Origin of the sequence: Paraburkholderia atlantica, from assembly GCF_000092885.1 — a bacterium.
In the GTDB taxonomy this organism is placed as follows: Bacteria; Pseudomonadota; Gammaproteobacteria; order Burkholderiales; family Burkholderiaceae; genus Paraburkholderia; species Paraburkholderia atlantica.
Window position 1 is genome coordinate 1,025,489 of record NC_014118.1, and the last position, 114,381, is coordinate 1,139,869.

Genomic DNA, 114,381 nt, shown 5'->3' on the forward strand with positions numbered 1-114,381 from the left:
CACTGGAGTTCTACCGGCGACGGCGCTCCGCGCCTCACATTGCCAGCACGGCGCGCCAAAAGAAGCACAGTCGCAATTGGCAGATGCAGTTCTCGCGATACGGCTTCGGCATGGACACCATTTGCGAGCATCCTGCAAATGTGGTTTTGATACCGCGCCCCATAAGCCTCCACGCTTAGATCCGTTCTTCCGCCGTCCAAAACACTGGACGCTTGATACGACACGCCACAAGAGCAGACAAGCCTCCATTGGCCCCCTTTCGGCATGCAGTCTTTCCAGGCGTCGTGGGAACGGTGAAGGACTCCGATGCACGAGAGTTCCTTTGTGCCCACATCGATTGTCTCTCCGCATTCCGTGGAAGATTCAGCTCCCAGAAATCCAATAGAATTTGATATCGCTGGCACAAACGATCCCGGCGACGCGCAGCGTCGATCCAGTAACGACGCCACTGCGATGGATACAAATGGGTGGGAGGACTCGAGGTCTTTTGTAACGTCCGCGATATTGCGTAACCAGATCGTCGTTCTCTGCCTGCTCAAGCCCGCAAGTTGGCAGTATACTGGGCCGAAATGTGCCAACAGTGACGCAACCACGCCGTGGTGGTCCAACTTGCCGTTAGGCCATACAAATCCCGCGTCCCGAAGCCATTCGCGATATCTGGTTGCAGGCGGGAGGGGTTCGTTCGCGGCGCTGTAGATCGCGCTGCGTCTCGCTATGTCCGCGCCAGCACTCCTCTCGGACCAGGATGCGGACGCCAAAATCTCTTCGTCGTCACTTCTCTTCAAGGTCGCGACCGTCAGATCCGTAATATTCCCGGAAAACTTATTACTAGCGACTTTCAAAATTCTCGAATGCATCGGACAGAAATATACGCCGTGCAGTTGATGATTTATCATCCAGTATGGAGTTATGCACTTCGCTCCCCACTCAAGCAAGCAATCCTCGCAATATCGAAACTTTGCGACGCGCTCCCCAATCCAGCCATACGCGGACCTTCTCACGCATCCTCCCCGTGGTTGATCCAGCATGTCCGAAAACACCTTCGCTTTTTCTGATTCTGACATTGTTAGCGTCGCATAATGGAACTCAGTGTGTCCTCTTATGATCTCGCCCGCAGTCAGCCCCCAGTAGTCTCTGCTCTCCTCAGCGAGATGGATCACTCCGCTAGGAAGTTTTGTATCGGGCTTGCAGCTATGACCGAACAGTCTCCGCCTCAGCACTAACGTAGAGTCGAGACCGGCGAAGTCTCTATAGCGCCCCAGATTGCTGCCAATGGTCTCCCCCTCACAAAGCGGCAACAATGCGATTGCCATGGCAACTCCCCTTGTGAAGACTTGATTAACGTTCATTCGCTTATCCGCTTCATCCCCAACGTAATGCTGGCGACCAGAAGCCGTCTCAGGGCGAGTCGCCAGTTTGATCGAGATGACGGCGAAAGACGACTCTCGTTTAAGGAACTAGGCGTGAAGCACACGATAGGATCACCGCCGCGCTGGCGAAGTCAAATGTTGCTTCCATGCGGCGGAGGTCGACCAAAAATCTCAACTTTATTTGATAACCACCTCCCTGGATTTCGATGCCGACTGCTTTAACGCGTCCGATGGCGCCTTATTCTGATAGAAACGGCGCGCAGCCTCATCACTCAAGTCTTGCGAGGACGCCGCCGGATACTCCCGTTGAATGGCGCCCACAAGAGACGAGGCCAGTTCCTGAGGCACTCCAAGCAGCATGAGTCGAGACACGGCATCGATTGCCGACTCATTTTTGTCATGCTCCATCGCGACGTTGTAGTACAGAAGTCGCCTAGCCTCTGCCTCTTTGGACGCCACGATGTCGTGCAGTGTATCGCCCAGCAGGTCGTCGTATTCAACCATCCGCGCCTTGCTACCGGACCGGACTGCGGTTAGCATCGGCCGGAGCGATGCCATCTTCTCATCGAACACGTCTCTGAAGAGCCGTCGAGACAGTTGCTCGGCACCGGAGTGAATTGCGGCATATTGAGCCAACTGGAACAGCGGAATCGCAATTCCAGGCAGACCTTGTGTCAGGGCGTGCAGATACTTCCGCAGGCTTTCCGACAAGGGAACAGAGTTTGCAAGCCACTGGTATTTTTGCAGCTGATTACAAAACCGGCCCCAGTCTTTCTCGCCAATTCCGCTCCAGGTGGTCACGCCGTGGCTGCTAAGACGCCGCGCTGACCGCAACGTCTTTCGGAAAAGCTGGGCCGCTTTCGGGGTCCCGCTTACAATGACAGGAATCCCGACTACGTTGGTGAGGTTCACGAAGAAGTCGAAGAGCGGGTCGTTCTTCGCAACCGCGTGGAGGGCGTTCTGCATCTCATCAAGGACAATGAGACCGGTGTGGTGCAGTCGCGTAACCCGGTGCAGTTTGTTTGCGTAATCCGCCAGCGTTGCCCGCTTTCCGACTTCCGCCAGGTAGTCGGTCCCAAGGAGGTCGTCAAAGGTCAAGATGATAAGCTTGAGTGCGTCCTTCAGACTTGCACTACGTGGACAGTCTATCTTGATCTGCACAACCTGGTTGACCCCGTAGTCTTTGTGATGAATCACTCTGGGGAACAGCCTTAGCGCGGAATCGAGCGCTGTGGTCTTACCGCCGCCCGACAGCCCGAAGATCCCGGCGCAATACGCATGGGATCGCTTGTGCGGATAGATGGGTACAAGCTCTCCGTCACAATTCTGCCTGTAATGATCCTGAATATCTTGAGCGACGGCGCCCCGGATATCTCCTTGAACGTAGTGCTGCCGAATGATGAGCTGTGTCGTGCTCAAGACATCAAGGTGAGCGGGAAACGCCACGACAAGATGAGAAAGACGCCCGATTGCGTGCAACCGGTACTCCTCGCTCCGTGTTCGCTCGCTCTCGGAAAAGGCGACCGGCACGTCTAGCGCCCTTAGAATTGATCTGTTATCCCAGATCGGTCCCAGGGCGGAGATCAAGGGATTGCCCCGGTACTCGGGCAGCAGGTCGTCGCCGCTGTAATACTGCGCCTCCACTGCCTCGATACATTGCCTCACCGGAGCGGGTTCGCGCGATTTTTTTTCCGATACCACTTTCTTTACGGAGTGCATAATGTCCATCATTCCCTCCTATCCTTCCATCGTCCCAAGCAACTCTCTGGCACGCTGTTCACTAAGCTCTTTCGTGGTCATGCGACCAGGATCGTTCGGCGTCACACCGCCTTCATTCACTGCTTCCTCGTAAGCATCTCCTTCCTCGTCATACCTGGTTTGTGGCGCCGGGCTCGTAGCGCCCGCTGAATGCTGAATCTCGTTCAGGAGGGCCTTGAGCGACGCGCGAGTCTTTCTGCGTCTCCCAGGTTTCTGCTGACTCTTGCGGTCTCGTGCCCCCGCCGCGGCAGACCGCTCGATCTGGCGCATCTCATCCATATCGCTGATGTCCGGACGCGTCATACCGGCCTCTTTCAGAGCCAGTGACGTTTTTGATTTCGCCTCCTCGCCGATCTTTGCGATGTTATGGTCTGTCATCGCGCGGTCAGGCTCGCCAGCTTCTTCAGTCATACCCCGGTTCGTCGCATCGCGCTCTGCCAACAAGGTCTGTTCCCGGTACGTCAGTCCGCGGAGCTTGTCGCTATCATGATCAGACATCGGACAGGAGATCAGCTCGCCCAGGCCATAAAGCTGGATCGCACTGTTATCAGACGAGTCGTAACCAATTTCGACAAGCGACTCGACCTTTTGGCCGCGGAACATGGCCTGACGCTCGACGAGCGAAGGCGTAGGACAGGCGTAGTGCAGCCCGTTGTGGAAAATTCCCTTACCATCGATTGGGACTCTCGCTGTCGGCATGACTTTTGCCCTAAACTCAGCCACGTCGACATGTCTTCCGGCACCATTGATCTCTGTGCCATAGGCCCACAGATTCAAGGGTGTCGGTGCAAGTCCGCGTTCCACCATCTCCGGAGGGGTGGGATAGCCACGGATGATGCGGTTGTTGTAGTTGAGTACCGCGTAGCAGACGACCCGACGGAATTCCCTAATATCGAGCGCCGCATCGTATGCGGGGTGGTCTACACCACGGTCGAATGACCCCTTCTCCACAATTCCGGGGATGAGCGCGTTCCAGATTGCCGGAATGATGCCAAATCGCCGCTCCATTACGCTTCGGAGGTCTGGTCGATAAGCCGGTGCATTCGCCACTTCAACCCGGAAATGCTGGATGAGAGGGTGTGCCTTATGCACGCTGCTCACCTCCCCCTGATCCGCATAAAGGACTTCACACATGCGTTTAGCGGACCACTGTCTCTCCTCGATGCAGATACCGAGCGACCGGCAAAATGCGACCTTTGGACTGATTGCGTTGGCAAGCGCCAACATTGCCCCATCCCAACATGGTGGATCGAACGTCACAAAGAACCCAACCACCATTGCCGAATAGTCGTCGATGACAAGATACAGAACCGGCCTGCCGATGACCATGGTCCGCAAGACCTGACCCACGAGGTAAATATCCGCGATGGTCGCGTCAATGTGAAAGCGCTCTCCCGGTCCCTTCGACGTCCGGAGCCGACCGGTCAGCGGGCGCTCGTGAAGCAGATAATGTCGAAGGCCAACGCGATGTATGCGCCGTTCTTCATAGGTGTAATTTTGGTGGATGTAGTATTGCAGCTGCCGCTTCGTGAGGACGGTGCCACGACCGAGTTTTAGTTCGATCATTTCACCCCTGTCATTGTAGACAGCCCTGTCCCATAAATACGTTCGCCGTAGCCAGTTCAACGCCTGCTCCAGGGTCTTCTGTGACCTCCTTCCCTTAGAGTACGCAAACGACGCATAGTAATCAGCAGCCTGCGCCAGCAATTTCTGCACATCCTCGCTCCGAGCTGAGGCCTTTCGCGTCCTGCGCTTAGGATTCCTCCCGGGCGTATTTTTCAAGTCGCGCGTTTTGCCTTTGCCACCGCACCGGTCGTAGTCATCGGAGGCCGCTGCCGGGGTCATCCCCTGCTGGCAAAAGCGGCGAAGCGTCCTATAAACAGTGTCTTCCGATATTCGGGAGGCTGCGCAATACCGCAAAATTCGCTGCCTGCGGGTTTGCTTGTGAAGCAGTTCCTCAAACTGGTCGCCAAGGAACGACGGCTCAATCAACTTTCCGTCAGCGCGGGGCGGCAGGTCAAAGGTCAACAGTCCCGCAATAATCTGCCATCCGCTTGACTTGGTCGGATCCTTCGCGATGTCCTGGTATTTTTCGGATCTCCCGCACAACGCGAAAGGCAGGACGCGCCTTCGCTCGGATACATTGCCAGGAAGCTTTGGCAGTTTTTCGAGTGCGAGCTCGGGCTCGACATTAGTCGACAGTCGGCGAAGCAACTCATCCGTCTTGATCTTGAACGGCAATGCCCTGCGACAGGCCGCTGACTTTGCTTTATGCTCGATGTCGATCAGATGGGTCCACCGCGAGTTCTTCCCCGTTTTCAATATGATATAGATGCGGTCGCCGTTGCGCTCTTTAAGGACCTCGCAAACAGCGACTTCGCGTGGGCAATTCGATTGCATCGACATTCGAGCCTCCGCTAAGGGTGGGCGTATTAAGAATGTTGCTTGTCACAGCGTGGGCGCCAGATCTCCTCCAGGCGTACGTCGAGCGGATCCTGAACATCGAGGTCAAAGGCCAACCGCCTGGCACCGGCCAGCTGCCGGAATGCGCGCAAACCCGATCCTGCGGGAAGATCAAGTGCCTGGTCAGCGAGTCTGCAGGCGTCGATGACCCGTAGCTCTTCCCGCCGCCGGACGAGGCGAAGCATCTCGCGCTGCGCCGCTATCTCGGCGTCAGACAGCTTGCGCCCGACCGTGTCGTTGTACGCCCGAAAAATCCAGGCCAGATTCTTTGAACGAGGTGCGTGCATGCCATCAGCCCGGACTACCGAGTACGGAACTCCTCCGTTTTCCCAGGTTTTCTGCTCAATCCGCTGCGAGGGCGTCAGTTTGCCGTTGGGGCCACTGCGCCTCGACCTGACCGACCTCGCCTCCCGGTTATGAGTCGTTCCTCGCTCCGTGACGTAAACCAGGTCTGTACTGAGAACCGCCGCCTCATCGAGCTGCCGATAAGTCGGGTGGTGAACACCGATTGATGCCGCCGCGCGTTGCGTTTTGTCTCGGTCAAGAGCGACCTGTTCGAGGATCAGCTTCACGTCAGACCGATACCACCCTTCCAGGAATTCCGCGTGCTCCGCTTCGGACATCAGGTGAAGCTCATCAAGCGCCGTCTTCTCGCAAGCGAGTCTTGTCCTGGTGCCAGATCCTGGCATTTCCCGCGTGTGCATCCAGCGGCAGTGAAGCCCGTTTCTGCTTGCCTCCGCCAACTCCTTGAGCTTGCGTGCAAGCGTTGCCTTTTGCATGCCCCGGGTTCGCGTCTTCATGTCAACCTCCAGTGTGGGCAACGCCGGAAGGCATGCTTAGGCGCATCCGGCGCAAAAAAGGATATACAGCCTGCCTACATGGACCGCTGGCGCGGTGAAGTAATGCGAATCCAGCGTCTGCCCAGCGGTCTTGTGACACCCCGCGGCTACCGCCGGCGACGCTCTTTCGCCCGGCGGCCTAATGCAAAGTCGTTGCGGTACGCGGCGGCACATGCGGCCCGCTGTGCCGCCTCCCTGTCAGTTGCACGCGCAACATCATGACCTTGCACACCGGTGCCGCCCATCCGTTCGCCGCAATCCGCGCGCGTTTCCGCATACTTCTTTTTCTTGAGTCGGGATGTGATTGACGACTTGATGTCGGACACCGGAGCATCCACCCATACATCAATGTGCTTTGAGGCGATGTTCCGCACTTGCGGCTCCAGATAATCCAGGAGCAGGCGCACCCGCGGACGCGAAGCCCAGCTGACGGCCTGATTAGTCACAGGAACCTTGCGTTCCATCTCAGGAGATTTGCGCACCCCAATCTCCGACCCGTCGACCATATATTTACGCAGCCAATCATCCAGGGTGATCTGCTTCAGCCTGAGTCCGCAACTCGTCAAGGCGAATTTGAGAACCTTCGCCCGCTTTCTCCTGGGATCAACCGCGCAGATGACGAAGCCTCCGCAGGCAACGATGGTTGCAATCAGGACTGCCGCCGAGAACAGGTTCTGACAATCCTGATCGGGGGCATCCAGTCCGATGACCCTGGCATCACTGGCGGGGACTCTATTCGCAAGCCTTCGCAATGCGGTATCAAGACTTTCTGACAAGCTGTTCTTGAGCATGCAGGGTCGCTGGTATACACGCTCATCAAGCCATACGCGCTCAGCTTCTCGCAAAGCCAGGTTGAACAGCTCCGCCTGGCGATCTCGTGACCGGGAACCATTCAACATGAGAACCTCGGCCGGGGTGTCAGCGAGACATTCCGCGCGCTGCGCGACACGCCGCAAGTTGCTCCCGGACGTTTCAACGTGCTGCGAGACATCAGATCGCAGCCGAAGCGGCCACGAACCATGTTCAGGCGGAGCTTCCAGCGATCGCGCCGAATCCCCGCGGCCGATGGTGGTCTGACTGCACAGTCGCCCACAAGCGTTAGACGAAAGCATTTCCCTTCTCCTTCGGAGAATGGTTGACAAATGGCCTCGTCGGCGCGAGCACGGTTCCTTATACGACGCAGAACCGGCCGTGCCGTTCGAGCCGACATTAACGGATGTCCCGTCTGGCCACGGGGCATCTGTTTTCTCTTTGTGCGGATCATTCTGGCCGCACCCATCCCTTTCCGCGGTTCTCGTAACAACGGACATTGCTGTCCGGGCGAACGGATCCGCCGGAAAACAGTTTTTCGCTGGCTGACTCCTTTCGTACTTCCGGGGCCGTCGGTCGAATAGCTACCGCTGACCCTCGGGTCTTCATGGTCACAATCCCCTCAGAGACTCGGCAAAACACGCCTCCCCCAAAACACCAACGCACATCATTAATTTAGGATTCCATATTGAAGCCCCGGTGGTTCTGCGACGGCGACCCTGGCTATCGGCTTACCGGCTCCTGTTTGTCCCGAGCACGCGCCACGTGTTCGCCGACGCGCTTGACGTCAACCTGGCACGAGGCTCCCATGATCCCGGTCTGCTCTGCATCCGACATCCACCTAATGCGGGTCATGGCAGGCCCGTTCTGAAATGCACCTGCGGATTCCGATCTTTCGCATCCGGCTGACGAGAGACGGTCCACCCTTCGCCGAGCCAACGCCGCTCTAGTCGTTCACCGGTTTGTGGAACCTCGGCGACGGACGTAGGCCGCCCCCCTGCGGGCCGGGGATATCTCTGGGCACGTTCCAGAGTGCAGGAGTGATGCCAAAATATCGTTCGATTACGCTTCGAAAGTCAGGACGAAAGGCCGGCGCATTGCGGACTTCGAGGCCGAGCGAGCTGATGAGGGAGTGTGTCTTGCCGCTGGGTTCCCACCGGTAGACGTATCGGCGCAGCTCCACTGCCTGGGACTCCACAGCCGAAGAGATGTGCGGCGTCCCATGGACGACCGGGCCTTCCGTACGGTCTTCCAGAGGGAGGAGCTCGCGGAGCACCGTGACGCCCAATGAGCGCAGGTGGAAGATCAGCAAGCTTGAGTCACCGTATCTCCCGTCGACCGTGCAAACAATTTCGGTGCACATGTTGGCTAACCTGCGCAACTGAATTGCATCGCCAAGGGATGATTTCACGTGCTGGTCGATTCCGTCGATGCCTACAAAGACCGGTCGATCCGGGAAAAAAGCCCGCAGCACGGCAACCTGACTTGCGACATGGCCGAGTTGAATGTGAAGTTCGCCGGGTCCGTGCGAAACCACCAGCATTTGCCCACCCCCAACAGCCAGTTGTCCGAGGCGTGCCCACAGTGCGTCTCTGCGCCTGTCTGAGTCCGGGCCATCCAGAAGACGGATGGCCCGGGACTCCTGAATGCTGGATGTGCTGGATGTGCTGGATGCCTCAAACGGCCACCGGGTCAGACCGCTCTCGCCAAAAGCCATAACCCTGGCCGCAATCCTGGCAGCGCTCAGACGTTGCACACGCTCCAGCAGTTGTGAAAGATCTACCCCTGCTGCCTGCGCCCGGGGTATCTGCCGTTGCACGGGGATCCGGGCTGTCACCCTTTCCTGTCTGGTGGCGGCGCGGTTGTCGCCATAGATGGGCCGAATTTCCGCTGGTCTTCCCCAGCGGCGGGAATGCATGGACGAGTCCATTCCTGCCTCCGTTTCAAGGCTCTTGACAAGAGACCGGATTGGGCAGAGGATGCGCTTGTGTTGTCCACTCTGGCAATCAGGCTGGGATGAGCGGGCACCCGGTTGGCAGACCGGGTGCCCGTTCTGTTTTTTCGCTGCTCTGTTTCTTTACGGCCCTTGTTTCATGGCCAGGCGCCTCCGTTGTTGAAATTCGCGATCTGGAGATCCGGAGCCTCCGACGAGTTTTCGAAGTCTCATGCAGACCGCGCGTCGGACTTCGGGCCAAAGCGCTGCGCGGCCCGATTTCTGCGGCGGCGACGCCTCCCATCCCTCAGCGTTGGTAAGGTCCCGATCTGCCAAACGTCTGGCCCACATCAACAGTCCGCCAGTCGCGTCATGGGCATTTCCGGGCGGATGAGCCCGCGTCCTCCGCGGATCCGAGTCTAGGCAGCCCTTTGTGAAATTCAAGCCTCACGAATGCTGCGTGCGCTCCGGACACAGCGTCCCGTGAGAGGGACCTCACGTCCGCGGCCCTGTTCGCTCCAGATCACGGACGGTACATAGTTGAAATTTCACGTTACTGGCGCGACTTCTTTACTTCGTCAATGAAGCTAACCAGCCGCTACGAGGACGAGGGACGAACGCCGAACGTAGATGCTTAAATGCAGCTCATTTCATGTGAAACTGTTTTTGTCGGCACATGATATGACAAACAATGTCGGAATTTCCGTCGAGCCAGGCCGGGCGGCCGTCTCCGATCAGTTAGCACAACTTATGAAAATTGCAGGACTGGCATTTCTCATGACACCAATGCCTCACCACGCTCACCGGATGTTCCACCTCGATGCTGCGCTTCGATGACCGTCTGCGCGGCATGACATCTTGCGCATTGCGCCATTTCATGGTCAACCAAGAAGTCGCATGTCATTTTCATGCTTGGGGCAATGTGCAGTTGTACGACTTTTATAGGACGTGAATGCCACCGTCCCGCAAGGCGATGCAATCACCCTTGCTGCACCACGGAAAAATAATTTTGCGCCGCGATGCTTTTTTACGCGTCCGGCGAAGACCGCCCCCCCCAGAAGAGCGCTGCAATCCGGCAGCCCGCCGTCGTCTTCGAACGACAGCAACAGCATCGGCAACCAGGTCCTCGCCGCTTTCGCGTGCCATGTGATCAACTGCATAACCCTGCCAGAGCGCAGTCGGGCACCGTGCCCCCTGTCTGAAGTGACATTCACCGGCGACCACTTGCGATAAATACCCTTATCGCAAGTGGCGCCGCACCGGTCTAAACTGGTTGCATGAAAAGCGTGCCTGTCCTGCCGCCCAGACAGGGGAACGGACTTTCGGCCAGAACGCCCGCTGCCCTGCCCCCTGCATTGCCTGGTTTCGCGTCGCTCGCCGCACTGCGCGCCTGGCACGAGGGCCTGACGGCCCGCGCGGCCGTCACGCGCTACCTCGACCACACCCGCGATGATGGTCAGTCCTCGCGCGGCCTGATCGCCCGCATCCGTTTCCAGCTGGTCACGTGCGCGACCGCCCGCCAGCGAGACGACCTCGTGCACCTCTTCCAGTGCACGGCCGCTGACCGTACGCGGCACGCCACGGCCGTCGCCCACGCGATTGACATCCTGCGACGCACCCCTGTCCCGCAGCCGCGGCTGACCGACGGCGTCGGCGCATGGCTGCCACCGCGCATCGCGCACGTGCTGTGCACCGCCCGCATGAGGACGCTCGCCGAACTGACCTTGCGGGTCCCGCGGCGGCACCTGTGGTGGCGCAGCATTCCCGGGCTCGGGCGCACCGGTGCGCATCGGGTCGAGGCTCTATTCGCGGCGAACCCCGTACTGACCGCCCACGCCCGAGCTCTCGTCGAGCGGATAGAGCCGCCACGCGATGACGGCGTTGCGCCATGGGAACACCTGCAACCGGTACCGGGCCTCGACGGCTCGCGTGGCCGCTTCCGGGCTCCGCGCCGCGCGTGCCTCCTGAATGCCCGCAACGATTACGAGGCTGTACAGGCGTGGCTGGCGCTGCACGAGGCGCCGCACACCGCGCGCGCGTATCGCCGCGAGGCCGAACGGCTGATGCTGTGGGCCGTCGTTGAACGGCAGCAACCGCTTTCGTCGCTCACCACCGACGATGCGATTGCTTACCGCGCGTTCCTGCGTCATCCGGCGCCGCGTGCGCGCTGGACCGGTCCGCCGCGGCCGCGCGACTCCGTCGAATGGCGTCCCTTCGCGCGCAGCCTCTCGCCCCGCTCGGCCGGATACGCGCTCGCCGTGCTCAATGCGCTGTTTCGCTGGCTGGTCGAGCAGCGCTATGTGCTCGGCAACCCGTTCACCGGGCTGACCGTGCGGGGTGGACAGCGCACCACGCCCTTCGATACGGCGCGCGCACTCACCAGCAGCGAATGGCAGGCGGTGCGCGGCCTCGCGGACCGGCTCGAGGGGTCATACGGCTGGCAGGCGCCCGCCGCGCAGCGTCTGCGCTTCCTGCTGGATTTCCTGTACGCGACGGGGCTACGCGCCCAGGAACTGGTCGGCGCGACGCTGCGCGACATACAGATCGATGATCGGGACGAATGGTGGCTGCGCGTCACCGGCAAGGGGGCACGAGCCGGGTCGGTGGCGCTGCCACCGCTTGCGCTGGACGCACTCGAACGGTACCTGGCGCAGCGTGGGCTACCGGTGACACGTCGTCGATGGGATCCTGCTGCCCCGGTTGTTGCGTCGCTGGGTCCGGAAGTCCACAGCAATAATCCGGTCTCAGCCACACGACTGCGCCAGGTCCTGGATGCTTTTTTCGGACTCGCCGCCGGGGTGTTCCTCGATGAGAACCCCGAATTCGCAGCGCGTCTGCAACAGGCCAGCCCGCACTGGCTGCGTCATACGCACGCGTCCCACGCGCTGGCCGGTGGTGTGGATCTCGTCGCGGTACGCGATAACCTGCGGCACGCGTCGATTTCGACCACGTCGACCTATCTGCACGATGACAATGCGCGGCGCGCCCAGCAGGTCAGCGCCGTATTCGGGCGAAAAGCCGCGCGCCGATAATGCTCGCCCCACGCAACCATCTCCGCCCCATTGAACAGCGTCGCGAAATTGGTTTCCAGATCGTGAGACCTCGCGAAAAATTTGAAGACCGCTTGCAGCGATCTTGCAGGGCACCGTGTTCGAATGCAGCACACGTTTGTATAAATGCACGGCTGCAGCATTGTCGCGCACCCAACCGCGGCGAGATGTCCGAGGTCGACGCTGTGCTGGTCAGCCGACGGTCGCTGGTCAATTGGCTCACATGCGCAGCGGCCAGTTGGCCGGAGCCACCGGTCAGTCCGACGGGTAGCAGCATCACGAGTACACGCCGTAATCGATCCGCGTCAAAAACGACTTGACGAATTCGGTGCCTTCGAACGTTTGAAGCAGGTCGGGGAGGCTTCCTGCCGTCGAGTCCAATGGCCGAAGTTACGAGCCACCGTTCGGCCGCATCCTTGGAGCCAAAAACGTCGATTGCGTTCTCGGTCACGGCTGCGAGGCGGATGAGCCGGTCAGTGGCGTTGCTGTCGAGCATAAGGTCAGGGTTCTTGCCACGCTGCAGCGTTCGCTTGCTCAAACCGATGGTCTGGAGCACCTCCTCACGACCGACAATTGTGTAGGCGGCCATGACGTCACGCGCCGCCGAGACAGGGAGCCCCTTGATCACGATGTCGTGTCTCTGCAGAGGGGTCATGTCAGGGAGCTTCGATATGGCCTCACCGATCGGTTCTTCGGGGCGCAGCGCGGCATGCGCGGCAATCCCCTCAGCTTGATCGCGCTTAGCAGGCCAGCGAACGGGCTATGCGTTTCCTCAGCCTCTCGGGCGTGGTTCATTTCAGGCTCCGCTTCCTCGCGCACTCGGCAGATCGCGCTATGTTGCGTCTCCCGCTCGGGCCGTCGTTTCGGCCACCGCTTCTGCGCGATAGACGAATCGAACTGGTGCGACCGCATGAAGCGCATAAGCTCTCACGCCACGCCCCAACAATGCCGTCACACATTTCGCGAATTTGTTATGACCGCCGCTCCCACTTGATGGGCCCGATTCTCTGCAGTTCCTGTTCTGATGTTCGGACAGGGTCGCGACTATCAGCCGCAACGCAGGTCTAGCGACGGTGTCGGGACCGGCGCCTGATTGCGATGCCGCCTTACAATTACGGGAAAAATAAGGAAAAGTCGTGGCCGAATCAATAGTGACATCCAAAGGACATACTACTGTCGACGCAGAAATGAAAGGTGCTCGATTATTGCTACGGACTTGCGCGGAGCTGCTCGAAGTTAGTTGGAATATTGCTTCCTAGAACGGCGCCCCACCCGAGGACTTTCAATCCTCGCTCGCATTTCATCAACTCCCGGCAACTGTGAACTTCAGCAGCGCGCGACGGTTTTCACGAGTTGTTCTCCAATATTTCGGACTATCTGGACTGACCAGTAATAGCCGCGGCGGTCCAGTTCCACGACCCGGCGGCTCTTCTCATTCCGGTGCCATCTCTGGACTCATACCGCACGTTCGACCCAGCCCGGACAGCGCAGGGTTGTATCTTTTTCACCATCAACAGTCCCCACCTAAAAAATCCAATACACGATTCGTCACCATTACTCTGCAACACTGGGCTTATTGGCTATGGATGCATGACGGGTGGATTGATCGGGGGCCGCCAAGTCGACCGCATTTGACGTAGTAAATAGTCGTTTCCATATCAGGGACGACGTACCGCGACCCCGCTGGAACGCGCCCCTCCCTCGGATTTTTATGGGTGGTCTATATTCAAGCAGTCGCGTTATATCGCGATTGTCTGAAGGAAGGAGGGTAAACTATGAAAACCAATTCTTGGCCGACATTAATCGCAGTAGCCATTGTCACAGCTGTGCAAAGCATGGCGGCTTCGAGCCGCCCGGAAATGGTCACTGTGCGCTTGACTGCCACACCGGCAAATGCCGGAAAAATTGGACAAGCCGTTTTGGTGGAACAGGGCAGCGGAACGGCGATGAGCTTACTGGTGGGTGGTGTGCCCAAATTCACCGCGTTGCCCGCGCATATCTACACCTTTATTTATCCGGGTTCATGCGGCAACCTTGGAGCGAAACCGGCGTATGCGCTGAATCAGCGGGTGGTTCTTGGCGATAGCGTACCCACCCGCGTCATGCGAATGTGGAAATTTATCCCGGCTTCGATGAGCGACTTGACTTCATCTGACTACGCTGTCGTATTGCGTACCAGTGCGGCAGACGGGAACGTCGATGTCTTCTGCGGTAACCTGAATCACACGTCTTGAGCCGCAGTCGTTCACAGGTCGCCAGCGCTGACTTTGCCAAGTTGCCTGGGCGGTACCACGGAATCGGCGATGAAGAGGACGCAGTCGCTATTTCTGGACTGCTTCCAGTTCAGTGAACAGCAAGTCAAGGTTTTCCCGCCTCTCAAACTCAACGGGCTGACGTATCACAGCGTTGAATGTCAGTGGGGCGCAGTGGCGTTCGATATAGTCGAACGATTGAGCGCGCATCTTCTCGCGACTGACAGACCTCGCGCGCCACGCGCCCGGTTTTCAGGCAGCTAAATATGCTTTCCATTGTCGACTTGTCCCCCGCCAACGCGATTTTTGAGAGTCTCAGCTCAAGAACCTAGAATTCGGCTTCCACCGAAGCGGGGTAGCCCGCGATCTTTGCATCCTAGCCCAATCACAACTCGCCTTCTAAATACGTCAATACACGCAGATTGTTGATCGCGTGGATCTCACAAGCCACTCGCAGGGCGAGAGCATTGATCGCCACGGACGCGAGCCGGCTCTGAGAGGCGCGCCAGATGGGCAGCGACAAACGCCAGTACGCCGCAGGTCCCGCCCGCCACGCCCAAGCCAATCCAGCCATATCGCGACGCCACCCCCGCCCCTCCGATTGAGCCAATTGCCCCGCCGACATAATAGGAGATCATAAAAACTGTGTTGAGGCGGCCGCGCACCTCAGGCTGCAGCCCATACAGCCGTGTCTGATTCGCGATAAGGTTGGCGCGATTGCCCAAATCTAGTCCGATCACGCCGAGAACCAACAACGTCAGAGAGTAGCCCGACGCCGCAATCAGGGAAAATGCGACTATGACGAGCGTTGCGGCGATCGATACAACATTGCGCGCCCCCAAACGGTCAGAGAGACGACCAATCTTCGTAGAAGCCAGCATTCCCGCTAGGCCAACGAACCCAAACAATCCCGTCAGATCACTACCCCAACCGTAGGGTGGTCGCTGCAACATCAACGCCAACGATCCCCAAAGCACGTTGAGCGCCCCGAACAGCAAAAAACCGGCAAGACAAGCCTCCCGCAGCAAAGGCTGCCTCACGAACAACTGACCAAGCGACACCATCAACTTTGAATACGGCGTGTCGCTACTCGGTTGGATAGCTGGGAGACACAACCAGACTACGACGAACAGCAGGACGTCAATTACGGCTGCTAAGGCAAACATCGTCCGCCACCCGGCGTGCTCACCGACATACCCGCTGAGGGTACGGGCGAGCAGCGTGCCGGCAAACAAGCCACTCATCAGACACCCTACGGTATGGCCACGTTTGGCAGGAGCCACCAGGCCTGATACCGCCGGAATAATTATCTGCGCAGTGACTCCTGTAACCCCGACGAGCATGCTCGCCGCGAGCAACCAAGCTAACGAGCTTGCCGTCGCGCATATCATCAAGCCAGCAATATTCGCTGGAATTAGGCACGCAACAAGCCTCCGCCGGTCAAGTCGATCACTCAACGGGCCGAATAAGAGAAGTCCAAGCGCATAGCCGATCTGGGTAAGCATGGTGATCGCCCCCTGGGCGGAGGAACCCGAGCCCACACCGGCTGCCATTACGGGCAGTAGCGGTTGATTATAGTAGAGCGTCGCGACGGCAAGTCCGCAGGCGACAGCCAACGCCACCACGCGAGGACCAGATACCGGTAGAGAGTTGGAGTCGAAAGTCATGTTTCAGATAGTATTCACCGGGCAGTCGGCGAAGAACCCCGGCCATGAGGCAAATCCACCGACCTTGCCACCGAACGCCCGCGATATAAAACACTGTCAGGGACAGGGTTGGCGACTAGCGTCGACACCACAGTGCCGAGGTTCACCTAAATGCCGCCCTCCAGACCTCTGCAACGCGCGCGGCCATTTCATCTCGAGTCCATGTCATCGGGTAATCTCCCTGGCCACGCACCGCCGGTTGCTCAATGCGATTTTCGGGGTTCGCTGAGAGACGAAATAACCGCTCAGAGTGAGACTGCATCATCCAATCCATTGCAAATAAGTCGCTTTAGCAATCGAATCAGCCTTGAATTCTCGTCTTCTCTGAAGATCGAGAAAAGATGACCATCCAGTTGTCGAGATGTAGCGGAAAGCTCATTCGCCAGTCGCGAACCTCGATCGGTCAGGCTAATACATCGGTTGCGTCGGTCCTTTGAGTCCGGGAATCTCTTGACCAATCCATAGTGCTCAAGACGCGCCAGTAGCCTGGACAGCGCCCCTTCATCGTAGCGCAGGTCGCCTGCTATCTGCACCTGTTTGGTGGTCTGATAGCGCGCAAGATACATAACGAGTTTGGCCTGCGGCCACGATATACCGAAAGCATCGACATAAATCCTCTCCTTGATTCGTTCAATCGACCTATCGATATTGCTCACTACTACAAGTAGCCGATGGCCCGATTCTGATTGACTGCTGTCAAACTGCTTATTACCCGCCTCTCGCTCGCATCCACTGTAAGGCAGTGTCTTCATAGGCTTACCGAGATTCTGAAAATCGTTCTGCGTCTCAGAGGGAAAGTATTTACTTCGGTTACCGCGACACCTGTTACTGCACTTCCAACCCATTACGGACAGAGATGATGAATCCGCTAACGAAAAAACGGTTAGTGGTCCGCTACTCTATCGGCAGCATGCCATTCAGATTGGTTCGGTGGCTGCTCCGCTCCATCGTCATCAGGCCTCGATACGTACATTAAACCCATACACCGAACATTCTCGAACCACCCTTCTGCGATCCATTCCCAAGCCTGCGTCAATATTGAGCGCCATCTATCGTCACAGATTGGCATGAGTCCCTCCGTACATATGGATTTCGATTAAATGGTTCGTGCAGTCATGCCATGACCGTTAGCCCTCGATTAATCTGATATGCCGTTCCCGCCCAACCTTCCGAGATGCCGGCGGCTTGCCGGAGAGAGTTGCGCTCTCATACTCGACCGGGGCGGGATTGCTCAATGGGAGCGGGCTCTGCAGACCCTCCACCTTGAACAAAGCGACAAGGTCCGCAAGTTGTTCCGATTGCTGCTGCAGACTGTTTGCCGCTTGCGCAGTTTCCTTGACCAGCGTTGCGTTCTGACGCGTGACGCCTTCAATCTCAGCAGCAGTCTGATTGATCAGGTCGATGCCATTGCTTTGTTCTGTGGTCGCACTTCTGATCTCACGCATGAGGTCGGTCACGCGCTGCACGCTCTGCAAGATTTCCTGCATGGTCTGCCCGGCTTCGCCAGCCAACTCGCTCCCTGCTTGCACTTGTGCGGCAGAATCCGCAATCAGGTCCTTGATTTCCCTTGCCGCAGTTGCGGAACGTTGCGAGAGATTCCGCACTTCGGTCGCGACCACGGCGAAACCCTTTCCCTGTTCACCGGCGCGCGCGGCCTCCACGGCCGCGTTCAATGCCAGGATATTGGTCTGGAACGCAATGCCGTCAATAACCGAAATGATGTCGACGATGCGCGCTCCCGATGCGCTGATAGATTGCATCTTCCGCTCGACCTCGCTCACAACTTTGTGTCCCTGTTTGGCGACGGCAGACGCCGAGATGGCGAGCGCATCGGCAATGCTCGCATTCTCTGCCGTCTTGCGGACGGTAGCTGCGAGATTACCGATCGAGTCGGCAATGGCTTTCAGCGAGGCAGCCTGCTGTTCGGTCTGGATGGCAAGCTCGTGGTTGGCATTGGCGATGCCAAACGACGAGCCGGCAATGGTTTCAGTGTTCAGGCGTACTCTGCCCACGATACGGGCGAGGTTGTCCCGCATCGTGGCGACAGCATGCAGCAAGCTGGAGCGGTCTCCGTCCCGCAAGGCGACTTCGCCAGCAAGGTCGCCGTTGGCAATTTGCCCGGCTACGCCGGCGGTATAAACGGGCTCGCCGCCCAACTGAGCGAGCAGGTTGCGCGTGATCAGCATGGAAACGGCAATTCCAACAATGGTGGCAACGAGGCCCATGACAATCATGCCGTTGCGAGCAAAATGCGATGCCTCCCTCGCTTCGTCGGTTGCCAGCTCATTGTTCCTGTCCTCCAACGCAACCAGCCTGGAGAGCGCGTCCATCCACTTAAGCTGGACCGGCTTCAACTCGACCGAGAGAATGGTGTACACCTGATCCATCCCCCCCGCGCGCGCCAGCTCAATGGCCTTGCCGATCAACGGGCGCGCCTCACTTTCATGCTGGTTAATCTCGGTGAGGACTGCACGCTCGGGACCCGAGCGTTCTCTATCGCTGGAGAGCAAAGCAAGCAATCGCTGTTCCGTCTCGCCATAGACTCGCGCCTTCGCATCGATGAGTGCAACTTCTTCGTCCACCTGCGAGGCCGACCCCACCAGCGCAACGTCCCGCAATGCGACCATGCGTTCGAACACCGTGTTGCGCATCGCCATCGCCGCACGCGACTTCATGTTGTTGGCGCCAGTGATCTCGTCCATGCGCGCCTGGTTGGTCGCCATGCGAACCGTTGCGACAACCGTGATTGCAGCCATCAACACGAGCATCATGGCAAATCCGGTACGCAGCCGCGCGCCGATGGTAAGGCGATGAAAAGCATAACCGATCTTCATCTCTTCTCCTCCTTATTCTCCTGTTACCAGCTGAAGGAGCGCAGCGCGAATCCCGGCCGTTCCGACGCGGGTGCCTCGGTTGTTATGAGTGACCCGACAGATATCGCAGGTATTGCACGTATCGCTTTAGCGCGTTGAGCCTGAAGCGCTCGTAGTGCTTCACTAGCCCCCCAAAGTCTGGAGTTCATGCGTTTAACCCTTGAGGGGACAGTTTGTGACGAGAGATCTCCCGCCGTCCGCGGTGTCTTATTTTTGCTTCATACGCGCAAGCTTGTCGACCACGGTCATCAAAGTGCGATTACCGGTGACCCATACGGCAACCTCCTGGGCGAGGCTGGATCGCTTGGCATTTGGATGCTCGTGGCCCATCTCCGGATTCTTGTGGCAAGCGACCGGAACATTGAGGATCAACCGGCGCAAGCAGGAATTCGCATGGTCGCACCACACAATTTCGCGCTCGCGACCCTCGATGACTTTCGCAGCATAGTCAGGGTCAGCAAGCATCTGGCGGGCGAGCATGCTCGCATCGGCGTGCCCGGCGTCGATGGCCTCGGCGGCCTGCTTCGGATCTGGCGTGCTCGAAAGAAACAGCCGGACATCGCTGCCGACCGCCTCGCGGAAAGCCTGCGGCTCGCCGTGCGCGAGCATGGAGCCGGAGACGCTCGCGACGTTCTCGCCCATGGACTCGTAATTGCCCTCGCTGAGCGAAATGAAATCCACGCCGGCCTTGACGATGTGCCCGGCCACTTCAGCGAAGCCCTCCGGCCCCTGCCCGCCGGGCATGTGGTCGTTGACGCTCATGCGGATGCCGACCGGATAGCCGGGGCCGACCTCAGCACGCACCGCGGCGACCGCGTCACGCAGCGCCCGTGCGCGGTTTTCGGTGGAACCGCCGTATTCATCGGTACGCTGGTTCGACAGCGGCGACAAAAACGAAGAGTAGAAGTAGCACATGTGCGCGCCAATCTCGACGCCGTCGAAACCGGCCGCCTTCGCGCGACGCGCTGCGGAAACGACATCGGCCTCAAGCTCTTTGATCTCGGCAATCGAAGCCTCTTTCGGCAACGGCGTGACGCGGCCGCCCGGAATATAGAGGTTAATGGGCAGACTACCCGCGCCCATGTCGACCGACTTCGGGCTCGCCGACGAAATCCAGTTACCGTTGCGAGGCACACCCATCCGGCCGAAGCTCGGGAACAACTGCGCGAAGACCCGCGCGCCGTGCGCATGCACGGCCTCTGTCAGCCGCGTGAGATCGGGGACGAACTCGTCCTTGTCGAAACGCACGTTCGGGGAGAACGGCGATTCGCTCCACGCTCGCTCGCTCGCCACAGAACCGCCGACGATGATCAGCCCCACTCCACCTTTTGCACGCCGCGTGAGGAACGCGATGGTCTGCTCGCTCGGCCGGCCGTCTTCGGTCGGACGTAGCACGGCCATCGGCCCGAGGATGATGCGGTTCTTGATTTCCAGGTTGTTGATCGTGAGGCGACTTGCAAGCACGTTGGTCGTTGTCATGATTCAGCTCCTTCCCATCATCGCGCCGACCTTGCTCGTGGCGCCACCGTCGATCGGAAGATTGACCCCGGTAATGAAGGTGGATTCGTCGGAAGCGAGGAACAAGCCTGCGTAGGCAATGTCCAGCGGATAGCCGTGTCGATCCAGTGACGGCGTGCTGTCGAACAGCTTGCGGAAATATGGGCTTTCGTCATAGGGACGCTGCAATGCGGGACCCATGATGGGTCCGGGTGAAATGCAGTTCACACGGATCCAGTGCGGCGCGCCTTCCAGCGACAACTGCCGGGTCAGCGCGATGACACCGCCCTTGCCCGCCGCGTGCGCGGTGGTGCCTAGGCCCTCGGCGGCCAGCATGCCGGCGCAGGAAGCGATGTTGATGATCGAGCCGCTCTTCTGCTCGCTCATGATGGGCCAGACCGCCTTGGTCGGCAGGTAGATGACGTCCAGTTCGAGGCGAATGGTTTCCTTCCACTGCTCGAAAGTCATCTGGTCGAACGGCGCCATGTGCACGCCGGCGCCGTTGTTGTAAAGCACATCGATGCGGCCGTGCTTTTGCATCACGCGGTCGATCCAGCCGTTCACCTGCTCCGGCGAGGACGCGTCCACCATCGCGAAGTCGATCTTCAAGCCGCGCTGCTCCGCGAGAGCGCGCGTCTGTTCCAGCGTGGCCGGGTTGATGTCGCTGGCGCACACCTTCGCGCCCGCTTCGGCGAACAGCAGCGACACGATCTGACCTTGGCCGCCGCCAGCGCCCGTCACCAACGCCACCTTGTCTTGCAGGCGGCCAGCGCACGGACCTCTGCTGATTTTGTCTGCGAACGTTGTCATGATTTCGTTACTTTTTTTGATGGCTGAGATAAGCGGACAGTGCGGCGAGATCGGCATCGCTGACTTCGGTTTTGCGGAAAGCCGGCATGATCAGCACGCCGTTGCGCACGAAATAGCGGATGAAGTCCAGATTCATGTCCGTGCGTTCTTCCAGCGCGGCGGGGATGCTGCCGTGGTACTTGGCCGCCAGCGACGCGGTACCGGGCTTGCGATCGCCCACGCCGTGGCAGGACACGCACCACTTGTCGAAAACGTGCTTGCCCGGGTCCAATGTTGCGCTGTCGTTGGCCATGGCGGAACTGGCCCAGGTCACCATCGCCGCCAGCAGAATCGTGTCGAGGGTTTTCATGATTTCGCGTTCTTCCGCAGGTTTTTCGGCCAGATGCCATAACGGCCCGGAGACAGAATGCCGTTCGGATCGATGGCGTCCTTGATCGTTTCGTGCAGGCGCAGCAGGCTGTTGTTGTTGAACGAATACAGACCCATGGCCTGATCCTGGAACTCCGGATGGCAGCGGTATTCGCCCCAGCCATGCTTCGCCCCGATGTCGAGCAAAGTGCGGTAGGCCTTGACGATGGACTTGTTCAATTCCTTGTCGTCGGTAATCGGAAAGCCGACGATGAACAGGAAATTGCGTTCGTAGAACGGCGCGGGCAGCGCGAACGGCCTGAGGTTCCAGATCGGCACTTTTTGGAGCGCGGGAATGGTGCGGGCGGCTTCGTCGAACACGCGGTTGGCTTCGAGGATGCCATCCGCAGTTTGCGGAATGACCGGTGAGAACCACATGTGGCCGCGCATCGGATTCGGGTTACCGCCGGCGCGCGTGCCCATGCCGAAGAAGTCCATGTTCGGCACGCCCACGTCCTGCGGATAGAACGTCCACTCATCAGAAGCCTTGCGCGGATCGGTCTGAATCGGACCATTCTGGAAGGCGACATGCTTGATGGATCTGCTCGCCAGTTCCTTCACCGCTTCCCACTGCGCAGCGACGACCTTCGACGGTCCATAGAACTTCAAGCTCAGACCCCAGTACGGAATCTTGTTGTCCGCGCCGTACTTCGCCAGGTCAGCGGAATAACCGACCCTGGATTGAGCGACGAGATCGGCCTGCTGCTTCGGCAACTGCGGCGGTCCCTTGTAGAAAGCGTCGACGAGGTTCTTGGTCTTGTTGCTGACGCCAAGCAAGGGACTGAGCAACTCCGGCGTGCCAGGAGCGAGGCCTGTGTTCTCCGCATACTTGAGCAATTCGACCAGCGGATGCAGGTCCTCATAGCGCGGGGCGAAAATCATGCCTTCCATGAAAGCTTCCGGCGCCGGCATCAACCACATGCCGATCTTTGTGACGACACCAAAATTTGACTGCGAGAAAATGCCGTCCACCACCGGCCCCATGCCGTGCCGGTACTGCGCCCAGGTCGTGGAACCGGGCAGCGCGCCCATGCCGGTGCGCACCAACTCACCATTGGCCAGCACCACTTCCATGCCGCAATGCGCGTCGAAGTGGTTGCGAAAGCGCGACATGGTATGCCCGACACCGTGATCCAGCGCGTTGCCCATCACGCTGCCCCAGCCCGGATCTGCCACGTCGAGCCACAGCTTCAGACCTTTTTCACGAATGTAGTTGTACAGATCGAAATAGCTCACGCCCGGTTCGACGATGGCGTAGGCATTGCTTTCGTTGACCTCGATGATGCGGTTCATGCGTTTGAGGTCGAGGACCACGCTGCCTGAGTGGTTCGGCGCTGAACCGCCGTAGCCCAGATTCTTGCCGGTGGAAATCGCGTACAGCGGAATCCGATACTTGTTGGCGATGCGCACCACCGCCTGCACTTCCTCGACTGAGGCCGGGGCGACGGCAGCCGAAGCGCTGCGGTCTTCCGGTATATCGCGCAGGGGCGAATAAGCGTCCTTGTACGGGAACAGGTCTTCGTCGCTGGCGAGGACCCAATCTTTGCCGACGACCGTGGTGAATTCCTGCAGCGCAATAGCAAAGACTTGGGGAGATACGTTCGGTGGGGTTCTCATGGTGTCACGCGATAATCCAGGAAACGAGGTTGTCGGGGTGACCGTCGTTGTCAGCCAACGGTGTCAGTACACGGGTGCGCAGCGCGTGACTGCGTGCCTGCTCGGCGAGGCACTGCCATACCGCGCGCGTGGTCAGCCCGGCGACGGCGCCTTCTCCCTGTTGCCACAACGGTTGCAAGTGCTCGTGCCACAGGCGGGTAAGGCCCTCGGTGACGTCCAGCGTCTTACCGCCCTCCCGTGCCATCGCCTTGGCGTGTGCCAGACTTTCCGCATAACGTCTATCCGTAACGAAGTAGCGGATGTCGGAAGGAACTGGCTCTTGCACTGACGCGAAAGTTGCGGCCGAAGCGGAAAACAGCGAAGGATGAGCAACTGCGGCCAGCGCCGCAGCGCTCCCTGTGGCGATGAGCAGCGAGCGGCGGCTGATCCGCATATCTTCAATACCCATGCTCAATCTCCGAAAAACTCGCGGTAGGCCGAAAAGCCCGGAATGTGCACCGACACACCGCCATCGGCAACGAGCGTCTGTCCGGTGATGTTCCGTGCTGCATCCGAGGCCAGGAAGGCCACCGCTTCGGCGATGTCTTCCGGTGCGCCGATGCGGTCACGCGGGGTTTCATCCAGCACAAGCTTGAGCATCGCCTCGGGGAAATCCTTGGCCACGGTTTCAGTCATCACCAAGCCCGGCGCGACTGCATTGCAGCGCACGCCCTTGCGCCCGTAGGCCGTGGCCACGGCGCGCGTCATCTGGATCATTGCGGCCTTGGTCGCGCTGTACGCGTGGAAGCGGATGTTGCCCTGCAAGGCCATGCCGGACACTGTGTTGACAATGGCGCCATCACCGCTCTTGATCAGGTGCCGTAGCGCTTCGCGGGTCACAATCATGGTGCCCCGGCAATTGGTGTTGAAGAAGATGTCCCAAGTGTCGGTTGCCATCTCGCCGATACCATTGTCGGCGGCGACCAGTTGCTGGCCGACGGCGGTGGCATTGTTGTGGAGGATGTCGAGGCGGCCGAAATGTTCGACCGTGCGCGCGACCATGGCCGTGATCGATGCCTCGTCAGAGAGATCCATGCCGATGGCCACTGCGGCGTCGCCATACTTGTCGGCGACCGCTTGCGCGCGCTCAAGGGCGATGTCCGCAATGGCGACACGCGCGCCTCGGCCGATCATCAGTTCGATGGTGGCCTGGCCAATGCCGCCCGCACCGCCCGTGACGATTGCGACCTTCCCCTCAAGGCTTAGGGCTCGGTACACGTTGTGTCTCCTAGGTTGTTTTGATTTATAGATATACGGTCCGTATCGTATATCAAATTCCCCCAAGGGCCACGTACTTGATCTCCAGGTAATCGTCGACGCCGTACTTGGAGCCTTCACGTCCCAGACCGGAAGTCTTGACGCCACCGAAGGGGGCGACCTCGGTCGAAATCATGCCCTCGTTGACGCCCACCATCCCGAACTCGAGGTCTTCCACGACGCGGAAAATGCGGCCTACGTCGCGCGCATAGATGTACGAGGCGAGGCCAAACGGTGTGTCGTTAGCGAGTGAGATCGCTTCCGTCTCCGTCTCGAAACGAAATAGCGGCGCCACAGGCCCGAAGGTTTCCTCGCTGAAGACCAGCGCGTCGTGTGGCACGTCGGTCAACACAGTGGGCTCGAAAAAGAACCCGCCCAGTTTGTGCCGCTTGCCACCAGCGACCACACGGGCACCTTTGGCCAGAGCGTCGCTGATGTGTTCCTCGACCTTGAGCACCGCGTCCTCGTTAATCAGCGGTCCCTGCACCACGCCCTCTTCCATACCGTTGCCGACCTTCAGCGCGGCCGTGGCCTCGGCCAGCTTCTTTGCGAAAGTGTCGTAGACGCCGGACTGCACCAGAATGCGGTTGGCCGCAACGCAGGCCTGCCCGGTGTTGCGGTACTTGGCAGCCAGTGCACCTTTCACGGCGGCATCTATGTCCGCGTCGTCGAACACAATGAAGGGCGCGTTGCCGCCCAACTCCATGCTTGTCTTCTTGATGGTCGGTGCGCATTGGGCCAGCAACTGCGCCCCTACCTCAGTAGAACCGGTGAATGACAGCTTGCGCACGATCGGATTGGACGTCAGTTCGCCGCCGATGGCGCGGGCCGAGCCGGTGACCACGTTGCACACGCCTGGCGGCAGGCCGGCGCGTTCCGCCAGCACGGCAAGCGCCAACGCCGACAGAGGCGTCTGGCTGGCTGGCTTGATGACGCCGGCGCAGCCTACAGCCCACCCCGGACCGGCCTTGCGCGTGATCATCGCGGAGGGGAAGTTCCAAGGCGTAATCGCTGCAAACACTCCGATCGGCGCCTTCTGCGCCAGGATGCGACGACCGTCGACGTTCTGCGGAATGATGTCGCCGTAGACGCGGCGCGCTTCTTCCGAGAACCACTCGATGAACCCCGCAGCGTAGAGGATTTCACCGCGCGACTCGACCAGCGGCTTGCCCTGTTCGGCGGTCATGATGACGGCCAAATCCTCGATATGCTCAAGCATCAGTTCGTACAGCTTGCGCAACACCTTCGCGCGCTCCTTGGGCAAGGTCTTGCGCCAACCGCGCATCGCTCGCTCAGCCGCGTCGATGGCGCGCCTCGTTTCGGATGCGCCACCGTTAGGCACGCGCGCCACCAGTTCGCCGGTGGCAGGGTTGACGACATCGATCGTCTCGCCGCTGTCGGCCTGCACCCACTTGCCGTCGATCAACATGGCTTGGCGCAGCAGGTCCGGATCCTTCAGGGACAGTTTATTCACGTCACTCACGAGCTACACCTCAGACTGGGTTGCGACCGATGAAGAATTCCTCGTCCGGCGAACTGGTCGGGTTCAGGCCGGCCGCTTGCGTGGCGTTTCGCAGCAGCGCCATGTCCTTGCCGTGAACGCGCGCGGTCGGGTGGCGGATTGGGCCGCCGTTGTAGCCCTGCAACCAGCTCTGATACTTCCACAGCAATCGATTGGACAGGCCTTGACCGCCGAAACCCAGCGTGGAAACCGCGCGGCGCATCGGCTCGAGCTTGTAGTACAGCTGGGTGGCCTCGTCGTGTTTGCCTTCTCGGATCAGCTTGTGGGCACGAGGAATCCACGGGCCGAAGAAGGCGCTGTAATTGGTCCCGCAGAAAGGAATATCGAGGACCTGCGCCAGCGGGATGTATTCGTATTCCAGCGGCGAGGAGATCACCACTTCCTTGTGGAAATGACGATGCACTTCAATGGCCGACATGAAGTACGGCATCCCGCCCTCGGCCTTGATGGCCACAACGTTCGGGCAGTTGTCGACGAGCTTGCGCAGCACCGCCACCGGAATGTCGGCCGGATGCAGGCGGCCAAAGCCCCAGGTTGGCACTGGGAAGATGATCACGCCGAGATTGGTCGCGTCGCAGACGGCCTTGCTATATTCGTACACGTCGTCCAGCGATTTCGGGTAGAAGTGCGGCGGGTAACCGAGCAGCACCAGATCGGCGCCATTGGCTTCGGCGCGCTTGACCGCCGCGATGTTGTCCTCCAGCGTGTTGAAGACGGCGTGGTGCACGACGAGGAACTTGCCCTTGGCCTCGTCGACCATGATCTGCTGGAACTGATCATGTTCTTCCAGAGACAGCGGCACTTCGGAGACCGCGAGCGAGCCGATGAAGCCGTGCTCGATGGACAGGCGCACGTCGTGGCGGATCGCCTTTTCGTTGATGCGGGTGAAGTCATTGGTCATCGTCGGGATCGTGACGTTGGCAACGCCGACGAGAGCTTGCCGTGCCCACTCCCGGGCTTCCTTTTTGGTGTAACCGGCCATGATGCATGTTCTCCGTATTAGTGGCTCAGATGCTCTTGTTTTCGAATTCGATGGGCAGGCCCGCTGCCAACCCCTTTTCCAGCGCGCGGGTCAGGATCAGTTCGGCAACCACGATATCCTGCAGGCCGCCGCCGACTGACTTGAACATGCGCGTCCGTGCGCCAAGCAGTTGATCTTCGAGTTGGCCGCTCATCAGATCGACCATGCTGAAAGACTTGTCGTGAAAGGCAATGCCGGCCTCCCTTGCGGCAAGCATGTCGCCGGTTTCCTCCAGCACTTCCTCCCGCATGTCGCACACGATGATGTCGCTGCGCGCCACGACCGACGCATCGATCTCACGCTGCGAGGGCACGGTCGAACCGATTGAAACAACGGTCGCCTCGGGCTTGAGCCAGTCGCCAAACAGGATGGGAAGCTCGTCGCGCGAGCGGGCCGCGCACAACACCAGGTCGGCGCCGGCCACGGCCTCCTGAGCCGAGGCAACGCCGCGTGCCGGCACGCCGAGGTCACGTGTCACTGCGTCGGCGAACGCGGCGCGCTTCTCGGGTGTCGGACTGAACACGACGACTTCGGTCAGCTCGCGCACGGTGGCGATGGCGCGCACATGCATCGAGGCCTCGAGGCCGCTGCCCAGCACGGCAAGGCGCGCCGGACCCTCAGGCGCCAAGCGGTCGAGCGCGGCGGCCGAGGTGGCCGCAGTGCGAAAGCCCGTGACCAGCGCGCCATCGACCAGACCCGCAATGCGGCTTGTTTCGCGATCGAAAAGGACGATCACGTATTCCACGGCGGGTCTTGCACTGCCCATCGCCGCCCCCATGACCTTAGCGCCGAAGTAGCGCCCGCCCACGGGCACGGCCGACAGCGTGCGCAACCAGGTTTTACCGACAGCGGCCACGCTGCGAGCGGGCGTGGACTGGGAAGGAATGGGCTGGGAATAGGCGACCTGCAGAGCATGAATGGCCTCTTTCCATATAAATACGGATCGTGCCGTATCGCTAGAAACAAAAACTGGGGAATGAAATGTGGACATGAGTGAGGCGATCTCGCGTGGAATGTCAGATGAGCTTAATTGGCTATATTGAATACGTCAATCTTTTTATTGAGTTGCATCATTTTTCGTAGTCAGCTCGGTTTCAATCTTCAGTCGCACACTATCGGACAGCGCCCCGGGAAAGGCACCCATACCGTACGCACTACGACTTATGGTCGCAACCGCCTCGAATCCGACGACTGGCGCCTGCGTCCAGGGGTTGACCGCGCGCCCCGTAAGCGCGGCGTCGAACATCACCGGCAAAGTGACGCCGCGCAAGGACAATACGCCCTCGATCACATAGCGGTCGTTGCCGCCTCGCTGCACCGCGCGGGACACAAACACGGCCTTGGGGTGCGCCTCCACATCGAACCAGTCGGCACCGCGCAGATGCCCGTCGCGCATTTCCAGCGCCGTATCGATCGAAGCCGTCTCGACTTCGAACGTCACACTGGAAGCCTCGATATTCCGTTCGTCGAACTGTAGTCGCGCCACAAAGCGCTTGAACACGCCGGGCGTACGGGTGAGCCCTAGATGGCCGACCGAAAAACCGATATGGGTGTGCGCGGGGTCGACGCTCCACGCGGCGGGATTGGTCATTGAATGGCTCCTTCTGGGTTAAAATGTTGATCAAACGAAGTCAGACTATGTATCATTTTTGTCATTGAGACGCATCAATTTTCCACTATGAATCTGATTGACGACGACGTAGCTCGGTTGCGCAGCTATATCGAGGACCGCGACAGCACTGAAGACGATCCGCGCCTGCCGCCGGAGCCCAAGCTCTGCGAAGCCCTAGGCATATCTCGGGGGCGACTACGCACCGTTCTCAAGCGGCTGGAAAGCGAGGGCTTGATCTGGCGCCACGTCGGCAAAGGCACTTTCATCGGCCCGCGCCAGATGCCCGATAACGACGCCAGTCTGTCGGCCGCAATCAGCGTGGACGACCTGCTGGACGCTCGCCTCGTACTGGAGCCTCAACTGGCCGCGCAGGCCGCAATCCACGCTACGGCGGCCGACATCGCCGTGATGGAGCAGAGCCTGTCGGAGATGCAAACTGCGAAGCCTTTTCTGCACTGGAAGCGCCTTGACGAGCGCCTGCACCGCGCCATTGCGGAGGCCACGCACAACGCCCTACTACTCATGCTGTACGGCACGATGCGAACCCAGATGCACGTCAACCTGGACTCGCGCATCGAGGCGGTCTACGCCCCCATGACCGAGCCGCGCCAGGACACGGACGACGAGCATCGCAAGCTGGTGGAAGCCATTCGCGCACACAACCCGGATCGCGCCGAGCAGGCGATGCGTGAGCACTTGCGCTCAGTCCGCACCCGACTCTTCGGGCAACGTTAACACCTAGCCATCCTCTCCGAAAATCAGCGTGATTTTCGATTGACCCGCTTATTCATTTATGAAACGATACGGCTCGATCTGATTAAAAAACAGGAGACGTGGATGAAGAAGGTCATCATCACCTGCGCCATTACAGGCGGCGCACATACCCCGTCGATGTCGCCGCACCTGCCGGTGACGCCGGAGGAAATCGCCCAGCACTCGATTGACGCCGTCGAGGCCGGCGCAGCAATCATTCACTTGCACGCCCGCGACCCCATCACCGGCAAACCGACGGGCAGCCCCGATGTCTTCCGCCAGTTCGTTGGAAAAATCAAGGACACCACCGACGCGGTCATCAACATCTCCACCGGTGGCGGCGGCCCCAGCATGCCCATCGCCGAACGCGCCGAGGCTGGCCGGGCGCTCAAGCCCGAAATGTGCTCGCTCAACATGGGCTCGATCAACCTGGTCCTGTCGGAGATGGCGCAGAAAGACCGGGCCTGGAAGCACGATTGGGAAAAGCCCTTCCTCGAATCCACCCGCGGAATGATCTTCCGCAACACTTATGAGGACATTGAATGGATTCTCGCCAACATCGGTGAGGCGGGCGGCACGCGCTTCGAGTTCGAATGCTATGACGTCGGTCACCTGTACACGCTGGCTTATTTCCTGGAACGCGGCCTGGTGAAGCCACCGTTGTTCGTGCAGAGCGTGTTCGGCCTGCGTGGGGCGCAAGGCGCCCACCCCGAAGACCTGATGCACCAGAAACGCACCGCAGACCGCCTGTTCGGCAACGACTACCAGTGGTCCATCCTGGCCGCGGGCAAGAGCCAGATGCCGCTCGCAACCATGTCGGCACTTCTCGGCGGCAACGTGCGCGTAGGTCTGGAGGACAGTCTCTACATCGGCCGGGGTGAACTGGCGCAGTCCAACGCCGAGCAAGTGCGCAAGATCCGCAACATCCTGACCGAACTGGGTCTTGGGATCGCCAAACCCGACGACGTGCGCCAGCTGCTGCAATTGAAAGGCAAGAACGAAGTTGCCTTCTAAGCCAACGTTCAACAGAACAAACTACTGGAGACAGGAATCATGTCAGACGTGAAGCGCGTCCTGATCGTGGGCGCCGGCATCGGCGGCGCCATGACTGCCTACACGCTGGCCCGCGCCGGGATCAAGACACACTGCGTGGATATCGCGCCGAAAAGCGCGGTCGCCGGCACGGGTATCTGCCTGCTGCACAACACGATGCGTGCCATGCACCAGGTCGGGCTGGCCGAGCCCTGCCTCGAATACGGGCAGCAAATCGATCATTTCCGCCAGTTCGACGCCGCGGGCAACCAGATCAGCGAGAACCCCACGCCGCCCGGTATCGGCATCAAGCGCCCAGATCTCGCGCACGTTCTCGAAAGCGCTGCAGTCGATGCGGGCGCAACGATCGAGTACGGCACCACCGTGACCGAACTGGAGGACCTGGGCGACCGCGTCGCGGTCACCTTCAGCAACGGCGACGTCGGTGAATACGACGTCGTAGTGGGCGCCGACGGCGTCTACTCCAGGATCCGTCACAAGGTGTTCGGCGCCGAGTACGACGCAGAGTTCGTCGGCCAGAGCTGCTGGCGCTTCTCGGCGCCCCGCCTGCCCGAGCACGACGGATTCTGGCTCTTCCGCCACAACGGCGCCGGCGTCGGCGCAATCCCGACCTCGAGGGATGGCTGCTACCTGTTCATCCTCGAAAACAGCGACAAGCCGCTGCACATGCAGGACGACAAGCTGGACGTGCTGCTGAAGGATCGTCTGGCCGACTACACCGCGCCACTCATCCGCCAGGCAGTCGATCAACTGAGCCAACCGAGGCAAGTGCTGTTCCGCCCGTTCGACGCCCGCCTGATGCCCGGCCCCTGGTGGCATAAGGGCCGCGTGGTGCTGTTGGGAGATGCCGCGCACGCGCCGACGCCCCAACTCACTTCGGGCGGCGGCATGGCCATCGAAGACGCCGTGGTGCTGGCTGAGTGCCTGGCCGCCCCGGGCACGGCAACGCAGGCGCTTGAGGCCTACAGCAACCGCCGCATCCCGCGTGTCAAACGCGTCTGGGAGGCGTCGTTCCAGATTTCCCGCTGGGAACGCGAAGACCCGGTCGGCAACGCGCAGAGAACCGCGTCGTTGCTGCTGGACACCTACAAGTTCCTCGGCGAACCCATTTAGGCACCAACCAGGCGGCACCACTAACTACAACGTACAACGCGGGACAGGAGACGAACGGTGCAACACGGCAAGAAACCCAATCATCGCATGAGCATGCTGGCGTTGGCGGCAGCGGTCTGTGCCACTCCGCAGGCGCATGCTTTCAACATCAACACTGGCAATGACGATCTTTCCGTCCGCTGGGACAACACGCTGAAATACAGCAATGCGTTCCGCGTGGAAGGTCAGAGCAATTCACTGCTCACTGGCAACGCATTTTCCGCCAACACGGATGACGGCAATCGCAACTTCAACCCGGGCCTGATTTCCAACCGCGTGGACTGGCTGAGCGAGCTCGACGTGGTCTATGCCCAGCGCTACGGCTTCCGCGTCAGCGGCGCGGCCTGGTACGACAGCGTCTACAACACGTATAACGACAACAACTCGCCGAGTACCTCCAATCGCTTCTCCGGCGCCTATAACACCTTCAACCCGACGACCCGCAGACTGGAAGGCCGCGACGCTGAGCTGCTGGACGCCTTCGTGTTCGGCGGATTCGATGTCGGCAGCACGCGCCTGAACGTGCGCGCCGGCCAGCACTCGGTGCTGTGGGGCGAGAGTCTGTTCTTCGGCGGCAACGCCATCGCCGGTGCCATGGCGCCCGTTGACGTCATCAAGCTGGCCTCTGTGCCCAGTACGCAGTTCAAGGAAGCGATACTGCCCGTTCCGCAGCTATCGGCGCAATGGCAATTGACGCCCGCCGTTTCGGTGGGCGCGTTCTACCAGTTCACCTGGGAAGCCAACCGTCTGCCCCCCGCCGGTAGCTATTTTTCCGGCCTCGATTTCATGCCCGCGGGCGGAGAAGGCATGTACATCCCCGGCGCTCCGAATCCGTTGCTTCGGGGCCAGAATCAGAACGCGAAGAACAGCGGCCAGGGTGGCCTGGAAGTGCGCTTCTCGGCGCTTGAAACCGACTTCGGCCTGTACGCCGTACGCTTTAACAACAAGAGCCCGCAGGTAGTCAATACCATCGGGCCTGGCGGCATTCCGACCGACTACCACCTGGCCTACCAGCAGGGCATTACCGCATTGGGCGCTAGCGCCTCGCACACCTTCGGCAACTTTCAGCTGGCAATCGAGGCGTCGATCCGCAATAACCAGGATCTGGCCTCTACCGGCGCCAATGACATATCGGCGCTCACAGGCGGAGCGGCCAACAACAACAGCGGCAACCCCGCCTATGCCGTGGGGCGCACCGCACACATGAACGCCAGCACGCTCTGGACGCTGCCTTCATCGCCTCTCGCCCGCGAAGCCTCACTGACCGCCGAAGTCATGTGGAACCGCGTGCTGTCGGTGACGAAGAATCGCGAGGCGCTCGATCCCAACTCCACGCGCGACGCCTGGGCATTCCGCATGGTGCTGGAGCCGACCTACCGCCAGGTGATGCCGGGCCTGGACATCAGCGTGCCCTTAGGCCTCGGCTGGAGCCCCAGCGGCTCACGCTCGCAAGCCTTGGGTCCGTCGCTGCCCGCGACGAACGGCGGTGACATGAGCATCGGAGTGAATGGCACTTACCTCGACCAGTGGCACTTCAGCCTGGCCTACACGCACTTCTACGGCCCGAGTGCTGCGCAGATGACCGGCTTCCCCCCGACCTTCACCTACGGACAGTACATGAAGGATCGAGACTTCGTCTCGCTGTCCGTTAGCACTACGTTCTGATCCAGAAAGGAAAGAGAGGAGCAAATCATGAAATTCCAGAAACTCGCCCGCGCCGCCACGGTGCTTTCCGCCCTGGCCGCAATGGCCTCCACCCACGCCGCCGTTACTGCCGACGAAGCGGCCCACCTGAAAAGCGACTTGACGCCGCTCGGCGCCGAAAAGGCAGGCAACAAGGCAGGCACCATCCCCGCATGGACTGGCGGCCTGACCACAGCCACCGCCGGCTTCACGAACGGCGGCCGTCGCCCTGACCCCTTCGCCAGCGAAAAACCCAGCCTACAAATCACGGCGAAGAACATGAACGAATACGCCGACAAACTGCCCGAGGGCGTGAAAGCGCTGCTGCAGAAATACCCCGACACCTACCACCTCGATGTCTACCCGACGCACCGCTCCGCCGCCGCGCCGCAGTACGTGTACGACAACACGTTCCTTAACGCCACGCGAACCACGTTGACAGACTCCAGCGCAGGACCGGTTCCCAAAGGGGCGTACGGTGGCATTCCGTTCCCTATCCCCAAGAACGGCGCGGAGGTCATGCTCAACCACAAACTGCGCTGGCGCAGCGATTCGTGGATCAAGAACGCACATAACTGGCAGGTCACGTCTGATGGCAAGCCTGTGCTGCTCTCGGACATCACCCAGCAGAACAACACGCCCTATTACTTCAAAGAGGGATCTTCCGACAAACTCGGCGACGACTACTGGATGGTGCGCCTCGACACCCACGGCCCGGCAATCCGCGCAGGCGAAGCCATCGTCGGCCACATGACCATCGACGAATCCAACACCAATACCTGGGTCTACCTGGTGGGCCAGCGACGCGTGCGCAAGCTGCCCAACGCGTGCTGTGACACGCCGACCCCGGCCGCCGCGGGTGTTTTGTCGTTCGACGAGGTCGAGACCTTCAACGGTCGCATGGACCGCTTCGACTGGAAACTGATCGGCAAAAAGGAGATGTACATCCCCTACAACTCCAACCGTGTGCTGACGGCCACCAAGGACAGCGACATCCTCGGCCAGCATCACCTGAACCCCGACTACATCCGCTGGGAGCTGCACCGAGTCTGGGTCGTGGAAGCCACGCTGAAACAGGGCGAGCGCCACACCTCGGCGAAATCAGTCTACTACGTCGATGAAGACTCCTGGCTGGCTGTGCTGGCCGACCGCTACGACGCCAACAGCAAGCTCTGGCGCATGGCGTACTCGACCCCCGTCGCCATGCCCGACGTGCCCGGCGAAATCGCCTTCGGCTTCGGAGCTTACGACCTGCTGGCCGGCAGCTACGTCGCAATGGAACTCGGCGCCGAGGAAAAGATGCAATACAAGATCAACACGACCCGCTATCCAGAATCGTTCTTCGCACCGGAGAACATGGCTGGCGCGAGCGTGCGCTAACACTCAGCTCAACGTGAGTATCACCATGCAAACAGAAGAAAAGAAAGAAGGCCTGCGCCAGCTCGAATATCGCCCGGTGCGCCGCATCGTCACGGGCACCAACGCTCAGGGTCGCTCGTATATCCAGTCCGACGGCGACGCGCCGAACGCGTTCTGGGAACCCGGCCGCCCCGCAGCGCATGTGCTGTGGGCCACCGGCGAATCGCGCGCGCCCGGCGACGAGCCAGCGCCCAAGGGGCACAAGTTTCCATTCCACTCGCCGTCCGGCTCCATCCTGCGCGTCGCCGACTTCGCTCCGGACACGTTCTACAACCAGGCTGAGTTGTTGAAGTTTCTCGACGAATCGGGTGTGCGCGACAACAACAAGCCGCGTCACTTCTGGTTCCACAAGACCGAGTCCCTGGACTACGCGATCGTTCTCGAGGGCGAGATCTACGCCATGATGGACGAGGGCGAAGTGCTGATGCGCCAGGGCGACATCCTCGTCCAGCGAGCCACGAACCATAGCTGGTCCAACCGCTCCGACAAGCCCTGCCGTATGGCCTTCGTGCTGCTGGATCTTGTGCCCGGCGAGCCGCTCTGAACCAATATTCCAAGGAGAAGCAATGAATATCATCGGACCCGACTACGTCGTCTTCGGGGTTGACGACCTGGCGGCAGGCTCTCAGTTCCTGACGGACTATGGCCTTGAAGACCACGGTAACGGCCTCTTCACAGCGCTCGATGGCACCGGCGTCATCATTCGTCAGGCCGACGACCCTAGCCTGCCCAAGTGGACTCAACCCACGTCCAACCGACTGCGCAAAACGGTCTACGGCGTGGCGGACAAGGTCACGCTCGAAGCCATCGACAGGGAACTGGCCAAGGACCGCGAAGTGAAGACCCTGGCCGACGGCTCGATCGAGTCCGTCGATGACATGGGCTTCACTCTTGGTTTCCAGGTCACGGTGCGGCGCAAGCTCGACCTGCCGGGCGAACAGATCAACGCCCCCGGCGCCCCACAACGCGGCTTCAATGTTAATGGCGTCAACAGCAGCTTCGACGCACCGCTGCCGAAGCCCCGAACCTTGTCACACGTCGTCTATTTTGTGCCCGACACCGACAAGGCCGAGTCGTTCTACATCAAGCGCCTGGGGTTCCGGTTGTCCGACCGCTTCGTCGGAATGGGGCCCTTCCTGCGCCCGGCCGGCTGCATTGAACACCACACCGTGTTTTTCATCCAGACGCCGCCGCACATGCTGGGGTGCGAACACTTCACGTTCCACATGGGCGGTCCCACCGAAGTGCTCTTGGCTGGCCAGAACATGCAGCGCAAGGGGTACGAGTCGTACTGGGGGCCTGGCCGGCATGTCATGGGCAGCAACTGGTTCTGGTACTTCAATTCTCCGTTTGGCTGCCACATTGAGTACGACGCCGACATGGATCTGCACGACGACAACTGGGTGCCGCGCGTGGAAGATGCGAAAGCCGATCGCTCGCAGATCTTCCTTTTCAACTGGCGCAACACCTGGGCGCCAAACGGTCCAGACGGCCAACCCTGATCCGTCTATGCAAGCAGCCACGCCAGACGCCTCCGGATGGATCAGACTTTGCGAACTGAGCGAGTTGCCCGAGACGGGGGCGCGCGGCTTTGATCTCCAAGGTCGAGGCACCGACGACATGTTCATCGTGCGGCGAGGCGATCTGCTGCGCGCCTACCGCAATTCCTGTCCCCATTGGCCGGGTGCTTCGATGCCTTGGCGCAAGCATGCGTATCTTGATGGCAAGGCGGAGCACATCGTCTGCCATGGGCACGGGGCGCGCTTCAGGCTCGAAAACGGCCTTTGCGTTCTGGGGCCCTGTCAAGGACGATTGCTCGAGGCCGTCCTCCTACGCATCGAAGAAGGGCGCTATGTCAGCGCCCTTGTTTGATTTGCAACGAGCCCGACTAATCTGGCAATAGCCGGCATTTTTCCGTGACGCGCATCTACGCGGGCGACCAGCCCGAAGGAACAGTACGCGCCGGGAACAGTAAAGAGCCCTCATGCCCCAGGAACTGAAGTCCACTCGTACCTCGGTTGGCATGCTTTAACTGGCCCGGCAACGCGGCGACGCTAGTCAAGACTGACGCGATGGAGCCCGCGCGCAACTGCCCGAATCGCACCAAGCGCTCTGAATGCCGCACGTCCGGAATAACGTCACTATCCGGCCTCAATCGGTACGCACGTTCGGATAGTGCTCGAACGTCTCTTTGATAAGCCGCCGGAGCCAGATATTCGCGCGGTCGTCATGAAATCGAGGATGCCAGAACTGCCGCAGGCCGAACGATGGCAGTGGCACTGGCGGCGGCACGAACTTCACCAAGCCGAGCTTCGCGAACACGTTGCCAAGTTCGAGCGGTACCGTTGCTATCAAATCGGGATGCTGATCGATGAGGAGCGGCACCGCTAGAAAATGCGGCGTCGACAGATAGATGTTGCGGTCAATTCCGTGCTCTTCAAACGCGGCGTCGTACGCCGCGCCGCCCGAATTCGCAAGCGTCACCACGATATGTCGCAACGTTCCGAACTGCTCACGGGTAATCGTGTCGCCTACGGCCGGGTTGCGCACGCTGACTATCGTCACGAATTCGTGCAGAAAGAGCAATTGCTGGAACAGATCCTCGGGTGCTGTGCGAAACGAGCCGAGCGCAAGGTCGGCTTCGCCCGAGGCGAGTATGTCCTTTATCTGCGGGAGCGGCACCTGCACGCTGCGCAGCGTGCAGTCAGGCGCATGCTTACGCAGTTGGCGAATGAGCGGCGGCAGGAACACAAGCTCGCCCATGTCGGTCATGCACAATGTGAAAATGCGCCGCGCCGTTCGCGGGTGGAACTGGGCCTGAGAAACAACATTCTCGCGCAGCTTCGCCATAACCTCCATGATGGCAGGCGCGAGCGTCGCCGCTTTCGGCGTGGGCACCATGCCCGAAGGCGTCTTCACGAACAACTGGTCTTCGAAATAGGTGCGCAGCCGGTTCAACGCGTGACTCATCGCTCCCTGTGTGAGCCCCACCTCGGCGGCCGCCCGCGTGACACTGCGCTCGCGTAGCAATGCGTCGAATACGTTCAACAGATTCAGATCCAGGTCGCGTATATGCATGCGCTGCATTCAGCCTATTAACGTAAGTGGATTGACGCATGATTGGGCGAAATCTATCGTCGGGTCAAGCGAATTCATTGTGTTCTGGCGCGGCGAATTCCTTAGAACCTCGACAAAAACCGGAGACACGACATGTTCATCCGCAATACGTGGTACGTCGCGGCGTGGTCGCACGAAGTGACCGACGACGCCCTCTTTTCCCGCACGATCATCGGCACACCCGTGCTGCTCTACCGGACTACGGATGGCCAGCTCGTCGCGTTGCAGGACCGCTGCTGCCATCGCGGCGCGCCGCTCTCTGTCGGTCGGCGAGAGGGCGACTGCGTACGTTGCCTTTACCACGGCCTGAAATTCGACGCACGCGGTACCTGCGTCGAAGCGCCTGCGCAGCCGCGCATCCCCCCGAAGGCCACCGTGCGCAGCTACCCCGTGGTCGAACGGCACCGGTGGATCTGGATCTGGATGGGGGACCCGATGCTCGCCGATCCCGCCACGATCCCTGACACGCATTGGCTCGACGACCCGGCCTGGCGCTGCCTGCCAGGCTACATTCACTATGACGTGAACTACCTGCTCATCTGCGACAACCTGCTCGACTTCTCGCACCTGCCGTTCGTGCATCCGGGCACGCTGGGCGGCCCCGAAACCTACGCGGACGTGCGGCCGACGGTCGAGCGCCTTGACAACGGAGTGCGCATTTCTCGCTGGACCATGGATACCCAGGCACCGTCCTTCGCGGCCGCCGTGAAGCATTGGCCCGGCAACGTGGATCGCTGGAACCTTTACGACTTCACGATTCCCGGTATCCTGCTGATGGACTCCGGCATGGCACCCGTGGGTACCGGCGCGCGCGAGGGCAAACGCGTGGACGCGGCGGAGTTCCGCAGCTGCCAGGCGCTCACGCCAGAAACCGAAACGTCCACGCACTACTTCTTCGCGCAGCCACACAACTTTGCAATCGAACAGCCTGAAGTGACGCAATCGATCCACGAGGCGATCGTCGAAGCCTTCGCCGAAGACCGCGCGATAATCACCGCGCAACGGCGCAATCTCTCGCTCGATCCAGACTTCAAGATGATGGCATTTGGCATCGACAGCGCACTTTCACAGTTTCGCTGGATCGTGAACCAGCGGCTCGACGCCGAACTCGCGCAAAGCTCGGTCTCTAAAACCGTCGAGACGCAAGGAGCAGCGTAATGATCGAAGTGATCGTGGCGCGCCTCGAGCGCGAGGCAGAGGGCGTGATGGGCGTTGAACTCGTGCGCGCGGACGGCAGCGCGCTACCGCCGTTCGAGGCAGGCGCGCACGTGGATCTGCATCTCGGGAATGGTCTCTCGCGCCAATACTCCCTCTGCAACGACCCTGCAGAGTCGCATCGATATTGCCTCGGCGTGGGCCTCGCCGCCGATTCGCGCGGCGGCTCACGCTTTGTGCACGAATGCTTGCGCCAAGGCGACCGGCTCGCCGTTTCCTCACCGCGCTCGCTTTTTTCGCTTGCACACGAGGCGAAGGCGCACCGCTTCATAGCCGGAGGCATCGGCATCACACCGATCCTGAGCATGATTCACGCGTGCGAGCGTGCGGGCCTGCGATGGTCGCTTGACTACGCGGTGCGCTCGCGCGGACGTGCGGCATGGATCGGCTTGTTAAGCGCGTTTGGTCCGCGCGTGCGCTTCCATGTGGACGACGAGAGCGGTCGGACTGAAGCCGCAGCCTTGTTGCACGAAATAGATACGGACGAACACATCTACTGCTGCGGCCCGACAGCGATGATGGATGCTGTCGCGCTCGCTGCCGAAGCGAGCGGTATTACACCGGAGCGCGCTCACTTCGAGCGATTCGCGCCATCGGACGCAAAGGCGGCAAGCGAAGCTGTTCCCGCTTCGTTCGCCGTGGTGCTCGCGCACAGCGGAAAACGCTGCATTGTCGAAGCCGGGGAGTCGATCCTTGAGTGCCTCGAACGGCACGGCGTGACACTGCCCCACTCGTGCCGCGAGGGCCTGTGCGGAAGCTGCGGAGTACCGCTGATCAGCGGAGAGGCTGAGCATCTCGATTACGTACTCGACGACACCGAACGCGCCGCGAATCGTCGACTGATGATCTGTGTTTCGCGGTCGCGCTCACCGGAGCTCGTGCTCGGCGTGTGAAGGCGTGAGAAGCACAATTGCACGGGGTTCCCGCCCGAGCTTGCGGTCAAAGCCCTTAAGAGGGCTTTCTGTCAGCCGGCTCATCCCAACCGTCACGCGGGCATTGCTTCACCTAGGGGTTTGGTCCCTTGCAAGGCTCGGGCTGTCAAGCAAATGCGTTGCTTTCTTCAGTCCTGCTTTTTGCGCTTTGATCAGGCTGGTGTTCACCTATTTTTAGGCAAACACCTTTCTCTCATCCCTCGCAGATGTCGACAGCACCTGGCTCGTTGACCGCGCAAGATCGCTCGACGCGACGGCGGGACTTGCGATCATCTAGGCGATTGTCGTCATGCGGCCTTCGGCACCCCGCTTGTTTCACGCGACTCGCCGCGCACCACTGCGAGGAAGAAGCCCACGCTGACCGCGGCCAACGCTACGACAACCCAACCCAGGCTTTCATAACCGAAGTGTTGCGCGACCGCGCCGCCCAAGAAGGGACCGATGGCCGAGCCGGTCATCAGCATCACAGGTGTGGCAGCAACCGCACGGCCGGACGGGTCCAAGCGAGCAAGGTACGCGAATATGAAAGTGTGCGTGAAGGTCATCACCACCGGAAACAGACAAGCGCCCACCGTATAGACGCCAAATACGGTCGTCTGGGTCAGCATTAAGCACAACATCGCGTGCAGGGCGGGGCCGAACACGATGACGACTTTGGGGGAGATCTTCTTCTCGAAAAACGTTGCAAGGATGCCAGGTGAAAGGTTCACCAATCCTATCGCCAGCATTGTGTTCATGAGCTGAGCGCGGCTAAAGCCATGCGCGTCGCCCACGCGTTCGACGAAACCGAACATCATCGAATGATTGAGAAGTGCGAAACTGGTACCGATCATGGCGAACCAAACGACGCGACGTAGCTTGCCGTGCTGAACCGGCGCATCCAAGTGCGACGCGCCCGATCGGCGGGACGGAAATCCGATGAGCGCAAACAACGCAGTCACCAACATGATGCAGCCCAAGGCCAGGAACAGCACCGGACCGCCGTACGCCACCACTAGCTTCGACACGCCTCCAAGGAAGCCCAGCGACACCATCGTCAACGCCAGGAATGCGACGGCGATCAGGCGGTGCGGGTTGGAACTGGCGCCCATGGTGGCGTGCGCCATTGAAAGTCCCACTCCGACACCCAGCCCTCCGACGAGGTGCAGTAAGATCATCGCGTTGTAGTCCCGGGTCGTGGCCATAGCGATGAATGCCGCGGCGGCCACGCCGTAGCCCAGTGGCACCGCCCGCGCACCGCGTATGCGGTCGGCGCGTGGCGAAACTATGGCACTACTTATCACTGCCGCCCCAAGGAAGCACGAAACAAGGGCACCCGCGCTCTGCGGGCTCAACCCATACATGCCGATCAGAACAATACCGATCCAAACCGGCATGGCGACGAGGTCGATCAACCCCGAGCAGTGGCACAACACAAGGGAAATCCAGCCTTTTAAGCTGTCCACGGGTCTGTTCATAATTGTCTCCATATTTGTGACGAGCTTTTTTGCCCTTCCATTTTCCAATACTATACGACTCGTTTCATAAAGCAATCGGAGTAACCACCCATGTTCGCCCCGCCTGGCTGCGCTCGCCATCGTCAGACATCCGGCGAGCCGCCCCGGTGCGCACGATTTGAAGCGCGAGGGTTCGGCGATTGGCCAACGGCCGCTGTAAAATGGCTAGGCTTCCAAGTCAAACATCGAGGGGACCAGTGAACCAAGCAGCGCAACGCTCTCCAGGTCGCACACGCAGCACCGCATCGCGCCTGGCGATTCTGAACGCCACACTGAAACTGCTGGAAACGCAATCGCTACAGCAAGTGTCGATTGAGGCCATTGCTCGCGAGGCGGGTGTCGGCAAGGCCACCATCTATCGCTGGTGGCCCACCAAGGCGGCCGTGGTGATCGAAGCCTTCGTGATCAGTCACGTCAGCCGCGTCACGGCACCGAAGGACATGGGGCCCCGCGAGGCGTTGGCTCAAATCATGAAACTGCTGATCAAGGAATACGCGGGCTGGGAAGGCCGCATCGTGTCACAGATCATCGCCGAAGGGCAGAGCGACCCTACCGTGCTGCACGAATTCCGTGAACGTTTCTGGTACGGGCGGCGCGCCATGGCTCTGGAACTCGTCAACGAGGCGCGCCGGCTGGGCGAGTTCCGCGACGACATTCCTGTCGAATTCCAACTGAACCAGCTCTTCGCGCCTATCTATTTCCAGTTGCTCACGGCGCACGGCCCGCTGAATCAGGAGTTCGCCAACGCCCATTGCGACAACGTCATGCGGCTTATGGCGCCGGCCGCTCGTCAAACACCGACAAAGCCGAAGTCGCGCTAGCCACCAGGCGTTCGCCGCTGGCGTCGAACAACGAGGCACGGGCAAAACCAACGGTACGCCCGACACGCTCGACACTGGCAGTGGCCACCAGCGGCCCAACCTTGGCCGCCGCCAACATATTGACGGACAGGTTGATCGTTGCGCAGACGCGGCCCGGAGGGAGCACCGACAGCATGGCCATTGCCATGGCCAAGTCCAGCATGCTGGCCAGCGTGCCGCCACTGACCACGCCATTGCCCTGTGTGCTCTCGAGCGGCGCGACAAAGCCGAGGCGCAGCTCACCCGGTTTGCCTTCGCGTAAGACCGCTCCCAAACTGGCCGAGGCGGGATTGGTGTCCAGGAGAACGTCGCGACGGCCGGCGGTCACCGCCGCCGCGACGTGGGCCCGTGTCGGGTTGTCTATCAGCTCGCTCACGTGGGCCCCTCGCATCACATGAAGGGCTTGCGGCGCTCAGGCCACCACAATCCATCGATCGGCTGGCCCATGGTGGTGCGCAGCACTCCAACGCCACCAGCTTCCAGTTCGACCACGTCGCCCGGCTTCAGCTCGCGACCCAGCTCCAGTGCCGAACCACGACCCATCGTGCCCGAACCGATCACGTCGCCAGGCAAGATCTTCTCGCCCAGTGAGACATAGGCGACCAATTCAGCTACCGTCCAAAGCTTGCCGCCGCTATTGCCCTTGCTCCAGGTTTCACCATTGACTCGGACTTCCAACGGAATGGCGTCCAGATCCGCGAATTCGTCCAGCGTAGTGATCCAAGGACCGATCGCATGCGCGAAATCCTTGCTCTTGGTGCTGCCCATTCCGATCGGCAGTTCGTCGTGCTGCAGCTCGCGACCACTGAAGTCGTTGTACAGGGTGATGCCGAACACATAATTCATCGCCTGCTCAGGACGCACGCTGCCGCCCTCGCGACCAATTACGTAGCCGAGTTCCAGTTCGTAGTCCATCTTGTTCTTGATGTAGCCAGGCCATGGCACGACCGAGTTGTGTCCGATGACGGTGCTGGCTGAGTTCTTGGTGAAGCCGGGGATGCGCAACATGCTGTCTGGCACTTCGCGATTCATGCGCTCGTGCCAGCCCTTGATGTGACCGACGAAGGTCAGACCATCGCGCAGCACCGGAGGATCGGAAGCCGGCAACCAGGTAACGTTATTGATATCAAGCGAGGCATCATCGCCAAAGCTTCCCTGAATCACTTCGGTGGCAGTTTCGACCAGGATGTCGCTCGCTCCCAGTGCCTGGGCCATGCTACCCGGGAACTGCGCCTGGGCCAGGCGAATCGCGGCTGCCTGCGAAGCGTGGCGCTTGCCCATTGCATGCAGCACGCCGGCGCGAGCCAGATCGATCACGCGCCCTTTCTCTGGTTCAGCGACGACCAGGCGGGCGATCGCCCCATCAGGACTTTCTCGGGAAATACGTCCAAGCTTCATTCAAGTCTCCTAGTTGGATGAGATAGTTGAGCGAGGCGGCGGGTTGTTACATCACCTCGAAATTCACACGCCTGTGCCTCGTCGATTCACGTCGGGCACTTCTTTCTATATGAATCTATACGTATCGTTTCATTAGAGGTTACGCATAGAAAACGCGACTGTCAACGCATTTAAGTTTCCATACATCAAGTATTAATTTGCAGTCGAAACGACCAATGCCACAGAGGAGCCCGTCAACCCGTACACTAAAGCGCCAAGCGAAAAGCCAGGCTCGGGGCTGGCAAAGCTGCGGCAGACGATTGTCACGCTCAACCGGGTAAAGCCGCGTCGGACCGGCGGGACTTACGAACCGAGCTTGAGCGTGCCCTTCATCATGGCCCAATGACCGGGGAAGGAGCAGAAGAAAGTGTAGACCTTGCCCGCCGCCAACCTGGCCACGTCGATGGAAACAGTGGCGGACTCACCCCCACCTAACACTTTGCTATGCGCAATTACCGCAGCATCGTCCGGCACGTAGTCCCTGGCCGCGCCTGCAGACACGCCGCCCGTCGCCACACGCTGGAAATCCGCATCACTGGTCAGCACCCAGTTGTGGCCCATGGCGGTTTTGGGCAGTTTTCCCGTGTGCTCGAGCTTGATGGTGAACCGCTTGCAGGTCTTGTCGACAGTGATTTCCTTCACGTCGAATTGCATGGCATCGTTAGCCTTGACGGCCTGATCACAGCTTGCCCAACCCGGTCCTGAGATGACCGCCAGAGCGGCGACGATCAAATGTTTTCGCATTGGAAACACTCCTCTTTATAGATGTATTGGAGAAATCAGCGATGCGCCTGCGCGGGCGCACACAAAACGACCATCGCGCTCTCGGCTAGCTCATCGGCGAATTTTTGACTTAGGGGCAGGTGCCCCATGATGAGCCGGAAATAGACGGGCGAGTACACGATGTCCATCAGGAATTCGGAGTCCATATCCGTACGGAATTCACCGTTGCGACGTCCTTCCTCAATGACTTCGCGGACCATGGCGCGACGGCCGTAGAAGAAACGCTCGCGGAACAGGCGAAGAACTTCCGGGTCTGACTGGCCCTCGGCCAGTATCTGTGCGACGAGCCGGCCGCCCCGCCCGTCATACTGTTGCACCATGCGACGGAGATGCACGACGATCGCCTGCCGGCAACTACCCTCTTTCGGCATTGGCGTCTGCATGACGTGGTTCTGCACGAAGGCGTCGATCACCACGGCCGCCTTGGAGGACCACCAGCGATAGATGGTCGCCTTGCCGACCCCTGCTTCCCTAGCGATCGCCTCGATGGTGATCTGCTGCAGCGACAGCGTTTCGAGCAAGCTCAACGTAGCGTTCAGGATTGCGATACGCGCGGCCTCGCTACGCGTACGGCCCGGCGAACGCTTGTTCCCAAGTACGCTCGTCCTCGTGACGGTGATGCTCGAAGTCAATGCCTTTCTCCATAGCGGTGGATGGAATTCGCCATGCCGTCGTTGTTCGTATCCGTGCATACCCGAGGAACAGCCTCTGTGTTTGACGCATGCACGGTTCGTCTATATTCTAATACGGATCGTATCGATTTGTGCACAACACGTTGATCCAACAAGCAGGAGACAAAATCATGTTTGATTACCCCGGCCGGTGGCACGCGCGAGCACTGCTTGCAGCCTGCATCGGTGCATTCGGCGTGAGCGCAGCCTGGTCCGCCGCGCCTGTCGGTCACGCGCTGGATCGTCCCGCCGTCAGCTCACAGCGAGCAGCGCAGTCTGTGCTACTCGGCATCGCGCAGGCTGGCAAGCGTCTGATTGCAGTTGGCGAGCGCGGCATTGTAGTGATATCGGACGACAATGCGGCTACATGGCGTCAGGTGCCAGTGCCCGTCAGCGTGACGCTGACTGCCGTTCACTTCGCCGATGACAAACATGGCTATGCGGTTGGCCACAGCGGCACCGTGCTCGCCACCGCCGACGGCGGTGAAACCTGGACACGCGTGCTAGACGGCCGTCAGGCCGCGCAGATTTCCCTTGCCGCCGCCCAGGCCAATGGCAATGGTACGGCGCTCAGCAATGCCGAGCGCCTGGTGGCGGACGGTCCGGACAAACCTCTGCTCGACCTGCTGGTGCTCGACGCGCGGAACATAATCGTCATCGGCGCCTACGGCGTGGCCTACTCCACCACGGATGGCGGGCAACATTGGGCCTCCTGGGCTGATCGCCTGGACAACCCTCGCGGCCTGCACCTGTATGCAATCCGCCGTCACGGCGAGCGCGTTCTCGTGTGTGGCGAACAGGGACTGGTGCGGCTATCAAAAGACGGCGGCCAGACCTTCGCGGTAATCAAGACCCCGTATAGCGGTAGCTTCTTCACCGCCGAACTGCCGTCAGACAACGAAATCGTGGTAGCAGGGCTGCGTGGCAACGTGCTGCGCTCGTTGGACGCCGGCGCGGACTGGAAGCAAATCACGTCGCCAGACGCGGCATCCATCACAGGCTCGGCACGGCTTGCCGATGGCTCGCTCGTGCTAGTGAACCAAGCGGGCATGGTGCTCAGAGAAAGCGAAGGTGCGCTCGTCAACCTGAACAGCGCGCCATTGCCCTCCCTGACCGGAGTTCTCCCCAAACGCGACGGTTCGCTGCTCACGCTCAGCGTTCGAGGCATTCTCTCTGCCCCCAACGGAGGCCAGAAATGAAGCCTGTTGCCACCATCGTTATGGAAAAGGTCGACACCTTCGATCCGCGCTCAGGCTCGCTCATAGAACGAGCGCTGTTCAACCACCGTCTGGTGGTGGTGGTATTGTGCGCCATCGTCACGGCATTACTGGGCTGGCAGGCCGCCAAGCTGCACCTGAACGCCAGCTTCGAGAAGACCATCCCGTCGCACCACCCCTATATCCAGAACTACCTGCAGTACCAGAACGAACTCACTGGACTCGGCAACGCGGTTCGCATCGCCGTGGAAAACCCAAAGGGCACCATCTACGACGCCAACTACCTGCGCGCGCTGCGCGGTCTTTCCGACGAGATCTTCCTGCTGCCCGGCGTCGACCGGATGAAGATGAAATCGCTGTGGACGCCCTCGACCCGCTGGGTCGGCGTGACGGAGGACGGCCTCGAAGGCGGCCCCGTGATACCCGACGGCTACAGTGGAACGCCGAAAAACCTGGTGGCGCTTGAGACCAACATCGCCCGCTCGGGCGAGATCGGCCAGATCGTTTCCCTCGATTCGCGCTCCACCGTCATCTTCGTGCCATTGTTGGCTCGCACGCCCGACGGCCAGCCGCTGAGCTACGCAGCCTTCTCCGAAAAACTCGACATCCTGCGTGCGAAATACGAGCAGCAGGGTCTGAAAGTGCACATCACCGGCTTTGCCAAGCTGGTGGGCGACCTCATCGACGGCGTGCACGCCGTGCTGATGTTCTTCGCATTGGCGGTAGCAATCGCAGCAGCCATGGTCTTCTGGTACACGCGCTGCATCCGCTCTACCCTGCTGGTCGTTGCAGCTTCGTTGGTTGCCGTGGTGTGGCAGCTCGGCTTGCTGCCGACGCTCGGCTACACGCTCGACCCCTATTCCATCCTCGTACCCTTCCTCGTGTTCGCCATCGGCATGAGCCACGGTGCGCAAAAGATGAACGGCATCATGCAGGACGTCGGGCGCGGCATGGACAAACTGGTGGCGGCGCGCTTCACCTTCCGCCGCCTGTTTCTCGCGGGCCTGACTGCGTTGCTGGCCGACGCTGTGGGCTTCGCTGTGCTGCTGGTCATCGACATCCAGGTCATCCGCGAACTGGCCATCGCCGCCTCACTCGGCGTGGCCGCGCTGATCTTCACCAACCTGATCCTGCTGCCCATCATGCTGTCCTATACCGGTGTCAGCGCCACGGCTGCCGCGCGGAGCCTGCGTGCCGAGACTGCCGACGCCGCCGGCGAGGACAAGCGCGCGGTATGGGTCTTTCTGGACCGCTTCACCCAGCGCAAGTGGGCTTCTATTGCGGTCGTTACCGCGGTGGTCATGAGCATCGCGGGTCTGGCCGTTGGCTCCCATCTCAAGATCGGCGACCTCGATCCGGGTGCGCCTGAGCTGCGGGCCGACAGTCGCTACAACCGCGATGTCAGCTTCATGAATCGGAGCTACGGTGCCTCCAGCGACGTCCTCGCGGTGATGGTCAAGACGCCAGAAGGTGCGTGCTCCCAATACGACACGCTAAACAAAATCGACGCGCTGGAATGGCAACTGCGACAGCTTGACGGTGTGGAGGACACCAATTCACTTGCGCTCCTGAACCGCCGCATGCTGGTTGGCCTGACCGAAGGCAATCCAAAGTGGTACGAGTTCCTGCCCAACCAGGACATGCTCAACACTGTGACGGCCGGCGCGCCACGCGGCCTCTACAACGAAAGCTGCGGCCTCCTCACCCTGTACGTCTACCTTCACGACCACACGGCCGACACGCTGAGTCGCGTGGTTGAGCACGTTGAGACCTTCGCCCACCAGAACAACACCAGTAATGTGCAGTTCCTGCTGGCCGCCGGGACCGCGGGCATCGAGGCTGCGACCAATATCGCGGTCAAGGCGGCCTGGCGCAAGATGCTGTACCTCGTGTACGGTGCAGTCGTGATGCTGTCTTTCATCACTTTCCGTTCGTGGCGCGCGGTGGTGGTGGCGGTGCTGCCGTTGATGCTGACTTCCGTGCTTGCCGAGGCGTTGATGGTTGCTTTGGGCATGGGTGTGAAGGTCGCCACGTTGCCAGTGATCGCTCTGGGTGTCGGCATCGGCATCGACTACGCGCTCTACATTCTGTCAGTAACGCTGGCTCAACTGCGCGAGGGCAAGAGCCTCTCGGAAGCCTACTACCGAGCCCTGCTCTTCACCGGGAAGGTCGTAATGCTCACCGGCGTCACACTGGCTATCGGCGTCGTCACCTGGGTCGCCAGCCCGATCAAGTTCCAGGCCGACATGGGTCTGCTGCTGGCCTTCATGTTCCTGTGGAACATGCTCGGCGCGCTGATCCTGCTGCCGGCCCTGGCGCACTTCCTGCTCAAGCCGGCGCGCGGTGCGTCCTACCAAGAGGGAAAAAGCGCATGTCGAATCGCATCAACGTAATGTGGTTCGTGCCGCTCCCCCTAGTCATGCTGACCGAGCAAGTTCCAGGGGCAACCGTCATCAAGGCCGCTCGCAATCCTTCGTCCGACGCGCAATTCGAAGCATTGGTCGCAGGTGAAGTAGACGCTGTCGTGACGGCAATGGACAACGTCATCGGCTGGAATCGACGCCCAGGCCCTCAGGATTTTCGCGTGGTAGCGCAGGTGGAGCGGACCACCCCGCTCACGCTGGTCGGCGCGCCCGACCGCAAAAGCGTGGCCGACCTGCGCGGTGCGAATCTGCTCGTCGATGCGGTGGACAATGGTTTTGTCATCGCACTTCGAGCCATGCTGCATGAAGCCGGCGTCGATGAAATCGGCTACCGTTTGACCCCCGCTGGCGGCGTGACAGAACGATATGAGGCCCTGCTGGCGGGGCGAGGCGATGCCACGCTGCTGGGGCAGCCATTCGCGACGCAAGCCGCCGAAGCCGGGCTGATACAGATTGCCAGCGTGCAGCAAGCCTACCCGGCCTTTCCCGGACAAGGCATTGTTATGCGCATGGGCCACCCGGCGCGTGAGCGCGTCGGTGAATGGCTTTGTGAGCTCGAGAGGGCACGGCGGCAGGTACAAGACCCGGATTCACTACGACCGACTGACGAGGGCGTTGCCGTGTTGATTGCCCACCGTCGCCTGCTTGGCCTGCCGGGCGGCGAGGACACGCATTCGGACATCGTCGATACCTCGCTGCTTGAAACCTTCCTGAGGAAAAATCAATGAAACCATATGCACTGGGTACGTTCTCGCATGAGCGCGACAGCCGCAAGTTCGTGGGCCTGGTCATGGACGACCAGGTGGCGGACCTGGCAATACTGGCTAAGCTGTACGACGCACCGGCACTGGCCGACGCTGGGTCGGTGCTAGCCTTGCTGGACGCCTGGGACACCCACCGCGCAGCGCTAGATCGACTAGCGCTTGCCATTGATGTAAAGACGGAGCACTGGTATGCACGAGACGCGCTGCGCGTGCATCCCGCCATCGATTTGCCCCGACAGGTTTTCTGCACCGGTGCCAACTACCGCAAGCATGTGGTCGACATGACGGTCGACGCCAAGGTCGGACCGCCGGGGCTGGACGAAGCCGCTCTGCGCCGCTGGGCCGAAAACATGATGGACGAACGCGCAGCCACGGGCGAACCTTATGCGTTCACCAAGCCGGTTTCCACGGTGTCCGGCGCATATGACCCGTTGGTATTGCCAAACACGACCACCCAACCCGACTGGGAGCTTGAACTGGCCGTCGTGATCGGCCGCAGCGGCTACCAGATTCCTCGCGAACTCGCGATGAGCTATGTGGCGGGCTATTGCATCGTCAACGACATCTCGGCGCGCGACCTGATACCACGCACGGATTACAAGATGCTCGGCACCGATTGGCTGCGCTCGAAGGGACAGCCCGGTTTCCTGCCGCTCGGGCCGTACTTCGTTCCGAAAGCATTCGTGGTCGATCCGCATCGCCTGAAAATGCGCTTGTCCGTGTCCGGCAAGGTCATGCAGGACGAGTCCACGGCCGACATGCTGTTTGGCATCGAACGCCAGATCGAATACATCTCGCGCTATTCGCGCCTGCTGCCGGGCGACATCATCTGCACCGGATCGCCCGCCGGTAACGGCACACACTATAACCGCTACCTACAGGCGGGGGATGTAATAGAAGCCGAGATCGAAGGTCTCGGTCGGCAGCGACAGACTTGCGTTTAACGTGAGCAAAACGATAAGCGCCACCGAAATACAAAAGCCCGTCTACGAAACGTATGAGGCCATTAAAACGGACCTTACCGGTTAAATGGCCGTGGCACTGTGGCTTAGCGTTGCGCAGCGGACAACTCCAGCCGTTTCGCCTATTTGCGGATCACCCGCGCTATCGCAATCCGCTTTGTATCGAATATAACTAATGAAGAGGCACCATGTCGGTACCAGCAAACATGCTCTCCCGGCGCCCAGCGTGGACTCTTGTCTTTGTGCTCTTCTGCACCAGCGTCGTTTCCCTTCTCGACCGAAACATTCTCTCCCTGTTCGTCGGGCCAATCCGCAGTGAAATCGGGTTGACCGACACGCAGGTCAGCCTCTTGCAAGGTGTGGCGTTTGCGTTGTTCTACGCGGCAATGGGATTGCCTTTCGGGCGAGTCGTCGATCGATACACGCGCAGAAACCTCATAGCGGCAGGTGTACTGCTGTGGAGCTTGATGACTATCGCCTGCGGCCTGAGCACCGGATTCTGGCAGCTCTTCTTTGCGCGCATGGGAGTCGGGATTGGGGAAGCCTGCCTGGGACCAGCAGCCTTCTCCATGATTGCCGATTGCTTTACCCATGAACGGCGCGGACGGGCGCTGGCCGCCTACAACATGTCTAATTATGTTGGCGTCGGGTGTTCACTCCTGTTTGGCGGCCTGGTGATTTCTATTCTTGGCAAGCTGACTCATCACGGCTGGTTCGTCGTGTCGGACATTCAGACATGGCGCATCGCTTTCATTGTGGCTGCGATCCCGGGCATTCTCATCGCTATCATCGTCATGACGATGAAGGAACCGGAGCGACAGGAAATGGTTCGAACCTCGAATGGCGTCCGGTTTTTATCGTACCTGCGGCCTCGCAAGCCGACATTCACCTGCGTCTATACGGTATATACGCTGACGGCCACGATCGCCTACATTATCGTGGCATGGGCGCCCTCCCTCTATATCCGGCACTTTCACATACCCCCGGCCGATGTCGGCTGGATCATGGGAGCAGTTTCGATCGGCGCAGGTGTCTGTGGCTGCCTCGTTGCGGGTCATATTAGTGACGCGCTCGTTTCGCGCGGCGTACCAGGCGGTCGGTTTCGTGTTCCGCTTCTGTGGTGGCCGATTGCGGTCATATCCATCATCGGTATGACTCGCGCGTCGTCCGCGACCGTGAGTCTCTTCTTTCTCGGTTTGCTGACATTTGGCAGCGCGCTGGCATTTTCGACCGCAGCCGCCGTAATCCAGGACATCGTACCAAATCAGTTCAGGGGCCAAGCTGCAGCGATGAATTCGATCTTCACGGGACTCATTGGGCTGTCACTTGGACCGACTTCTGTCGCCATGGTGACCGATTACGTTCTCAAGGACGGAAAGCTCATCGGCACTTCGCTCCTTGTCGTTATCGTGCCGATTGCAATTGCCGGTTTCATTGCCTGCATTGCCGGGCAGAAATCCTACCAGCGAACCAGATCGGAATTGCTCGAGTGGATCAACGCAAACCAAAACCATGCAGCAAAATCCGGGGTGCGTTCTATTCCCTCGCGAGCCGTACTGAAAGGGAATCTCGAGCATTAGGAAGGCTTCGGTCAATTCAGAATGCCGATAACTAACCATAGTTGCGCCGTTGCAGAGCGCGGCCGTGGCCGCTGTTGGCGCGCACCTCCGCTAACACACCAATACGATTCGATAGCGTCAATATCGCACTCACCCACTTCCTGTCACGCTTCCATGACTTTTATTGGTGGGTCTGAATTTCGTCGGAAGTCTGCTAGCGCGACCTCAATCAACTGCGATAGAGGGATCCAATTGGGCCGCCCCTCCCCGTCTGAATTTGGGCAGGGACGAATTCCCGCTTCCGCGGGTTAGCAACGGATACCCGCAATAATCAGACGGCGCGAATAAGTAGAGCGACGGGCGCCAAGCAGCCCGGCCATCTCCTTCCACGCCAGGGTGCGTGGAAGGAGCAACTGCTCCGTCGTCTCTTCAGGGCTTTGTATTTTCCTCAGACTGGTCTTCGGCGTAGCCATCAAATGACAGGTACACCTGCTTCCGGTTGGCGCGTGTGCATGAGCGCTCTGCCGAGCAGTACGACCATATCCTTCAGCTCGCCCTGATTGCGCGCGGAACCATAGGCAAAGCCATCCGGACGAACCACTGCTGCCACAGTCCCCGTCTCCGTGAGCCAGCGTGCCACGAGCCCAAGCTCCTCGGTGACTGCAATCACCTCCGCCTCAAGACCGGCTGTACCCTGCTCCGCCTCACCCACGCAAACGACCATGGCATCGGCGAGTGATGCGACCGTGCCAAGTATGTCTCGTGCGACTGCCGCAAGCTCGATGTTCCAAGTGACCAGATAGAAGTTGCCACGCACCAGATCGTCGAGACGCAGACGGCCGATGCCCTGGCTGCTCACCCATGGTTGCGGGAACAACTGGCCTGCGCCAGCGCCAAGCGCACCGATTGCATCCCGATACAGCAGACCGGTTGCCAGACCGGGGATGAACGATTGACGAATTGTCTGCGCTGTACCGGCCGCCAGTTCCACGCCCAGCCGGCTATCCCGTTCCCGCGCTGCCCCTTCGTCGAGTTCGCCGATGATCAAACCAAATGACTTGGCCGTTTCGACGACGGTCTGGACATGCGGACGGCGTTCCTGCCCATATGTATCAAGCAATGCATCCTCAGCCTTGCCGCGCAACACTGCATCGAGCTTCCAGGCGAGGTTGTAAGCATCACGTACACCCGCACACAAACCCTGCCCCATGAAAGGCGGCATCTGGTGGGCAGCATCACCGAGCAGAAACACGCGACCCTCACGCCATTTTTCGGCAACGACGGCATGGAAGCGGTAGATCGCGACACGCTTGACCTCGATGGCGCCCGTGTCGACAAAGGTCGAGAGCACCCGGTCCAAGTGCGCGGGGTCGTTGAACGACTCGGGCATTTCGCCCGGCAGCACTTTGATTTCCCAGCGGCGTAGACGATCCGGTCCGACGATGTAGGTACCCGGTCGCCACGGACGGCAATATTGCACGCATCGCTCGGGAAGATCGACATCATTGTGCAAATCGGCATCGACCACCACCCACCATTCGTCGAATGCAAGGTCGTAAATTGTGGACTCGATCTGACTTCGCACCACGCTGCGTGCGCCGTCGCACGCAAGCAGATACTTTCCGCGCAGCGTCTTGTTCGATCCGCCTGGTCCAGCGACGTTGATCTCTACACCTTCGGCATCCTGGTGCAGCGAGACAAGCGAATGTTCGAGAAATACATCGACCGACTCGAAGCGTTTGACCCCGTCTCGCAGCACACCCTCGAGCGTGGGCTGATGGAACATGAAGGTCGGCTCCCAGCCTAGTGGACCGGGCGCCGGCATCGGATAGAAGCGCTTGATGGTCTGACCGTCGACGCCGACAAAATCAGTGCCAGGGTGAGGACAGGTTCCCTTCGCGACTTCCTCCGCGAGGCCTGCGGCCTGGAATGCGCGCATTGCCTCGTGGTCGGCTGTAATCGCGCGAGGCTTGTCGTAGATATCCCTGTCGCGCTCGACGACTGCCACACGCATGCCCATCATGGCAAGCAGGTTCGAAAGCGTCGCGCCGGTCGGGCCATAGCCCGAGATGATTGCGTCGTATGTCTCCATGCCTCTCTTACTCACCTCAAAAATTCACGATCAATTCGATGGTGCATGTCACAGATCACAACGTGGAGGCGGTAAAGCCATCCCATACCGCGTCATAGCCTGTCTGGCGATTGACCGCTTCAAGCGAGCTTCGCGTGAGCTTGAACACACGAGAACTCTCGAACATGAAAGCCAGCGTATTGGCGATCTTGTGCGGTATCAGTTCCGTGCTACTGGCCTTGTCGAAGGTCGCAGCATCCGGACCATGCGGCATCATGCAGTTGTGCAGACTCACGCCGCCCGGCACAAAACCTTCAGCCTTGGCATCATAGACTCCATATACAAGGCCCATAAGTTCACTCATCAAGTTGCGGTGGAACCAGGGAGGGCGGAATGTATCCTCGGCCACCAGCCAGCGCGGCGGGAAGATGACGAAGTCGCAATTCGCTGTCCCGGGCACTGTGGAGGGTGACGTCAACACCGTATAAATAGAGGGATCCGGGTGATCAAAGGAGACGGTTCCGATCGCCATGAACCGAGCCAGATCGTATTTGTAGGGTACGAGATTACCGTGCCAGGCAACGACGTTGAGTGGCGAATGGTTCTGCGTGCCTTCCCAGAATTTTCCGAGGAACTTGCGCACGATCTTGACGTTACGCTGTCCGTCCTCATAAGCGGCGACCGGTGTCAGGAAGTCCCGATGATTCGCGAGGCCGTTCGATCCAATGGGTCCAAGCTCTGGTAGTCGAAACGGCGCGCCATAATTCTCTGCGATATAGCCGCTTGCCTCGCCATCGTCCAAATCGACGGCAAAATGTAGACCACGCGGCAGCACGGCGACCTCGCCCGGCGCAAGGTCGAGCACACCGAGCTCAGTACGGATCGTCAGTCTGCCGAGTTGTGGCACGATCAACATTTCCCCATCGGCATTTAGCAGATAACGGTTTGCCATGGAGGCATTGGCACGGTACATGTGAGCCGTCATGCCGGACTGCGCCTCGGGGCTGCCATTACCCGCGATTGTCACCGTGCCGTCGACAAAATCGGTCGGCAGCGTCGGCGCGGGCCACGGATCCCAGCGAAAGCGGTTCGCGGGCGTGTCGACTTCACCGAAAGGACCAGATTCCCAGGCGGGTTGCTCGATTTTCCGATAAGCGCCGTGCATGGCGGAAGGCAGTATGCGGTACATCCACGTGCGGCGATTCTCCGCGCGCGGCGCAGTAAACGCCGCACCGGACAACAATTCGGCAAACAGACCATGCGGCGCACGTTGGGGCGAATTGCGCCCTTCGGGCAAGGCGCCCGGGATAGCCTCAGTGGAAAACTGGTTGCCGAAACCACTCATATAGGTTCGGCCGTTCGGCAAAGTATGGGTAGTCATCGGCTCTCTTCGCGACTCTCTGTTCACGTTGCGGGATGGCGTATCAAGCGTCCCGAAGTCGTGCGCCACCTGTCCGAGGGGCGCGCGGTCTCCTTGTGGATCCGGGTTCGATCAGCCCTGATACTTCCGGATCTCATTGTCGATCGTGCCGAAGATCGACGCGCCTTGCGCATCGAACATCTCGACACGCACGCGATCACCAAAGTGGAAGAATGGTGTGATCGCCTTGCCGTGCTCAACGGTTTCCAGTGCACGCTTCTCGGAGATGCAGCAAAAGCCATTGTTCCGATCGTGATTCGACACCGTACCCGAGCCCAGCACCGTGCCTGCACCAAGCGTGCGTGTCTTGGCCGCGTGCGCAATCAATTGCGGAAAATTGAAGTACATATCTACACCCGCGAGCGGAGCGCCGAGCTTCTCGTTATTGACATGGACCGTCAGCGGGAGGCTGACCTTCGAACCATCCCACGCCGCACCCAGTTCGTCCGGTGTCACGGCAACCGGCGAGAACACCGTCACGCCCTTACCGTTCACGAAACCGAATCCCTTATTGAGCTCGGCGGGGATTACGTGACGTAGTGAAATGTCGTTGAGCAGCATCAGCAGCTTGACGTGCGATTTGGCCTGTTCCGGTGTGATCGACATCGCCACATCGTCAGTGATAACGGCGATCTCGGCCTCAAGGTCGGCCCCCCAATCCTCGGTCGCGATATAGACCGGATCCTGTGGACCCGTAAAATTATCCGAGGATCCCTGGTACATAAGTGGATCCTGCAGGAACGATGGCGGCATCTCGACGCCGCGCGCCTTGCGCACGAGTTCGACGTGGCTTAGATACGAACTGCCATCCAGCCATTGGTACGCACGCGGCAACGGAGATTCTGCCTTGGACTGATCAAACGCAAACGCACCGATTGCCGCACCGGCATTGAGTGCTTCGTAGCGAGCCCGGAGGCGCGGTGCGGCCTCGTTCCAATTTTCGATTGCGGACTGCAGCGTCGGCGCGATATCAGCAGCGGGCACGGCGCGCGTCAGGTCGCGCGACACCACGATCAAGGCACCGTCGCGAGTGCCATTTTTGAGCGATGCAAGTTTCATAACCTGGATTCCACTGGTTGGAAAGATTGACTAGACTTGAGACCGATGCAAATCTACGCTGCAACAGCGCAAGACAGTTCAAGATTTCCACCCAGTGAACACTATCGATGACGACAGCAAAGCAGAACGCAGCCCCCGGTTCCGTCGAACGTACGTTTGAGTTGCTGAGAATTCTGGCAACCGCCGGGCATTACGGGCTTGCGCTCACGCAAATCTCCGAGTCGGCCAGATTGCCTCACTCAACCGTGCATCGACTACTCCACCGTCTGACTGCGGAACGCATGGTGGTTCAGCGCGAATTGAACAAGCGCTATGTTCTCGGTCCACTCGCGTTCGAACTCGGGCTGGCAGCATCCCAGATATACGACCTGCGGCAACCTTGCCGTCCGATCCTAGCCCAACTTGCAGAAGAGATCGGTGACACCGTCTACCTCTCCGTCCGAAGCGGCAGCGAATCCGTCTGCGAAGACCGATACGAAGGTCCGTCGACGATTCGCGTCATCACATTAGAGGTCGGTAGCCGTCGCCCCCTTGGACTCGGCGCGGGGGGCCTGGCCATCCTCTCAGCCATCCCTGAGGAAGAACGGGAGCAAACCATCGACTACCTCACCCATCGTTACGGCACGTACAAGTCATTGCAAGAAAAGACCCTTCGCAAGGCAATCGACGTCTGCCGGAATCAGGGTTTTTCGCTAATTCGCAGCCAGGTCACGCTAGGCACGACCGCGGTCGGCGTTGCGATCCTCGACACGCTCGACAATCCGGTTGCGGCCGTCAGCGTAGCAGCCGTGGACAGCCGCATGTCGGATAGCCGCATCACCGTTCTGCACCGTCAGCTGCAATCTGCTGCCGCGTGCATCAAGAGAGCACTACACAATTTCCCGATCCGTTCTTGAAGCGGCAAGTCGCCCCAGAAAATGATTTCCATCTAGCGCACGCCTCGCCGTTCATTGAGACCGACGTGGCGAGCGGGAAATTCGCGGAACCTACCCGTGCAGCGCGCCCCCAGCATGGTCCTTTGCGGCCGCTATGACGGTCACGGCGTCCGCCGCCAGGACCTCGCGAGGACGCCTGCCATGCAGCATGCTGCAGGTCGACTCAAACAAGGAAGCAATCCGGAATGGACTGTAGCCTGCAAAAAAAGCAGAATCTCCGGGACTTCAGGGAGCGGACTGCCGGTTTCGTTGAAAAGGTAGGCGGGGTAAAAGGTGTGGCCGGACAGTCCGATGGAAAAAATCCGGGCGTCCTTTTCCACACGTTCTTCACGGCAAGCAGATCGGGTGCTTCTGGATCGTACCGCCTGCCCACCGCGTATGCCGTCAACCATTCCGTTCCGTTGATCACCGCGGAGACCGCCTTCGCCGACAAGGCGTCGACCGTGCAATGGGTCGTCCGATCGATACTGCGATGTGTTTTCATATCGGATTCCTCTCAAGGGCAGCTCGCTGGACGAAATCTGGATGAATTTCCACAAGCTCTCCAGCTCGGGGCACCGCTCGAGCCCGCGTTCAAAATCGCCTTGAGGATAAGCGTCGTGTCAGCCGACGCTGCCGGCGTTGAGTAACGCCACGTAACGCAGCACGTCCCCAGTCCGGCCTTCGCGGACCAGTTGCCAGGCCGCGCGACCGCTAAAACAAGGCAACGGCGTGTGTCTGAATCAGTCTGATGCTTTATCAGCGTCGCCGCTTACTTCGAGCGCGGCACGGATCACCCTTGCTTCATCGGCTGCGAGATCATCTTTGGGACTCATCATGTCGCCTCTACTATTTAGTTCATATTCCAAGGCCCCGCCCAAGCTTTGCAACGCATCTGCTACACAATCGCCGGCAACAAGCTCGCGTTGCCTCCCTCTGTTCAGCGATAACAGTGTCGGGGAACGCCTGGATCTACGAGACCTCTTCGTCCTTGGGAGTGCCCATTTGCCACACGAGTCGTTGTCCCTTCGACGCAAGCTTTGCACCACACGAGCCATTCGCATGGTGTAGTCCGCTTCCTATTCGTCGTTCTCGATAGGTTTAGTCGGATCATCGTCACTCGTGACGGAGCCGCGTAACCGACGGAGGGCACCTAACTTGTCTATTCTGCAGACGCTCTCCCACCGTTCGGACGGGACGACGGAATGCAGCCCAAACTGTATGGCCGTAGAGACGGGAAGGTGCACGACCACGTCCGCGCCACTCTTATTGTGAGAGCGCAACTCACGTGTGCGCAGTTCCACGGCGACGCCCTCGAGTTCGAGGTAGACCACCCCTGATTCGAAGACCTCTTCATAAAGATGCCAGGCCGGTTCTTCGCCTTCGACACGATGATGTGCAAGAGTTACCTTGGTGCTTATGGGTTCTCCAATTCTCTGGCGGTCGCAATACCGGCCGCCATCGCAAGCTCAAAATCCTCGTACTGGTCGCGGGACAAGCTGCTCTGCCCGACGAACTCGCTACTGATCTTGATGAAGTCGGTGCGCTTATTCATGTCGGGATCCCATGGAGAATTCGCCCCAAGACGGCTTCCACCAACTCGGCGCCAGCAACGTCAGTCGCCGCAGCCTCGTACGGCGTTTTGCCGCCTAATTCGGGATGCGGGCTGCGGGCTGCGCATCCAAGTGTCGGCGCCGGTCGCGTCATCCCAGACGTACGTTGCGAGGCGCAGGAGACGCCACGCGATGGGCGGGATTTCACGCCAGGCTTTCATGTCGTCCACGGACACGCCACTGACCAGCGACCGCACGGAACCTGCCAGCTCCGCGATGGACTTGGTTTCTTCATGTTCTCGACACCCACGATGGGCAGTCCACTCTTCTCGACAATTCGTTGGTGGCCTTGATAGACAGGGAATCGAAGTAGGCAACATCGACGGGCGACGTGGGCAATGATGCAGCTCGTGCCGACACCAGTCTGCGTAGATCGGGGAGGCCGTCGCTCAAGTCGAAGTGCGCAATCTGCATGCGCTCGATGTGCTGCGCGCCACCCCGATCCCGGCGCCGCAGCTGACCGACAGCGTCGGCGCCTGGCTGCCGCCGCGCATCGCCCATGCGCTGTGCACCGCCCGGATGGCGACGCTCGCGGAACTCACGCTGCGGGTGCCGCGACGGCACCTGTGGTGACGCGGCATTCCCGGGCTCGGGCGCACCGGCGCGCAGCAGGTCGAAGCGCTGTTCGCCAGCCACCCCGCGCTGACAGGCCAGGCGAGGGCCCTCGTCGACCGGATCCAGCCGTCACCGGAGGACAGCATTGCGCCCTGGGAGCGCTGGGCGGGCGGCACCCGAACTGGACGGCTCACACGGCCGCTTCCGGGCCCCGCGCCGCGCCTGCCTGCTTCATGCCCGCAACGACTACGAGGCCGTACAGGCGGTTGAACGTCAGCACGCGCTCTCCTCGCTCACCACCGACGATGCGATCGCGTACCGCGCATTCCTGCGTCATCCGGCGCCGCGTGGGCGCTGGACCGGTCCGCCGCGGCCGCGCAGTTCCGTCGAATGGCGATCGTTCGCGGGCGGCCTGTCGCCCCGCTCGGCGGGGTACGCGCTCACCGTGCTGAACGCACTTTTTCGCTGGCTCATCGAACAGCGCTACGTGCTCGGCAACCCGTTCGCCGGACTGACCGTGCGGGGCGGCCAGCACGCTGCACCCTTCGATACGCTACACGCGCTGACCGGCAGCGAGTGGCAGATCGTACGCGGCCTCGCGGACGGCCTCGAGGGGTGTTACGGCTGGCAGGCGCCGGCCGCCCAGCGCCTGCGCTTCCTGCTGGACTTCCTGTACGGGACGGGGCTGCGGGCCCATGAAGTGGTCAGCGCGAGGCTCCGCGACATTCACGTCGATGCCAGCGACGATTGGTGGCTTTGCGTTGCCGGCAAGGGTGCACGGCCCGGCCGGGTGGCGCTGCCGCCCCTCGTGCGCGACGCGCTCGACCGGTACCTGCGGCAGCGCGGGTTGCCGGTGACGCGCCAGCGATGGGAGCCGTCCATGCCGGTGGTTGCATCGCTTGCCTCGGCAGCCCACGGCAGGGATCCCATCGCCTGCACACGATTGCGCCAGGTGATGGATGCTTTCTTTGGGCTGGCCGCTGCGCTCGTTCTCGCTGAGAACCCCGACCTGTCGGCGCGTCTGCGACAGGCCAGCCCGCACTGGCTGCGTCATACGCATGCGTCGCATGCGCTGGCCCGTGGCGTGGAACTCGTCGCGGTGCGCGACAACCTGCGGCACGCGTCGATTTCGACCACCTCAACGTACCTGCACGGCGACGATGCGCGTCGGGCGCGCCAGTTCGGGACCGCATTCGGGCGAGCCGCCGCACGTCAGTAACGCTCGCTCGCCGCTACGATCTCCGCTTCATTGAACAGCATCCGGCAATGGCCTCCGGATCGTGAGCAAGTTCGGCTGGCTTTCCGACGAGGCAGCGCGCCCGACGATCGCGCCCGGTCGGTCAAAGCTTCTTCTCAAGTTCAGCGACGAACCGCGCGGCCGGAATACCCAGAGCCATACACCAATTGCGTAGCTCAATAATGTCCAGCCGTCGCTCTCCGCGCTCGCACTTGCTAACGAAGGGCGCCTCTGCTCGTTGAGTTGCTCGCGCCCTATCCGGCGGTGGAGTTTGTGCACACGACCTCTTGGGTGCGCCTGCTACCGGAAGAGCGCGTCATCGCCTACCTGCCGCCTGAACTGCGGCCACGCGTTGTTGGCACGACCTGCGACATCAAGCCTCGGCGTAGCTACGTGCTCGACGGCATGGCGCGCACGTACACCATCACCAGCTACGTCTATGGCAAGGGGTTGAAGCACTGGCTCGCCGTTGACGACGCGGTGTTCGGCGCAGCGCGATTCGGACGCGAGCCGGGAGAGTTGACTGATCTTTTCCTGCTTCTTGACTCTGCATACGGAATCGGTGATGAAAATGCGCTGGTTTTACGGACAAACATCTCGCCGTGTCAGATGAAGACCTAAGACATCGGGGTTTGAATTTTCTACAACTGGAGCAAGCCGGCGACGCCGGCGCGTCAGGCTTCGAGCGTGTGAAACTCCGGAACTGCCCGCAGGGCAGCTGTCGACACCCTCCTGGTGTGGACAGCTGCGTTGTGCACACGGGGGAGTAGAAACGGCCTCGAAAACCGCGAGGCTTTTATTGAAGCTTCTGGCTGACGACGAGAGAGCACGTAATCCGCAGCCAATTACTCGGCACCCGGCTCAGTCCGCTTCCGCGGGCGGCCCCGTCTCGGTGCCACGGGCTCCTCGCCGCTCTCGACTAACAGTTCGGTTTCAGAAACCCCAAGCGCTGCGGCTAATGAGACGAGCGTATCAAGCCGCATGTTGCGGAGTCCTCGCTCGATAACGCTTAGCTGGGTGCGATGCAAGCCCGCACGGTCCGCAAGCACTTCTTGGGACATGCCTTTCTTGTCACGAAGGAGCCGGAGGTTCTTCGCAATCAGCGCCTGCAGTTCCAGGAGGCGCGGGGAAACGTTCTCTGCCATATGGGGCAGGAGCATCCCGCATTGTAGCGCCTAAATCTACAGCCTATAAAATGTCATTTTATATAATGGCATTGTTTACACTACAATTCATTGTTAGTACACTGCCGTCCCGTTGTACTCGTTGTCCGTATGCCGCCATACCGTCGAATGTCAAGTCGCCGTTTGCATGCGTCCGGCCGTCGAGCTTCTTGCTGCAATCGCCGCCGCGAGGTGGCCGCGCGTTGCGCGCATATTCCATTATGGAGATTTATAGTGACTGCTCCTCGAGCACAGCGTCGCACGCGGCCAATCGAGAATCCGCCTGTCGCGCACCAACCGGTCAAGTCGGTTGACCCTCTGCCTAACGAGCTGATATCCGGGCTCTTCTCGTCGTCCGCACCGGCTTGGGAGGAAGACTTGTTCGCGCGATTTCCCTTCTTCTTCCGCGCGGTACACCATCCCGACTCATACACTGCGAGCCTTTCACGCATCGGCATGATGTGTGGAAGTGGCTGGTACTCCATCATCGAGCAGTTGGCATACGACGCAGAGATGGAGCTGCGTACCTGTTGGCGTGAGCAACTGCAATTTCCGGAGAAGATGGCGGAATTGGACGTAGCACTGGCGTCAGGCCGCGCTGTCTCCCCAGTCCTTCCCTACTGCACATACGTCGGGCAAGCAGACGGCGAACTCAAGGTTGAACTTGTATATGGCAGCCTTTGCCCCTCAGACGTCCGGAACCGTATTTGCGTCCACATTGAAATTGCAAAGGAGCGCTCACGATGCACTTGTGAGGGCTGTGGTAGTTCAGGCACGCTCCGGGAAATCAATTTCCGCCGCGTGTACTGCGAAGATTGCCTGCCTGACCTTTCTTTGAAAAGAAAGGTGGCGTCCGCACCGGCAGGCCAAACATGACAACAAACTCTGAAAGCGACCACGTTCCCAACAACTTTCCGCACCACACCTCGCCCGAGGTAGTTGCCGGTGCGCAACCTAAGATTTGCGTCGTTCTTTCCGAGGGAAAATACGTCGCCGGACAAACCGACAACGAGCGTAGAGAACGCTGGAGAATTTGTGAAGACCTCGCGCACCAGCTCATGCCGAAAGCCGAAAAGGACGCTGCGGCTCATCCGGAACACAGTAAAGACGTCACCCTTGACCGCATACGCGCAGCGGTCGCTCGAAAAGGCTGGGTGTCTCACGCTGAATTGAAATGGCTTATCTCTCGCATGAGAGTCTTGTTGAACTGGTAGCCAGTTGTTCCTGTTTGCACGAACATTAGTCAGTCCGCCGGCGAAATGACCGTCGACATCACGGAAGGACATGCGTGCGGACTTGGCTCGCGGGCGCGCATTCGAGGGCCAGCGAAATGGGGAAAGCGAAAAGCCGCGAAATCTGCGAGAGCTGTGGCAAGCCGGGGTATCGGGACGGCCAATGGCATCACGTCTATTGCGATGAATGTGTAGGGCCAATTGCAGCCTCGCAGGCTGACTCGTCCGTCTGCACGGACGACGGCAATCGCCTTGATGCTCCCGATCGACCGTTGGCGGCGCGGCTCCTGCGCCTCGCAACGTACGTCTGGGATGACGCGACCGACGCTGACGCCTGGATGCGCTGCCCTCATCCTGAACTTGGCGGCAAGACACCGTATGAGGCTGCGGCTGACACTGCCGGCGCCGAACGGGTAGAAGCTATCTTGGGGCGAATCATGCATGGGATCCCAGCGTGAGTAGCCATCACACTCGGGGCCGCTTCGTGACCGTCTCAAGCGTTGCGTCGTCGAGATGCGAACGCAGGAGGCTTGACGTCGCGACCAAAGCGATCAACGAGACTGGTCGGCTTGCGCGAATACGTGAACGACGGAGAAGGCAATTGAGCCCTGAACTGGATGCTAAGCTGCGCGCCAGCTACCCCCGTATCTTTACGGTCGACCCGGTTGTCGATCCCGATGATTCGGACGTACCTCCTGCGCCGTCCGCATTCGCGACTTGGGGCTTCGAGTGCGGCGATGGATGGTATGACCTGCTCAACGCCTTGTGCCTGAACCTGCAGCACGCGACGAAGCGCGGAGCATCGCAGGTCGTCGCCATTCAAGTGAAAGAAAAATTCGGCGGACTTTGCTTTTATGCGAACGGACTAGATGCCGAGCAAGCGGGCATGATCGAGCTGGCTGAAACGATGAGCAAGCAGCTTTGTGAGGTTTGCGGCAATCGAGGCAAGACGATTCGGATCGTGGGGATCAAAACGCGCTGTCCTGAACACGAAAATGACTGAGGCTGAGGCCTCCGGCTATTTCCCGTTACTGCCAAGCGCGCCGGCACCAAACCAAAACGCGCGTGGATCGTCCGGCTCTCATCAAGACCGACATGTCGAAGAGAGAAATGGATCTTGATAACAGACTGACTTGGACACTCGCGTTGATGATTGCCGCAGGCCTTGGCCTGCCTTCCTCGCGCTCTGGCTGCGCCCCGATTAGAAAAGCGGGAAAAACGACGAATCTGATGCCCCCGAAGCGCGTTTACGACACCGGTGCGAATCCCTCGGTTACTCGAGTGATGATGGGCGAAGTCCGGGCGCCGAGGATGTCGAAGAATTTCCGCCGCTAATAAGGACGGCCACGCTGTTTGCGCGCCAAGGGCCAGCTAGCGCGGGAGCTGTGCCGCAGCCACCGCGCTGGAATACGGCGCCCGTGATGTACTTGACCGAAGATGGCGCATTGGATAGGCGTGGGGGAGTACGGTGGCTCGCGAACAATTTGCACTCGTCACGTGCGAGCCTACCGCAAGGGCCAAGCATCGATTACCTGGTGATGGTGATTGAGACGGAGGCCAGCGTTACCCCTGCGCAATCTGCCAGCGCGCGGATCTTCGTACCAGCCGGAGCGACGGCAACAAGGAACGGCCATTGCACGCAGTTCCCTTCATGCCAGCCCATATTCCCGAAATTCAGCTTATGGCGGAACTGAAACTGGTAGAACTGGGCGACCAACCGCCCAACAACCGCTTCTCCGCCCCCTTGAAGTTGCAGATCGGTGACCTGAATCACGTCAGAGCCGTCCGGCGATATTTCGAACAGGAAGAAGTTTTCCGCTTTAGGCCACTCTCCCGGTGGCAATTCCATGCCGTCGATATCCGTTACGCGCACGTACAGGTCTCCGAAGATACGCCCGGTGGAGAGGCTGACGTTAAACGGAGAGGACGTCTGTTGCGAAGCGAATGTTGCCGAGATTGCTAGCTTGGGGATTTCGATAACGCGGGGCTTACCGACGTGCGGGATGTCGGTCATGACACACCTCCTGTCGACCGGAACGGGACCATTCGACGATAGTCCGATGTCGGGTGACGGCAAGGACAATGAAAGTTCTATGTGCGCTGGCGTACATAGGAAAGCACTCACGGCCAAAGAGCATTGGTGCAAGCACTGGAACTATGCGATGCCGGAAGACGCATATTGCGCAATTTATCAACAGATCGGCGCCAATGCTGACTCAGCGAGCCAAGCGGGGCGGCCAGCGCCGACCGGGTCGGAGACGGCAATCGGCCATGAAGTTATGGGAGATGTGATCCACGACGACACGGTCGGGAAACCAGAAGTCGGTGCGTCAGCGCCAAAATCCAACCCTCTCACGCCCCCGTCCTAAGGCTTAACTGAGACTCGGCGATCGTCGTATCCAGAGAATCACAGCATGCATATGTCCTTTACTTTCACCGTTGCTAACGAGCCGTTTAAGAAAGTCGTATCTCGTTATTTCAAGCTTTGCAACCGACGGGTCCATGGAGTCGGTTATAAAAATACGCTCGATTCATTAGCATCGAGGCCAATCTTCAGGGATCAGCTTTTCCCCATCGCGCCAGTGATGGCGTACATATTTTTGAAACTCTTCATCGTCAAACTCTGCGTGATCGGTCACAATGATTTGATACTCTTGCTCATTTTCGCTTGCAGAGCGAGCCATCAACTCATACATACGCCGGACCGTCGCCCGGTCAATGTCTTTTTTCTTCGTGACATCACCCGAGTCTGCGGGAAAGTGCGCTTGCGAGGGCTGATCGATCATCAAAAAATTGGGGACCGGCCGCTTCTTCCGGGAAAACCACTCGTGTAGCGCGAGATGGACAACGAGGTGATATCCGACCCAGTTCTCGCCGCTACCCATGCGTCGTAACGGAACCGGGCCATCCAACGTGTCGGCCACAACAGTTAGCTTCCGGATGTCGAAACGCACATTCGACTCGGAAAACTCAAGATTCAGTGCCTTCGCGTGGCTCGATATCGATGTGTTGACTCGCCCAAGAATTGACTCAAGGCGCTCGGCCATTGCCTCATGGCTCAACCCAGCTTCCAGTGCTTTGCATATGCCTACAAGTCGCTCCCGCTCAGCCTGCATTGCGTGGGTATCGGTCTCTTCTGGCAAGCTTTCAGCGTAGAGTGAAATACGACCGACAACCAACGCTCGCTTCTCCGCGTCGTCCGAGTATTTCAAAAAGCGCCGGTCGCTTTCGCGAATCGCATTCAGCTGAAGTCGGATAACGGCAAGCTGATCGCGAAGGGCTAATATTTGCTTTTCGTAGTCTCCAATCGCCGCTTCGATGTGAGGCGTCGAAGTGCGTACTGCGGCGGACTGGTCCGTAAGGCTGTCATGCAAGCTTTTTAGGTCTGCAACTGTCTCACCATCGACCTGCTCGAGGGACTGCTTACAAAGAGGACATTCGTTTAAGCTTCGCTCCGGGGCAAACAAATCAACCAAATCAAGGCGGCGAACCTGTTCTTGTACCTCCCGGTCGAAATCAAGACCATGATTTTCGAAAGCACGTGCAGTATCTATCGCATGCTGCTTATTTCGAATCTCCTCCTGTAGTCGCACACGCTCTGCCGACAAGCGCTCGAACTCGCCTTCATCTCCCGAGTCAGGCAAATTCCACCCGCGAGACGTCTGGGCGATCCGTTTGAGCTCTGCACTTGCTACCTGCCATGACTCTGAGTGTTCCATCGCCGTCAGCCCGACCAATCGAGCTTCTGATAGCAGCGAAGCAGCCCGCGGACTACCCTGCCCTCGTATGTCTTCCAGTTCTTTGAGGCTCCTCTCAATTTCCCGAAGCTTCTCTCTATGCACTTTCAACTCAAATCGCTTTGCCAACTGGTCTTGATCAACTGCTCCCAGAAGATACGGCAGAGAGTCCTTCAATGCCTGCGCGATGAAGTTATCCGAAGCACCGTGGAAGAGGTAACCCTTCTGGTCAATTTCATTTTGAGTCTGCAGGCAATAAGCAAGTGCATGCCTGATATTCGTCGCAAGGGGACGTCGAGTTTGGTCGGGAGGCGGCACATGGAGCGTCTCCTTGATGCCGACCCAAGACGTAAGTTGATTAATGAGCCCAGTGACGTTTGTGGTCTTGCGGAGATTGTTTGCCGCAGGAAGTTTGAGACGGCTATTCCCCAACACCATGAAAACATCTTCAGAAGCCATCGCAGGTGGCTTTGGGGCACGTCGCGCGATGAACGCTCGCCCTAGGTCACCAAGGTGGAGCATGATTCCGTACCACGCGACCTTTGAGCGAACTACACCATCTGGCACCGAGCACTCGTCTGCACCAAAGCAATAGTCCAAAATCTCAATCAACGTCGATTTTCCAGTCTTGGAGTCACCGACAAGAATATTCAATCCGCGCTTGAATGGTATGTCGCGGCGGCGGCCATCACCGCTGTAGACTGAAATCGCTATAACCTGCATCATGCACGCATCCCGAGAAGCGCCAAAACTGTTGTTGTATTGCCGGCCGACGGTAGCCATCGGCCCATGAACTGAGCGGCTCGCACACACTCACCCATCTCAGTAGCGCCAGACTCATACTCCGGCAACTGGAGCTTCATCGAGCCCGACGGCGTTAGTCTCCCTGCCTCAATGCTCAGTGCTCCGTGCGAAACTCCAAATAGCATACCTTGCCGTGTAATTTCTTTCGTAATCCCAGCAAGAGAAACGAACTGGGAACGAAGCAACGGGTTGCTGCTCAGCCACGTTGCGAACGAAGTCGCGACAGTCTTAGGCAACTTCCGGCGAATTGGCTCGTGCAATACGGCCGGCAAAATAAGGAAGGAAGCACAAAAACTGAACGATTCGGTACCTCTCACTTTAGCCGTTCGTTCCGCTGATAGCGAAGCTTCTCGCAGAAGCACTGCGCAGAATGCTGGATTGAACAGCGCCCGATACTCCGAGGAGATTTTTATGTCATGCATCTCACTTCTCCTGGGCGTCTGACTCGACGTCGGGAGTTGTCAACTCAAAATAATCCGGATGCCATCCAACCTCGCGGTCATTCGACAATTCGTGCAGGGTACCTCGTGCCATCCACGATGCCTTAAAGCCAGCCTTGAGGCTTGCGTCGGCCTCCGTTTCAACCCAAGACAACAGCGCCTCGCCTGCCTCGATACGTTCCTGTTCGCTTGCGGCGGCATCAAGAAGATCCAGCGCTCTGGCAAACCGGACGTCCCAAGCTTCATAGAGCTCACGACGAAAGTCATCATCGTTCTCTTGAAGCAGGAGATTTTCACGTAGCCACGCGGATCTTTGCGCAAAGGCCCGAAAATAGTCGGTGATTGCGCGGTTCAATCGTCTTTGGTTTTTTGTAACAAGCGTCACCTGCTTCGCGAACGTATAACGTGCGTATGCGTTGAGCGCTGCTTCATCCAGCTTCTTCTGCAGAATCTCGTTGTCGATGAGCAAAGCATCTGCACGACATTGCTCCCGAATGTCCGTTAGCTTAAGTTCAACCGCCTGCGACGACACAGTCCGCAGCCCCCCAGGCGAGGACAACTGTTTTACTGCCTGGCCGAACCACCAGCCTTCCAGGGCGTTAAGGGCGTTCGGGATTTGTGGCCTCGGCACAGCCAATCGAAGCTCGGTGTGCAACTCTGCTTCGACGTCAACGACAGTAGCAACACCGTCAAGAACGAACACATTCCTCAGGAATGCCCGCTTGTCCGAGTCGGAGAGCGCTAAAAATAGCGCACAACCTTCTTCATTTTGCTGTGATTCTGATGTCTCGGCAGCCGTTATTAGAAGAGCAAGCGCGCCCGCTTCGTCTCTCTGATCATCGTCACCGAGCATGTATGCGGCGGAACCAGCAACGCACACGCCGGTAGAAACTAGGATGAGTCGTGTTGCAGGATCAGTTTGCCCGGCTGCACGCGCGACAAGCCAGATTCGAAATGTTTTCCAAATGTCGGGGCTCGCATCGGAAAGTACGGCGACGCGCTTTAAGCGATGCTTAGCTTGAAGGAGGTCGGTCGGCCGCCCTTCAGATTCGAACACAACGTCGTCAAGCGTTTCAAGGCCGACGTTAAATTCGTCGAGAGTCCGCAATCGCCTGAGCGTCCACAGGAGCGCAAGCCGCACTTGAAAAAGGTATCCCAGTGCTGAGTCCCGAGCACTAAATCGCTCTACACCTCTGGTCTCCGACATATCTCTAAGTTCTCATATTCCGATAACAGTCAATCAAGACGCATTCAGATCAATCTCTACAAACCTAAAACGCGTCGAGCCAACCAGTTCAAGGCCCATTTTTCAATAGGCACAAGTTTTCCCCGATTGTGAATGTTATCACCTTGAAGCCGCGATTCTCCTCGCCCTCCACAGGTGACGTCGCGACGCAGTGCGATGCACGCGCACAATGTCAATGGACTGTCGGCTCATCCGTCCCGAAACCCGTCAATGTCACTCATACAGCAAGCCACGCTAATACGAATGCATACTGCTGTCGCGCTCCGGAATGGGCGGCAGGGCACTTGCGTCAATTCCGCTGTGAGCGCGCTAAGCCTCAAGTCAGATGGGTCGACGATTCGGCACGAAACGTTGGCCTCCGTCGGAGAGACAGAGGGGTCCCGCACCTGTCGCGAGTCTCAGATAATTGTCCGCGAACATTATCACATTCGCGTCCGCGCCTGGAACGTTCATGCAAACGCGCAGCTTCGACTGCGCAAAAAGCGCCGGGAAACACAGATATCAAACGTCCACGGTGGCGTTTGGCTAGGCGGCTGAGCTGTAGACAGCGGTAGATACTATCCATGCGATAAGCGCTTGATTCCGTTCCGGCGACGCGCGGACGAATGGGACCAACTCGCAAATGATCTGGCACGGAAAGATGGCTTCGCCGAAGGGGGCGGTGCCGAGCACTCCACCCCGCATTATCGCCAATCATCTTCACGGCAGCACGAAACGGAAAACTGCTGAACTTCTACCGCTGAGTTGCCCGCTAGCACTCAAGAAATATTCCCCTTGAACGGTACCGCGGCTCCTCCTGCGGCTATTAAATTCGCCTTTTGATAGCAATTAGTGTGAAAAATTGTGCACTGCACAGCGAATTTCGGCCTTCCCGCAGACTTTTTGGTCTCTGAATGGAGTTTTCTTCGTTCCCGCAGACTTTAGTGTGCGCCGATAGCGGTCTGTGCGTGCACGGATAAAAAGTGTTTGACAGACTATCTTAAGATATATATCTTAAGATGCATCTTACGACACTCATGGGAGACTCCCAGATGCGTCATCCTCATCGTTTTTCCGGTCCGCACGGCGCGCAGAACCGTTATCACGCGGGCTTCGGTCATCCGTCGCCGCATGCGGGCGATGTCGCCGGCCGGGGCGCTTCCCCCGACCCTCGTCACCACTTCCTGTTCCACGTGTTGCTTCACGGTTTCGGCCATCATCACGAGCGGCGCTGTGGCGGCCGCGGCTCACGTTTCGGCGGTCATGGCGGCCCCGGCGGCATGGGTGGATATGGCGGTTTCGGCAGCGGCCCGGGCGGCTTCGGCGGCGACGGCGATGGCTTCCCGCGTGGCCGCAAATTCAGCTCCGACGATCTGCAACTGCTGCTGCTATCGCTGATCGACACGCAGCCGAGTCACGGCTACGAACTGATCAAGGCGCTCGAAACGCGCTCGAACGGTTTCTACAGCCCGAGCCCCGGCATGGTCTATCCGGCGCTGACCTATCTCGAAGAACTCGGCTACGTCACCGTGCAGCTCGAAGGCAACCGCAAGCGCTATGAGCTGGCGGATGCGGGCCGCGAATATCTGGCCGCGAACCGCGAGCGCGTCGAGCTGATGTTCGCGCGGCTCTCGCATATCGCCCGCAAGATGGATTCGGTGCGCCGCGCGTTGGCCGGCGAAGAGCCGGCCGACGTCAGCGAAGGCGGCTGGGTGCCGGAGCTAAACGAAGCGCGCCGCACGCTGAAGAATGCGCTGCTGCGCCGAGACAACGCGCCGGCCGACGAGCAGCGCCGCATCGCCGCGATCCTGATGCGCGCGGCCAGGGAAATCGAAGGCGGCAGCAACGGCGACAAAGCAAAGACCGGCAACGACAGCGCGCCGACCGTCTGACAACCCGCGCTCGTCCACGAGACAACCCGCGCGTCCTCCCAAACCGAACAGGAGCACCACCCTCATGCAAGAACAACTCACTCGCCCTGATCTCGCCGTACATCGCGTGCGGCATCCGTTGAAGTTTCGTCTGCTGCAGGTCAAACAGGTGCGCGCGCTGACGCCCCACCTGATTCGCGTCACCTTCACCGGCGACGATCTGCACGACTTCGTGTCGGCGTCGTTTGACGACCACATCAAGGTCTTTTTCCCCGAACCTGGCGCCGACAAACCGACGCTGCCGCAAGCCGGCCCCGACGGCCCGGTGTTCCCCGAAGGCAAGCGGCCGACCGCGCGCGATTTCACGCCACGCCGTTTCGATCGCGACGCGCGCGAACTCGACATCGAGTTCGCGATGCACGATGCGGGCCCCGCGGCGACGTGGGCCGCGCAAGCGCAGGTGGGCCAGTATCTGGGTGTCGGCGGCCCGCGCGGCTCAATGGTGATTCCGACCGGCTTCGACTGGCATCTGCTGATCGGCGACGACACCGCGCTGCCCGCAATCGCGCGCCGTCTCGAAGAGTTGCCGGCCGGCAGGCGCGTCGCCGCGGTAATCGAGGTCGCCGATCCGTCGGCGCGCATCGAGTTCACGACGCAGGCCGAACTGCATCTCGTCTGGTGCTATCGCAGTGAAGCCGACACGCAGACCGGCACGCGCGGCGAAGCGCTGTTGCACGCTGTGCGCGGGACCTGGCTGCCGGAGAACGGCGAAGGCTACGTGTGGGCCGCCGGCGAAGCGGCGACGATCCGCGCGGTGCGCCAGTATCTGTGCGGCGAGCGCGGCGTCGACAAAGCGCGGATTCGCGCGGCCAGCTACTGGAAACAGGGCGCCGTCGCGGTCCACGAAACGATCGACGACTGAGCTCCTGCTCACGTGGCGCGCGGCATCAGCGGCGTACTTCGAACAACAACAAGGGGAAATCAACCGATGTACTCAATCACTGGACGGCACGAACGTCACCTGCTGTGGGTGCTCGCGCTCACGCAGTTCACGATCATCATGGACTTCATGGTGATGATGCCGCTCGGCCCGCAGATCATGAGCGCGTTCCAGATCGCACCGGCCTCGTTCGCGACGGCGGTGTCCGCGTATTCGTGGTGCTCGGGGCTGTCGGGCCTGTTCGCGGCGACCTATATCGACCGCTTCGACCGGCGCCGTCTGCTGCTCGCTATCTACGCGCTGTTCGTGCTGTCGAACCTCGCGTGCGCGCTAGCGTCGAGTTTCGCGCTGCTGCTCGCCGCGCGCGCATTCGCCGGCATCTCGGGCGGCGTGCTCGGCTCCGTGATCATGGCGATCGTCGGCGACGTGATTCCGCTGCAGCGGCGCGGCGCCGCGACCGGCACGATCATGACCGCGTTCTCGCTCGCGGCGATCGCCGGCGTGCCGGCCGGCGTGATGCTCGGCGCGCAGTTCGGCTGGGCGGCGCCGTTCTTCCTGCTGGTCGCGTTGTCGCTGCTGGTGTGGTTCGCGGCCTCGCGACAGGTGCCGTCGCTGGCCGCCCATCTGAGCCGCAGGCAGCCGCCGCTCGCGGAAGTGCTGCCCGAGCTGTGGAGACTGCTGAGCAACCCGCGGCATCTGAATGCGTTCGCGCTGACGTTCGTGATGATGATCGCGCACATGCTGGTGATTCCGTTCATCTCGCCGACGCTGGTCGCCAATCACGGCGTCACGCCGCGTCAGCTGTCGTGGCTGTATATGGGCGGTGGTGCGGCGACCTTCTTCACGTCGCGCCTCGTCGGCAGGCTCGCCGACCGCTTCGGCGCGCAGCGCGTGTTCCGCTGCGCGGCGCTGCTGTCGTTCGTGCCGGTGCTGTTCGTCACGCATCTGCCGGACCTGCCGTTCTACGCGCTCGTGCTGTTTTTCCCGTGCTTCCTCGTGTTGATGAACGGCCGCATGGTGCCGATGCAGGCGCTGCTGACCACGGTTCCCGAGCCCGCCCGACGCGGTGCGTTCCTGAGCGCGAACAGCGCGCTGCAGGCGCTCGGCACGGGCACCGGCGCGTGGCTCGGCGGGCTGATGCTGAGCACGTCGGCCGATGGCCGCATCGCCGGATATGGAACCGTCGGCTGGACGGCAGTGGCGGTGGCGTGCGCAGCGGTGCTGTGGGTCTCGCGTGTGAAGGCTGCGCCGCGCGAAGCGGCGCCGGCCAGCGACGCTGGCGCGACGATGCCTCGTGCTGCTGGCATCGAAGCCCACATCGCCGGAGAAGGTTAGCCATGCCGCGCCGCGCGCTACATCTCGTCGTCGGTGCTGCCGGTCAGCGCGCGCCGCGCGGCCTCGCCCTGCTCGTGTGACGCCGAGTAAAACACCCGCGCCCGGCCGATCACGATTTTCAGCGTCGCGATCACGGGCACCGCGAGAAAAATCCCCGCGACGCCGCCAAGCTGGTCGCCGGCGAGCAGTCCGACGATCACCAGAAACGGACTGACCTCGACGCCTTCGCTCATCAGATACGGATTGAGCACGTAGTCTTGAAACAGCCGGTACAGGCCGATGAAAATCACCAGCCACAACAGGTGCGGATAGCCGCTGAACACCGCGACCACCAGCGTGATCGCGACCGCGGCCAGCGGCCCCGCGAACGGCACGAATTCGAGCAGCCCCGCGCTGACCGCGAGCAGGAACGCGTACGGCACGCCGAGCAGCGAGAACGCGACGCCATAGCCGAACAGCGTGGCGAGCGACAGAAACAGCAGCGCGCGCACGTACTTAGACAGCAGCACGTTCACATCGTCGACGATCTCGCTCCACAGCACGCGATGCCGCCTGTTCAGCAACGCGAGAAACGCGTCGCGCATCCGTTCGCCGTCCTTGATCAGCAGGAAGCTCAGGATCGGTATCAGCACCAGATAGATCAGGTTGCTCGCCGCATGGACCACTCCGAGCCCGAGACTGCGCGCCAACGGCACGGCCTTGTCGGAGCCGGTCTCGATCTGGCTGCGCACGAAATCGACGATCCGCTCGCGCAGCGGTTCGAGAAAATGCGGCAACGGGAAACGGTTCGGCACGTCGGTGCGCAGCAGTCCGGGCAATTGCGTGAAGAGGTGCGTCGCCTGATCCTGCAATTCCACGCCGAACAGCGAGCCGACCACCGCGAGCAGTGCGACCACGACGACGAACACGACCGCGATCGACATGACGCGAGGCACGCGGCGCGGCCTCACGCGTTCGACCAGCGCGACCATCGGGTAGATCAGATAGCTGAAGAACACCGCGAACACGATGACGAGCACCGTCGTCGACGCGACATAGATGACAAAAAACAGCAGTGCGAGCAGAGACGCGGTCCAGACTTTCCTTGCCGCGCCGACGTCGAATCCCAGCATGAAGCGTCCTCGAATGAGCGATGCGGTACCGACGCAAAGACCGCGCCGGCTGACTCTGGACCGTAACAGAAATTTACACGATACGTGTGTCGAACGCCGCGCCGCGACGGCGCGACGCGGCGAGCACCGACGGCGTGCGAGGCGCTATGCACGTGGTGCGTCAATGCACGGCTCGCGTGCCTGACTCTTGATGCGCCCGAATCCGGGCAGTGCGGATAGTTGAAGCTGGAATACACGAAACCGCGACGCGCTAGCTCTTCACGCGCTCACGTTCCTCTTCAGCTTCTTCGGCGATTCTCGCCTGTATCCTGCCGGCGATTTTCTCAGCCGCTCCTTCGGCCTGCTTCGCGCGATTACCGGTGACCTTGCCAATCGCTTCCTTGACCGAGCCCTTGAGCTCCTTCGCTTTACCTTCTACACGATTCCTGTCCATGGTGCCTTCCTGCTGGGTTTGACTGTTGGAGTTGCCTGCTGGCGTTGCAACGAAACAGCCAACGTACGGCGCGACGCGCCTCGTGACGGCGCGAATCGCTTCTGACCACGCGATTCGCGTCGGGAGCAACCTGAAAATTCCTAGCATGCAGCGTTCCCGACACCCACTGCGCCGCGCTTCGTCACCTCACAGTGACGGCGCCCTTCGCGGCGTCGTTGGCGGCATCCTTGCCGTGAGCCGGATCGGGATGACCGTCTTTCGAGCCGTGAAAGATATGCTTGAAAAGTTCCTTGTTCTTTGCGCCATTCAAAAGGTTCCGCAGCGCGGCATCGTCATCCGCGGGCTTGAACGAAAGCACTCTCTTGCGGTAGCGCTCCCTGCGTTCGTCCAGCATGTAGCTCGCCGGTAACGGTAGTTCCCGGCTGCCCACGTCGAGATCGATGCCCTCGAAGGTCAACAGCCCCGCATCGTGATTGATGAAGCACGCGGGAGGCTTGGTCCGGTCGATCACATAGATGCACTGCTTCTGCAGATTGCCGGCGTCCGGCAGCTTGCCGCGGAAGATCTTGTCCCGCAGGAATGCGCACATTTCTTCCCAGCACTCCTCGGTGGATTTTCCCGCCGCGCAAGACCGCAAGATTTCGGCCTTCAGAATGTCCTCTGGCACGGCATAGTAAATCGGATAACCGGCCCGCAGGTAAAGTTGTAGTTGCAACACTTCGTAACAGCGCCCCAACGCATGGATCGACGGTACGAGTAAAGACCTTTCATCCGACTCGTCACCTTCGCTGGGCCCGGTCGCCGTCTGGCTGCGAATCGACGGATGTTCCGGCAACCCCGCATTCTCCGGTTCCGGCTGTCCGCCGCCCCACAGCATCAGATCGCGAAACAGGATCATCGGCAAGAATGAATGGACGATCAGATCCGTCGACGCCCGGCGTTTGGCGCGCTCGTTCGCATCGGCTTCCACCGGCAACGTGGGCTGCCACTTGCGCGACGAGCGCACGATATCGCCGATCGCCTTCGCCACGCAGATGCCGTTCGGCAGTCCGCCGCCCTCCTCGTCGGCCCAGGTCTGCACCAGATCCCACGGCTCGCCGATCGGCACGCCGAGGAAGTACAGGCCGAGCGACACCGCGGTCAGCAACTCGACATAGAACTGATTCGCCTGATAAGGCGTTGCGGGAATGCCCCGCATCAACTGCCGGTCGGCGAGCAGCTTCCTGCCCGATCCGACCTTGCACAGCGCGCTGGCGCAGGCCTTGAGCCGGTCGACGAGAGCGCGCACGTCGCGATCGGCAAGCGGCGACTGTCCGCCGACCAGACGGTGCCTGACCATCAACGAAATCGGCGTCGTGAAATTCGAGCGGTCCGTGGTTTTCGTCGGCACCACGATGGACATCACCAGGTCGCTGATGATCTCCAGGTCGGCCAGCATCGCATCGATGGAAGTGCTCATCATTCGACCTCCGCTGCTATCTCTTTGATCGAAGGATCGTGTTGGCCATCGATCGTCGCCGTCTGCCTCGGCTCGGACGCGGCGATGATCGCCACGGCATACCGGATCAATGCCTTGCAGCGTGCCGCCAACACTTTCTTGCGAATGCCCGACGGCGCGTCTCCCTCGTTCGCCCACTCCTTGAAGCCGAGTCTTTCGAGTATGTGATCCTCGTTCTGACCGAAGGTGGCCGCACCGTCCGCGGGTATGGCGTGATGGGCGTCGGTCAGGCAGGTGCAGATGTACTCCTCGGCGGTCGAGCCACGCGCCGCCAGCGTTTGAATTTCGCGCTTGGCCCAGCGTGCGAGCGATACCGAGATCTCATCCATGTCGTGCGTCAGGTTGCGCACCTTGACGTCTTTGCCGCGATCGTCGCCGAGGATCTGATAGACGGTCCGGTCGACCACATGCAGCCACAGCGAGGTCTGCGCAATGCGGATCTTGTGCTCGCACACGAGCTCTTTCGAGTCGCCTTGGAGCGCGCGCCGTACGTGCCACAACACGACGTAATGCCATACGAGGCCAATGAACTTGCCGAAGAAGAGTGCCTTGTCCTGCATCGATTCGCCGTCGAACTCGGGATATTCGAGCGGCGTAACCAGCGTCATCTTCGTGCGCGCGCCTTCTTTCAAGGTCCGATAGAGCGTCGCCGCGGGGCTGCTGCAATACTCGTCCCACGACTCGCGCGCCCACCATTGCTTGTCGATATCGAAAAAACGATAGATCGAGAAAATGCCTTTTTCCGACTCGTGAACGTTCGCCGCGCCGCCCCGAGCTTGCGGCGCCGCGCCAGGCTGCAAACGCTTTCGCTCGTCCGCGCGGGACTGGTCGCGATTCGGGTCGCGGTTCGGGTCGCGATAGGCGTCGTAAATCACGCGAAGACCGTAGCGCGTGCCCATCGCGTTATCGATGCTGGCCACCTTGTCGCTGAGTTCCTTGCGGATGGTCTCGAGCACCGCTTCCTGCTCATCGACGAGCTTGCGCTGCTGTTCGAGCGCGGAATAGTGTTCGGCGGCCACGTAGATGGCGGCGAGCGCCAACGCGAGTACGACCGCATCGGTATAACCCTCCCATATTTCTCCGCCGAACAGCAATACCGCGGGGAAATAGCAGAACACGGGAATCCACCAGCGCGACACGAACCACTTTCGCAGGATGCCGATTACCCCCTTCGAACGGGAGATGCTTTCGGGCGCGGGTTCCCCTTCCTCTTCAGCGATACGTTTCCGCTCTTCGAATTCACGCTCGGCGATGGTCCGAGCCCGCTCTTCCTCGCCACGGCAAATATGGACATAGAAGACCAGGAACGTGAAGGCCGTGACCAGCAACGCAAGCAGCCAGCTCTCGCCTATGCTGGTTGCGCGCTCCTCGTCGCTGACTTCCTTCATCACCGCGGCGATCTTTCTAAAGCACTCGATGCCGGGAGGAAAGCAATTCGCATCCGGCACGCGATGCGAAAACGTAAGTACCCAGTAGACAATGCTCCCAGCCACAACCGCAATGCCGCCCAGCGCAGTGAGGACGAGCTTTTTTGCGCTGGGGCCCTGCTCGACGCGGGAATCGGGCTTGTCGCCGAAGGGTTCGGAGCGGCGATTCTCATCTGACGGCTTTTCCATGCACATTGCCTCCTGACCGATCAAGAGCACGAAAATGCGGGAAACGGTGACGTGCGAACGCACCGTAGGTCGGAAGAGCGCCCGTGATGAGGGCTATGGGCAGGCTTTGCCAGTCGGGACGGGGCTGAACTCTCTATCTAAGATTGCGCCCGGGAGGATGTCAATTAACGCGCGTGGTCTGTGTGCGTCACACCACAATCGGCACCGGGCGCCTGATGGGGGACGTTGGGAGTCGTGATGTCAGGCAGACCTAAGGGCGCTGGCGCTCCAGGCTGGCGCGCGGACGCCGGGGCGACGCTCCTCGCGCACACCTTGCGGCATGCGCGATGGCGCGCAAGTCAGTCGCCATGCTCCGCGCCCAGCGCCGCCAGCGGATGCGCGTCGTCTTGCCACGGCGAACTCAGGAAATGCCGCACGCGCTCGGGTTGGACATCGGCGAGCGTTGCCGGCGACCAGCGCGGCCGGCGGTCCTTGTCGATCAGTTGCGCACGGACACCCTCGCGGAAATCGCCTTCCTCGATCGCGCGCTTCACGATGCAGAGCTCCATCCGGAAGCAGTCGGCGAGCGTCATCTGCCGGCCGCGCAGCAGCGCTTCGCGCGTCACGTGCAGCATCGTCGGAGAATGGGCGGTCAGTGCGTCGTAGGTCGCTTGCAGCCATTGCCGCACCTCGCGCGGCGGTTCGCGTTCGAGGTCCTGACGCAGCGTCGCGACGATGCGCTCGACGCCCGAGCGCCGGTCGAAGTGGCGCAGTATCAGCTGCGTCAGCGCGCCGAGCGGCGCGTGCGGCACGATATTGCACGGCGGCTCGAACACGGCGCGCAGCGCGTCGATGCGCCCCGTGTCCGACGTGTCGTGCGACATGCGCTGCAACCGCTCCTCGAAGCTCGCGAGCCAGTCCGCCGGCACGCACAGGTCGGCCAGTTGCAGGCGCATCGCATCGGCCCCCGCTAGCGTCGCGCCGGTCAGGCCGACGTACAGCGCAAGCTCGGCCGGCATCACGTTCAGAAAGCGGCTCGCACCGACGTCGGGCACGAAGCCGATGCGCGTCTCCGGCATCGCGATGCGGCTGCGCTCGGTCACGATGCGCAACCGCGCCGCCTGGCCGAGGCCCATGCCGCCGCCCATCGCAATGCCGTCGAGCAGCGCCACCACCGGCTTCGGAAACGTGTGCAACGCGTAGTCGAGCCGGTATTCGTCGACGAAAAATGCGAGCCAGCGCGGGTCGCCCTGGGTCACGAGCCGATGCACTTCGCGCACGTCGCCGCCCGCGCAAAAGCCCTTGTCGCCGGCGCCCTTCAGCACCAGCGCGACGATCCCGGGATCGGTGCGGCAATGCTCGACCAGCACGGCGAGCTCGCGCACCATCGCGTGCGACAGCGCGTTGAGCGCGGCAGGCCGGTTCAGCGTGATGATCGCCACGCGGTTGACGACGCGAAACAGCACGTCCGCTTCGGCCTGTGCATTCGACGCGTCGCGCGTTTCGATCGCAACGCTTTGCAAAGTGCTCATCGCTGCGTCTCCCGTGGTGCATGGCCCGTCTGCCAGCGCGGCGCGCGTTTTTCGAGGAACGCGTTGACGCCCTCGCGCTGATCCGCGCCATCGAACAGATCGACGAAACGCTCGCGTTCGAGCGCGAGCGCGGCGGCGCGCGGCACGCCATGCCGCGCCTGATGGATCAGCTCCTTGCTGAAGCTGACTGCCTGCGGACTCAAACCGGTGACGCGCTGCGCCATCTTCAGCGCGGCTTCACGCGCGGCGCCACGCTCCACCACTTCTTCGACCAGACCGATGCGCAGCGCGCTCGCCGCATCGACGCGCTCGCCGGTCAGGATCATCCGCTTGGCCCAGCCTTCGCCGACCAGCCACGGCAGCGTCTGCGTGCCGCAACCGCAAGGCAGCAGTCCGACCGCGGTCTCGGGCAGCGCCAGCACCGCATGCTGCTCGGCGATGCGGATATCGCATGCGAGCGCGCATTCCAGACCGCCGCCCATCGCGAAGCCGTTGAGCGCCGCGATCACGACAGGCCGCGCATTTTGCAGCGTTTCGAACGCCGCGCCGAAACGCGCCGCCGCGGTGCGCGCGACTTCGCGATCGCCGTCGGCGAACGTGTTCAGATCGGCGCCCGCGCTGAAGAACTTCGGGCCGTCGCCGGTGATCACCAGCGCGCGCACGCGCGCATCGGCATTCAACTGCTCGACGGTGCGTTGCAATTGCAGCAGACCGTCGGGCGTGAAGGCGTTCGCGGGCGGCCGTTTCAACGTGATCAACGCAACGGCGCCGTCGTGCGCGTAATCGAGCTCGATCATTGCGTGCCTCCGTGGCCGTCGCCGCCGCGGTCTCGCGAGCGATACAGCTTGATCACCGCCGAAAAGTCCAGACGTCCCGCGCCGTTCGTGCTCATCGTTTGATAAAGCTGCTGCGCAAGCGCGCCGAGATAGACCGGTTGACGCACGCCGCGCGCGGCATCGGTGGCGAGTCCGAGGTCTTTCAGCATCAGGTCGGTGCCGAAGCCGCCGGTATAGCCGCGCGACGAAGGCGCGGTCTCGATCACGCCCGGCATCGGGTTATACGTGTCCGAACTCCAGCAACGCCCGGTCGACGTATTGATGATGCTGCCGAGCACCTTCGTGTCGATGCCGAGCGCCTCGCCGAGCGACATCGCCTCCGCGACGCCCGCCATCGAGATGCCGAGCACGAGGTTGTTGCAGATCTTCGCGACCTGGCCGGTGCCGGTATCGCCGCAATGGACGATGTTTTTTCCCATCGCCAGAAGAACGGGCTTGACCTGCTCGTATGCGCTCGCGCTGCCTCCGACCATGAAGGTCAGCGTGCCCGCCGCCGCGCCGCCCGTGCCACCCGAGACCGGCGCATCGACGAAGCTGTTGCCATGCGCCGCGGCGAGTTCGGCAAACGCCTTCACGCTGGCGGGATCGATCGTGCTCGAGTCGATGATCGGCACGCCCGGCGCAATGCCGGCGAGGATGCCGTCGTCCGCGACGAGCACGCTGCGCACGTGAGCCGCGGCGGGCAGCATCGTGATCACGCATTCGACGTCGCTCGCGGCGGCTTTCGGCGAGGCCGCCGCCTGCGCGCCCGCGTCGACGAGCGTGCGCACGGCCTCCACGCTGAGGTCGAACACGTTGAGGACGTGGCCCGCCTTCAGCAGGTTCAAAGCCATCGGCGCGCCCATATTGCCGAGTCCGATAAAGCCTATTTTCATGATGTCGTCTCCGTGGGTGCCTTTAGCGCAATTCAACGCAGGCGGATCGTCGTGTTGACGCCATCGTTGACGGTGTCGTCGTCGAACCAGCGCGCGGTGACCGTCTTCGTCTGCGTGTAGAACTGCACGACCTGCTTGCCGTACGGACCGAGATCGCCGAGCTTCGAGCCGCGCGAACCGGTGAAGCTGAAAAACGGCACCGGCACCGGAATCGGAATATTGATGCCGACCTGGCCGATATCGATCTCGCTCTGGAACTTGCGCGCCGCCGCGCCGCTTTGCGTGAACAGGCCCACGCCGTTGCCGAACGGGTTCGCGTTGACGAGCGCGATCGCATCGTCGAGCGTCGCGACGTTCACCACCGCGAGCACCGGCCCGAAGATTTCGGTGCGGTAGATTTCCATGTCGGTCGTGACGTCGTTGAATACCGTCGGGCCGATGAAGTTGCCCTGCTCATAGCCGTGCACGTTCACATCGCGGCCATCGAGCGCGAGTGTCGCGCCCTCCTTCACGCCCACGTCGATCAGACCGAGAATGCGCTCTTTCGCCGCGCGCGACACCACCGGCCCGACATCGGTGCCCGGCTCGTGCCCGGCGTTGACCTTCAGCGTCTTCGCCTTCGCGACGAGCTCGGGCAGCCACTCGCGCGCGGCGCCGACCAGCACCGCCACCGAAGTCGCCATGCAGCGCTGACCGGCCGCGCCGAACGCGGCGCCGGCGAGCGCGTTGAGCGTCTGTTCGCGATTCGCGTCGGGCAGCACGACCGCGTGGTTCTTCGCGCCCATCATCGCTTGTACGCGCTTGCCGTGTTCGCTGCCGAGGCGATACACGTGCGTGCCGACCGCCGTCGAGCCGACGAACGAAATCGCCTTCACCAGTTCATGCGTGCACAACGCATCGACCACTTCCTTGCCGCCGTGCACGACGTTCAGCACGCCCTTCGGCACGCCGGCTTCGAGCGCGAGTTCGACGAGCTGCATCGTCGACAGCGGGTCCTGCTCGGATGGCTTCAGCACGAAGGTGTTGCCGCACACGAGCGCCATCGGGAACATCCACAGCGGGATCATCGCGGGAAAATTGAACGGCGTGATGCCGGCACAGACGCCGAGCGGCTGACGCAGCGTGTAGGTGTCCACGCCACCCGCGACGTTCTCGGCGAATTCACCCTGCTGCAAGGTGCCGATCGAACACGCATGCTCGACGACTTCCAGACCGCGGAAGATGTCGCCCTCGGCATCGGGAATCGTCTTGCCCTGCTCGGCCGACAGCGTCTTCGCGATGCGCGGCATATGTTCGCGAATCAGCGCCTGGTACTTCAGCATGATGCGCATGCGCGCGCCGATCGGCGTGTCCTTCCACGTTTTGAACGCCGCGTGCGCGCTGCGCACCGCCGCGTCGACTTCCGCGACGGTCGCGAACGGCACGCGTGCGAGGACCGCCTGGGTGGCCGGGTTCACGATGTCGCGCCACTCGGTGGTCTTCGATTCGACGAACTCGCCGTTGATCAGCAGTTTGACGGTAGCAACGGCGCCGGCAACGTCGCGGCTGGTCTCGTTCGAAGCAAGGGTGCTCATGCTGAAACTCCTGTGCGATGGCCGCGCGGCGGCCGGACAGCGATAGGGAAGAAAAAACGGTGCCCCGACGCGTTGAATCCGAAGCTCGAATTCGACGCGTGCGATTCAAAATCGGGGCGGCAAAACCAGCAATGGCGAGAAATAAAGACAGTCAACGCAAGTCGGGGAAATCCTCTTCCCAGTACTCGTCGGGCAGACGCGCGGGCTCGGCCGCGCGCTCCATTTCGCGGCGCCGCAACTCGACGCGGCGGATCTTGCCGGAGATCGTCTTCGGCAGTTCGCTGAATTGCAGCCGACGAATCCGCTTGTACGGCGCGAGTTTTTCGCGCGAAAACGCGAACACCGCGCGCGCGAGTTCAGGACCGGCCTCGTAGCCTTGGCGCACGGTGACGAACGCCTTCGGCACCGACAGACGCAACGCGTCCGCGCTCGGCACGACGGCCGCCTCGCCGATCGCCTCGTGCTCGATCAGCACGCTTTCGAGTTCGAATGGACTCAGGCGATAGTCGGACGACTTGAACACGTCGTCCGAGCGGCCGACATACACGTAGTAGCCGTCGTCGCGACGCAGCGCGACATCCGACGTGCGATAGAAGCCGTTGCGCATCGCCTGCGCGGTCGCGTTGGCGTTGTTCGCGTAGCCGGTCATCAGGCCGAGCGGCCGTTCGGCGAGCGGCAGTGCGATTTCGCCTTCGGTCACGGCCTGGTCGTCGGCATCGAGCAGTTCGACGCGGTAGCCTGGCAGCGGACGCCCCATCGAGCCGGCCACGACCGGCTGGCCCGGCGAATTGCCGATCTGGCAGGTCGTCTCGGTCTGACCGTAGCCATCGCGGATCGTGATGTCCCACGCATGCCTGACGCGCTCGATGACCTCCGGATTCAGCGGCTCGCCCGCGCCGACGATCTCGCGCAGCTTCACCGGATAGTCGCCGAGCGGCTCCTGCACGAGCATGCGCCAGACGGTCGGCGGCGCGCACAGCGTGGTCACGTTGAAACGCACCAGCGCGGCGAGTGTGTCTTTCGGCACGAAACGCGGGACGTTGAACACGAACACGCAGGCCTGCGCGTTCCACGGCGCGAAGAAGCAGCTCCACGCGTGCTTGGCCCAGCCAGGCGAGCTGATGTTCCAATGGATATCGCCGGGTTGCAGGCCGATCCAGTACATCGTCGACAGATGCCCGATCGGATAGCTCTGATGCGTATGCTCGACGAGCTTCGGCTTCGACGTGGTGCCGGACGTGAAGTACAGCAGCATCGGATCGCTGGCGCGGGTGACGCCGTCCGGCCTGAAATCCGGTGACGCCTCGTACGCGCCGGCGACATCGATCCAGCCGTCGCGCGGCGCGCCGACCGACAAGCGCGTGAGCGGCACGTCGAGCGCATTGAATTTGCCCAGCTCCGCGCTGTCGACCACGGCGAACTTCGCGCCGCCGATCTGCACGCGGTCGCGCACGTCGTCGGCGGATAGCTGCGTGGTGGCGGGCAGCACGATCGCGCCGAGCTTCATCGCGGCGAGCATCACGTCCCATAGCTCGACGCGGTTCGGCAGCATCAGCAGCACGCGGTCGCCCCGACCGACGCCCGCGCCGCGCAGAAAGTTCGCCATCCGCGACGAGCGCTCCGACATCTGCGCGTACGACAGACGCAGGCCGTCGCTGGAAGGATCGTCGACGATCCACAGCGCGGGGTTGTCGTTGTTGCGAGCGATCGGGTCGAAGTAGTCGAGCGCCCAGTTGAACTCGCCGAGCGACGGCCATGTGAATTCGCGGTACGCGCGCTCGTAGTCGGTGCGATGGCGCACTAGCAGATCGCGCGCTTCGAGAAAGGCTTTCGCTGCTGTCATCGTCGTCTCCAGATTGGCGCGGGGCGCGCTCGGTTTTTTTCACCGTGGTGGGCCAAGCGAGCATCCACGGCCAGGCTATTGTGCGCTCAAACGCCGCCCTCAAACATGGCGCGCGATCACCATCCGCTGCACTTCGCTCGTGCCTTCGTAAATCTGCGTGATGCGCGCATCGCGATAGTGGCGCTCCACCGCATAGTCCTCCAGATAGCCATAGCCGCCATGAATCTGGATCGCGTTCGAGCAGATCTCCTCGGCCAGCTCCGACGCGAACAGCTTCGCCTGCGACGCCTCCGACAGACACGGCCGCCCCGCCGAGCGCAGCCGCGCCGCATGATGCACGAGCAGCCGGGCGGCGTTCAGCCGCGTCGCCATGTCGGCGAGCATGTTCGCGATCGTCTGATGGTCCTTCAGCGGTTTGCCGAACTGTTCACGTTCGCTCGCGTAGCGGCGCGCCGCATCGAACGCCGCTCGGGCGATACCGACCGCCTGCGCGGCGATGCCGATGCGCCCGCCTTCGAGATTCGACAGCGCGATGCGCAGACCCTCGCCCGGTTCGCCGAGCAGGTTGGCCTCGGGGACCGCGCAGCGATCGAGCGAGATCGGACAGGTATCGGACGCGCGAATGCCGAGCTTGTGCTCCGGCCGGCCGACGTCGAAGCCCGGCGTCGAGGTCGGCACGATGAAGGCGGACAGGCCGCGCTTGCCGCGTTCGGGATCGGTGACCGCGAACACGATCGCGAGACCGGCGCGCGCGCCGTTGGTCACGAACTGCTTGCTGCCGTTCAGAATCCACTGTCCGTCGCGCCGCTCCGCGCGGGTGCGCAGATTGTTCGCCTCGGAACCCGCCTGAGGCTCGGTCAGGCAGAACGCGCCGATCGTGCGGCCAGTGGCAAGCTCGCGCAGATAGCGGTCTTTCTGCGCGGCGCTGCCGAAGTTCAGGATCGGCGCGCAGCCGACCGAGTTGTGCACGCTCATCAGCGTCGCGCAGGCGGCGCAGCCGGCCGCGATCTCTTCGAGCGCGAGCGCGTAGGCGACGTAGTCGGTGTAGCAGCCGCCCCACTCGGCCGGCACCATCATGCCCAGAAAGCCGAGCTCGCCCATCTGCGCGACGACCTCGGCCGGCAGTTGCGCGTCGCGATCCCATTGCGCCGCGTGCGGTGCGAGACATTCGGTGGCGAAGTCGCGCGCGGCGTCGCGGATCATCCGTTGTTCGTCGGTGTAGAAGCTGTCCATGACTGCGTCCTCGCGGGTGCTGACGGCCGTGCTGGCGATCTCGGTGATGCGGCAAGTGTAGGCAAGCGGCCCGCGCCACTCGATGCTCGCTGCGCTCATATTTGCTGAGCGCTTTTGCCATACTGCTACCATGCGCATGCATGGAGCCTCGCCATTTCTGGGGCTTCGCGAACCACGAGCCAACCGATGCTGAGCGCTTTTGCCAGAGAAACCGGATTCCGATGAAAAGCGACAAAGGCACGATCTCCGTGAGTCTCGTAGAGGAAACGCTCGCGCTCGCGACGGCGCGCGGCCTCGATGCGGGTACGTTCGCCGAAGCGGCCGGCATCGCCGCGCCGATGCTCGCGTCACCGAAAAGCCGGGTGTCGTCGGCCCGATACGGCGCGCTGTGGGCCGGCATCGCGCGCGCGCTCGACGACGAGTTCTTCGGCCAGGACTCGCATCCGATGAAAAGCGGCAGCTTCATCGCGATGACGCAAATGGCGCTCGGCGCGCGCAACGGCGCGCAGGCGCTCGCGCGCGCGGTCGGCTTCATGCGGCTGGTGCTCGACGATCTCGGCGCGACGATCGACACCGACGCCGAGCGCGTGCGCCTGAAGTTCGTCGAACGCTCGGGCGCGCGCAAGCCGGCGATGTTCGCTTACGCGACGTATTTCATCCTCGTGTACGGACTCGTGTGCTGGCTCGTCGGCCGGCGTATTCCGTTGCTCGAAGCGCGCTTTCGCTGCGCCGCGCCGCCGGCCGCGCACGAATACCGGCTGATGTTCTGCGAGGACATGTATTTCGACGAGCCCGAGTCCTACGTCGATCTCGACCCCGCGTTTCTGGCACTGCCGGTGATCCAGACTTCGCGCTCGGCGCGCCCGTTTCTGCGCGATGCCCCGGGCAGCTTCATCGTCAAGTACCGCAATCCGGGTTCGCTCGCCGCGCGCGTGCGCAAGACACTGCGCGCGCTGCCGATGTCGGGCTGGCCCGCCGCCGATCAGATGGCCGCGCGTCTGCACGTCGCCGAGGCGACGATGCGCAGGCATCTGAAGCAGGAGGGCCACACGTATCAGTCGATCAAGGACGCGCTGCGACGCGACATCGCGATTGCCGAACTGCAGCGCACGCAGCGCACGATCGCCGATATCGCGAACGCCGTCGGCTTCGCGGAGCCGAGCGCGTTTCATCGCGCGTTCCGCAAATGGACCGGCATGCGCCCGACCGACTATCGGCCGGCCCGGGCAACGGGGCTCGATCTCACGCGACGCGCCGAATCGGACTAAGCTTTAAGCGGCAACCGGCCAGCCTTGATCGAGGTATGGGCCCGCGCCGCCGGTTCGCACCGGCTGGCGCGACGGCCGTCAGCGATGAACACGACTCCGCGTCTCCCGCTCCGGCAGTCCGGTCCGCGCAGGCCGCTTATCCGCGGCGGCGTCGCGGGCCGTTTGATGCGCGGCATCGCCGTGCTCGGCGTGCTATGCGCGTTCGGCTTCGCGACGCGCGAAGCGTGGGCGCCGCTGCAAGCAGCCAATGCGGCGAGCGCGGCCAACGTTGCTGCCGTGACCGCGAACAGCGTCGAGGTGATTCCGGTGAATGGCGCGATCGGGCCGGCCAGCGCCGATTTCATCGTGCGGGGTTTGCAGCGCGCGGCCAGCCAGCATGCGCAGCTCGCGGTGCTGCAACTCGATACCCCCGGCGGCCTCGATACGTCGATGCGGCAGATCATCAAGGCGATCCTCGCCTCGCCGGTGCCGGTCGCGACCTTCATCGCGCCGAGCGGCGCGCGCGCCGCCAGCGCCGGTACCTACATCGTCTATGCGAGCCATATCGCGGCGATGGCGCCGGGCACCAACCTCGGCGCCGCGACGCCGATCCAGATGGGCATCGGCGGCAACGAACCGCCCGCCGGCGGCCCGCCGGGAATGCCGGGCACGCCCGGAACACCGGGAACCCCTGCAACACCGGGAACGCCAGCCACCCCTGGCACGCCGGGACTGCCGGACATGCGCACGCTGCCCGGCGGCGCGTCCGGGCCCGCGTCCGCGCCTGCGTCGCCTGGCGCGTCATCCGAAGCCTCCAGCGCGCTGCCGCTCGACACCCAATCGACCGAACTGCGCAAGCAGGTCCACGATGCCGCCGCCTACATCCGCGGCCTCGCGCAGATGCGCGGCCGCAACGCCGACTGGGCCGAGCGCGCGGTCCGCGAAGCGGTGAGCCTGTCCGATGAAGAAGCGCTCGCGCAGCACGTCGTCGATATCGTCGCGCGCGACGTGCCCGACCTGCTGCGCCAGGTGAACGGCCGCACGGTCGTCACGAGCGCCGGCAGCGTCACGCTGCAGACCGCGCATGCGCCGCTGATCACGCTCGAACCCGACTGGCGCAGCCGCTTCCTCGCCGTGATCACCGATCCGAGCGTCGCGCTGATTCTGCTGATGCTCGGCATGTACGGCCTGTTCTTCGAATTCGCCAATCCGGGCTTCGTGCTGCCAGGCGTGGTCGGCGCGATCAGCCTGCTGCTGGGCCTGTTCGCGATGCAGATGCTGCCCGTCAGCTACGTCGGCCTCGGGCTGATCTTTCTCGGCATCGCCTTTCTGATCGGCGAAGCGTTCCTGCCGACCTTCGGCTCGCTCGGTTTCGGCGGCGTGGTCGCCTTCGTGGTCGGCGCAATGATGCTGATGGATACCGACGTGCCCGGCTACGGCATTCCGCTGCCGCTGATCGCCGCGGTCGTCGTGTTCAGCGCCGCGTTCGTGCTGGGCGTGTCGCGGCTTGCGCTGCGCGCGCGGCGGCGGCCGGTCGTGACGGGCTCGGAGGCGCTGATCGGCTGCGTCGGCGTGGTGCTGGACGGCGGCTTGCTGCCCGAACCCGAACACTCGGCCAGCGGCCCGCTGGGCGGCTGGGCGCGCGTGCACGGCGAGCGCTGGCGCGTGTCGAGCACGACGCCGGCCGCGCCGGGGCAGAGCGTGCGCGTCACCGCGCGCAACGGCCTCACGCTGACCGTGGTGCCCGTCAAGCCGGCCGCCCCGTTACAAGGACAAGGAGAACCCTCATGATCGGCTTCACATTCGGCTTCGGCAGCATCCTGATCCTGCTCGTGGCCGTGCTGATCGCATCGTCGGTGCGGATCTTTCGCGAGTACGAGCGCGGCGTCGTGTTCATGCTCGGCCGCTTCTGGAAGGTCAAGGGGCCCGGCCTGGTGCTGATCATTCCGGTCGTGCAGCAGGCGGTTCGCATGGATCTGCGCACCGTCGTGTTCGACGTGCCGACGCAGGACGTGATCACGCGCGACAACGTGTCGGTGAAGGTCAACGCGGTCGTGTATTTCCGCGTCGTCGATCCGGAGAAGGCGGTGATCCAGGTCGCGCGCTACTTCGAGGCGACCAGCCAGCTGTCGCAAACGACGCTGCGCGCGGTGCTCGGCAAGCACGACCTCGATCAGCTGCTGTCGGAACGCGAGCAGTTGAACACCGACATCCAGAAGGTGCTCGACGCGCAAACCGATGCGTGGGGCATCAAGGTATCGATCGTCGAGATCAAGCACGTCGATATCAACGAAACGATGATCCGCGCGATCGCGCGTCAGGCCGAAGCCGAGCGCGAGCGGCGCGCGAAGGTGATTCACGCGGAAGGCGAGTTGCAGGCGTCGCGGCAGTTGCTAGAAGCAGCGCAGACCCTCGCGCGCCAGCCGCAGGCGATGCAGCTGCGCTATCTGCAGACGCTGACGACGATCGCCGCCGACAAGAACTCGACGATCGTGTTCCCGCTGCCGATCGACCTGGTGAGCGCGGTGATGGAACGGTTCAACAAGCCTTCGGCGTGATAGGACGAGATTTGTCAGGACACCCATTTGGCATCGACTAGCGTCGAATTTTTGAAGTTTTAAGCAAACCCGCCGCTTTCCGCGTTGCTTGCGCTCACTTGGGGAACGCGGTTCGCGGCGGGTTCGATTTGCCGGCAGAAGAAATGGTGCGCTGCCTTCTACCGCCTCACCCGGCGCGCACCGAAAAACGACCAGGCCCGGCTGTTTTCCGCTCCGCAGGAGCCCGCCATGAATCTGTTCTCCCGCATTGGACTCGGCGCGCTGGTGGCCGCCGTGAGTATCAGCACCGTCTACGCGCAAGCGGTGATGCAGCCCACCGACCCGTCGGCGCCGAAAACGCGCGCCCAGGTCAGAGCCGACCTGATCGAATGGCTCGCCGCCGGCTACGATCCGAACGACTGGGTCAACTATCCGGAGAACGCGCAGGAAGCCGGGCGCATCGTCGCGCAACGCCGCGCGGAGCGGCAAGGCCTCGCCCCGACGACAGTGCAGTAAAGCAGTCGCTGCCGTACCCGCAGCCTGAATGCCGCCCGCCGCGGGCGGCATGGGAATCCTTTGCGTCGCGGCAAGGTATCATCCCGTCCGTCCCTTCCTCCCACGCAGCACACCAGCCGCACCTAGCCGGAACCCGCACCATGCCAATCTGGGTCGATGCCGACGCCTGCCCGGCCGTCGTCAAGGACATGCTTTATCGCGCCGCGCGCCGCACCGGCATGCCGCTGACGCTGGTCGCCAATGCATTCCTGCGCGTGCCGCCGTCGCCGCTGATCCGCGCGATTCAGGTGCCAGCCGGCTTCGACGCCGCCGATCAGCTGATCGTCGAGCGGGTCGTCGCGGGCGACCTCGTGATCACCGGCGACATCCCGCTCGCCGCCGCCGTGCTGGCAAAAAACGCCCACGCGCTCGATCCGCGCGGCAACTGGTACACGCCCGGCACGATCGAAGAACGGCTGCGGATGCGCTCGATGCTCGACCAGTTGCGCGCGAGCGGCGTCGACACGGGCGGTCCGTCCGCCTTCAGCGCGCGGGATGGCAAGACGTTTGCTGGCGAACTCGATCGCTGGCTCGCGCGTCATGCATCGCGCGGTGATGCGCCGGCGCCACAGTCGCCCGGCAAACCGCCCGCCTGACGGGCCCGGGCGGCCTGCCGGCGCAGCCGCAAGCGACGGGGCGCCGCCGTGCGTGTTTACAATTCCGCGGTAACGCCGCCGCGCGGCCCGTTTTGCCAGGCCGCGCGGCGACTGCCTCAATCACAAAAACACTTTCTGAACGACGAAAGAGAAAAACCGCCCCATGGACTCGATCAAACGCTACTTCGGCTTCGACGCCGTCGGCACCAACCTGCGCACCGAAGTGCTAGCCGGCGTGACCACCTTCCTGACGATGGCCTACATCATCTTCGTGAACCCGGCGATTCTCGGCGACGCGGGCATGCCGAAGAGCGCGGTGTTCGTCGCGACGTGCATCGTGTCCGCGCTCGCGTCGCTGATCATGGGTCTGTACGCGAACTACCCGATCGCGCTCGCGCCCGGCATGGGCCTGAACGCGTACTTCGCGTACACGGTCGTCAAGGGCCTGGGCTACACGTGGGAGGCCGCGCTCGGCGCGGTGTTCATCTCCGGCTGCCTGTTCCTGATCGTCACGCTGTTCCGCGTGCGCGAGGTGATCGTCAAGGGCATTCCGCATTCGATCCGGATCGCGATCACCGGCGGTATCGGCCTCTTTCTCGCGATCATTTCGCTGAAGTCAGCGGGCATCGTGGTCGGCAATCCGGCCACGCTCGTCACGCTCGGCAACCTGCATGACGCGCACGTCGTGCTCGCGGCGATCGGCTTCTTCGGCATCGTCACGCTCGATCATCTGCGCGTGCGCGGGGCGATCCTGATCGGTATCGTCGGCGTGACGATCCTGAGCTTTTTCTTTGGCGGCAACCAGTTTCACGGCGTCTTGTCGATGCCGCCGTCGATCGCACCGACGCTGTTCAAGCTCGATATCCGCACCGCGCTGTCGAGCGGCATTCTGAACGTCGTACTGGTGTTCTTCCTCGTCGAGTTGTTCGATGCGACCGGCACACTGATGGGCGTCGCGAACCGCGCGGGGCTGCTCGTCGAAGGCAAGATGCATCGGCTGAATCGCGCGCTGCTCGCCGACAGCACCGCGATTCTCGCCGGCTCGATGCTCGGCACGTCGTCGACGACCGCGTATATCGAAAGCGCGTCCGGCGTGCAGGCCGGTGGCCGTACCGGCGCGACTGCGATCACGGTCGCCTTGTTGTTCGTCGCGGCGCTGTTCTTCGCGCCGCTCGCCGAAGTGGTGCCGCCGTATGCGACCGCGCCCGCGCTGCTGTACGTGTCGTGCCTGATGCTGCGAGAACTGGTCGACCTGCCGTGGGACGACGCGACCGAAGTCGTGCCGGCCGCGCTGACCGCGCTGCTGATGCCGTTCACCTACTCGATCGCGAACGGCGTCGCGTTCGGCTTCATCTCGTACGCGGCGCTCAAGCTGCTGACGGGCCAGGCGCGCCAGGTGAAACTGGTCGTGTGGATCATCGCGGCGATCTTCCTGTTCCGGTATTTCTATCTCGGCAGCGAGTGAGGAAGTCGGGCGGTTTGGGGGGCGAATGTGTCCTCGGGTTCGGGGACCGTTTATCATCCGATCTTTCGAACGACGATCGCCCGGGTCGCAGCGGACACGGGTCGCCGCCCCCAGGAGCTGCCATGTCCTCATATAACCGCACGACGGACCGCTATACGAGGCCCGCGATTTTCTTCCACTGGGTGATTTTTCTGCTGGTCGCGCTGGCCTATCTGGCCATCGAAATCCGCGGACCGCGCGGCTCCGACAGCCGCGATTTCTGGACCGGCGTGCATTTCTGGGCGGGCACGCTGGTGCTCGCGCTGGCCGTGCTGCGGCTGCTATGGAGACTGTGGGCCGGCGCGCCCGAGGAACTCGAAAACAACCGGCTGCTCGCTTTTGTCGCGCGCTCCGCGCATCTCGCGCTCTATGTGTTCATCTTCGCGCAGCCGCTGCTCGGCATTCTGATGGTCAACGCGGGCGGGCGGCCGGTGTCGCTCGCATGGACGGACATCAGCTTCACGCTGGTGCGTGCGGATTCGATCGCGCGGCCGCTGTTGAAGGACGCGCACGAGTGGCTTGGCAACGTGTTCTACTGGGTGATCGGACTGCATGCGCTCGCGGCGATCGCGCACCATGTGGTGTTCAAGGATCGGGCGCTGCGGCGGATCATTTGAATGCGACGGAGTTGGCTGCGTGCCGCCGATGCGTTTGACTCGGTCGCGGCTTGCTCGCCGGCCGGCGAGCCGCAGCGTTACGGCTGAATCCAGAACGCGCGCTTCGGCAGCGGTAGCGCTCGCCGAAGCTTCAGTACCGGTAGCCAGCCGATAACTTCCGGTCGGTCAGTTACGCCAGTTCGCCTCATAAAAGCGCACGTAACCGCTTCTGAGCACGAGACACTGCGCGCGTGTTTCCGACAACAGCCGGCGCGTGGCGGCCTCGATGCGCGGACGGTGCGTGTCGAACGCAACGATCATGTCCTCCTGCCGGGGAGACGCGGCGCCGAAGTGATCCTCGAGCGCTTCCGCGGTGATCATGCACTCCACCCTCTGCCCATCGACCATTGCCGGAAACGCCAAAGTAAGTTCGCGACCTGAATATTCAGGGGCTTCGTTCGGAAATTGGATCTGCATGGGAGTCACCTGGAAGAGTGCGCGCGCGATGCGCTCGGGTAATGCGTGCGCTGATTGCTTGCTATCGCGTCAGCCGCTCGTTCCTCCTTGTCCCATGCAGTCGACGCGGGCCGTCACTTCAACGCGGCATAGTCAATTCGCGCCACGCGGAGGTGAATTGATTCACTTTAGACGAGTTCGGGCGAGGTGCAAGATTTCCCCGATTTTTTCTTGACTACGCGACTGATTTGCCTATGTTGCAGCGCGGTATAAAGCGGCGTCCAATCCCGTGTAAAGTGTCGCGCACCTAGTCACCGACTCGCACGATGTCCGCCTCCACCCGCCCGCCTGTAGTTCGCGTCGAACCGCTCGGCCACAGCTTCGAAGCACCCAATTCGCTGACGATTCTCGAAGCCGCCGCTTTCGCGAATCTGCGTTTACCGCGTTCGTGCCGCAATGGCACGTGCCGCACATGCTTGTGCCGGATGACGTCTGGGCGTGTGCGCTATTCGATTGAATGGCCCGGTGTGAGCCGTGAGGAAAAGGCGGACGGTTATATCCTGCCCTGCGTGGCGATCGCGGAAACCGACGTGGTGATCGAAGTGCCGGATGCGGTCGTGATACCGGTGGGGTGAATGATGGCGCGAGTGTGAGCGCGACGCGCCCACACTCGCCGACGGCTTCAGACGCCGCGTGTTACCGCCCGTTGCCCATGGCGCGGGCGATTTTCTTGTCCGTGTTGTACTGGCTCAGCGCATACACCGACCAGATGGCGGCCGGCACCCAGCCGATCACCGTGATTTGCAGAATCAGGCAGATGATGCCCGCAAACGGACGGCCGATCGTGAAAAACTGCAACCACGGCAGAATGATGGCAAGCAAAAGACGCATTCGGTTTTCCTGTTCCTGTCAGTAAGGCAGCATGCGCTAGTCCGAGCGGGACGCATCTGCTTCGTTGTTGAGCTCATCGAGCGGCGCAAAGCGCGGCACCTTGACGCCGTCCTGCTCGACCAGCTCGAAAAACACCGTCGCTGGACGGGTCCAGATCGTACCATTGGCCGCCTTGTAGACGATCATCGTGACCGTCGGGTCCGATTCGAGCGTGGCCTCGCAGACCAGTTCGTAGATGCCGCCTTTGTAGTGTCGGTAGCGCATCGCATATGTCCTTATTTTGGGCGTCATCGAAGCATTTTCAAGCACGGCGCGCCTGAACTCAGCCGCCCTCTTTCATCTGCTTCAGGATCTTGTAGACGGTCGCCCGTCCCATCGTCAGCACCGCGGCCACGTAGTTCGCCGAGCTGCGGCCGCGAAACGCTCCCTGCGCGTGCAGCGCTTCGACGATTTCACGCTTGTGCTCGCGCGTCAGCGCATTGATGCCGATCTGCCTGTCACGCAACCACGAGTGCAGATACGTGTTGATGCGGTCCTGCCAGTCGTCGCGGAACAGATCGTCGCCGGGCGCGTCGGTCATCGTGCCGCCCTTGATGAACAGATCGAGCGTCGAGCGCACATCTTCGAACACCGCGATATTGAAGTTGACACACAGGATCCCGGCGGGCTTGCCGTCGTCGTCGAGCAGGATGTTGCTCACGCAGCGCATGCGGCGGCCATCCCAGTTCAGTTTCTCGTAGGGACCGATGGTCTGGCCGCGCGCCGCGAAGTGCGCGTCGTCGAGCACCGACGGCGCGCCCACCTCGAGCCGCGACAGATTGTTCGCCAGATACGCGATGGTCTGATCGCGCAGATCGTGAATCACCACTTCGGCGCACGGATAGAGCAGCGCGGCGATGCCGTCGGCGATCGGCGCGTAGCGCTTCAACAGCAGGTCTTTGACAGGAGACACGTTCGGGTTGCGCATGGAAAAAACGCGAGGTTCGAGGGAGGCGGCGCGCGATAGCGGATGGCGACGATGCCAGATGCAAGCAGCGGGCTTCGGCGCGAACGCTCGGTCCGCCATTCAGGAAGCCGCCATTGTAGCGGCCGCGCGCTGGCGCCGCGAATAGCCGCCGGACGGCAATTTTGTCCACGTCGCGAGCGGATTTTTTTCGTGCGATAAACATTGATCTACCGACATCCAACCGAACGGAGCCTACCGATGGCCACACTCGAAGCACTTCGCGCCGTGCTCGACGACGAGCGCACGCCGGAGATCATTCGCAACCACATCATCGATTCGCTGCAGTACGCGCTGCGCAACTATGGTCAGGTCTTCACCGCGAAGGAAGTCGAATGGGTGGCCGGCTGGGACGATGCACGCTTGCCGCTGGCAGCCGCGCGCGAATTGCAGAAGCGCGTCGCCGAGACGTCGCGCTGACGCCCGCAAAGCCAAGCCAGGCGGGCGTTGCGGCCGTGCGCTGAAGTTTCCACTATCCAATCAGCCCTATTTCAGGCATCATATTGCAATAGTTGCACCTCGCACCCATATAGCACTGGCAGCACCAGGCAGTCTCAACCCGGCATCTCCGCACCACCCCCGACAGTTCGACCGCCCCTTAACGGCGATCCCGTCACTCCGGCAATGCGCTGTCCGCATTCGCCGCCGCGAGAAGTACACCGAGCGGTTCAGCATCATGCGCCCGGCGCACTAATCGGCGCGCCGCTTCAGCGTTTTCGGTCGAATCCGCGTTTTCGCGCGAGCGCTCGCGCCATTGTCATTGAGCCCGCCGGGTCTAGCAGGCCTGTGCCAACCATTTTCATCGCGGCGCGCCCATCGGTGCTGCGCCGCCGGTCCGCGTCGCGACGCATCGAGGAGGCGTTGCCGGAAGCAGCGCCCCGCACGCGGCGCGCGGACCACGCAATACAGGACACGTTATTCATGAATTCAGCAGTCAAGACCTACAAGGGTTACGAAATTCACCCGCTCGTTTATCCGCGCCGCCCGGCGGGCGCTCAAGCGACCCGCAATCCTGGCGCCGGTTACGACGCGTCGGTGCGCATCTGCCGCGTCGGCGCCAATCCGGCGGCCGACGGCCGGGTGTTCCGTCTGCAGTATCTGTTTCCGTTCGACGGCATGGGCAAGGCGCGCATCGCGTGCATGGCGCATGCGGAACGGCTGATCGACGGCCAGGTGAGCGGTCAGTCGGTCACCGATCTTTGAGCGGCGTCATCGGCGCGTCACTCATGTCGCGCAGCGTGCTTGCGGGCGCCGCTGCGTTTCCAACGAATCCACAGTCGCGCCGCTCGCAATGCCCGCGGCCGATTTTCCCTTTATCCCATCGACCAGGAGTAATGCATGGCGAAAGAAGAACTGATTGAACTTGACGGTATCGTCGACGAAGTGCTTCCGGATAGCCGCTACCGCGTGACGCTCGACAACGGCGTCGTGGTCGGCGCTTATGCGTCCGGACGCATGCGCAAGAACCATATCCGTATTCTCGCGGGCGATCGCGTGACGCTCGAAATGTCGGTCTACGACCTGACCAAGGGGCGGATCAATTTCCGCCACAAGGACGAACGCCCGAGCGGCGGCGGTGCGCCACGTCCGGCGACGCAGGGTGCGCGGCGTAGATAAGCAGTGGTGACGGCGCCGCCCAGCCTACCTGCAATGCCATGCAGGTAACGCGGGCAGCCCGCCCGAACATCGAGAGTCAGCGCGAGGCTCTACAGACTCGCGCCATATCTTTCGACTCCGCGTTCCGTCTGAACGCGCGGCGTCTTGATAGGAATCTGGCGGCACGCCACAGCGCGTCTCGCTAAACCCCAAACACCGCACCCAAATCCTCCCCATCCGCGCTTTTGCGCACCTGCTCGACCACCCGCTTCTCCAGTTCCGACAGATGCTCGCGCATCGCCGTCAACGCGGCCTGCAGGTCGCCGGCATCGAGTGCGTCGATGATGCGCGCGTACTCATCGGCCGAACGGCTCGAACCCTTCGACGGATCGAACAGCGCCTTGTACAGCTCGGTCTTCGCGACCAGTTGCCCGACCAGTCCAAGCAACTCGGTGCCGCCCGCCAGCTCCGTCAGCAGCACGTGAAACTGGCCGGCGAGGCGCACGGACTCATCGATCGCGCGCGCACAGCGCTTTTTCCTCGCTGCGCACATGCGCGCGCAAGCGCCGTTTATGCGCGGCGCTCAGCGCCCCGCACAGCGATGCGACGATGCCCGCCTCGACGATCTGCCGCGCCCGATACACCTGGCGAATGTCCTCCTCCGACGGCGACGGCACGAATGCGCCGCGATTCGCCTCGAGCACGAGCTTGCCCTCGAAGCCTAGCCGCGCGAGCACCTTGCGCAGCGCGCCGCGGGTGCAGCCGAACGCGGCCGCGAGATCGCGCTCGACCAATTGCGCACCGGGCCGCAAACGCCCCTGCAGCAGAGCCGACGTAATCGACGCATAAATGCGCTCTTCGACGCTCGGCGAGGCGTCGCCGCTCGCGGGGGATGCGGGTGGAGCAGAATCGGCGGAGGAAGAGCGCCGGGAACGCGTAGCCATGATTTCAGTGACCGTAGACGGTGGAAAACAAGAACGAATCAACGCCGCAGCAATCTAGCGATGCCCCGCGCAAGACGCCAATCTGCCTGGCTACGCCGTCGCTTATACCGGTCGGCTTTATCGTCGCGGCCGTCGCGCCGCTCGTGGCCGGCATCGTGCGCGGCTGGAGCGGCGGGTTCGCCGCCGCGTGGCTCATGCTCGCCAGCTGCATCGCCGCGATGATGGCGGTGACCTTGCTGTTTTCGCCGCGCAGTTATTCGCGCTGGCTTTGAGGCTTGGAGCCGTCGACCGCTGCGTACGCGATGCGTCGCTTCGGTGCATCGGGCGTCCGCTGTCCCGCATGCCCCGCGCCGGTGCAGCGCGACCGACGTGGCCGCACATCTCGCTCGCGGCCGATTTTCAGCCATCGCTCGCAGAAAAATCCCCATCGGCCCGCGCCATTTGCGCGCGCGCACGCTGCTCACACCCGTGTCCAAGCCCCGTCGCGCGAAGACTGGCATATCCATTGCTTTACCGGTAGTCAGATGTCCCTTCCCCTGACTCCATGCTGCGTGTTCTTCTTGTCACCGACACCGACAAACCCATCGGCGATCTGCGCGACGCGCTCGCCTGTCTCGGCTGCGAAATGCTGTCAGGCACCGCGACGCCGCAGGCGCTGCATCGCGCGGTGCAGGACGAGCGGCCCGATGTGATCATCATCGATACGGAGTCGCCGTCGCGCGATACGCTCGAACAGCTCGCCGTGATGCACGCGACCGCGCCGCGCCCCGTGCTGATGTTCAGCCACGACGCGAATCAGCAACTGATCCGCGATGCGGTCAACGCGGGCGTCACCGCGTATCTGGTCGAAGGCCTCGCGACCGAGCGGCTCGCGCCGATCCTCGAAGTCGCGCTCGCGCGTTTCGCGCAGGAGGCGCAATTGCGCGAGCGGCTCGCGCAGGCCGAAAACGAACTGGCCGAGCGCAAGCTGATCGATCGCGCGAAACGCCTGCTGATGGATCAGCAGAAACTCACCGAACCGGCCGCCTACGCGAATCTGCGCAAACGCGCGATGAACCAGGGCGTCAAACTCGCCGAGATCGCGCGCGAGGTCGTCGCGTCGGCCGGCTCGCTCAAATGATGTGCTCATGAATCCAGCCACTTCCGTCACCGCGGCGGCCTTTGCGGAGCCGCCTGAAAAGACCCATCTGCGGCTCGGCTTCGTCGCGTTGTCCGACGCGGCGCCGCTGATCGCCGCGAAGCTGCTCGAGTTCGGCCATGCGCACGGACTCACCCTCGAACTGTGCCGCCAGCCGTCGTGGGCCGCCGTGCGCGACAGGCTGCTAGCGGGCGATCTCGACGCCGCGCACGCGCTCTATGGGCTCGTGTATGGCGTGCAGCTCGGCCTCGGCGGACCGCGCACCGACATGGCCGTGCTGATGGTGCTGAACCGCAACGGCCAGGCGATCACGCTGTCGAATCGGCTCGCCGATGCACTGGCGAAGCATGGGACCTTGCGCGAGGCGCTCGCGACGCTCGGACGCAAGCCGGTGTTCGCGCACACCTTCCCGACCGGCACGCACGCGATGTGGCTGTACTACTGGCTCGCGGCGCAAGGCGTCGATCCGTTGCGCGACATCGATAGCGTCGCGATTCCGCCGCCGCAGATGGTCGCGGCGCTCGCCGAAGACCGGCTCGACGGTCTGTGTGTCGGCGAGCCGTGGAATGCGATGGCCGAGGCGCATGGCGTCGGCACCACGATCGCTTATACGAGCGAGGTGTGGCCCGAGCACCCGGAGAAAGTGCTCGCCTGCCGACGCGATTTTGTCGACGCGCATCCGCGCACGACGCGCGCGCTCGTGCAGACCGTGCTCGAAGCGTGCCGCTGGCTCGACGGCGCCGGGCATCGCGACGAGATCGCGCGCTGGCTCGCGCGCCCCGATTACATCGGTATCGACGAGTCGCTGATCGCGGCGCGGCTTGGCGACCAGCTTGACCCGGCGCACCCGCGCCGCCTGCCGATGCGCTTCTTCGACGACGGCGCAGTCAACTATCCGCATCCGATCGAAGGCGCGTGGTTCCTCACGCAGTTCGAGCGCTGGGGGATCATCGATGCGCGCGACGATTACGAAGCGATCGCCGCGCGCATCAACCAGACGCAGCTGTATCGCGAGGCCGCCGCGCGCGTGAGCGTGGCGGTGCCCGGCGAGGACGTGACGCGGGAATTGATCGATGGCGAGGTGTGGGGAAGCGGCTCATCGTCCGCCGCGTATGGGCAGCGTTTTGCGATCCGCCGCTGAGCGGACCGCGCGCGAACGCTCGTGCTGATGCGCTGACTGCCCACGCGCCGCCAACGGCGGTCAAGTGGACAGTCGGCGTCGCCGAAGCTCAGAAGTTGTACTTGTCGATATTGCTCGCATCGAACGTGGTAGGCGGTCCGAGAATGATTTCGCCTTGCGCGCCGATCGTGCGTTTGCCGAGCTTGCCGGCGTCGAACGATTCACCTTCCTTACCCGCGATCTTGCCCGACGCGAGCGACGCCGCCGCGTACGCAGCCAGATAGCCGAGCTCGCTCGGGTCCCATAGCTGGAACGCGGTCACGGTGCCGTTTTTCACGAACGCGCGCATCTGGTTCGGCGTGCCGAGGCCCGTCACCGCCACCTTGCCCTTGCTCGACGACGACGAGATATAGCGCGCCGCCGCCGCGATGCCGACCGTCGTCGGAGCGACGATCGCCTTCAGGTTCGGATAGGCCTGCAACAGGCCCTGGGTTTCGACGAAGGACTTCTGATCGTCGTCGTTGCCGTACGCGATCTTGACGAGCTTGATCTTCGAATACTCGGGTTTCTTCAGCTCCTCTTGCATCCACTTGATCCACGTGTTCTGGTTGGTCGCGTTCGGCGTCGCCGACAGGATCGCGAACTCGCCCTCGCCGCCCATCAGCTTCGCGACCAGCTGCACCTGGCCGCGGCCGATGCCCTCGGCGTTCGCCTGATTGACGAACAGCTGGCGGCCTTCCGGCGCGGTATCGGAGTCGAACGTGACGACCTTGATACCCTGGCCCATCGCCTTCTTCAGATACGGCACGACCGCGTTCGCATCGTTCGCGGCGATCACGATCGCGTCCTGATGTTGCGTGATCAGCGTGTTGATGTACGACACCTGCGACGACGCGCCCGCATCCGACGGCCCCACCGCCTTGCCGACGCCGCCGAACTCCTTGATCGCGGCGAGGCCGCCGTCGTCGGCGATCACTTCGTAGGGGTTGTTGATCTGCTTCGGCACGAACGCGATCTTCAGCCCGCTTTTCAGATCGGCGGCGAACGCGCCGCCGCAGCTGATCGCGAGCAACGCGGCGCATAGCGCGGCCATGCCGGTATGACGTAGAGGTTGGAACATGAAGTGTCTCCTGCGTTGTTGTTGGACAGAGAGGGGTCCGGGTTATCGGTCCTTGAGAGCTTCGTACGAACGGTGACGACTAGGATGAAGAGGACGCTGCTGCGGACTTCGCGATGAAACGCCGGTCGCGCGCCGCACGCCAGCGCGCGACGAGGTTCGGAATCAGCACCGACGCGAGCAGCAGCACGCCGGTCACGATGGTCAGCGTTTCGCTCGATACGTCGTCGAGCGTCAACGCGTTCTTCAGCACGCCGATGATCAGCAGCGACAACAGCACGCCGACCATCGAGCCGCGTCCGCCGAAAATGCTGACGCCGCCGAACAGCACCGCCGCGATCACCGACAACTCGAAACCCTCGCCGTTATCGCCGCGCGCACTGGTGAAGCGCAGCGTATAAACGATGCCCGCGAGCGCGCTGACGAGACCCGACAGCACGAATAGCCGCAAGCGGATCTTCGCGACTTCGATGCCGGAGAACGCGGCGGCAGTCGGATTCGCGCCGATCGCATAGAGGCTGCGGCCAAACGCGGTGGCTTGCAGCAGCACGGTGAACAGCACGGCCGCGACGATCACGATCACGAACGGCAACGGGATAAACGTGGGCCCGAGCGTGTTCATGCCGAACGCCGTGTACGCGGCCGGAAAATCCGCGACCGCCTGATCGCCGAGCAGCACATATGCGAGACCGCGAAATAGCGCGAGCGTACCGATCGTGACCGCGAGCGACGGCAGGTTCAGCTTGACGATCACGAGACCGTTCAGGAGTCCCGCCAGCGCGCCCGCGATCAGCACCAGCACGATCACGACCGGCATCGGCAGTCCCATGTGCCACAGCACGCCCATCAACGCGCTCGATGCGCCCAGCACCGACGCCACCGACAGATCGATCTCGGCGGCGACGATGATCAGCGTCATCGGCAGCGCCATCAGCGCGATCTCGGTCAGATCGGCGAACACGTTGCTCAGGTTCGCGCCGGTCAGAAACACCGGCGACAGCCAGCGCCCCAACACCAGCGACACGACCAGCACGATCACCAGCAACACTTCCCATTGCAGCGGCGTTTCGCGCTTGCGCGTCAGCAGCGCGGAATCGGGTTTAGCCATGATCGCGTTTCCTCATCATGCGTTTGGCGACGGAGCGGGCCAGCAGCGTATCGGCCGCGATCGCGGCGACGATCAGCGCGCCCTGGATCGCCTGTTCCCAGAACGGCGACACGTGCAGCACGACCAGCGCGATGCTGATCACGCCGAGCACGAGCGCGCCGAGCGTCGCGCCGAGAATCGTGCCGACGCCGCCCGTAATCGCGACACTGCCGACCACCGCCGCCGCGACGACCTGCAATTCGATGCCCTTCGCGGTGCTCGCATCGACGGTGCCGAAGCGCGCGAGCCACAACGCGCCCGCAAAGCCCGCGATCGCACCGGACAACAGGAAGCCCGACATCACGCGACGCTCGACGTTGACACCGGCGAGCCGCGCGGCCTCCGGATTCGAGCCGATCGCGTAGTGCTCGCGACCGGCGCGAAACTGCTTCAGATACACCGACAGACCGGCAAGCACGACGATCGCGATCAACGCGAGCGTCGGGATCCCGAGCAGCGTGCCGGTCGCGAGCCGCGAGTACGCGTCCGGCAGACTGGTCGCGTTGATCTGGCCGCCGTGCACCCATGCGTAATCGGCGCCGCGAAAGATGTACAGCGTCGACAGCGTCGCCACGAGCGAAGGCACGCGCCCCACTGCGACGAGCAGCGCGTTGATGCCGCCCGCGACGAGCCCGATCGCGAGCCCCGCGGCCAGCGCGACGAGCACCGGCATATGCGGGAACGCAACGTACAGGCTGCCCACCGCATACGCGCTGACACCCACCGTCGAGCCGACCGACAGATCGATATGCCGCATCAGGATCACGACGGTCATGCCCGCCGTCAGCAGACCGATGATCGACACGTTCAGCAGCACGTCGCGCAGATTCTGCATGTTCAGGAACTGCGGCTTCGCAAGCCCCGTCCCCGCGATCAGCAGGATCAGCACGACGAACAGCGTGGTTTCGCGGCTCTTCGCGATGCTCGCGACGAGACCGCCCGACGAAGCGGCGGAACGTTTCGGCAGCGATTGCTGGACCGGCGCGGGATGGGTCGAATGGCGCATCATGCTGCACGTCCCAATGGTGAGAGTCCCTGACCGAGCGCAGCGCCCATGATGCGTTCCTCGTTGGCGTCGGCGCGCGCGATCTCCGCGCTGATGCGGCCTTCGTGCATCACGAGCACGCGATCGGCCATGCCGAGCACCTCGGGCAACTCGCTCGAAATCATCAGCACGGCCATGCCGTCGCGTACGAGTTCGGCGAGCGCGCTATACACCTCGGCCTTGGCGCCGACGTCGATGCCGCGTGTCGGTTCGTCGATGATCAGCACTTTCGGGCCGGTCGCGAGCCACTTGCCTAGCACGACCTTCTGCTGATTGCCGCCCGACAACGTGCCGACCGGCGCGTTCGGGTCGCCGGCCTTCAGGCGCAGACGCGTGCCCCACTTGTGCGCGAGCTGCGTTTCACTGCGCGTCGAAATGAGACCGTGCCGCACGAGCCGGCCGAGCACCGTCATCGACGCGTTGCGCGCGATGCTCAGTTCCAGCGCTAACCCTTGCTGGCGACGATCCTCCGGCACCAGCGCGAGCCCGGCGCGCACCGCGGCCGCGGGCTTGCCCGTGTCGAGCCGCTTGCCTGCCAGCCACACCTCGCCCGCATCGAGTGTATCGATCCCGAAGATCGCCCGCGCGACCTCGCTGCGCCCCGCGCCGACCAGACCCGCGAGCGCGACGATCTCGCCCGCGCGTACGTCGAACGAGACGTCCTTGAACACGCCGATGCGGGTCAAGCCCCGCACCGACAAACGCACGTCGCCCGGGGTGCAATCGGCCTTCGGATAGAACGTTTCCAGATCGCGGCCGACCATTTTTGCGACGATCGCGTCGGTGCTCAGATCGGCGGTCAACGCGTCGAAGACTTTCGCGCCGTCGCGCATGATGGTCACGCGCTGCGTCAGCGCGAACACTTCGTCGAGCCGGTGCGTGATGAACAGAATCGCGACGTCGCGTTCGCGCAGCTTGCGCACGATCGCGAACAGCCGCTCGACTTCGGGCAGCGACAACGCGGCCGTCGGTTCATCCATGATCAGCACGCTCGCGTTCAGCGACAACGCCTTGGCGATTTCGATCACCTGCTGATCCGCGATCGACAGGCCGCGTACCAGTTGATCCGCGCGCAGATCGACGCCGAGCGACGCGAGCAGTCCGTCCACTTCGCGATGCATCGCGTCGTACTGGATGCGGCCGAAGCGGTCGACGGGCTGCCGGCCCATGAAGATGTTCTCCGCGATCGACAAATCGAAGAACAGCGTCGGCTCCTGATAGATGACGGCGAGTCCCGCGTCGCGGGCTTCGGCGGGTGTCGCGAAGCGGCGTGGCTCGCCGTTCACCAGGAGCTCTCCGGCATCGGGCTGATGCACGCCGGCGAGAATTTTCACGAGCGTCGATTTGCCAGCACCGTTCTCGCCGAGCAGCGCATGCACCTCGCCGGGCCACAGCACGAGGTCGCCGTCGGACAGCGCGCGCACCCGGCCGAACGATTTGCTCGCGTGCCGCAATTCGAGTCGCGGCACCGCGGATGGGAATGGCTGCACTGCGTGTCTCCTTTTTTGCGGCTGTGTTCTGCTCGACGCGGCGGCGCGTCAAATCCGGTAATACCGTTCCGCGTTACGCCGAAACAGCGCGTCTCTCTCAGCCTCGCTCGCATCAGCGACGATCGACGCATACGCGCGCCACAAATCCGTATACGAACCGAACAGCCGGTCGACCGGAAAGTTCGACGCGAACATCGCGCGTTCGACGCCGAACGTATCGATCGTTTCGAGCACATACGGCCGCAGACTTTCGATGGTCCATTGATGATCGAACATCGCGAGCCCGCTGATCTTTACCGCGATGTTCGGACAGCCCGCCAGCAAGCGCATGCCATCGCGCCACGCGCGATAACCGGCCACGCTATTGCGATCGACGAACATGCCCGCATGATTGACGATCAACAGCGTGTCCGCATGCTCACGAGCGAGCGCGGCGGCCTCTTCCATCTGCGACGGATACAGTTGCAGATCGAACGACAGATCGAATCGGCGCAGCAAGGCGAAATGCTCGCGCCACTGCGGCTCGCGCATGTAGTGACGGCCGACGTAATCGAACAGCTTGTTGTCGTGCACATTGAGAATCTGCCGGATGCCGCGCGTATTCGCGAACGACGCATGCGCTTCGAGCAACGCCGGCGCGTTCTGCGCGGACAGATCCACCGCCGCGACGATCGCATTCGGCATGCCGCGCGACGCGTGGCGATCCGCGATCGACTGCAGCCAGCGCGTTTCCTCGACGGGATCGGCCGGATCGTGATTCGCTTCGACGTGCACGAGCTTCAGCACGTCGATGTCGCCCGCTTCACCCAGCAGATCGTCGAGCAGATAGTCATGCTTCAGCTCGCGCGCATCGCCGACGAACGACACGCCCGGGTTCTCCAGCCACGGATAGCGATGCGTCTTCAGATCCCACAGATGGATATGCGAATCGACAACCTGCATGCGGCACCTTCGTCGGGTCAAAAGCGTTTCGAGGTTCGTGCGTCGTTGCGGGGTTCAGCTGTGTTCAGCCGGGTTCGGCTCTGCTCAATGACTGAGATGAAAGACCGGTTCGAGCATCTGCGACAGCGGCGTGTGATCGGGCGCGGTCTGCATGATGTCGGCCATGTAATCCCACCATTTGCGCATCACGTCGAGTTGCGGCAACTGGTCCATCGCGTGATCGCTGGTGCGAGACAGCACCGCGAAAAGATGATGCGTGTCGGGGTCGAAAAAAATGCGGTAGTCGCGCACGCCGGCGTTGTGCAATGCGTCAACGAGCTCGGGCCAGATCTCCGTATGACGCCGTTCGTATTCTTCGCGCATACCGGGGTTCAGCACCATCCGGAAAGCGATTGTCTCCATTGCGGCCCCTCTCCTGTCGACTTCTTCGAACGACTATAATTCCTGCATCGATAGCCTCTCAATCCGTTGTTGGGATTGGGCGATCCACAAACCGAATCGCACGGGCACTCTACTGGCACCATGAGCCAACATTCAGCCGCCGTCGCACTCGTCAACCGTCTGAAGTTCAAGCATCTCGCCCTGCTCGTCGCGCTCGACGACACCCGCAACCTGCACCAGGCCGCCGAGGCCGTCAACGTCGCGCAACCGAGCGCGAGCCGCATGCTCGGCGATATCGAGGAAGCGTTCGGCTTCCTGCTGTTCGAGCGCAACGCCCGCGGCATGACGCCGACACCGCTCGGCGTCGTCACGCTCGCTTACGCGCGCCGCGCGCTTGCCGAACTCACACGCTTCGCCGAAGACCTCGATGTCAAACGCCGGGGCGGCCACGGCCAACTGACCGTCGGCGCGATCATGGGCGCCGCGCCCGATCTGCTGGCAATGTCGGTCGCCACGCTGAAGACCGAAAGCCCGCTGCTCAACGTGCGCATCCTCGGGGAAACGAGCGACCAGGTCGTGCAATTGCTGCATCGTCGCGAGGTCGACCTTGCGCTGGGGCGCCTTACCAATCCTTTGCAGCACAACGACTTCAGTTTCGAGCCGCTCGCGCGCGAAACGCTGATGCTGGTCGTGCGCGCCGTGCATCCGCTCGCGCAGCGCACGCGCATCACGTTGCGCGAACTGGTCGCGTGGCCGTGGGTTGCGCAGCCGGTCACAAGTCCGGCGCGCGTGCTGTTCGAGGAGGAACTCGCGCGCGCGGGGCTCGCCACGCCAGTCAATCTGACCGAATGCGCGTCGATCTTCGCGACGCTGCAATTGCTCGAAAACTACGATGCGGTCGCGATGCTGCCGGAGTCGGTCGTGCGCGATCATGTGCGCGGCGGGCTGCTGGTCGCGCTGCCGCTCGAAATCGGCAAGAGTCTCGCGGGTTTCGGCATTCTGACTCGCAAGGAAGAACCGCTCGCCGAGCCGGCGCTGCGTTTGATCGAGCTGTTGCGCGGCTTCTCGCGCAACCTCGTGCGCGACGATCCTGCCGTCGCACCCGGCACGCCGACTTCGCCCGCCACGGTCAATTGACGCCCGCATCGCGCGTCGCTTATTGCAGGTTCACGAACAGGCCGCCGTCGACGAGCAGCGCGGCGCCCGTCACATAGCGCGCGCGGTCCGACGCGAGAAACACGACGCAATCCGCGACGTCGTCGGGATGCCCGAGACGGCCGAGCGGAATGCGCTTCTCGAAGTAGGCCTTCTTCGCTTCATCGGCGAGATCTTCGGCGTTCAGATCGGTGGCGATCGTGCCCGGCATCACCGAGTTGCAGCGGATGCCGAACGGTCCCAACGCAATCGCGCACGACTGCATCAGCGAATGCACGCCGGCCTTGGTCGGCGTGTAGTGCGTCTGCATGCCGCCACCCACCAACGCGCTGATCGAACTCGTCGCGACGATCGCGCCGCCGCTGCCCTGCTTTTTCATCTGCTGCGCGGCGGCTTGCGTGACGAAGAACGCGCCGTTCAGATTGACAGCGACCGTCGATTCGAGCACCTCGGCAGGCATGTCGAGAAACGCGTGGAACGGGCAGATGCCGGCATTGCTCGCGAGTACGTCGACCTTGCCGAACTCGTCGACCGTACGGCGCACCAAATCCTGGCCGGTGTCCCGCGCGGCGACGTTGCCTTCCACCGCGATCACACGCCGCCCCAACCCCTCGATTTCGCCGACCACTTCCTCGACCGCCGAGCGGCGGCCATACGATGCGTCGTTGTCACCCCAGTAGTTGATCGCCACGTCCGCGCCTTCGCGGGCGCAGGCCACCGCGATTGCTCGTCCGATGCCGCGCGAGCCGCCGGTGACGATCACGACTTTGTCCTTGAGCAGCACCTTAGTCTCCTTTGACAGGGTTCGCGGTTCAGCACACGTTCAAGCATTCAAATCGTTCAATGCTGATAAGGCCGCACCAGCGCGCATTCCGGGTTGAGCCGCACGCCAAAGCCCGGCGTGTCCGGCACCTTCATGCGCCCGTTCACCGGCACCGGCTCGTCGAGCAGCAGCGGGTTGAACATCGGCACGACTTCGTCGGCTTTCGGCGCCATCATCAGAAACTCGGAGAACGGCGAGTTATGGCGCGTGACGACGAAGTGATAGCTGTACACCGAAGATCCGTGCGGCACCACCATCACGTTGTGCGCATCGGCGAGCGCGGAAATCTTGATTAGCTCAGTGATGCCGCCGCACCAGCCGACGTCGGGCTGGATCAGATCGCAGCACTGCATCTCCAGCAGCATCCGGAAGCCCCAGCGCGTCGCCTCGTGCTCGCCGGTCGACACCATCATGCCGCGTGGCACGTTGCGGCGCAGTTCGGCGTAACCCCAGTAATCGTCGGGAGGAAGACATTCCTCGACCCATTTGAGGCCGTATTCGTGCGCGCCTTGCGCGAGCCGCGTCGCGTAGCGCACGTCGAGACTCATCCAGCAGTCGTACATCAGCCAGAAGTCGTCGCCGACGCGCGAACGCATGTCGGCGAGCTTGTCGAGGTTCTGCCTGAGTCCGTCTTCTCCTTCCGCGGGACCATGCTGCAACGGCAGCTTGCCGCCGATGAAGCCCATCTCCCTGGCGAGATCGGGCCGCGCACCGGTCGCATAGAACACCAGCTCGTCGCGCACCGGGCCGCCCAATAGTTGATACACGGGCTCCTTGCGGACCTTCGCGAGCAGGTCCCACAGCGCGAGATCGACGCCGGAAATCGTGTTCAGCACGACGCCCTTGCGCCCGTAGTACAGCGTCGCGAAGTACATCTGGTCCCACATCTTCTCGATGTCGGTGACGAGCTGCCCTTCGAGAAAACGCGCGAGATGCTTCTCGACGATGAACGCGCCGATCTCGCCGCCGGTCGTCACCGCGAAGCCCACGGTGCCGTCGCTCGCCTCGATCTCGACGACCAGCGTGCCGAGCACGTTGATGCCGAACGACTGGCGGCTCTGGCGGTACTCGGGGTAACGGGCCATCGGCGTCGCGATGTGATCGTCGATCCAGTGCCCGCCGGCCTGGTCGTGATAGTCCGCGCCGCCGCCGCGAACGATGAAGGCACGCACGTGCCGGATGGTAGGCATGGCCATGAAAGGGCTCCGTGAGAGAGGCGTCGAAGCGGCTCGACAACGCGCGTTCGACGCGTGTGCAATGCTGAGCAGCGCGCTTAGTAAGTGGCGCGGCCGCCGGACAGATCGAATACCGAGCCGGTGCTGAACGCGCAGTCTTCGGAAGACAGCCACAGGATCAGCGACGCCGCTTCTTCCGGCAGCAGGAATCGATTCATCGGAATCTTCGACAGCATGTAGTCGATGTGCTGCTGCGACATCGAATCGAAGATCTCGGTTTTGGCCGCGGCCGGCGTGACCGCATTGACGAGGATGTTTTTGGTCGCGAGTTCCTTGCCGAGCGACTTGGTGAGCCCGATCAAGCCCGCTTTCGACGCGCTGTAGTGCGAAGCATTCGGATTGCCCTCCTTGCCCGCGACCGACGCGATATTGACGATGCGGCCATAGCCCTGCTTCAGCATCTGCGGCACGACCGCGCGGCAGGTCAGGTACGGGCCGATCAGATTCACGTCGATCACGCGGCGCCACATGTCCGGCTCGAGCTCCCATGTCGTGCCGTTGCCGCCGGTGATGCCCGCGCAGTTGATCAGCACGTCGATCGAGCGGTACTCGGCGAGCGTTTGCGCGGTGGCCTGCTGGACCGCGGCTTCGTCGGTCAGCTCGACCGTGACGGCGCTGACCTTGCCGAGTTCGCTCAGTTCGCGCTGGCTGCGCGCGAGGCGTTCGCTATCGACGTCCCACAACGCCACCGACGCGCCCGACTTCAATGCCCGCTGCGCGACCGCGTAGCCGATGCCGCGCGCACCGCCGGTGATGACGACCGCGCGTCCCTCCAGATCGATCCGATTCATTGCCGTGCTCCTGTTGGCCGCCGTGCGGCGCGCCGTCGAGTTGTTGTATATCGCTGCGGTCAATATACGGGCGGTGCGATGCACCAACAATTCGACTATTGGAGGAGGCGATAGCAAAAGTGAATCGGCAGCGGGATCGAGCGCTAAAGGGAAGCGAAAATGCTAGTCATCGGCCGCGACGAAAAGCATCGACACATACAGAATGGTCGACACGACGATGATGCCGACACCAACCAGCACCTTGGTGCGGTCGAAGTTGATGCCGCCGATGATCGCTATGCCGATGCCGAACACCGACGACAATGTGCCGACCGCCGCGAGGCCCACGTGGATCTTGTTGCGGACCAGTCTTTTGCGCTCCGATTCGGCAGTGGTTTCCGTTTCGCTCTGTTCCATTCCCCGCTCCTTCGCGCGCGACGCAATGACCCTGGTGAAACCTGAGCCGCGATGGCCGGCGCGCGACATCGAGTCTCCGGTTGCGGTTCGACGCCGCGCGCCTCCATACGCTTCAGCGTAGTTTATTTAAGCCTTGCCGAGCGCCGTTATTTGACATCCGCGTCACTGCGCGACACCGACGCCGCGATGGCCGACACGAACACCGCGCGCACCGAATCGCCGACCTTCAGTTTTTCGAGCGGAATGCCCGGCGCCACGTCGAGCGTTTCGGTGCGAGACGGCCCGCGCAGCGTGATCGTGCGCTTCTTGCGATCGATCTTGCGCACCGTTGCCACGACTTCGACGCGCCGCGCCGATGCAACCACACCGTTGGCCGCGGGCTGCGTCACTTCGGTATCGATGCGCTGGCGAATTCCGCTCGGCGCGAGTTTGTCGACGCCGACCAGTAGCGCCTTTTTATACGCAATCGTCACGACGTCGCCGATATGCAGCTTGCTGACGTCGGCGGCTTGCGGATTCACGTCGAAGGTTTCGTCGCCGCCGTGGGGACCGCGCAGCGTCACGCTGTTCGTCGCGGGATCGATCGCGACGACGCGTGCCTGAACGTGCAGCAGCGCCGCCGCGCCGATTGCCCGCTGTTCCGGTGCGGACGCAGCCGCGTTGTCCTGCGCGAGCGCCGGCCCCGCCGCCGCGACCAAAACCGCTAACGCAACCGTGATCGCCTTCACCCGCATGAGCTCGGAGCCCGTTGCATTGCAAGCCATGAAATGCTCCTTTTGATTGCGTCGTTGTCACGACCAATGTTTTGTCGCAGATCGCGTACTACGCGCAGTAGCGGCAACTGCGGTCGCTTCGAAAAAAGGGAAAACGGACTATTAATCGCTTTTGTCAGACTGGGTATGCATTTTTTGAAACCAATAACGGTTCCTTTCTGATGCGCCTATTTGTCTCGCAGAACTGTTCGTGAAAAGCGCGTGCATCTCCATGCGATGCAGTCGGCATGTGCGGTGGGAGAGGGTGAGCTCGCGCAAGGAGCCGCGCGGCTTTGCGCACGGGTTCCCGGAGCGTCAGCGGTGGGGTAGGGAGCTAGCCATAACATATTCCTCGCAACGAGATGGACTACCGGGCGACCCAGTGTAAGCGGGTCCGGAAATTGCCGAACGTTATGACTATTTCAAACTGTCTCGGCGATGCTAGCAAACGGGTAAGGGAATGGCAAGACGAGGGATCGCCCATCGCTATTCCGATTAATCGGCTTGCGGTGTCGATTCTTTTATGACGAGTATTCATTTGCGATAAAAATATGATGTCTCTCGTTTTTGGCTCTGCCTGGGCAAAATTTGCAGTCTGCGAACTACTCAGCACAAACCCTTAATGGATCATACTGAAGCGATTGCGCATCACTTCGCGACGAACACAAAAAATTGTCGTCAATCATTGGAATACTGCGGGCATACCTGTATCGACCGAGCGAATTTTGCCGTGGAGGTCACAGCGATGCGGCCCACAGGCACAGCGTTTGCTATGGCTCGCGTCAGCGTTTAACACACTGTTTGAATATCGAAAGGACACCACACATGGTCACGACTCGCCCCTGCACCGCCGCCTGCGTCATCGACGGACGTCTCGTCACGCTCACTTTCTATCCAGACAGCGGCATGTTGCGTATTGCCGATCCGACCGGCGTCTGTCTAAAGGAAACGCGCTGGCATGGGTCATGGCGCGCTCTGCTGGAGGAGTTTCGCGGTTACTACGATGCGGCGGAAAACCACGACACGGCACGTGGCGTCGACGATATCGTCGCACGCCTCGGCGAGCGCAATGCTGAGGCGCCGCGGCAATTGGCATTCGCGTGAAATGGCATGCGCTTGCGCTCAACGGCGTGAATGGCGGCGGCAGCGCGCGACGCCTTTTCGTCGCCCGGAAACGCAGCGTCATTCCGGGCGCGCTTCATTCGGCGCGCCCGGCTGTCGCTGCGCAAACGGGTCATTGACCGAAATAGGTCTTGCACTCCGTGCTGAACGCGCAGGATTGGCTGCGCCGGCCTCCCGCTTGCGACTCGCCCGTCGGAACACCGCCATACGACGCGTTGCGCACGCCTTGCTCGCGCGGGTCCCAGCTTTGACCGTATGACATGTCAGTCGTCGCCTGTGCCGATTCGTTCGCATTTAGCTGCATCGTCGCGCGACCTGACATGCCGGGGTCCGCCTGGCCGCTCAGTTCCTCGGCGGTGACTGTTCTCGGCACCAGAAACAGGACGGCGGTCGCGACAATCATCAAGATACGTACTCTCATTTCCGGACTCCTCGATCCGGCGCAGCAGTGTTCGTCCTCCACAAGAATTGCTCCGCGAACAGCCAGCCTGCCCAATGGGGCCGAGGAACGGGTCGATGCCAATGCGATATTGCTGCGACGGGTCACCGAACTAAACAGATGAAGAATTACCGCACTTGCAACCGATATTCGACGCGCTCCTGAAGCGTCGGCGGAATCGGCGGGCATAAAGCGGTTGTAAGTCTGCGTTGCGCAGCTTTTCGTCTTTCTTTTATAGGTCGCGCCCCCCGGAATTCAATCCAGGAGCTTCCAGCAGAGTGGTCAATTGCCCACACCGTTCGATAAACCGCATTCACTGACAAATTCAATGTGAACTAAGCGTGCTTTGCCCGCGCATTGCGTTATGATGTTGCTACAAAGCACAAAAAGCGAACCCGCACATCGACGAAAGTCCGGTGAAAGACGGACAGCGTGGAGTGACTCCATCCATTCGCAATCACTGCATCGAGACTAAGAGTTTTTCATAGCGAACGTCAGGCTTACCGGCCTCGTTCGCCGCGCTGCGACATGCTGAAATATTTGCTGATTGAGACTCTCGGTTTGAGGGTCGGTTGTTCCAGCGGCCGTCTTTGTCCGAGGCCGTATTGCAATTCAGGGAGCAACGTTTTTTAGCCCGGCACATGGCATTTCCGTCAATCGACAACCCCACCGCGAGGCGGCCCCATTCGGTCGGGCTCGGCGCTTCGCAGCTTTTTCCCCGCAATCTGTCTTCGACAGTACGCTGCACGTTTTAGAAGGACAAATATCCTATGGACGAAAGGAAGCGAGATAGCATGATTGCGTATCTCCGCCATCGCATGGAAGAGTTTGGTATCAGGCCAGAAGACCTTGCCGCGGCGCTGGCGACCGAGTCATTGGCCAA

General features: G+C 61.7%; 108 protein-coding genes and 3 pseudogenes (2 of these 111 only partly in view). 46 read left to right on the forward strand and 65 right to left on the reverse strand.

Features of this window, described 5'->3' with window-relative positions; translation table 11 throughout:
* The 7 genes from BC1002_RS39770 to BC1002_RS37815 form a co-directional block, all read right to left on the reverse strand.
* On the reverse strand, positions 1 to 1,349 hold the 5' portion of the coding sequence (locus BC1002_RS39770) for a TnsD family Tn7-like transposition protein (protein ID WP_083788712.1). 259 nt of this gene lie to the left of the window's left edge; the window shows 1,349 of its 1,608 coding nt (coding positions 1-1,349); it begins with the start codon at positions 1,347 to 1,349; its stop codon lies off the left edge, out of view.
* A 198-nt stretch (positions 1,350 to 1,547) separates the two neighbouring features.
* Positions 1,548 to 3,101 carry an ATP-binding protein gene (locus tag BC1002_RS20640; protein ID WP_238538005.1) on the reverse strand — a complete coding sequence of 518 codons (1,554 nt, stop codon included), beginning with the start codon at positions 3,099 to 3,101 and terminating at the stop codon, positions 1,548 to 1,550.
* Between the two features lie 6 nt (positions 3,102 to 3,107).
* A complete protein-coding gene (locus BC1002_RS20645) occupies positions 3,108 to 5,534 on the reverse strand; it encodes a DDE-type integrase/transposase/recombinase (protein WP_013091934.1) in 2,427 nt (808 codons plus the stop codon).
* A 26-nt stretch (positions 5,535 to 5,560) separates the two neighbouring features.
* Positions 5,561 to 6,391, reverse strand: coding sequence for a heteromeric transposase endonuclease subunit TnsA (locus tag BC1002_RS20650; protein WP_013091935.1), 831 nt, complete (start codon positions 6,389 to 6,391; stop codon positions 5,561 to 5,563).
* Between the two features lie 146 nt (positions 6,392 to 6,537).
* Positions 6,538 to 7,329 (reverse strand): hypothetical protein, encoded by a 792-nt coding sequence (locus tag BC1002_RS20655; protein WP_157874722.1) that lies wholly within the window; start codon positions 7,327 to 7,329, stop codon positions 6,538 to 6,540.
* 857 nt (positions 7,330 to 8,186) lie between these two features.
* Positions 8,187 to 9,170 carry a hypothetical protein gene (locus BC1002_RS20660; RefSeq protein WP_013091937.1) on the reverse strand — a complete coding sequence of 328 codons (984 nt, stop codon included), beginning with the start codon at positions 9,168 to 9,170 and terminating at the stop codon, positions 8,187 to 8,189.
* An 884-nt stretch (positions 9,171 to 10,054) separates the two neighbouring features.
* Positions 10,055 to 10,333, reverse strand: coding sequence for a hypothetical protein (locus BC1002_RS37815; RefSeq protein ID WP_157874723.1), 279 nt, complete (start codon positions 10,331 to 10,333; stop codon positions 10,055 to 10,057).
* Between the two features lie 117 nt (positions 10,334 to 10,450).
* Here BC1002_RS37815 and BC1002_RS20665 point away from each other — a divergent pair, with 117 nt between their 5' ends.
* A complete protein-coding gene (locus BC1002_RS20665) occupies positions 10,451 to 12,205 on the forward strand; it encodes a phage integrase family protein (protein WP_013091938.1) in 1,755 nt (584 codons plus the stop codon).
* Here the strand turns inward: BC1002_RS20665 and BC1002_RS38975 are convergent.
* Positions 12,168 to 12,878: an antitoxin Xre-like helix-turn-helix domain-containing protein gene (locus tag BC1002_RS38975; RefSeq protein ID WP_238538006.1), complete on the reverse strand. Its 711-nt coding sequence runs from the start codon at positions 12,876 to 12,878 to the stop codon at positions 12,168 to 12,170. The genes BC1002_RS20665 and BC1002_RS38975 overlap by 38 nt on opposite strands.
* Positions 12,879 to 13,998: 1,120 nt before the next feature.
* Here BC1002_RS38975 and BC1002_RS20670 point away from each other — a divergent pair.
* On the forward strand, positions 13,999 to 14,457 hold the full coding sequence (locus tag BC1002_RS20670) for a hypothetical protein (RefSeq protein ID WP_013091939.1): 459 nt from the start codon (positions 13,999 to 14,001) through the stop codon (positions 14,455 to 14,457).
* A gap of 458 nt (positions 14,458 to 14,915) precedes the next feature.
* Here the strand turns inward: BC1002_RS20670 and BC1002_RS20680 are convergent, their stop codons facing one another.
* The 13 genes from BC1002_RS20680 to BC1002_RS20740 form a co-directional block, all read right to left on the reverse strand.
* Positions 14,916 to 16,142 carry an MFS transporter gene (locus BC1002_RS20680; protein WP_013091940.1) on the reverse strand — a complete coding sequence of 409 codons (1,227 nt, stop codon included), beginning with the start codon at positions 16,140 to 16,142 and terminating at the stop codon, positions 14,916 to 14,918.
* Between the two features lie 284 nt (positions 16,143 to 16,426).
* Complete coding sequence (locus BC1002_RS20685) at positions 16,427 to 16,933, reverse strand: MarR family winged helix-turn-helix transcriptional regulator (RefSeq protein ID WP_041735015.1); 507 nt, start codon at positions 16,931 to 16,933, stop codon at positions 16,427 to 16,429.
* A gap of 375 nt (positions 16,934 to 17,308) precedes the next feature.
* Positions 17,309 to 19,015 carry a methyl-accepting chemotaxis protein gene (locus tag BC1002_RS20690; RefSeq protein WP_013091942.1) on the reverse strand — a complete coding sequence of 569 codons (1,707 nt, stop codon included), beginning with the start codon at positions 19,013 to 19,015 and terminating at the stop codon, positions 17,309 to 17,311.
* Between the two features lie 246 nt (positions 19,016 to 19,261).
* A complete protein-coding gene (locus BC1002_RS20695) occupies positions 19,262 to 20,533 on the reverse strand; it encodes an oxidoreductase (protein ID WP_013091943.1) in 1,272 nt (423 codons plus the stop codon).
* Positions 20,534 to 20,536: 3 nt separating this feature from the next.
* Positions 20,537 to 21,418, reverse strand: coding sequence for an SDR family NAD(P)-dependent oxidoreductase (locus BC1002_RS20700; RefSeq protein ID WP_083788714.1), 882 nt, complete (start codon positions 21,416 to 21,418; stop codon positions 20,537 to 20,539).
* A complete protein-coding gene (locus BC1002_RS20705; RefSeq protein WP_013091945.1) occupies positions 21,369 to 21,710 on the reverse strand; it encodes a c-type cytochrome in 342 nt (113 codons plus the stop codon). Before BC1002_RS20705 ends, BC1002_RS20700 begins: the two co-directional genes overlap by 50 nt.
* Positions 21,707 to 23,386: an FAD-binding oxidoreductase gene (locus BC1002_RS20710; RefSeq protein ID WP_013091946.1), complete on the reverse strand. Its 1,680-nt coding sequence runs from the start codon at positions 23,384 to 23,386 to the stop codon at positions 21,707 to 21,709. The genes BC1002_RS20705 and BC1002_RS20710 overlap by 4 nt, the downstream gene beginning before the upstream one ends.
* 4 nt (positions 23,387 to 23,390) lie before the next feature.
* On the reverse strand, positions 23,391 to 23,834 hold the full coding sequence (locus tag BC1002_RS20715) for a hypothetical protein (protein ID WP_013091947.1): 444 nt from the start codon (positions 23,832 to 23,834) through the stop codon (positions 23,391 to 23,393).
* 2 nt (positions 23,835 to 23,836) lie between these two features.
* A complete protein-coding gene (locus BC1002_RS20720; RefSeq protein ID WP_013091948.1) occupies positions 23,837 to 24,643 on the reverse strand; it encodes an SDR family NAD(P)-dependent oxidoreductase in 807 nt (268 codons plus the stop codon).
* Positions 24,644 to 24,695: 52 nt separating this feature from the next.
* Entirely contained in the window at positions 24,696 to 26,111 is a 1,416-nt protein-coding gene (locus BC1002_RS20725) for an NAD-dependent succinate-semialdehyde dehydrogenase (protein ID WP_049870278.1), read from the reverse strand.
* A gap of 64 nt (positions 26,112 to 26,175) precedes the next feature.
* Entirely contained in the window at positions 26,176 to 27,186 is a 1,011-nt protein-coding gene (locus BC1002_RS20730; protein WP_013091950.1) for a dihydrodipicolinate synthase family protein, read from the reverse strand.
* Positions 27,187 to 27,211: 25 nt separating this feature from the next.
* A complete protein-coding gene (locus BC1002_RS20735; protein ID WP_013091951.1) occupies positions 27,212 to 28,216 on the reverse strand; it encodes an ornithine cyclodeaminase family protein in 1,005 nt (334 codons plus the stop codon).
* Positions 28,217 to 28,282: 66 nt separating this feature from the next.
* On the reverse strand, positions 28,283 to 28,816 hold the full coding sequence (locus BC1002_RS20740) for a YceI family protein (RefSeq protein ID WP_013091952.1): 534 nt from the start codon (positions 28,814 to 28,816) through the stop codon (positions 28,283 to 28,285).
* 87 nt (positions 28,817 to 28,903) lie between these two features.
* Between BC1002_RS20740 and BC1002_RS20745 the strand changes: the two genes are divergently transcribed.
* From BC1002_RS20745 to BC1002_RS20780, 8 genes are all read left to right on the forward strand, one after another.
* Positions 28,904 to 29,572 carry a FadR/GntR family transcriptional regulator gene (locus BC1002_RS20745; protein ID WP_013091953.1) on the forward strand — a complete coding sequence of 223 codons (669 nt, stop codon included), beginning with the start codon at positions 28,904 to 28,906 and terminating at the stop codon, positions 29,570 to 29,572.
* A 102-nt stretch (positions 29,573 to 29,674) separates the two neighbouring features.
* Positions 29,675 to 30,604, forward strand: a complete 930-nt coding sequence (gene kce / locus BC1002_RS20750; RefSeq protein WP_013091954.1) for a 3,5-dioxohexanoate:acetyl-CoA acetone transferase — start codon at positions 29,675 to 29,677, stop codon at positions 30,602 to 30,604.
* Between the two features lie 39 nt (positions 30,605 to 30,643).
* Positions 30,644 to 31,756, forward strand: coding sequence for an FAD-dependent oxidoreductase (locus tag BC1002_RS20755; protein ID WP_013091955.1), 1,113 nt, complete (start codon positions 30,644 to 30,646; stop codon positions 31,754 to 31,756).
* A gap of 57 nt (positions 31,757 to 31,813) precedes the next feature.
* The gene (locus BC1002_RS20760) at positions 31,814 to 33,460 is read left to right on the forward strand and encodes a DUF1302 domain-containing protein (RefSeq protein ID WP_013091956.1); all 1,647 of its coding nucleotides are present in this window, start codon (positions 31,814 to 31,816) and stop codon (positions 33,458 to 33,460) included.
* Positions 33,461 to 33,487: 27 nt separating this feature from the next.
* Positions 33,488 to 34,858, forward strand: a complete 1,371-nt coding sequence (locus BC1002_RS20765; RefSeq protein WP_013091957.1) for a DUF1329 domain-containing protein — start codon at positions 33,488 to 33,490, stop codon at positions 34,856 to 34,858.
* A 13-nt stretch (positions 34,859 to 34,871) separates the two neighbouring features.
* Positions 34,872 to 35,441 carry a cupin domain-containing protein gene (locus BC1002_RS20770; protein ID WP_238538007.1) on the forward strand — a complete coding sequence of 190 codons (570 nt, stop codon included), beginning with the start codon at positions 34,872 to 34,874 and terminating at the stop codon, positions 35,439 to 35,441.
* Between the two features lie 22 nt (positions 35,442 to 35,463).
* The gene (locus tag BC1002_RS20775; RefSeq protein WP_013091959.1) at positions 35,464 to 36,399 is read left to right on the forward strand and encodes a VOC family protein; all 936 of its coding nucleotides are present in this window, start codon (positions 35,464 to 35,466) and stop codon (positions 36,397 to 36,399) included.
* A gap of 7 nt (positions 36,400 to 36,406) precedes the next feature.
* On the forward strand, positions 36,407 to 36,769 hold the full coding sequence (locus BC1002_RS20780; protein WP_049870242.1) for a Rieske (2Fe-2S) protein: 363 nt from the start codon (positions 36,407 to 36,409) through the stop codon (positions 36,767 to 36,769).
* Positions 36,770 to 37,048: 279 nt separating this feature from the next.
* Here BC1002_RS20780 and BC1002_RS20785 read toward each other — a convergent pair whose 3' ends face one another.
* Together BC1002_RS20785 and BC1002_RS39570 are read right to left on the reverse strand one after the other, a co-directional pair.
* Positions 37,049 to 37,747, reverse strand: a complete 699-nt coding sequence (locus BC1002_RS20785; protein WP_337999505.1) for a LysR substrate-binding domain-containing protein — start codon at positions 37,745 to 37,747, stop codon at positions 37,049 to 37,051.
* A 42-nt stretch (positions 37,748 to 37,789) separates the two neighbouring features.
* Positions 37,790 to 37,984: pseudogene (locus BC1002_RS39570) on the reverse strand (LysR family transcriptional regulator); the annotation flags it as partial.
* Between the two features lie 123 nt (positions 37,985 to 38,107).
* Between BC1002_RS39570 and BC1002_RS20790 the strand changes: the two are divergent.
* Both BC1002_RS20790 and BC1002_RS20795 read left to right on the forward strand, forming a co-directional pair.
* The gene (locus BC1002_RS20790; protein ID WP_013091962.1) at positions 38,108 to 39,172 is read left to right on the forward strand and encodes an aromatic ring-hydroxylating dioxygenase subunit alpha; all 1,065 of its coding nucleotides are present in this window, start codon (positions 38,108 to 38,110) and stop codon (positions 39,170 to 39,172) included.
* A complete protein-coding gene (locus tag BC1002_RS20795; protein WP_013091963.1) occupies positions 39,172 to 40,122 on the forward strand; it encodes a PDR/VanB family oxidoreductase in 951 nt (316 codons plus the stop codon). Before BC1002_RS20790 ends, BC1002_RS20795 begins: the two co-directional genes overlap by 1 nt.
* A 326-nt stretch (positions 40,123 to 40,448) precedes the next feature.
* Here BC1002_RS20795 and BC1002_RS20800 read toward each other — a convergent pair whose 3' ends face one another.
* Positions 40,449 to 41,618: an MFS transporter gene (locus tag BC1002_RS20800; RefSeq protein ID WP_013091964.1), complete on the reverse strand. Its 1,170-nt coding sequence runs from the start codon at positions 41,616 to 41,618 to the stop codon at positions 40,449 to 40,451.
* 236 nt (positions 41,619 to 41,854) lie between these two features.
* Here BC1002_RS20800 and BC1002_RS20805 point away from each other — a divergent pair, with 236 nt between their 5' ends.
* Positions 41,855 to 42,478 (forward strand): TetR/AcrR family transcriptional regulator, encoded by a 624-nt coding sequence (locus BC1002_RS20805; RefSeq protein WP_013091965.1) that lies wholly within the window; start codon positions 41,855 to 41,857, stop codon positions 42,476 to 42,478.
* Here BC1002_RS20805 and BC1002_RS20810 read toward each other — a convergent pair.
* From BC1002_RS20810 to BC1002_RS20825, 4 genes are all read right to left on the reverse strand, one after another.
* Positions 42,429 to 42,893 (reverse strand): PaaI family thioesterase, encoded by a 465-nt coding sequence (locus tag BC1002_RS20810; protein ID WP_157874725.1) that lies wholly within the window; start codon positions 42,891 to 42,893, stop codon positions 42,429 to 42,431. The two genes, BC1002_RS20805 and BC1002_RS20810, sit on opposite strands and share 50 nt — an antisense overlap.
* A gap of 14 nt (positions 42,894 to 42,907) precedes the next feature.
* A complete protein-coding gene (locus BC1002_RS20815) occupies positions 42,908 to 43,915 on the reverse strand; it encodes a fumarylacetoacetate hydrolase family protein (protein WP_013091967.1) in 1,008 nt (335 codons plus the stop codon).
* A 342-nt stretch (positions 43,916 to 44,257) separates the two neighbouring features.
* Positions 44,258 to 44,698, reverse strand: a complete 441-nt coding sequence (gene azu / locus BC1002_RS20820) for an azurin (protein WP_013091968.1) — start codon at positions 44,696 to 44,698, stop codon at positions 44,258 to 44,260.
* Between the two features lie 35 nt (positions 44,699 to 44,733).
* Complete coding sequence (locus BC1002_RS20825; RefSeq protein WP_013091969.1) at positions 44,734 to 45,369, reverse strand: TetR/AcrR family transcriptional regulator; 636 nt, start codon at positions 45,367 to 45,369, stop codon at positions 44,734 to 44,736.
* Between the two features lie 170 nt (positions 45,370 to 45,539).
* Between BC1002_RS20825 and BC1002_RS20830 the strand changes: the two genes are divergently transcribed.
* The 5 genes from BC1002_RS20830 to BC1002_RS20850 all read left to right on the forward strand — a co-directional run bounded on the left by BC1002_RS20830 (position 45,540) and on the right by BC1002_RS20850 (position 52,354).
* Positions 45,540 to 46,607, forward strand: coding sequence for a WD40/YVTN/BNR-like repeat-containing protein (locus BC1002_RS20830; RefSeq protein WP_013091970.1), 1,068 nt, complete (start codon positions 45,540 to 45,542; stop codon positions 46,605 to 46,607).
* Positions 46,604 to 49,018, forward strand: coding sequence for an efflux RND transporter permease subunit (locus tag BC1002_RS20835; RefSeq protein WP_013091971.1), 2,415 nt, complete (start codon positions 46,604 to 46,606; stop codon positions 49,016 to 49,018). The genes BC1002_RS20830 and BC1002_RS20835 overlap by 4 nt, the downstream gene beginning before the upstream one ends.
* A complete protein-coding gene (locus BC1002_RS20840) occupies positions 48,997 to 49,776 on the forward strand; it encodes an ABC transporter substrate-binding protein (protein WP_013091972.1) in 780 nt (259 codons plus the stop codon). Before BC1002_RS20835 ends, BC1002_RS20840 begins: the two co-directional genes overlap by 22 nt.
* Entirely contained in the window at positions 49,773 to 50,756 is a 984-nt protein-coding gene (locus BC1002_RS20845; protein ID WP_013091973.1) for a fumarylacetoacetate hydrolase family protein, read from the forward strand. Before BC1002_RS20840 ends, BC1002_RS20845 begins: the two co-directional genes overlap by 4 nt.
* Positions 50,757 to 50,962: 206 nt before the next feature.
* Complete coding sequence (locus tag BC1002_RS20850) at positions 50,963 to 52,354, forward strand: spinster family MFS transporter (RefSeq protein ID WP_013091974.1); 1,392 nt, start codon at positions 50,963 to 50,965, stop codon at positions 52,352 to 52,354.
* 451 nt (positions 52,355 to 52,805) lie between these two features.
* On the opposite strand, the gene mhpA is transcribed toward BC1002_RS20850, so the two are convergent.
* From mhpA to BC1002_RS20865, 3 genes are all read right to left on the reverse strand, one after another.
* Positions 52,806 to 54,425 (reverse strand): bifunctional 3-(3-hydroxy-phenyl)propionate/3-hydroxycinnamic acid hydroxylase MhpA, encoded by a 1,620-nt coding sequence (gene mhpA, locus BC1002_RS20855; RefSeq protein WP_013091976.1) that lies wholly within the window; start codon positions 54,423 to 54,425, stop codon positions 52,806 to 52,808.
* A gap of 55 nt (positions 54,426 to 54,480) precedes the next feature.
* Complete coding sequence (hmgA, locus tag BC1002_RS20860; RefSeq protein ID WP_013091977.1) at positions 54,481 to 55,785, reverse strand: homogentisate 1,2-dioxygenase; 1,305 nt, start codon at positions 55,783 to 55,785, stop codon at positions 54,481 to 54,483.
* Between the two features lie 111 nt (positions 55,786 to 55,896).
* Complete coding sequence (locus tag BC1002_RS20865; protein WP_013091978.1) at positions 55,897 to 56,883, reverse strand: fumarylacetoacetate hydrolase family protein; 987 nt, start codon at positions 56,881 to 56,883, stop codon at positions 55,897 to 55,899.
* Positions 56,884 to 56,990: 107 nt separating this feature from the next.
* On the opposite strand from BC1002_RS20865, the gene BC1002_RS20870 reads away from it, so the two are divergent.
* Positions 56,991 to 57,779, forward strand: a complete 789-nt coding sequence (locus BC1002_RS20870; protein ID WP_013091979.1) for an IclR family transcriptional regulator — start codon at positions 56,991 to 56,993, stop codon at positions 57,777 to 57,779.
* Between the two features lie 224 nt (positions 57,780 to 58,003).
* Entirely contained in the window at positions 58,004 to 58,447 is a 444-nt protein-coding gene (locus tag BC1002_RS20875) for a hypothetical protein (protein ID WP_013091980.1), read from the forward strand.
* 767 nt (positions 58,448 to 59,214) lie between these two features.
* Here BC1002_RS20875 and BC1002_RS37820 read toward each other — a convergent pair.
* On the reverse strand, positions 59,215 to 59,352 hold the full coding sequence (locus BC1002_RS37820; RefSeq protein WP_013091982.1) for a hypothetical protein: 138 nt from the start codon (positions 59,350 to 59,352) through the stop codon (positions 59,215 to 59,217).
* Complete coding sequence (locus tag BC1002_RS39775) at positions 59,349 to 59,504, reverse strand: antitoxin Xre/MbcA/ParS toxin-binding domain-containing protein (protein WP_083788716.1); 156 nt, start codon at positions 59,502 to 59,504, stop codon at positions 59,349 to 59,351. The genes BC1002_RS37820 and BC1002_RS39775 overlap by 4 nt, the downstream gene beginning before the upstream one ends.
* A gap of 320 nt (positions 59,505 to 59,824) precedes the next feature.
* Here BC1002_RS39775 and BC1002_RS20885 point away from each other — a divergent pair.
* Together BC1002_RS20885 and BC1002_RS20890 are read left to right on the forward strand one after the other, a co-directional pair.
* Positions 59,825 to 61,184, forward strand: a pseudogene (locus tag BC1002_RS20885) (phage integrase family protein); the annotation flags it as partial.
* Between the two features lie 261 nt (positions 61,185 to 61,445).
* Positions 61,446 to 61,823, forward strand: coding sequence for an HAD domain-containing protein (locus BC1002_RS20890; RefSeq protein ID WP_238538008.1), 378 nt, complete (start codon positions 61,446 to 61,448; stop codon positions 61,821 to 61,823).
* Positions 61,824 to 62,047: 224 nt separating this feature from the next.
* On the opposite strand, the gene BC1002_RS20895 is transcribed toward BC1002_RS20890, so the two are convergent.
* Positions 62,048 to 62,362, reverse strand: a complete 315-nt coding sequence (locus BC1002_RS20895) for a helix-turn-helix domain-containing protein (protein ID WP_013091983.1) — start codon at positions 62,360 to 62,362, stop codon at positions 62,048 to 62,050.
* An 875-nt stretch (positions 62,363 to 63,237) separates the two neighbouring features.
* Between BC1002_RS20895 and BC1002_RS38980 the strand changes: the two genes are divergently transcribed.
* From BC1002_RS38980 to BC1002_RS37830, 3 genes are all read left to right on the forward strand, one after another.
* Positions 63,238 to 63,579, forward strand: a complete 342-nt coding sequence (locus BC1002_RS38980) for a hypothetical protein (RefSeq protein WP_013091985.1) — start codon at positions 63,238 to 63,240, stop codon at positions 63,577 to 63,579.
* Between the two features lie 116 nt (positions 63,580 to 63,695).
* Entirely contained in the window at positions 63,696 to 64,055 is a 360-nt protein-coding gene (locus tag BC1002_RS39780; protein WP_049870243.1) for an antitoxin Xre/MbcA/ParS toxin-binding domain-containing protein, read from the forward strand.
* Between the two features lie 143 nt (positions 64,056 to 64,198).
* Complete coding sequence (locus tag BC1002_RS37830; RefSeq protein ID WP_013091986.1) at positions 64,199 to 64,600, forward strand: hypothetical protein; 402 nt, start codon at positions 64,199 to 64,201, stop codon at positions 64,598 to 64,600.
* 525 nt (positions 64,601 to 65,125) lie between these two features.
* Here the strand turns inward: BC1002_RS37830 and BC1002_RS20910 are convergent.
* A complete protein-coding gene (locus BC1002_RS20910; RefSeq protein WP_013091987.1) occupies positions 65,126 to 65,611 on the reverse strand; it encodes a hypothetical protein in 486 nt (161 codons plus the stop codon).
* Between BC1002_RS20910 and BC1002_RS20915 the strand changes: the two genes are divergently transcribed.
* A complete protein-coding gene (locus BC1002_RS20915) occupies positions 65,610 to 65,966 on the forward strand; it encodes a hypothetical protein (protein ID WP_157874727.1) in 357 nt (118 codons plus the stop codon). The two genes, BC1002_RS20910 and BC1002_RS20915, sit on opposite strands and share 2 nt — an antisense overlap.
* Positions 65,967 to 66,131: 165 nt before the next feature.
* Here the strand turns inward: BC1002_RS20915 and BC1002_RS20920 are convergent, their stop codons facing one another.
* Genes BC1002_RS20920 through BC1002_RS20925 form a run of 3 tightly spaced genes read right to left on the reverse strand, consistent with a single transcriptional unit; the run spans position 66,132 to position 69,686 of the window.
* Positions 66,132 to 68,117 (reverse strand): DUF3732 domain-containing protein, encoded by a 1,986-nt coding sequence (locus BC1002_RS20920; RefSeq protein ID WP_238538009.1) that lies wholly within the window; start codon positions 68,115 to 68,117, stop codon positions 66,132 to 66,134.
* The gene (locus BC1002_RS38985) at positions 68,057 to 68,560 is read right to left on the reverse strand and encodes a three component ABC system middle component (RefSeq protein WP_013091989.1); all 504 of its coding nucleotides are present in this window, start codon (positions 68,558 to 68,560) and stop codon (positions 68,057 to 68,059) included. Before BC1002_RS38985 ends, BC1002_RS20920 begins: the two co-directional genes overlap by 61 nt.
* 1 nt (position 68,561) lies before the next feature.
* On the reverse strand, positions 68,562 to 69,686 hold the full coding sequence (locus BC1002_RS20925) for an ABC-three component system protein (RefSeq protein WP_238538010.1): 1,125 nt from the start codon (positions 69,684 to 69,686) through the stop codon (positions 68,562 to 68,564).
* Between the two features lie 1,169 nt (positions 69,687 to 70,855).
* Between BC1002_RS20925 and BC1002_RS20930 the strand changes: the two genes are divergently transcribed.
* The 3 genes from BC1002_RS20930 (at position 70,856) to BC1002_RS20940 (ending at position 73,949) form a co-directional block, all read left to right on the forward strand.
* Complete coding sequence (locus tag BC1002_RS20930; RefSeq protein WP_013091991.1) at positions 70,856 to 71,695, forward strand: PadR family transcriptional regulator; 840 nt, start codon at positions 70,856 to 70,858, stop codon at positions 71,693 to 71,695.
* Between the two features lie 64 nt (positions 71,696 to 71,759).
* Positions 71,760 to 72,596, forward strand: coding sequence for a siderophore-interacting protein (locus BC1002_RS20935; RefSeq protein ID WP_013091992.1), 837 nt, complete (start codon positions 71,760 to 71,762; stop codon positions 72,594 to 72,596).
* Between the two features lie 66 nt (positions 72,597 to 72,662).
* The gene (locus BC1002_RS20940; RefSeq protein ID WP_013091993.1) at positions 72,663 to 73,949 is read left to right on the forward strand and encodes an MFS transporter; all 1,287 of its coding nucleotides are present in this window, start codon (positions 72,663 to 72,665) and stop codon (positions 73,947 to 73,949) included.
* A gap of 17 nt (positions 73,950 to 73,966) precedes the next feature.
* Here BC1002_RS20940 and BC1002_RS20945 read toward each other — a convergent pair whose 3' ends face one another.
* From BC1002_RS20945 to BC1002_RS20990, 10 genes are all read right to left on the reverse strand, one after another.
* Positions 73,967 to 75,061: an AI-2E family transporter gene (locus BC1002_RS20945; RefSeq protein ID WP_013091994.1), complete on the reverse strand. Its 1,095-nt coding sequence runs from the start codon at positions 75,059 to 75,061 to the stop codon at positions 73,967 to 73,969.
* 250 nt (positions 75,062 to 75,311) lie between these two features.
* Positions 75,312 to 75,494, reverse strand: coding sequence for a CsbD family protein (locus tag BC1002_RS20950; RefSeq protein WP_013091995.1), 183 nt, complete (start codon positions 75,492 to 75,494; stop codon positions 75,312 to 75,314).
* Positions 75,495 to 75,675: 181 nt separating this feature from the next.
* A complete protein-coding gene (locus tag BC1002_RS20955) occupies positions 75,676 to 76,956 on the reverse strand; it encodes a hypothetical protein (RefSeq protein ID WP_013091996.1) in 1,281 nt (426 codons plus the stop codon).
* A complete protein-coding gene (locus BC1002_RS20960; RefSeq protein WP_013091997.1) occupies positions 76,953 to 78,608 on the reverse strand; it encodes a hypothetical protein in 1,656 nt (551 codons plus the stop codon). Before BC1002_RS20960 ends, BC1002_RS20955 begins: the two co-directional genes overlap by 4 nt.
* Positions 78,609 to 78,946: 338 nt before the next feature.
* The gene (locus BC1002_RS20965; protein ID WP_013091998.1) at positions 78,947 to 80,119 is read right to left on the reverse strand and encodes an enoyl-CoA hydratase/isomerase family protein; all 1,173 of its coding nucleotides are present in this window, start codon (positions 80,117 to 80,119) and stop codon (positions 78,947 to 78,949) included.
* A complete protein-coding gene (locus BC1002_RS20970; protein WP_013091999.1) occupies positions 80,116 to 80,916 on the reverse strand; it encodes an enoyl-CoA hydratase in 801 nt (266 codons plus the stop codon). The genes BC1002_RS20965 and BC1002_RS20970 overlap by 4 nt, the downstream gene beginning before the upstream one ends.
* Positions 80,913 to 81,830, reverse strand: a complete 918-nt coding sequence (gene mmsB / locus BC1002_RS20975) for a 3-hydroxyisobutyrate dehydrogenase (RefSeq protein ID WP_013092000.1) — start codon at positions 81,828 to 81,830, stop codon at positions 80,913 to 80,915. The genes BC1002_RS20970 and mmsB overlap by 4 nt, the downstream gene beginning before the upstream one ends.
* A gap of 32 nt (positions 81,831 to 81,862) precedes the next feature.
* Complete coding sequence (locus BC1002_RS20980; RefSeq protein WP_013092001.1) at positions 81,863 to 83,404, reverse strand: CoA-acylating methylmalonate-semialdehyde dehydrogenase; 1,542 nt, start codon at positions 83,402 to 83,404, stop codon at positions 81,863 to 81,865.
* A gap of 151 nt (positions 83,405 to 83,555) precedes the next feature.
* Complete coding sequence (locus BC1002_RS20985) at positions 83,556 to 85,247, reverse strand: AMP-binding protein (protein ID WP_013092002.1); 1,692 nt, start codon at positions 85,245 to 85,247, stop codon at positions 83,556 to 83,558.
* Between the two features lie 99 nt (positions 85,248 to 85,346).
* Positions 85,347 to 86,480 (reverse strand): acyl-CoA dehydrogenase family protein, encoded by a 1,134-nt coding sequence (locus BC1002_RS20990; protein ID WP_041735353.1) that lies wholly within the window; start codon positions 86,478 to 86,480, stop codon positions 85,347 to 85,349.
* Between the two features lie 221 nt (positions 86,481 to 86,701).
* Here BC1002_RS20990 and BC1002_RS20995 point away from each other — a divergent pair, with 221 nt between their 5' ends.
* The 7 genes from BC1002_RS20995 (at position 86,702) to BC1002_RS21025 (ending at position 93,536) form a co-directional block, all read left to right on the forward strand.
* Positions 86,702 to 87,748, forward strand: coding sequence for an AraC family transcriptional regulator (locus BC1002_RS20995; RefSeq protein WP_041735025.1), 1,047 nt, complete (start codon positions 86,702 to 86,704; stop codon positions 87,746 to 87,748).
* An 84-nt stretch (positions 87,749 to 87,832) separates the two neighbouring features.
* Positions 87,833 to 89,518: an NfeD family protein gene (locus BC1002_RS21000; protein WP_013092005.1), complete on the forward strand. Its 1,686-nt coding sequence runs from the start codon at positions 87,833 to 87,835 to the stop codon at positions 89,516 to 89,518.
* On the forward strand, positions 89,515 to 90,285 hold the full coding sequence (locus BC1002_RS21005; RefSeq protein WP_013092006.1) for a slipin family protein: 771 nt from the start codon (positions 89,515 to 89,517) through the stop codon (positions 90,283 to 90,285). Before BC1002_RS21000 ends, BC1002_RS21005 begins: the two co-directional genes overlap by 4 nt.
* Before the next feature lie 228 nt (positions 90,286 to 90,513).
* The gene (locus tag BC1002_RS21010) at positions 90,514 to 90,780 is read left to right on the forward strand and encodes a DUF4148 domain-containing protein (protein WP_013092007.1); all 267 of its coding nucleotides are present in this window, start codon (positions 90,514 to 90,516) and stop codon (positions 90,778 to 90,780) included.
* A gap of 140 nt (positions 90,781 to 90,920) precedes the next feature.
* Positions 90,921 to 91,415: a YaiI/YqxD family protein gene (locus BC1002_RS21015; RefSeq protein WP_013092008.1), complete on the forward strand. Its 495-nt coding sequence runs from the start codon at positions 90,921 to 90,923 to the stop codon at positions 91,413 to 91,415.
* Between the two features lie 163 nt (positions 91,416 to 91,578).
* A complete protein-coding gene (locus BC1002_RS21020; protein ID WP_013092009.1) occupies positions 91,579 to 92,880 on the forward strand; it encodes an NCS2 family permease in 1,302 nt (433 codons plus the stop codon).
* A 122-nt stretch (positions 92,881 to 93,002) separates the two neighbouring features.
* Entirely contained in the window at positions 93,003 to 93,536 is a 534-nt protein-coding gene (locus BC1002_RS21025; RefSeq protein WP_013092010.1) for a cytochrome b, read from the forward strand.
* A gap of 165 nt (positions 93,537 to 93,701) precedes the next feature.
* Here the strand turns inward: BC1002_RS21025 and BC1002_RS21030 are convergent, their stop codons facing one another.
* On the reverse strand, positions 93,702 to 93,992 hold the full coding sequence (locus BC1002_RS21030) for a DUF1488 family protein (protein ID WP_013092011.1): 291 nt from the start codon (positions 93,990 to 93,992) through the stop codon (positions 93,702 to 93,704).
* A gap of 305 nt (positions 93,993 to 94,297) precedes the next feature.
* Here BC1002_RS21030 and BC1002_RS21035 point away from each other — a divergent pair, with 305 nt between their 5' ends.
* Positions 94,298 to 94,606 (forward strand): 2Fe-2S iron-sulfur cluster-binding protein, encoded by a 309-nt coding sequence (locus BC1002_RS21035; RefSeq protein WP_013092012.1) that lies wholly within the window; start codon positions 94,298 to 94,300, stop codon positions 94,604 to 94,606.
* A 61-nt stretch (positions 94,607 to 94,667) separates the two neighbouring features.
* On the opposite strand, the gene BC1002_RS21040 is transcribed toward BC1002_RS21035, so the two are convergent.
* From BC1002_RS21040 to BC1002_RS21050, 3 genes are read right to left on the reverse strand one after another with little or no spacing between them, the layout of a single operon-like run.
* Positions 94,668 to 94,862 carry a YqaE/Pmp3 family membrane protein gene (locus tag BC1002_RS21040; protein WP_013092013.1) on the reverse strand — a complete coding sequence of 65 codons (195 nt, stop codon included), beginning with the start codon at positions 94,860 to 94,862 and terminating at the stop codon, positions 94,668 to 94,670.
* 36 nt (positions 94,863 to 94,898) lie between these two features.
* Positions 94,899 to 95,126, reverse strand: coding sequence for a DUF1653 domain-containing protein (locus BC1002_RS21045; RefSeq protein ID WP_013092014.1), 228 nt, complete (start codon positions 95,124 to 95,126; stop codon positions 94,899 to 94,901).
* Between the two features lie 58 nt (positions 95,127 to 95,184).
* On the reverse strand, positions 95,185 to 95,829 hold the full coding sequence (locus tag BC1002_RS21050; protein WP_013092015.1) for a helix-turn-helix transcriptional regulator: 645 nt from the start codon (positions 95,827 to 95,829) through the stop codon (positions 95,185 to 95,187).
* A gap of 237 nt (positions 95,830 to 96,066) precedes the next feature.
* Here BC1002_RS21050 and BC1002_RS21055 point away from each other — a divergent pair, with 237 nt between their 5' ends.
* The 3 genes from BC1002_RS21055 to infA all read left to right on the forward strand — a co-directional run bounded on the left by BC1002_RS21055 (position 96,067) and on the right by infA (position 97,482).
* A complete protein-coding gene (locus BC1002_RS21055; protein WP_013092016.1) occupies positions 96,067 to 96,285 on the forward strand; it encodes a hypothetical protein in 219 nt (72 codons plus the stop codon).
* Positions 96,286 to 96,786: 501 nt separating this feature from the next.
* On the forward strand, positions 96,787 to 97,068 hold the full coding sequence (locus BC1002_RS21060; protein WP_013092017.1) for a hypothetical protein: 282 nt from the start codon (positions 96,787 to 96,789) through the stop codon (positions 97,066 to 97,068).
* Between the two features lie 135 nt (positions 97,069 to 97,203).
* Entirely contained in the window at positions 97,204 to 97,482 is a 279-nt protein-coding gene (infA, locus tag BC1002_RS21065) for a translation initiation factor IF-1 (protein WP_013092018.1), read from the forward strand.
* A 181-nt stretch (positions 97,483 to 97,663) separates the two neighbouring features.
* On the opposite strand, the pseudogene BC1002_RS21070 reads toward infA, so the two are convergent.
* A pseudogene (locus BC1002_RS21070) lies at positions 97,664 to 98,405 on the reverse strand (GntR family transcriptional regulator).
* Positions 98,406 to 98,425: 20 nt separating this feature from the next.
* Between BC1002_RS21070 and BC1002_RS36520 the strand changes: the two are divergent.
* The 3 genes from BC1002_RS36520 to BC1002_RS21085 all read left to right on the forward strand — a co-directional run bounded on the left by BC1002_RS36520 (position 98,426) and on the right by BC1002_RS21085 (position 100,684).
* On the forward strand, positions 98,426 to 98,677 hold the full coding sequence (locus BC1002_RS36520) for a hypothetical protein (protein WP_041735029.1): 252 nt from the start codon (positions 98,426 to 98,428) through the stop codon (positions 98,675 to 98,677).
* A gap of 272 nt (positions 98,678 to 98,949) precedes the next feature.
* Entirely contained in the window at positions 98,950 to 99,525 is a 576-nt protein-coding gene (locus tag BC1002_RS21080) for an ANTAR domain-containing response regulator (RefSeq protein WP_013092019.1), read from the forward strand.
* A 7-nt stretch (positions 99,526 to 99,532) separates the two neighbouring features.
* Positions 99,533 to 100,684, forward strand: coding sequence for a CmpA/NrtA family ABC transporter substrate-binding protein (locus BC1002_RS21085; RefSeq protein WP_013092020.1), 1,152 nt, complete (start codon positions 99,533 to 99,535; stop codon positions 100,682 to 100,684).
* An 88-nt stretch (positions 100,685 to 100,772) separates the two neighbouring features.
* Here the strand turns inward: BC1002_RS21085 and rhaS are convergent, their stop codons facing one another.
* The 6 genes from rhaS to rhaM form a co-directional block, all read right to left on the reverse strand.
* Positions 100,773 to 101,783, reverse strand: coding sequence for a rhamnose ABC transporter substrate-binding protein (gene rhaS, locus BC1002_RS21090; protein WP_013092021.1), 1,011 nt, complete (start codon positions 101,781 to 101,783; stop codon positions 100,773 to 100,775).
* A 79-nt stretch (positions 101,784 to 101,862) separates the two neighbouring features.
* Positions 101,863 to 102,888, reverse strand: coding sequence for an ABC transporter permease (locus BC1002_RS21095; RefSeq protein ID WP_013092022.1), 1,026 nt, complete (start codon positions 102,886 to 102,888; stop codon positions 101,863 to 101,865).
* Positions 102,881 to 103,936 carry an ABC transporter permease gene (locus tag BC1002_RS21100; protein WP_013092023.1) on the reverse strand — a complete coding sequence of 352 codons (1,056 nt, stop codon included), beginning with the start codon at positions 103,934 to 103,936 and terminating at the stop codon, positions 102,881 to 102,883. The genes BC1002_RS21095 and BC1002_RS21100 overlap by 8 nt, the downstream gene beginning before the upstream one ends.
* The gene (locus tag BC1002_RS21105) at positions 103,933 to 105,462 is read right to left on the reverse strand and encodes a sugar ABC transporter ATP-binding protein (protein WP_013092024.1); all 1,530 of its coding nucleotides are present in this window, start codon (positions 105,460 to 105,462) and stop codon (positions 103,933 to 103,935) included. The genes BC1002_RS21100 and BC1002_RS21105 overlap by 4 nt, the downstream gene beginning before the upstream one ends.
* A 48-nt stretch (positions 105,463 to 105,510) precedes the next feature.
* Entirely contained in the window at positions 105,511 to 106,404 is an 894-nt protein-coding gene (locus BC1002_RS21110) for an amidohydrolase family protein (RefSeq protein WP_013092025.1), read from the reverse strand.
* Positions 106,405 to 106,488: 84 nt separating this feature from the next.
* Positions 106,489 to 106,806, reverse strand: coding sequence for an L-rhamnose mutarotase (rhaM, locus tag BC1002_RS21115; protein ID WP_013092026.1), 318 nt, complete (start codon positions 106,804 to 106,806; stop codon positions 106,489 to 106,491).
* Between the two features lie 120 nt (positions 106,807 to 106,926).
* Between rhaM and BC1002_RS21120 the strand changes: the two genes are divergently transcribed.
* Entirely contained in the window at positions 106,927 to 107,922 is a 996-nt protein-coding gene (locus tag BC1002_RS21120; RefSeq protein ID WP_013092027.1) for a LysR family transcriptional regulator, read from the forward strand.
* A 19-nt stretch (positions 107,923 to 107,941) separates the two neighbouring features.
* Here BC1002_RS21120 and BC1002_RS21125 read toward each other — a convergent pair whose 3' ends face one another.
* From BC1002_RS21125 to BC1002_RS21145, 5 genes are all read right to left on the reverse strand, one after another.
* Complete coding sequence (locus BC1002_RS21125; protein ID WP_013092028.1) at positions 107,942 to 108,724, reverse strand: L-rhamnose 1-dehydrogenase Lra1; 783 nt, start codon at positions 108,722 to 108,724, stop codon at positions 107,942 to 107,944.
* Positions 108,725 to 108,780: 56 nt separating this feature from the next.
* Entirely contained in the window at positions 108,781 to 109,959 is a 1,179-nt protein-coding gene (gene rhmD / locus BC1002_RS21130; RefSeq protein WP_013092029.1) for an L-rhamnonate dehydratase, read from the reverse strand.
* A gap of 77 nt (positions 109,960 to 110,036) precedes the next feature.
* The gene (locus BC1002_RS21135) at positions 110,037 to 110,789 is read right to left on the reverse strand and encodes an SDR family NAD(P)-dependent oxidoreductase (RefSeq protein ID WP_013092030.1); all 753 of its coding nucleotides are present in this window, start codon (positions 110,787 to 110,789) and stop codon (positions 110,037 to 110,039) included.
* 162 nt (positions 110,790 to 110,951) lie between these two features.
* Positions 110,952 to 111,185, reverse strand: a complete 234-nt coding sequence (locus tag BC1002_RS21140) for a hypothetical protein (RefSeq protein WP_013092031.1) — start codon at positions 111,183 to 111,185, stop codon at positions 110,952 to 110,954.
* A gap of 146 nt (positions 111,186 to 111,331) precedes the next feature.
* Positions 111,332 to 111,949: a copper-binding protein gene (locus BC1002_RS21145; RefSeq protein WP_013092032.1), complete on the reverse strand. Its 618-nt coding sequence runs from the start codon at positions 111,947 to 111,949 to the stop codon at positions 111,332 to 111,334.
* A gap of 813 nt (positions 111,950 to 112,762) precedes the next feature.
* Between BC1002_RS21145 and BC1002_RS21150 the strand changes: the two genes are divergently transcribed.
* Positions 112,763 to 113,041 (forward strand): hypothetical protein, encoded by a 279-nt coding sequence (locus BC1002_RS21150; RefSeq protein WP_013092033.1) that lies wholly within the window; start codon positions 112,763 to 112,765, stop codon positions 113,039 to 113,041.
* Between the two features lie 130 nt (positions 113,042 to 113,171).
* On the opposite strand, the gene BC1002_RS21155 is transcribed toward BC1002_RS21150, so the two are convergent.
* Complete coding sequence (locus BC1002_RS21155; RefSeq protein ID WP_013092034.1) at positions 113,172 to 113,480, reverse strand: hypothetical protein; 309 nt, start codon at positions 113,478 to 113,480, stop codon at positions 113,172 to 113,174.
* A 788-nt stretch (positions 113,481 to 114,268) separates the two neighbouring features.
* On the opposite strand from BC1002_RS21155, the gene BC1002_RS21160 reads away from it, so the two are divergent.
* Positions 114,269 to 114,381, forward strand: partial view of an H-NS histone family protein gene (locus BC1002_RS21160; protein WP_013092035.1) — the start only. It continues 214 nt past the right edge of the window; only the first 113 of its 327 coding nucleotides appear in the window; it begins with the start codon at positions 114,269 to 114,271; its stop codon lies off the right edge, out of view.

Coding starts and splice junctions, on each gene's coding strand:
- BC1002_RS20640 (WP_238538005.1), bottom strand. CDS start 3,101: ATGATGGACATTATGCACTCCGTAAAGAAAGTGGTATCGGAAAAAAAA.
- BC1002_RS20645 (WP_013091934.1), bottom strand. CDS start 5,534: ATGTCGATGCAATCGAATTGCCCACGCGAAGTCGCTGTTTGCGAGGTC.
- BC1002_RS20650 (WP_013091935.1), bottom strand. CDS start 6,391: ATGAAGACGCGAACCCGGGGCATGCAAAAGGCAACGCTTGCACGCAAG.
- BC1002_RS20655 (WP_157874722.1), bottom strand. CDS start 7,329: ATGTTGAATGGTTCCCGGTCACGAGATCGCCAGGCGGAGCTGTTCAAC.
- BC1002_RS20660 (WP_013091937.1), bottom strand. CDS start 9,170: ATGGACTCGTCCATGCATTCCCGCCGCTGGGGAAGACCAGCGGAAATT.
- BC1002_RS37815 (WP_157874723.1), bottom strand. CDS start 10,333: ATGCAGTTGATCACATGGCACGCGAAAGCGGCGAGGACCTGGTTGCCG.
- BC1002_RS20665 (WP_013091938.1), top strand. CDS start 10,451: ATGAAAAGCGTGCCTGTCCTGCCGCCCAGACAGGGGAACGGACTTTCG.
- BC1002_RS38975 (WP_238538006.1), bottom strand. CDS start 12,878: ATGACCCCTCTGCAGAGACACGACATCGTGATCAAGGGGCTCCCTGTC.
- BC1002_RS20670 (WP_013091939.1), top strand. CDS start 13,999: ATGAAAACCAATTCTTGGCCGACATTAATCGCAGTAGCCATTGTCACA.
- BC1002_RS20680 (WP_013091940.1), bottom strand. CDS start 16,142: ATGACTTTCGACTCCAACTCTCTACCGGTATCTGGTCCTCGCGTGGTG.
- BC1002_RS20685 (WP_041735015.1), bottom strand. CDS start 16,933: ATGAAGACACTGCCTTACAGTGGATGCGAGCGAGAGGCGGGTAATAAG.
- BC1002_RS20690 (WP_013091942.1), bottom strand. CDS start 19,015: ATGAAGATCGGTTATGCTTTTCATCGCCTTACCATCGGCGCGCGGCTG.
- BC1002_RS20695 (WP_013091943.1), bottom strand. CDS start 20,533: ATGACAACGACCAACGTGCTTGCAAGTCGCCTCACGATCAACAACCTG.
- BC1002_RS20700 (WP_083788714.1), bottom strand. CDS start 21,418: ATGCCGATCTCGCCGCACTGTCCGCTTATCTCAGCCATCAAAAAAAGT.
- BC1002_RS20705 (WP_013091945.1), bottom strand. CDS start 21,710: ATGAAAACCCTCGACACGATTCTGCTGGCGGCGATGGTGACCTGGGCC.
- BC1002_RS20710 (WP_013091946.1), bottom strand. CDS start 23,386: ATGAGAACCCCACCGAACGTATCTCCCCAAGTCTTTGCTATTGCGCTG.
- BC1002_RS20715 (WP_013091947.1), bottom strand. CDS start 23,834: ATGGGTATTGAAGATATGCGGATCAGCCGCCGCTCGCTGCTCATCGCC.
- BC1002_RS20725 (WP_049870278.1), bottom strand. CDS start 26,111: ATGTTGATCGACGGCAAGTGGGTGCAGGCCGACAGCGGCGAGACGATC.
- BC1002_RS20730 (WP_013091950.1), bottom strand. CDS start 27,186: ATGGCCGGTTACACCAAAAAGGAAGCCCGGGAGTGGGCACGGCAAGCT.
- BC1002_RS20735 (WP_013091951.1), bottom strand. CDS start 28,216: ATGTCCACATTTCATTCCCCAGTTTTTGTTTCTAGCGATACGGCACGA.
- BC1002_RS20740 (WP_013091952.1), bottom strand. CDS start 28,816: ATGACCAATCCCGCCGCGTGGAGCGTCGACCCCGCGCACACCCATATC.
- BC1002_RS20745 (WP_013091953.1), top strand. CDS start 28,904: ATGAATCTGATTGACGACGACGTAGCTCGGTTGCGCAGCTATATCGAG.
- kce (WP_013091954.1), top strand. CDS start 29,675: ATGAAGAAGGTCATCATCACCTGCGCCATTACAGGCGGCGCACATACC.
- BC1002_RS20755 (WP_013091955.1), top strand. CDS start 30,644: ATGTCAGACGTGAAGCGCGTCCTGATCGTGGGCGCCGGCATCGGCGGC.
- BC1002_RS20765 (WP_013091957.1), top strand. CDS start 33,488: ATGAAATTCCAGAAACTCGCCCGCGCCGCCACGGTGCTTTCCGCCCTG.
- BC1002_RS20775 (WP_013091959.1), top strand. CDS start 35,464: ATGAATATCATCGGACCCGACTACGTCGTCTTCGGGGTTGACGACCTG.
- BC1002_RS20780 (WP_049870242.1), top strand. CDS start 36,407: ATGCAAGCAGCCACGCCAGACGCCTCCGGATGGATCAGACTTTGCGAA.
- BC1002_RS20785 (WP_337999505.1), bottom strand. CDS start 37,747: ATGGCGAAGCTGCGCGAGAATGTTGTTTCTCAGGCCCAGTTCCACCCG.
- BC1002_RS20790 (WP_013091962.1), top strand. CDS start 38,108: ATGTTCATCCGCAATACGTGGTACGTCGCGGCGTGGTCGCACGAAGTG.
- BC1002_RS20795 (WP_013091963.1), top strand. CDS start 39,172: ATGATCGAAGTGATCGTGGCGCGCCTCGAGCGCGAGGCAGAGGGCGTG.
- BC1002_RS20800 (WP_013091964.1), bottom strand. CDS start 41,618: ATGAACAGACCCGTGGACAGCTTAAAAGGCTGGATTTCCCTTGTGTTG.
- BC1002_RS20815 (WP_013091967.1), bottom strand. CDS start 43,915: ATGAAGCTTGGACGTATTTCCCGAGAAAGTCCTGATGGGGCGATCGCC.
- azu (WP_013091968.1), bottom strand. CDS start 44,698: ATGCGAAAACATTTGATCGTCGCCGCTCTGGCGGTCATCTCAGGACCG.
- BC1002_RS20830 (WP_013091970.1), top strand. CDS start 45,540: ATGTTTGATTACCCCGGCCGGTGGCACGCGCGAGCACTGCTTGCAGCC.
- BC1002_RS20835 (WP_013091971.1), top strand. CDS start 46,604: ATGAAGCCTGTTGCCACCATCGTTATGGAAAAGGTCGACACCTTCGAT.
- BC1002_RS20840 (WP_013091972.1), top strand. CDS start 48,997: ATGTCGAATCGCATCAACGTAATGTGGTTCGTGCCGCTCCCCCTAGTC.
- BC1002_RS20845 (WP_013091973.1), top strand. CDS start 49,773: ATGAAACCATATGCACTGGGTACGTTCTCGCATGAGCGCGACAGCCGC.
- BC1002_RS20850 (WP_013091974.1), top strand. CDS start 50,963: ATGTCGGTACCAGCAAACATGCTCTCCCGGCGCCCAGCGTGGACTCTT.
- mhpA (WP_013091976.1), bottom strand. CDS start 54,425: ATGGAGACATACGACGCAATCATCTCGGGCTATGGCCCGACCGGCGCG.
- hmgA (WP_013091977.1), bottom strand. CDS start 55,785: ATGACTACCCATACTTTGCCGAACGGCCGAACCTATATGAGTGGTTTC.
- BC1002_RS20865 (WP_013091978.1), bottom strand. CDS start 56,883: ATGAAACTTGCATCGCTCAAAAATGGCACTCGCGACGGTGCCTTGATC.
- BC1002_RS20870 (WP_013091979.1), top strand. CDS start 56,991: ATGACGACAGCAAAGCAGAACGCAGCCCCCGGTTCCGTCGAACGTACG.
- BC1002_RS20875 (WP_013091980.1), top strand. CDS start 58,004: ATGGACTGTAGCCTGCAAAAAAAGCAGAATCTCCGGGACTTCAGGGAG.
- BC1002_RS37820 (WP_013091982.1), bottom strand. CDS start 59,352: ATGAATAAGCGCACCGACTTCATCAAGATCAGTAGCGAGTTCGTCGGG.
- BC1002_RS39775 (WP_083788716.1), bottom strand. CDS start 59,504: ATGACGCGACCGGCGCCGACACTTGGATGCGCAGCCCGCAGCCCGCAT.
- BC1002_RS20895 (WP_013091983.1), bottom strand. CDS start 62,362: ATGCTCCTGCCCCATATGGCAGAGAACGTTTCCCCGCGCCTCCTGGAA.
- BC1002_RS38980 (WP_013091985.1), top strand. CDS start 63,238: ATGACAACAAACTCTGAAAGCGACCACGTTCCCAACAACTTTCCGCAC.
- BC1002_RS39780 (WP_049870243.1), top strand. CDS start 63,696: ATGGGGAAAGCGAAAAGCCGCGAAATCTGCGAGAGCTGTGGCAAGCCG.
- BC1002_RS20915 (WP_157874727.1), top strand. CDS start 65,610: ATGACACACCTCCTGTCGACCGGAACGGGACCATTCGACGATAGTCCG.
- BC1002_RS20910 (WP_013091987.1), bottom strand. CDS start 65,611: ATGACCGACATCCCGCACGTCGGTAAGCCCCGCGTTATCGAAATCCCC.
- BC1002_RS20920 (WP_238538009.1), bottom strand. CDS start 68,117: ATGGCTACCGTCGGCCGGCAATACAACAACAGTTTTGGCGCTTCTCGG.
- BC1002_RS38985 (WP_013091989.1), bottom strand. CDS start 68,560: ATGCATGACATAAAAATCTCCTCGGAGTATCGGGCGCTGTTCAATCCA.
- BC1002_RS20930 (WP_013091991.1), top strand. CDS start 70,856: ATGCGTCATCCTCATCGTTTTTCCGGTCCGCACGGCGCGCAGAACCGT.
- BC1002_RS20935 (WP_013091992.1), top strand. CDS start 71,760: ATGCAAGAACAACTCACTCGCCCTGATCTCGCCGTACATCGCGTGCGG.
- BC1002_RS20940 (WP_013091993.1), top strand. CDS start 72,663: ATGTACTCAATCACTGGACGGCACGAACGTCACCTGCTGTGGGTGCTC.
- BC1002_RS20945 (WP_013091994.1), bottom strand. CDS start 75,061: ATGCTGGGATTCGACGTCGGCGCGGCAAGGAAAGTCTGGACCGCGTCT.
- BC1002_RS20950 (WP_013091995.1), bottom strand. CDS start 75,494: ATGGACAGGAATCGTGTAGAAGGTAAAGCGAAGGAGCTCAAGGGCTCG.
- BC1002_RS20955 (WP_013091996.1), bottom strand. CDS start 76,956: ATGATGAGCACTTCCATCGATGCGATGCTGGCCGACCTGGAGATCATC.
- BC1002_RS20960 (WP_013091997.1), bottom strand. CDS start 78,608: ATGGAAAAGCCGTCAGATGAGAATCGCCGCTCCGAACCCTTCGGCGAC.
- BC1002_RS20965 (WP_013091998.1), bottom strand. CDS start 80,119: ATGAGCACTTTGCAAAGCGTTGCGATCGAAACGCGCGACGCGTCGAAT.
- BC1002_RS20970 (WP_013091999.1), bottom strand. CDS start 80,916: ATGATCGAGCTCGATTACGCGCACGACGGCGCCGTTGCGTTGATCACG.
- mmsB (WP_013092000.1), bottom strand. CDS start 81,830: ATGAAAATAGGCTTTATCGGACTCGGCAATATGGGCGCGCCGATGGCT.
- BC1002_RS20980 (WP_013092001.1), bottom strand. CDS start 83,404: ATGAGCACCCTTGCTTCGAACGAGACCAGCCGCGACGTTGCCGGCGCC.
- BC1002_RS20985 (WP_013092002.1), bottom strand. CDS start 85,247: ATGACAGCAGCGAAAGCCTTTCTCGAAGCGCGCGATCTGCTAGTGCGC.
- BC1002_RS20990 (WP_041735353.1), bottom strand. CDS start 86,480: ATGGACAGCTTCTACACCGACGAACAACGGATGATCCGCGACGCCGCG.
- BC1002_RS20995 (WP_041735025.1), top strand. CDS start 86,702: ATGAAAAGCGACAAAGGCACGATCTCCGTGAGTCTCGTAGAGGAAACG.
- BC1002_RS21000 (WP_013092005.1), top strand. CDS start 87,833: ATGAACACGACTCCGCGTCTCCCGCTCCGGCAGTCCGGTCCGCGCAGG.
- BC1002_RS21005 (WP_013092006.1), top strand. CDS start 89,515: ATGATCGGCTTCACATTCGGCTTCGGCAGCATCCTGATCCTGCTCGTG.
- BC1002_RS21010 (WP_013092007.1), top strand. CDS start 90,514: ATGAATCTGTTCTCCCGCATTGGACTCGGCGCGCTGGTGGCCGCCGTG.
- BC1002_RS21015 (WP_013092008.1), top strand. CDS start 90,921: ATGCCAATCTGGGTCGATGCCGACGCCTGCCCGGCCGTCGTCAAGGAC.
- BC1002_RS21020 (WP_013092009.1), top strand. CDS start 91,579: ATGGACTCGATCAAACGCTACTTCGGCTTCGACGCCGTCGGCACCAAC.
- BC1002_RS21025 (WP_013092010.1), top strand. CDS start 93,003: ATGTCCTCATATAACCGCACGACGGACCGCTATACGAGGCCCGCGATT.
- BC1002_RS21030 (WP_013092011.1), bottom strand. CDS start 93,992: ATGCAGATCCAATTTCCGAACGAAGCCCCTGAATATTCAGGTCGCGAA.
- BC1002_RS21035 (WP_013092012.1), top strand. CDS start 94,298: ATGTCCGCCTCCACCCGCCCGCCTGTAGTTCGCGTCGAACCGCTCGGC.
- BC1002_RS21040 (WP_013092013.1), bottom strand. CDS start 94,862: ATGCGTCTTTTGCTTGCCATCATTCTGCCGTGGTTGCAGTTTTTCACG.
- BC1002_RS21045 (WP_013092014.1), bottom strand. CDS start 95,126: ATGCGCTACCGACACTACAAAGGCGGCATCTACGAACTGGTCTGCGAG.
- BC1002_RS21050 (WP_013092015.1), bottom strand. CDS start 95,829: ATGCGCAACCCGAACGTGTCTCCTGTCAAAGACCTGCTGTTGAAGCGC.
- BC1002_RS21055 (WP_013092016.1), top strand. CDS start 96,067: ATGGCCACACTCGAAGCACTTCGCGCCGTGCTCGACGACGAGCGCACG.
- BC1002_RS21060 (WP_013092017.1), top strand. CDS start 96,787: ATGAATTCAGCAGTCAAGACCTACAAGGGTTACGAAATTCACCCGCTC.
- infA (WP_013092018.1), top strand. CDS start 97,204: ATGGCGAAAGAAGAACTGATTGAACTTGACGGTATCGTCGACGAAGTG.
- BC1002_RS21080 (WP_013092019.1), top strand. CDS start 98,950: ATGCTGCGTGTTCTTCTTGTCACCGACACCGACAAACCCATCGGCGAT.
- BC1002_RS21085 (WP_013092020.1), top strand. CDS start 99,533: ATGAATCCAGCCACTTCCGTCACCGCGGCGGCCTTTGCGGAGCCGCCT.
- rhaS (WP_013092021.1), bottom strand. CDS start 101,783: ATGTTCCAACCTCTACGTCATACCGGCATGGCCGCGCTATGCGCCGCG.
- BC1002_RS21095 (WP_013092022.1), bottom strand. CDS start 102,888: ATGGCTAAACCCGATTCCGCGCTGCTGACGCGCAAGCGCGAAACGCCG.
- BC1002_RS21100 (WP_013092023.1), bottom strand. CDS start 103,936: ATGATGCGCCATTCGACCCATCCCGCGCCGGTCCAGCAATCGCTGCCG.
- BC1002_RS21110 (WP_013092025.1), bottom strand. CDS start 106,404: ATGCAGGTTGTCGATTCGCATATCCATCTGTGGGATCTGAAGACGCAT.
- rhaM (WP_013092026.1), bottom strand. CDS start 106,806: ATGGAGACAATCGCTTTCCGGATGGTGCTGAACCCCGGTATGCGCGAA.
- BC1002_RS21120 (WP_013092027.1), top strand. CDS start 106,927: ATGAGCCAACATTCAGCCGCCGTCGCACTCGTCAACCGTCTGAAGTTC.
- rhmD (WP_013092029.1), bottom strand. CDS start 109,959: ATGGCCATGCCTACCATCCGGCACGTGCGTGCCTTCATCGTTCGCGGC.
- BC1002_RS21135 (WP_013092030.1), bottom strand. CDS start 110,789: ATGAATCGGATCGATCTGGAGGGACGCGCGGTCGTCATCACCGGCGGT.
- BC1002_RS21140 (WP_013092031.1), bottom strand. CDS start 111,185: ATGGAACAGAGCGAAACGGAAACCACTGCCGAATCGGAGCGCAAAAGA.
- BC1002_RS21145 (WP_013092032.1), bottom strand. CDS start 111,949: ATGGCTTGCAATGCAACGGGCTCCGAGCTCATGCGGGTGAAGGCGATC.
- BC1002_RS21150 (WP_013092033.1), top strand. CDS start 112,763: ATGGTCACGACTCGCCCCTGCACCGCCGCCTGCGTCATCGACGGACGT.
- BC1002_RS21155 (WP_013092034.1), bottom strand. CDS start 113,480: ATGAGAGTACGTATCTTGATGATTGTCGCGACCGCCGTCCTGTTTCTG.